Origin of the sequence: Cryobacterium sp. CG_9.6 (genome assembly GCF_029893365.1) — a bacterium.
Taxonomy (GTDB): domain Bacteria; phylum Actinomycetota; class Actinomycetes; order Actinomycetales; family Microbacteriaceae; genus Cryobacterium.
The window spans coordinates 172,658-288,000 of sequence record NZ_JARXUZ010000001.1 but is presented as its reverse complement, the minus strand read 5'-3'; the positions used below and the strand labels follow the sequence as shown (position 1 = coordinate 288,000).

General features: G+C 63.4%; 107 protein-coding genes, 3 tRNA genes and 1 pseudogene (2 of these 111 running past the window's edge). 64 read left to right on the top strand and 47 right to left on the bottom strand.

Going from position 1 to position 115,343, the window contains the following annotated elements:
* A protein-coding gene (locus H4V99_RS01330) for an SRPBCC domain-containing protein (RefSeq protein WP_280674845.1) crosses the window boundary here: on the bottom strand, positions 1–416 show its 5' portion. It extends 271 nt beyond the left edge of the window; only the first 416 of its 687 coding nucleotides appear in the window; it begins with the start codon at positions 414–416; its stop codon lies beyond the left edge, outside the window.
* 263 nt (positions 417–679) lie between these two features.
* On the opposite strand from H4V99_RS01330, the gene H4V99_RS01325 reads away from it, so the two are divergent.
* Positions 680–1,735 (top strand): zinc-dependent alcohol dehydrogenase family protein, encoded by a 1,056-nt coding sequence (locus tag H4V99_RS01325; protein ID WP_280674844.1) that lies wholly within the window; start codon positions 680–682, stop codon positions 1,733–1,735.
* A gap of 175 nt (positions 1,736–1,910) precedes the next feature.
* Here the strand turns inward: H4V99_RS01325 and H4V99_RS01320 are convergent, their stop codons facing one another.
* Positions 1,911–3,296: a glycine--tRNA ligase gene (locus tag H4V99_RS01320; protein WP_280674843.1), complete on the bottom strand. Its 1,386-nt coding sequence runs from the start codon at positions 3,294–3,296 to the stop codon at positions 1,911–1,913.
* 222 nt (positions 3,297–3,518) lie between these two features.
* Here H4V99_RS01320 and H4V99_RS01315 point away from each other — a divergent pair, with 222 nt between their 5' ends.
* Entirely contained in the window at positions 3,519–4,031 is a 513-nt protein-coding gene (locus H4V99_RS01315) for a DNA starvation/stationary phase protection protein (protein ID WP_280674842.1), read from the top strand.
* Between the two features lie 135 nt (positions 4,032–4,166).
* On the opposite strand, the gene H4V99_RS01310 is transcribed toward H4V99_RS01315, so the two are convergent.
* Entirely contained in the window at positions 4,167–5,561 is a 1,395-nt protein-coding gene (locus H4V99_RS01310) for an IS1380 family transposase (protein ID WP_280674841.1), read from the bottom strand.
* A 279-nt stretch (positions 5,562–5,840) separates the two neighbouring features.
* Here H4V99_RS01310 and H4V99_RS01305 point away from each other — a divergent pair, with 279 nt between their 5' ends.
* From H4V99_RS01305 to H4V99_RS01295, 3 genes are all read left to right on the top strand, one after another.
* On the top strand, positions 5,841–8,126 hold the full coding sequence (locus H4V99_RS01305) for a carbon starvation CstA family protein (protein WP_280674840.1): 2,286 nt from the start codon (positions 5,841–5,843) through the stop codon (positions 8,124–8,126).
* The gene (locus tag H4V99_RS01300) at positions 8,126–8,335 is read left to right on the top strand and encodes a YbdD/YjiX family protein (RefSeq protein ID WP_280674839.1); all 210 of its coding nucleotides are present in this window, start codon (positions 8,126–8,128) and stop codon (positions 8,333–8,335) included. The genes H4V99_RS01305 and H4V99_RS01300 overlap by 1 nt, the downstream gene beginning before the upstream one ends.
* A 78-nt stretch (positions 8,336–8,413) precedes the next feature.
* On the top strand, positions 8,414–9,409 hold the full coding sequence (locus H4V99_RS01295) for an NAD-dependent epimerase/dehydratase family protein (RefSeq protein ID WP_280674837.1): 996 nt from the start codon (positions 8,414–8,416) through the stop codon (positions 9,407–9,409).
* A gap of 10 nt (positions 9,410–9,419) precedes the next feature.
* Here the strand turns inward: H4V99_RS01295 and xylB are convergent, their stop codons facing one another.
* The gene (gene xylB / locus H4V99_RS01290) at positions 9,420–10,820 is read right to left on the bottom strand and encodes a xylulokinase (protein ID WP_280674835.1); all 1,401 of its coding nucleotides are present in this window, start codon (positions 10,818–10,820) and stop codon (positions 9,420–9,422) included.
* 193 nt (positions 10,821–11,013) lie between these two features.
* Here xylB and H4V99_RS01285 point away from each other — a divergent pair, with 193 nt between their 5' ends.
* The 5 genes from H4V99_RS01285 (at position 11,014) to H4V99_RS01265 (ending at position 14,318) form a co-directional block, all read left to right on the top strand.
* Positions 11,014–11,265, top strand: coding sequence for a hypothetical protein (locus H4V99_RS01285; protein WP_280674833.1), 252 nt, complete (start codon positions 11,014–11,016; stop codon positions 11,263–11,265).
* A 111-nt stretch (positions 11,266–11,376) separates the two neighbouring features.
* Complete coding sequence (locus tag H4V99_RS01280; RefSeq protein WP_280674831.1) at positions 11,377–12,312, top strand: sigma-70 family RNA polymerase sigma factor; 936 nt, start codon at positions 11,377–11,379, stop codon at positions 12,310–12,312.
* A gap of 109 nt (positions 12,313–12,421) precedes the next feature.
* Positions 12,422–13,537: a C1 family peptidase gene (locus tag H4V99_RS01275; protein ID WP_280674829.1), complete on the top strand. Its 1,116-nt coding sequence runs from the start codon at positions 12,422–12,424 to the stop codon at positions 13,535–13,537.
* A gap of 26 nt (positions 13,538–13,563) precedes the next feature.
* Entirely contained in the window at positions 13,564–13,995 is a 432-nt protein-coding gene (locus tag H4V99_RS01270) for a hypothetical protein (RefSeq protein ID WP_280674827.1), read from the top strand.
* A complete protein-coding gene (locus H4V99_RS01265; RefSeq protein ID WP_280674825.1) occupies positions 13,992–14,318 on the top strand; it encodes a protease inhibitor I42 family protein in 327 nt (108 codons plus the stop codon). Before H4V99_RS01270 ends, H4V99_RS01265 begins: the two co-directional genes overlap by 4 nt.
* Positions 14,319–14,359: 41 nt before the next feature.
* Here the strand turns inward: H4V99_RS01265 and H4V99_RS01260 are convergent, their stop codons facing one another.
* From H4V99_RS01260 to H4V99_RS01245, 4 genes are all read right to left on the bottom strand, one after another.
* Positions 14,360–15,262, bottom strand: coding sequence for a class A beta-lactamase-related serine hydrolase (locus tag H4V99_RS01260; RefSeq protein WP_280674823.1), 903 nt, complete (start codon positions 15,260–15,262; stop codon positions 14,360–14,362).
* Between the two features lie 69 nt (positions 15,263–15,331).
* Positions 15,332–17,296, bottom strand: coding sequence for a M13-type metalloendopeptidase (locus H4V99_RS01255; RefSeq protein ID WP_280674821.1), 1,965 nt, complete (start codon positions 17,294–17,296; stop codon positions 15,332–15,334).
* 56 nt (positions 17,297–17,352) lie between these two features.
* Positions 17,353–18,993, bottom strand: a complete 1,641-nt coding sequence (locus tag H4V99_RS01250) for a hypothetical protein (RefSeq protein WP_280674819.1) — start codon at positions 18,991–18,993, stop codon at positions 17,353–17,355.
* Positions 18,990–19,919, bottom strand: coding sequence for an ABC transporter ATP-binding protein (locus H4V99_RS01245; protein WP_280674817.1), 930 nt, complete (start codon positions 19,917–19,919; stop codon positions 18,990–18,992). Before H4V99_RS01245 ends, H4V99_RS01250 begins: the two co-directional genes overlap by 4 nt.
* Between H4V99_RS01245 and H4V99_RS01240 the strand changes: the two genes are divergently transcribed.
* On the top strand, positions 19,906–21,315 hold the full coding sequence (locus H4V99_RS01240) for an MATE family efflux transporter (protein WP_280674815.1): 1,410 nt from the start codon (positions 19,906–19,908) through the stop codon (positions 21,313–21,315). The genes H4V99_RS01245 and H4V99_RS01240 overlap by 14 nt on opposite strands.
* Before the next feature lie 149 nt (positions 21,316–21,464).
* Here H4V99_RS01240 and H4V99_RS01235 read toward each other — a convergent pair whose 3' ends face one another.
* The 3 genes from H4V99_RS01235 to H4V99_RS01225 form a co-directional block, all read right to left on the bottom strand.
* On the bottom strand, positions 21,465–22,520 hold the full coding sequence (locus H4V99_RS01235; RefSeq protein ID WP_280674813.1) for an ABC transporter ATP-binding protein: 1,056 nt from the start codon (positions 22,518–22,520) through the stop codon (positions 21,465–21,467).
* The gene (locus H4V99_RS01230; RefSeq protein WP_280674811.1) at positions 22,520–24,127 is read right to left on the bottom strand and encodes an ABC transporter permease subunit; all 1,608 of its coding nucleotides are present in this window, start codon (positions 24,125–24,127) and stop codon (positions 22,520–22,522) included. The genes H4V99_RS01235 and H4V99_RS01230 overlap by 1 nt, the downstream gene beginning before the upstream one ends.
* Positions 24,128–24,198: 71 nt before the next feature.
* Positions 24,199–25,248 carry an iron ABC transporter substrate-binding protein gene (locus H4V99_RS01225; protein ID WP_280674809.1) on the bottom strand — a complete coding sequence of 350 codons (1,050 nt, stop codon included), beginning with the start codon at positions 25,246–25,248 and terminating at the stop codon, positions 24,199–24,201.
* A 156-nt stretch (positions 25,249–25,404) separates the two neighbouring features.
* Here H4V99_RS01225 and H4V99_RS01220 point away from each other — a divergent pair, with 156 nt between their 5' ends.
* The 9 genes from H4V99_RS01220 (at position 25,405) to H4V99_RS01180 (ending at position 33,308) form a co-directional block, all read left to right on the top strand.
* On the top strand, positions 25,405–26,637 hold the full coding sequence (locus H4V99_RS01220) for an MFS transporter (protein WP_280674808.1): 1,233 nt from the start codon (positions 25,405–25,407) through the stop codon (positions 26,635–26,637).
* A 169-nt stretch (positions 26,638–26,806) separates the two neighbouring features.
* Positions 26,807–28,114 carry a GAF domain-containing protein gene (locus H4V99_RS01215; RefSeq protein ID WP_280674807.1) on the top strand — a complete coding sequence of 436 codons (1,308 nt, stop codon included), beginning with the start codon at positions 26,807–26,809 and terminating at the stop codon, positions 28,112–28,114.
* A gap of 117 nt (positions 28,115–28,231) precedes the next feature.
* On the top strand, positions 28,232–29,092 hold the full coding sequence (locus H4V99_RS01210) for a class II fructose-bisphosphate aldolase (protein WP_280674805.1): 861 nt from the start codon (positions 28,232–28,234) through the stop codon (positions 29,090–29,092).
* Positions 29,093–29,095: 3 nt separating this feature from the next.
* The gene (locus H4V99_RS01205; RefSeq protein WP_280674803.1) at positions 29,096–29,887 is read left to right on the top strand and encodes an HAD-IA family hydrolase; all 792 of its coding nucleotides are present in this window, start codon (positions 29,096–29,098) and stop codon (positions 29,885–29,887) included.
* Positions 29,884–30,564 carry a dihydroxyacetone kinase subunit DhaL gene (gene dhaL / locus H4V99_RS01200; protein ID WP_280674801.1) on the top strand — a complete coding sequence of 227 codons (681 nt, stop codon included), beginning with the start codon at positions 29,884–29,886 and terminating at the stop codon, positions 30,562–30,564. Before H4V99_RS01205 ends, dhaL begins: the two co-directional genes overlap by 4 nt.
* Complete coding sequence (dhaK, locus tag H4V99_RS01195; protein ID WP_280674799.1) at positions 30,561–31,556, top strand: dihydroxyacetone kinase subunit DhaK; 996 nt, start codon at positions 30,561–30,563, stop codon at positions 31,554–31,556. Before dhaL ends, dhaK begins: the two co-directional genes overlap by 4 nt.
* A gap of 57 nt (positions 31,557–31,613) precedes the next feature.
* Positions 31,614–32,015 carry a heme-binding protein gene (locus H4V99_RS01190; RefSeq protein ID WP_280674797.1) on the top strand — a complete coding sequence of 134 codons (402 nt, stop codon included), beginning with the start codon at positions 31,614–31,616 and terminating at the stop codon, positions 32,013–32,015.
* Between the two features lie 105 nt (positions 32,016–32,120).
* Positions 32,121–32,816: an endonuclease NucS gene (nucS, locus tag H4V99_RS01185; RefSeq protein ID WP_280674795.1), complete on the top strand. Its 696-nt coding sequence runs from the start codon at positions 32,121–32,123 to the stop codon at positions 32,814–32,816.
* A 51-nt stretch (positions 32,817–32,867) separates the two neighbouring features.
* The gene (locus H4V99_RS01180) at positions 32,868–33,308 is read left to right on the top strand and encodes a hypothetical protein (RefSeq protein ID WP_280674793.1); all 441 of its coding nucleotides are present in this window, start codon (positions 32,868–32,870) and stop codon (positions 33,306–33,308) included.
* Here the strand turns inward: H4V99_RS01180 and H4V99_RS01175 are convergent.
* Positions 33,305–34,303, bottom strand: coding sequence for a DMT family transporter (locus H4V99_RS01175; RefSeq protein ID WP_280674791.1), 999 nt, complete (start codon positions 34,301–34,303; stop codon positions 33,305–33,307). The two genes, H4V99_RS01180 and H4V99_RS01175, sit on opposite strands and share 4 nt — an antisense overlap.
* A gap of 219 nt (positions 34,304–34,522) precedes the next feature.
* On the opposite strand from H4V99_RS01175, the gene H4V99_RS01170 reads away from it, so the two are divergent.
* Positions 34,523–35,191, top strand: coding sequence for an HAD hydrolase-like protein (locus H4V99_RS01170; protein ID WP_280674789.1), 669 nt, complete (start codon positions 34,523–34,525; stop codon positions 35,189–35,191).
* Positions 35,192–35,240: 49 nt separating this feature from the next.
* Here H4V99_RS01170 and H4V99_RS01165 read toward each other — a convergent pair whose 3' ends face one another.
* A complete protein-coding gene (locus tag H4V99_RS01165; protein WP_280674787.1) occupies positions 35,241–36,275 on the bottom strand; it encodes an LLM class flavin-dependent oxidoreductase in 1,035 nt (344 codons plus the stop codon).
* 198 nt (positions 36,276–36,473) lie between these two features.
* On the opposite strand from H4V99_RS01165, the gene H4V99_RS01160 reads away from it, so the two are divergent.
* Positions 36,474–36,953 (top strand): MarR family transcriptional regulator, encoded by a 480-nt coding sequence (locus tag H4V99_RS01160; protein ID WP_280674785.1) that lies wholly within the window; start codon positions 36,474–36,476, stop codon positions 36,951–36,953.
* Positions 36,954–36,974: 21 nt separating this feature from the next.
* Here H4V99_RS01160 and H4V99_RS01155 read toward each other — a convergent pair whose 3' ends face one another.
* The 3 genes from H4V99_RS01155 to hxlB all read right to left on the bottom strand — a co-directional run bounded on the left by H4V99_RS01155 (position 36,975) and on the right by hxlB (position 39,346).
* The gene (locus tag H4V99_RS01155; RefSeq protein ID WP_280674783.1) at positions 36,975–37,916 is read right to left on the bottom strand and encodes an NADP-dependent oxidoreductase; all 942 of its coding nucleotides are present in this window, start codon (positions 37,914–37,916) and stop codon (positions 36,975–36,977) included.
* Positions 37,917–38,070: 154 nt separating this feature from the next.
* Positions 38,071–38,694, bottom strand: coding sequence for a 3-hexulose-6-phosphate synthase (gene hxlA / locus H4V99_RS01150; RefSeq protein ID WP_280674781.1), 624 nt, complete (start codon positions 38,692–38,694; stop codon positions 38,071–38,073).
* A gap of 58 nt (positions 38,695–38,752) precedes the next feature.
* Positions 38,753–39,346 (bottom strand): 6-phospho-3-hexuloisomerase, encoded by a 594-nt coding sequence (gene hxlB / locus H4V99_RS01145; RefSeq protein WP_280674779.1) that lies wholly within the window; start codon positions 39,344–39,346, stop codon positions 38,753–38,755.
* A gap of 102 nt (positions 39,347–39,448) precedes the next feature.
* Between hxlB and H4V99_RS01140 the strand changes: the two genes are divergently transcribed.
* Positions 39,449–40,282, top strand: coding sequence for a LuxR C-terminal-related transcriptional regulator (locus H4V99_RS01140; RefSeq protein ID WP_280674777.1), 834 nt, complete (start codon positions 39,449–39,451; stop codon positions 40,280–40,282).
* A gap of 401 nt (positions 40,283–40,683) precedes the next feature.
* Positions 40,684–42,117, top strand: a complete 1,434-nt coding sequence (locus tag H4V99_RS01135) for an NtaA/DmoA family FMN-dependent monooxygenase (protein WP_280674775.1) — start codon at positions 40,684–40,686, stop codon at positions 42,115–42,117.
* A gap of 33 nt (positions 42,118–42,150) precedes the next feature.
* On the opposite strand, the gene H4V99_RS01130 is transcribed toward H4V99_RS01135, so the two are convergent.
* From H4V99_RS01130 to H4V99_RS01120, 3 genes are all read right to left on the bottom strand, one after another.
* Positions 42,151–43,077, bottom strand: a complete 927-nt coding sequence (locus tag H4V99_RS01130) for a MetQ/NlpA family ABC transporter substrate-binding protein (RefSeq protein ID WP_280674773.1) — start codon at positions 43,075–43,077, stop codon at positions 42,151–42,153.
* A gap of 153 nt (positions 43,078–43,230) precedes the next feature.
* On the bottom strand, positions 43,231–44,001 hold the full coding sequence (locus tag H4V99_RS01125; protein ID WP_280674771.1) for a methionine ABC transporter permease: 771 nt from the start codon (positions 43,999–44,001) through the stop codon (positions 43,231–43,233).
* A complete protein-coding gene (locus tag H4V99_RS01120; RefSeq protein ID WP_280674769.1) occupies positions 43,998–45,035 on the bottom strand; it encodes an ATP-binding cassette domain-containing protein in 1,038 nt (345 codons plus the stop codon). Before H4V99_RS01120 ends, H4V99_RS01125 begins: the two co-directional genes overlap by 4 nt.
* A gap of 216 nt (positions 45,036–45,251) precedes the next feature.
* Between H4V99_RS01120 and H4V99_RS01115 the strand changes: the two genes are divergently transcribed.
* From H4V99_RS01115 to H4V99_RS01095, 5 genes are all read left to right on the top strand, one after another.
* On the top strand, positions 45,252–46,484 hold the full coding sequence (locus H4V99_RS01115; protein ID WP_280674767.1) for an acyl-CoA dehydrogenase family protein: 1,233 nt from the start codon (positions 45,252–45,254) through the stop codon (positions 46,482–46,484).
* Positions 46,485–46,552: 68 nt separating this feature from the next.
* Positions 46,553–47,251 (top strand): TetR/AcrR family transcriptional regulator, encoded by a 699-nt coding sequence (locus tag H4V99_RS01110; RefSeq protein WP_280674765.1) that lies wholly within the window; start codon positions 46,553–46,555, stop codon positions 47,249–47,251.
* A gap of 104 nt (positions 47,252–47,355) precedes the next feature.
* Positions 47,356–49,476, top strand: coding sequence for a 3-hydroxyacyl-CoA dehydrogenase NAD-binding domain-containing protein (locus H4V99_RS01105; RefSeq protein ID WP_280674763.1), 2,121 nt, complete (start codon positions 47,356–47,358; stop codon positions 49,474–49,476).
* A gap of 44 nt (positions 49,477–49,520) precedes the next feature.
* Positions 49,521–50,762, top strand: a complete 1,242-nt coding sequence (locus H4V99_RS01100) for an acyl-CoA dehydrogenase family protein (protein ID WP_280674761.1) — start codon at positions 49,521–49,523, stop codon at positions 50,760–50,762.
* A gap of 61 nt (positions 50,763–50,823) precedes the next feature.
* On the top strand, positions 50,824–52,491 hold the full coding sequence (locus H4V99_RS01095; protein WP_348522347.1) for an AMP-binding protein: 1,668 nt from the start codon (positions 50,824–50,826) through the stop codon (positions 52,489–52,491).
* On the opposite strand, the gene H4V99_RS01090 is transcribed toward H4V99_RS01095, so the two are convergent.
* The gene (locus H4V99_RS01090) at positions 52,488–53,366 is read right to left on the bottom strand and encodes a class II glutamine amidotransferase (RefSeq protein WP_280674759.1); all 879 of its coding nucleotides are present in this window, start codon (positions 53,364–53,366) and stop codon (positions 52,488–52,490) included. The two genes, H4V99_RS01095 and H4V99_RS01090, sit on opposite strands and share 4 nt — an antisense overlap.
* A 124-nt stretch (positions 53,367–53,490) precedes the next feature.
* Between H4V99_RS01090 and H4V99_RS01085 the strand changes: the two genes are divergently transcribed.
* Positions 53,491–56,046 carry an excinuclease ABC subunit UvrA gene (locus tag H4V99_RS01085; protein ID WP_280674757.1) on the top strand — a complete coding sequence of 852 codons (2,556 nt, stop codon included), beginning with the start codon at positions 53,491–53,493 and terminating at the stop codon, positions 56,044–56,046.
* 106 nt (positions 56,047–56,152) lie between these two features.
* A complete protein-coding gene (locus H4V99_RS01080; RefSeq protein ID WP_280674755.1) occupies positions 56,153–57,625 on the top strand; it encodes an MDR family MFS transporter in 1,473 nt (490 codons plus the stop codon).
* 16 nt (positions 57,626–57,641) lie between these two features.
* Here the strand turns inward: H4V99_RS01080 and H4V99_RS01075 are convergent, their stop codons facing one another.
* On the bottom strand, positions 57,642–58,280 hold the full coding sequence (locus tag H4V99_RS01075; protein WP_280674754.1) for a hypothetical protein: 639 nt from the start codon (positions 58,278–58,280) through the stop codon (positions 57,642–57,644).
* A 134-nt stretch (positions 58,281–58,414) separates the two neighbouring features.
* On the opposite strand from H4V99_RS01075, the gene H4V99_RS01070 reads away from it, so the two are divergent.
* From H4V99_RS01070 to H4V99_RS01055, 4 genes are all read left to right on the top strand, one after another.
* Positions 58,415–58,750, top strand: a complete 336-nt coding sequence (locus tag H4V99_RS01070) for a YtxH domain-containing protein (RefSeq protein WP_280674753.1) — start codon at positions 58,415–58,417, stop codon at positions 58,748–58,750.
* Positions 58,751–58,795: 45 nt separating this feature from the next.
* On the top strand, positions 58,796–59,428 hold the full coding sequence (locus H4V99_RS01065) for a flavin reductase family protein (RefSeq protein ID WP_280674751.1): 633 nt from the start codon (positions 58,796–58,798) through the stop codon (positions 59,426–59,428).
* Between the two features lie 84 nt (positions 59,429–59,512).
* A complete protein-coding gene (locus H4V99_RS01060; RefSeq protein WP_280674750.1) occupies positions 59,513–60,889 on the top strand; it encodes an FAD-binding oxidoreductase in 1,377 nt (458 codons plus the stop codon).
* Positions 60,890–60,933: 44 nt separating this feature from the next.
* Positions 60,934–62,217, top strand: coding sequence for a class I SAM-dependent methyltransferase (locus tag H4V99_RS01055; RefSeq protein WP_280674749.1), 1,284 nt, complete (start codon positions 60,934–60,936; stop codon positions 62,215–62,217).
* A gap of 78 nt (positions 62,218–62,295) precedes the next feature.
* Here H4V99_RS01055 and H4V99_RS01050 read toward each other — a convergent pair.
* Positions 62,296–62,379: transfer RNA gene (locus H4V99_RS01050), tRNA-Leu, on the bottom strand.
* A 204-nt stretch (positions 62,380–62,583) separates the two neighbouring features.
* On the opposite strand from H4V99_RS01050, the gene H4V99_RS01045 reads away from it, so the two are divergent.
* The 7 genes from H4V99_RS01045 to pknB all read left to right on the top strand — a co-directional run bounded on the left by H4V99_RS01045 (position 62,584) and on the right by pknB (position 71,430).
* The gene (locus tag H4V99_RS01045) at positions 62,584–63,309 is read left to right on the top strand and encodes a DUF3662 and FHA domain-containing protein (protein ID WP_280674748.1); all 726 of its coding nucleotides are present in this window, start codon (positions 62,584–62,586) and stop codon (positions 63,307–63,309) included.
* Complete coding sequence (locus H4V99_RS01040) at positions 63,306–63,884, top strand: FHA domain-containing protein (RefSeq protein ID WP_280674746.1); 579 nt, start codon at positions 63,306–63,308, stop codon at positions 63,882–63,884. Before H4V99_RS01045 ends, H4V99_RS01040 begins: the two co-directional genes overlap by 4 nt.
* Positions 63,885–63,889: 5 nt before the next feature.
* On the top strand, positions 63,890–65,116 hold the full coding sequence (locus H4V99_RS01035; RefSeq protein ID WP_280674744.1) for a PP2C family serine/threonine-protein phosphatase: 1,227 nt from the start codon (positions 63,890–63,892) through the stop codon (positions 65,114–65,116).
* Positions 65,103–66,500 (top strand): FtsW/RodA/SpoVE family cell cycle protein, encoded by a 1,398-nt coding sequence (locus H4V99_RS01030; RefSeq protein WP_280674742.1) that lies wholly within the window; start codon positions 65,103–65,105, stop codon positions 66,498–66,500. The genes H4V99_RS01035 and H4V99_RS01030 overlap by 14 nt, the downstream gene beginning before the upstream one ends.
* Positions 66,500–67,951: a penicillin-binding protein 2 gene (locus H4V99_RS01025; protein WP_280674740.1), complete on the top strand. Its 1,452-nt coding sequence runs from the start codon at positions 66,500–66,502 to the stop codon at positions 67,949–67,951. Before H4V99_RS01030 ends, H4V99_RS01025 begins: the two co-directional genes overlap by 1 nt.
* The gene (locus H4V99_RS01020; RefSeq protein ID WP_280674738.1) at positions 67,948–69,654 is read left to right on the top strand and encodes a protein kinase; all 1,707 of its coding nucleotides are present in this window, start codon (positions 67,948–67,950) and stop codon (positions 69,652–69,654) included. The genes H4V99_RS01025 and H4V99_RS01020 overlap by 4 nt, the downstream gene beginning before the upstream one ends.
* Before the next feature lie 72 nt (positions 69,655–69,726).
* Positions 69,727–71,430, top strand: a complete 1,704-nt coding sequence (gene pknB, locus H4V99_RS01015) for a Stk1 family PASTA domain-containing Ser/Thr kinase (protein ID WP_280674736.1) — start codon at positions 69,727–69,729, stop codon at positions 71,428–71,430.
* Between the two features lie 12 nt (positions 71,431–71,442).
* Here pknB and H4V99_RS01010 read toward each other — a convergent pair whose 3' ends face one another.
* From H4V99_RS01010 to H4V99_RS01000, 3 genes are read right to left on the bottom strand one after another with little or no spacing between them, the layout of a single operon-like run.
* Positions 71,443–72,081 (bottom strand): gamma-glutamyl-gamma-aminobutyrate hydrolase family protein, encoded by a 639-nt coding sequence (locus tag H4V99_RS01010; protein WP_280674734.1) that lies wholly within the window; start codon positions 72,079–72,081, stop codon positions 71,443–71,445.
* On the bottom strand, positions 72,078–72,239 hold the full coding sequence (locus H4V99_RS01005) for a hypothetical protein (protein ID WP_280674732.1): 162 nt from the start codon (positions 72,237–72,239) through the stop codon (positions 72,078–72,080). Before H4V99_RS01005 ends, H4V99_RS01010 begins: the two co-directional genes overlap by 4 nt.
* A gap of 9 nt (positions 72,240–72,248) precedes the next feature.
* Positions 72,249–73,082, bottom strand: coding sequence for a class E sortase (locus H4V99_RS01000; protein ID WP_280674730.1), 834 nt, complete (start codon positions 73,080–73,082; stop codon positions 72,249–72,251).
* 125 nt (positions 73,083–73,207) lie between these two features.
* On the opposite strand from H4V99_RS01000, the gene H4V99_RS00995 reads away from it, so the two are divergent.
* Positions 73,208–73,453, top strand: a complete 246-nt coding sequence (locus H4V99_RS00995) for a cell division protein CrgA (protein WP_280674728.1) — start codon at positions 73,208–73,210, stop codon at positions 73,451–73,453.
* 89 nt (positions 73,454–73,542) lie between these two features.
* On the opposite strand, the gene H4V99_RS00990 is transcribed toward H4V99_RS00995, so the two are convergent.
* Both H4V99_RS00990 and H4V99_RS00985 read right to left on the bottom strand, forming a co-directional pair.
* The gene (locus H4V99_RS00990; protein WP_348522346.1) at positions 73,543–74,226 is read right to left on the bottom strand and encodes a rhomboid family intramembrane serine protease; all 684 of its coding nucleotides are present in this window, start codon (positions 74,224–74,226) and stop codon (positions 73,543–73,545) included.
* 164 nt (positions 74,227–74,390) lie between these two features.
* Positions 74,391–74,930 (bottom strand): peptidylprolyl isomerase, encoded by a 540-nt coding sequence (locus H4V99_RS00985; RefSeq protein WP_280674724.1) that lies wholly within the window; start codon positions 74,928–74,930, stop codon positions 74,391–74,393.
* Positions 74,931–75,041: 111 nt separating this feature from the next.
* Between H4V99_RS00985 and H4V99_RS00980 the strand changes: the two genes are divergently transcribed.
* Positions 75,042–75,569 carry a hypothetical protein gene (locus H4V99_RS00980; protein ID WP_280674722.1) on the top strand — a complete coding sequence of 176 codons (528 nt, stop codon included), beginning with the start codon at positions 75,042–75,044 and terminating at the stop codon, positions 75,567–75,569.
* 205 nt (positions 75,570–75,774) lie between these two features.
* On the opposite strand, the gene H4V99_RS00975 is transcribed toward H4V99_RS00980, so the two are convergent.
* The 10 genes from H4V99_RS00975 to dnaA form a co-directional block, all read right to left on the bottom strand.
* Positions 75,775–75,847, bottom strand: a tRNA-Ala gene (locus H4V99_RS00975).
* Positions 75,848–75,903: 56 nt separating this feature from the next.
* Positions 75,904–75,977 (bottom strand) — tRNA-Ile (locus tag H4V99_RS00970).
* Between the two features lie 111 nt (positions 75,978–76,088).
* Positions 76,089–76,493, bottom strand: a complete 405-nt coding sequence (locus H4V99_RS00965) for a DUF3566 domain-containing protein (protein ID WP_280674720.1) — start codon at positions 76,491–76,493, stop codon at positions 76,089–76,091.
* Positions 76,486–79,011, bottom strand: coding sequence for a DNA gyrase subunit A (gyrA, locus tag H4V99_RS00960; RefSeq protein WP_280679871.1), 2,526 nt, complete (start codon positions 79,009–79,011; stop codon positions 76,486–76,488). Before gyrA ends, H4V99_RS00965 begins: the two co-directional genes overlap by 8 nt.
* Before the next feature lie 82 nt (positions 79,012–79,093).
* Entirely contained in the window at positions 79,094–81,070 is a 1,977-nt protein-coding gene (gene gyrB, locus H4V99_RS00955; protein WP_280674718.1) for a DNA topoisomerase (ATP-hydrolyzing) subunit B, read from the bottom strand.
* A gap of 120 nt (positions 81,071–81,190) precedes the next feature.
* On the bottom strand, positions 81,191–81,703 hold the full coding sequence (locus H4V99_RS00950; protein WP_280674716.1) for a DciA family protein: 513 nt from the start codon (positions 81,701–81,703) through the stop codon (positions 81,191–81,193).
* Positions 81,696–83,222: a DNA replication/repair protein RecF gene (locus tag H4V99_RS00945; protein ID WP_280674714.1), complete on the bottom strand. Its 1,527-nt coding sequence runs from the start codon at positions 83,220–83,222 to the stop codon at positions 81,696–81,698. Before H4V99_RS00945 ends, H4V99_RS00950 begins: the two co-directional genes overlap by 8 nt.
* A gap of 5 nt (positions 83,223–83,227) precedes the next feature.
* A complete protein-coding gene (gene gnd / locus H4V99_RS00940) occupies positions 83,228–84,115 on the bottom strand; it encodes a phosphogluconate dehydrogenase (NAD(+)-dependent, decarboxylating) (protein WP_280674713.1) in 888 nt (295 codons plus the stop codon).
* Positions 84,116–84,138: 23 nt separating this feature from the next.
* Positions 84,139–85,287: a DNA polymerase III subunit beta gene (dnaN, locus tag H4V99_RS00935; protein WP_280674712.1), complete on the bottom strand. Its 1,149-nt coding sequence runs from the start codon at positions 85,285–85,287 to the stop codon at positions 84,139–84,141.
* A gap of 387 nt (positions 85,288–85,674) precedes the next feature.
* Entirely contained in the window at positions 85,675–87,093 is a 1,419-nt protein-coding gene (gene dnaA, locus H4V99_RS00930; protein ID WP_280674710.1) for a chromosomal replication initiator protein DnaA, read from the bottom strand.
* A gap of 326 nt (positions 87,094–87,419) precedes the next feature.
* Between dnaA and rpmH the strand changes: the two genes are divergently transcribed.
* The 8 genes from rpmH to H4V99_RS00890 all read left to right on the top strand — a co-directional run bounded on the left by rpmH (position 87,420) and on the right by H4V99_RS00890 (position 92,453).
* Entirely contained in the window at positions 87,420–87,557 is a 138-nt protein-coding gene (rpmH, locus tag H4V99_RS00925; RefSeq protein WP_010204566.1) for a 50S ribosomal protein L34, read from the top strand.
* A gap of 8 nt (positions 87,558–87,565) precedes the next feature.
* Complete coding sequence (rnpA, locus tag H4V99_RS00920; RefSeq protein ID WP_280674708.1) at positions 87,566–87,943, top strand: ribonuclease P protein component; 378 nt, start codon at positions 87,566–87,568, stop codon at positions 87,941–87,943.
* Complete coding sequence (gene yidD / locus H4V99_RS00915) at positions 87,940–88,251, top strand: membrane protein insertion efficiency factor YidD (RefSeq protein WP_280674706.1); 312 nt, start codon at positions 87,940–87,942, stop codon at positions 88,249–88,251. The genes rnpA and yidD overlap by 4 nt, the downstream gene beginning before the upstream one ends.
* Positions 88,252–88,259: 8 nt before the next feature.
* Positions 88,260–89,243, top strand: coding sequence for a membrane protein insertase YidC (gene yidC, locus H4V99_RS00910; protein ID WP_280674704.1), 984 nt, complete (start codon positions 88,260–88,262; stop codon positions 89,241–89,243).
* A 187-nt stretch (positions 89,244–89,430) separates the two neighbouring features.
* Entirely contained in the window at positions 89,431–89,880 is a 450-nt protein-coding gene (locus H4V99_RS00905; protein ID WP_280679869.1) for a R3H domain-containing nucleic acid-binding protein, read from the top strand.
* A gap of 9 nt (positions 89,881–89,889) precedes the next feature.
* The gene (gene rsmG / locus H4V99_RS00900; RefSeq protein WP_280674703.1) at positions 89,890–90,519 is read left to right on the top strand and encodes a 16S rRNA (guanine(527)-N(7))-methyltransferase RsmG; all 630 of its coding nucleotides are present in this window, start codon (positions 89,890–89,892) and stop codon (positions 90,517–90,519) included.
* A gap of 84 nt (positions 90,520–90,603) precedes the next feature.
* On the top strand, positions 90,604–91,497 hold the full coding sequence (locus tag H4V99_RS00895) for a ParA family protein (protein ID WP_280679867.1): 894 nt from the start codon (positions 90,604–90,606) through the stop codon (positions 91,495–91,497).
* 2 nt (positions 91,498–91,499) lie between these two features.
* Complete coding sequence (locus H4V99_RS00890) at positions 91,500–92,453, top strand: ParB/RepB/Spo0J family partition protein (RefSeq protein ID WP_280674701.1); 954 nt, start codon at positions 91,500–91,502, stop codon at positions 92,451–92,453.
* A 625-nt stretch (positions 92,454–93,078) separates the two neighbouring features.
* On the opposite strand, the gene H4V99_RS00885 is transcribed toward H4V99_RS00890, so the two are convergent.
* On the bottom strand, positions 93,079–94,473 hold the full coding sequence (locus H4V99_RS00885) for an IS1380 family transposase (RefSeq protein WP_280674700.1): 1,395 nt from the start codon (positions 94,471–94,473) through the stop codon (positions 93,079–93,081).
* A gap of 495 nt (positions 94,474–94,968) precedes the next feature.
* On the opposite strand from H4V99_RS00885, the gene H4V99_RS00880 reads away from it, so the two are divergent.
* Positions 94,969–95,265 (top strand): GIY-YIG nuclease family protein, encoded by a 297-nt coding sequence (locus H4V99_RS00880; RefSeq protein ID WP_280674698.1) that lies wholly within the window; start codon positions 94,969–94,971, stop codon positions 95,263–95,265.
* An 817-nt stretch (positions 95,266–96,082) separates the two neighbouring features.
* Here the strand turns inward: H4V99_RS00880 and H4V99_RS00875 are convergent.
* From H4V99_RS00875 to H4V99_RS00850, 6 genes are all read right to left on the bottom strand, one after another.
* A complete protein-coding gene (locus H4V99_RS00875; RefSeq protein WP_280674696.1) occupies positions 96,083–97,075 on the bottom strand; it encodes a D-alanine--D-alanine ligase in 993 nt (330 codons plus the stop codon).
* Positions 97,076–97,145: 70 nt separating this feature from the next.
* Complete coding sequence (locus H4V99_RS00870) at positions 97,146–98,465, bottom strand: PLP-dependent aminotransferase family protein (protein WP_280674693.1); 1,320 nt, start codon at positions 98,463–98,465, stop codon at positions 97,146–97,148.
* A gap of 118 nt (positions 98,466–98,583) precedes the next feature.
* On the bottom strand, positions 98,584–98,910 hold the full coding sequence (trxA, locus tag H4V99_RS00865) for a thioredoxin (protein WP_280679865.1): 327 nt from the start codon (positions 98,908–98,910) through the stop codon (positions 98,584–98,586).
* An 8-nt stretch (positions 98,911–98,918) separates the two neighbouring features.
* A complete protein-coding gene (trxB, locus tag H4V99_RS00860) occupies positions 98,919–99,893 on the bottom strand; it encodes a thioredoxin-disulfide reductase (protein WP_280674691.1) in 975 nt (324 codons plus the stop codon).
* Between the two features lie 185 nt (positions 99,894–100,078).
* Positions 100,079–101,701: a lipid II flippase MurJ gene (locus H4V99_RS00855; protein ID WP_280674689.1), complete on the bottom strand. Its 1,623-nt coding sequence runs from the start codon at positions 101,699–101,701 to the stop codon at positions 100,079–100,081.
* Positions 101,694–103,919 (bottom strand): DUF6049 family protein, encoded by a 2,226-nt coding sequence (locus H4V99_RS00850; protein ID WP_280674687.1) that lies wholly within the window; start codon positions 103,917–103,919, stop codon positions 101,694–101,696. The genes H4V99_RS00855 and H4V99_RS00850 overlap by 8 nt, the downstream gene beginning before the upstream one ends.
* A 92-nt stretch (positions 103,920–104,011) precedes the next feature.
* On the opposite strand from H4V99_RS00850, the gene H4V99_RS00845 reads away from it, so the two are divergent.
* The 7 genes and pseudogenes from H4V99_RS00845 (at position 104,012) to H4V99_RS00815 (ending at position 110,976) form a co-directional block, all read left to right on the top strand.
* Positions 104,012–105,454 carry a CCA tRNA nucleotidyltransferase gene (locus H4V99_RS00845; protein ID WP_280674685.1) on the top strand — a complete coding sequence of 481 codons (1,443 nt, stop codon included), beginning with the start codon at positions 104,012–104,014 and terminating at the stop codon, positions 105,452–105,454.
* 267 nt (positions 105,455–105,721) lie between these two features.
* A pseudogene (rpsF, locus tag H4V99_RS16540) lies at positions 105,722–106,069 on the top strand (30S ribosomal protein S6); the annotation flags it as partial.
* 309 nt (positions 106,070–106,378) lie between these two features.
* A complete protein-coding gene (locus H4V99_RS00835; RefSeq protein ID WP_280674682.1) occupies positions 106,379–106,891 on the top strand; it encodes a single-stranded DNA-binding protein in 513 nt (170 codons plus the stop codon).
* 49 nt (positions 106,892–106,940) lie between these two features.
* On the top strand, positions 106,941–107,204 hold the full coding sequence (rpsR, locus tag H4V99_RS00830) for a 30S ribosomal protein S18 (protein WP_035835236.1): 264 nt from the start codon (positions 106,941–106,943) through the stop codon (positions 107,202–107,204).
* Positions 107,205–107,215: 11 nt separating this feature from the next.
* Entirely contained in the window at positions 107,216–107,665 is a 450-nt protein-coding gene (gene rplI, locus H4V99_RS00825) for a 50S ribosomal protein L9 (RefSeq protein ID WP_280674680.1), read from the top strand.
* A gap of 411 nt (positions 107,666–108,076) precedes the next feature.
* Positions 108,077–109,450, top strand: coding sequence for a replicative DNA helicase (gene dnaB, locus H4V99_RS00820; RefSeq protein WP_280674678.1), 1,374 nt, complete (start codon positions 108,077–108,079; stop codon positions 109,448–109,450).
* Between the two features lie 158 nt (positions 109,451–109,608).
* Complete coding sequence (locus H4V99_RS00815) at positions 109,609–110,976, top strand: nucleobase:cation symporter-2 family protein (protein ID WP_280674676.1); 1,368 nt, start codon at positions 109,609–109,611, stop codon at positions 110,974–110,976.
* A 174-nt stretch (positions 110,977–111,150) separates the two neighbouring features.
* On the opposite strand, the gene H4V99_RS00810 is transcribed toward H4V99_RS00815, so the two are convergent.
* Entirely contained in the window at positions 111,151–111,552 is a 402-nt protein-coding gene (locus tag H4V99_RS00810; RefSeq protein WP_280674674.1) for a GtrA family protein, read from the bottom strand.
* Between the two features lie 185 nt (positions 111,553–111,737).
* Between H4V99_RS00810 and H4V99_RS00805 the strand changes: the two genes are divergently transcribed.
* Both H4V99_RS00805 and H4V99_RS00800 read left to right on the top strand, forming a co-directional pair.
* The gene (locus tag H4V99_RS00805; protein ID WP_280674673.1) at positions 111,738–112,352 is read left to right on the top strand and encodes a DUF308 domain-containing protein; all 615 of its coding nucleotides are present in this window, start codon (positions 111,738–111,740) and stop codon (positions 112,350–112,352) included.
* Positions 112,349–112,600: a hypothetical protein gene (locus H4V99_RS00800; RefSeq protein WP_280674671.1), complete on the top strand. Its 252-nt coding sequence runs from the start codon at positions 112,349–112,351 to the stop codon at positions 112,598–112,600. Before H4V99_RS00805 ends, H4V99_RS00800 begins: the two co-directional genes overlap by 4 nt.
* Before the next feature lie 79 nt (positions 112,601–112,679).
* Here the strand turns inward: H4V99_RS00800 and purB are convergent, their stop codons facing one another.
* On the bottom strand, positions 112,680–114,062 hold the full coding sequence (purB, locus tag H4V99_RS00795; RefSeq protein WP_280674669.1) for an adenylosuccinate lyase: 1,383 nt from the start codon (positions 114,060–114,062) through the stop codon (positions 112,680–112,682).
* A complete protein-coding gene (locus tag H4V99_RS00790; protein ID WP_280674667.1) occupies positions 114,059–114,586 on the bottom strand; it encodes a low molecular weight protein-tyrosine-phosphatase in 528 nt (175 codons plus the stop codon). The genes purB and H4V99_RS00790 overlap by 4 nt, the downstream gene beginning before the upstream one ends.
* Before the next feature lie 126 nt (positions 114,587–114,712).
* On the opposite strand from H4V99_RS00790, the gene H4V99_RS00785 reads away from it, so the two are divergent.
* Entirely contained in the window at positions 114,713–114,997 is a 285-nt protein-coding gene (locus H4V99_RS00785) for a hypothetical protein (protein ID WP_280674665.1), read from the top strand.
* On the top strand, positions 114,997–115,343 hold the 5' portion of the coding sequence (locus tag H4V99_RS00780; RefSeq protein ID WP_280674659.1) for a hypothetical protein. 1,165 nt of this gene lie beyond the right edge of the window; the window shows 347 of its 1,512 coding nt (coding positions 1–347); the start codon lies at positions 114,997–114,999; its stop codon lies off the right edge, out of view. Before H4V99_RS00785 ends, H4V99_RS00780 begins: the two co-directional genes overlap by 1 nt.

The following is a 115,343-nucleotide window of genomic DNA, read 5'->3' as shown; positions in this document are numbered from 1 at the left end:
TCGAACGCATCCTGGTCCGCGGACGCGTCGGGTCCCTGAATATCGGCGAATACGGCCGGGCGGCCCGCGAAGTATTGGAGATACTGCGCGAGGGTGTGCATGTAGAAGTTCGTGTGCAGCTGGATGGCCGTGTTCTGCTCGTCCTGCCCGTCGAGGAACACGCCGCTGTGCACCCAGCGCATGAAGGAGTGGCCATGGGGACGCTCCTCAATGACCTGCTCAAGCACGTTGAACCAGCCGTCGGGTCCGTCCATGCGGTTGATGCGGTGGTGGGGGCGCTCGGAGATCATGTCCGTACCCTCCATCCCTTCGGACGGGAACAGCCACGCCCCCGCCTGTGTGGTGACGGCCTCCCAGACCTGCTCGGGTGTGCCGGGAAATTCACCCTCGAAAACGACCTCGAATTGCCTGCTCATGAATCTTGTCCTTCGGTCAGGTGGGTGATGCGATGTGGCAACTGTAACCGTCTCGGCTGCATTCGGGCTGGTCAGTAGCGTGGTTGGCCGGGGCCGTCTGCCGGGCTCTATTTCTCGTCGCGGCACTCGTCCAGGCGCGCGGCACTCGTGTGAACGAGTGCCGCGCTGCCAAACAAGTGCCGCGACAGCCTCTCGGCACCCGTGCGGCGGTCACCACGGTGAGCAAACACCGCGCTGACAGGGGGATCAGGCAGACTAGGGACATGAAAGCGGTCTATTTCGAGGAATTCGGCGAGCTGCCGGTCGTGCGTGAGGTTCCCGAACCCCTCCTGAGCGCCGCGGGCGTCATTGTGCGGGTCGAAGCCACCGGCCTCTGCCGCAGTGATTGGCACGGCTGGATGGGCCATGACGCAGACATTGCGCTGCCGCATGTTCCGGGGCACGAACTTGTGGGCACGATCGACGCGATCGGTCCGCTCGTGCGCCGCTTTCGCGTGGGCCAACGCGTGACCGTTCCGTTCGTCTGCGCGTGTGGCGAATGCCCGGAGTGCGACAGCGGCAACGGTCAGGTGTGTCGAAACCAGACCCAGCCCGGCTTCACCCACTGGGGTTCCTACGCCGAGCGGGTGGCCCTGCATCAGGCGGACTTCAACCTGATCGCGATTCCCGACGACCTCGACGCCGGCGCGGCCGCCCTGCTCGGCTGCCGCTTTGCCACCTCATACCGCGGCCTCGTGCACCAGGCTCGTCTGCAGCCCGACGAAACTCTTGTCGTGGTGGGCTGCGGCGGCGTTGGCCTGTCTGCGGTGATGATCGGCCGCGCCCTGGGTGCCGATGTGATTGCCGTCGACATCAGCGACGCCGCCCTCGAGGCGGCAACGCGGGCGGGTGCGACCCACACGGTGAACGCCTCCGGGCTCGATGATGCCGAGGTCGTGGCCCGGATTCGGGCACTCACTCCAGATGATTCGGGAGCGCAGGTGGCCGTGGAGGCGCTTGGGCACGGCAACACGGTGAGCATCGCCATCCGCTCCCTCGCCATTCGCGGACGCCATGTGCAGATTGGTCTACTCGAGGAGGACCCGCGTCTTCCGCTCGGACTCGTGGTGGCCCGGGAACTCGCCATTCTGGGCAGTCACGGCATGCCGGCCCGGGACTACCCGGCACTGCTCGAGCTGGTGCTGAGCGGCCGGCTGCGTCCGCAGGACCTGATCGAGAGCAGAATCCCTCTGTCGGAGGCACCCGCCGCGCTGGCGGCCATGTCCCTGCCCAACCGCACTCCGGGCGTGACCCTGATCGAGGTCGCGCCCGCCGCGTGACCGGCGCCGCGGCATCCGTTCTCGTGTAACCGGCGCGCTTCGCACCTTCCGGCCGCCCGGGAAGGTGCGTTGATCGCCACTCGGGCCGCCGGACAGGCCAACCCCACGTTGAGTGGAGACAGAAACACCCTCCCGATAGACGGGAGGGTGTTTTTGGCTCTACCGAAGCTTGGGTCTAGGCACCGCGCAGGCGAACCGCGAGGTACGCGTCGAGTTCGGCGAGCGGCACGCGCTCCTGCAGCATGGTGTCGCGGTCACGCACGGTCACGGCCTGGTCATCGAGCGAGTCGAAGTCCACCGTGATGCAGTACGGGGTTCCGATCTCGTCCTGACGACGGTACCGGCGGCCAATGGCACCCGCGTCGTCGAAGTCCACGTTCCACGACTCGCGCAGACGTGCCGCGAGCTCGCGCGCCATCGGCGAGAGGCGCTCGTTGCGGGACAGCGGCAGAATCGCGGCCTTCACCGGCGCCAGGCGCGGGTCGAGCTTGAGAACGGTGCGCTTGTCCACGCCACCCTTAGCGTTGGGCACTTCCTCCTCGTGGTACGCGTCCACCAGGAAGGCCATGAGCGAGCGGGTGAGGCCGGCGGCCGGCTCGATCACATAGGGCGTCCAGCGCTCGTTCTTCGTCTGATCGAAGTAGGACAGATCCTTACCGGATGCCTTCGCGTGTGTCGACAGGTCGAAGTCGCCACGGTTGGCCACACCTTCGAGCTCGCCGAACTCGCCGCCGGCGAAGCCGAAGCGGTACTCGATGTCGACGGTGCGCTTGGAGTAGTGGGACAGCTTCTCGGCGGGGTGTTCGAAGAGGCGCAGGTTCTCAATGCGAATGCCGAGGCCGGTGTACCAGGCCATGCGGGTATCGATCCAGTACTGGTGCCAGGTCTCGTCCGTGCCGGGCTCGACGAAGAATTCCATCTCCATCTGCTCGAACTCACGGGTACGGAAAATGAAGTTTCCGGGTGTGATCTCGTTACGGAAGCTCTTACCGATCTGGCCGATGCCGAACGGAGGCTTCGACCGTGAGGCCTGCAGCACGTTCGCAAAGTTCACGAAGATGCCCTGTGCGGTCTCGGGGCGCAGGTAGTGCATGCCCGCCTCGTCGTCGACCGGGCCGAGGTAGGTCTTCAGCAGACCAGAGAAGGCGCGCGGCTCGGTCCAGGTGTGACGGTTGCCGCAGTTGGGGCAGGCGATGTCGTCCAGGCCGTTCTCGGGAGCGCGGCCCTTCTTCTCCTCATACTCTTCTTCGAGGTGGTCGGCGCGAAAACGCTTGTGGCAGCTCGTGCACTCGATCAGCGGGTCGCTGAAGACCTCCACGTGACCGGATGCCTCCCAGACCGCCCGGGGCAGAATCACGCTGGAGTCGAGGCCGACAACGTCATCGCGGCTCGTGACCATCGAACGCCACCACTGCTTCTTAATGTTCTCTTTGAGCTCGACACCCAGGGGTCCGTAGTCCCAGGCTGAGCGAGATCCGCCGTAAATTTCACCAGCCTGAAAGACGAACCCGCGGTGGCGGGCAAGGGCGATGACGGCGTCGAGACGAGTGGGGGCGGCCACGGTGGCTCCAATGGTCGAAGGTGGAATGGGGTTGCTGCCCGAAGGGCAATCCTTCTATTTTAGGCGCTCCCTCCGCCGCAGACGATTCCCGCCGCCAAACGCCCCTTTCGGGCCGCACAAACAGGCTAACTCCCAGACTCGGCGGCCCAGGGTGCGAAGCCGCGCACGTCGGCTTACAGTGGAAAGAACGAACAATATACCTGAGAAGACACGAGGGAAGCCATGACCACCACATCCCACACCAAGACCGCCGTACGCACACGGGGCAACAGCGGATTCGTCGCCTCACCGGAGCTCGCGACGAGCCTGCAGCGCGTGCTCGTGGACCTGATTGAACTGCACCTTCAGGGCAAGCAAGCACACTGGAACGTTGTCGGCAAGAACTTTCGCGATCTGCACCTTCAGCTCGATGAAATTGTTGATGACGCCCGCGAGTTCAGCGATGTGATTGCCGAGCGGATGCGCGCCCTTCAGGCCACACCCGACGGCCGTAGCGCAACGGTGTCCGAGACCACCACCCTCGCAGGGTATCCCGAGGGCGAGGTGGACACCGCCGAGACGGTCGACCTCATCACCGAGCGCCTCAACGCAACCGTGGGCACCATGCGCGAGGTTCACGATCAGGTCGACGACGAAGACCCCACGAGCGCCGACATTCTGCACACGGTCATCACTGCTCTTGAGCAGTACGCCTGGATGATCAGTGCTGAGAACCGCGTGGCAGCACGCGCCTAAGCCTCGATCCACCGGTCTGCCTTGACTGATCGGCGTCACTGAATTCAGATCGTGGTTTTTGGTGGCGGGCAGGGCGAGGCTGCCGGCCTTGCTGCCGGTGGTGTTCCAAGTCTTCGTTCGCCGGGTGGCTGGTGGTTAGGTGGTGGCGGTTTGCGGCGGGCCGCAGGCCGCCGCGAACGCGGTCGTCCATCCGGGTTTCCATGGCCAGTTGGCGGGGAGGTGCAGGGTGATCCTGCGTGCCGAGGTGGAGATGCGGGCGGGGATGCTGATGAGTTTGCGACGAATGGTGCCGCTGCGTGCCTTGCCGAGATCGCTGCCGGCCAGCGAACCAACGGCGCGCGAAAGGTTGAAGGCGATCGTGGCCAGCACGAGCCAGGCCGCGTTGGCCGTGAACACACCTGATGGCAGGTGCGCCAGCGCGCTGTCCTTAAGGTCGGCGTTAATCTGCTCGATGATGGCGTGCTGCCGGTGGGTCTGGTCCGCGGTGACGGTGTCCAGGTCGCTGGTGGTGAAGAACGCGTGGAACCGGTGCGTGTCGAACAGCGTCGGTTGCCCTTCGGTGGCCTTCTGATTCAGCTCCGGGATCCGGCGCACGACCAGGCGCCCCACGATGCGTTCGGCCTTTTTGCGTGAGCTGAAAGCGGTGAACACGACTTCCGCGACCTCGGCGGACGAGATCCACGCGCCGGTGGCCTCGTCCCGGATCGCATCGGTGTAGTTGATGGTCGTCCATTGGTCATCGGTGATCGTGCCGATGGCGCGCTTAACGGCCGGGTCCATGCGGGCTGTGATGGACACTTTTGCGCCAGCCCGGTGCGCGGCGGCGACGACCGCGTGCCCATAGAACGCGCTGTCCGCGCGCAGCAGCACCAGGCCGCCGGCCGTCTGGCTGCGGAGGCGTTTCACGGTGGCGAGGACATCCCCGACGAACTTTCCCGCGCCGCGCGGGGAACCGGCCGCGCCTTTCCGCAGTCGGGACCCGATGATGATCGGCGCCGCCTTGCGTGTGGAGACGATGCCGATCAGGGCGTTTAAACCGCGCACTCCGGAGTAGCCGTAACCGGAGCCTTGCTTCTGGTAACCGTGGACTTCCTTGATCGTGTCGTCGATGTCCACCAGCGCATAGTCGTCGATTCCCGTCACGATCGGGGTGTGTGCGGCGACGTTGACCAGCCACCGCCAGGCGACGGCGTCCAGCTGCCGGACGTGACCAAACGTGAACGACCGCAGGAACGACCCCAACGTCGACGGGGCATACGTCCCGACGAAGAGTTTCTTCATACCGCCGTGCCGCAGCAACGCCATGTCATCGATCGAATCGGCACCAGCGAGCATCCCCGCGACCAACGCGGTGACTTTCAACCCCGAGTTCGCGCCGAAGTACCCCGGCAAGGTCAGCCATGCATCGGCGAGGTCGCTGAGGCCGGTTTTCACCGCCAACGCCATCGCGGGGACAAGCCCCGCGGACGACACGAGATTCGTGTCATCGAAGGTGGCTGACAAGCGGCTGGAACTGTGGAAAAGTTGCATCTACGAGATGCCTCTCGAATCGGTTGAAATGAACCCTAAGTAAGTTCTATTTTTCCTGATCCGAGTGGCATTCTCTGTTTAACGCGCCGCTACGACCCTAACTCGACCGGTGGATCGAGGCTAAGCGCAGCACGATAGCAAGCACCACACGGCGGGGGTGCCGAGCGGATGACGCGGTGCGCGTCACCAGTCTGCCGCCGGCACCCCATCTCCTTGAGGCTTACTGCTAGGTTGGCATTAAGAGGCCTAGTCAGCTAGTCAGCTTCTCAAAGGAGAGAAATGGGCGCCGTGTCCAGCACACCGAAGGAATCAGCCGAAAAGGCAGACCAGCTGGAACGGGTTCCCGGCCAGCTTGCCGTCGCCCTCGACCCGGAAATTCACGAGGCCGAAGAACGCAACTGGACCCCGCTGAAGATCGCGATCTGGTCTGCCATTGCCCTGCTCGGTGGTGCGAGCTGGACCATGCTCGCCATCGTGCGTGGCGAAACGGTGAACGCAATCTGGTTCGTGTTCGCAGCCATCTGCACCTATCTCATTGGCTACCGCTTCTACTCCAAGTTCATTGAGAAGCACCTGCTCAAGCCCGATGATCGGCGCGCCACCCCCGCTGAGTACAAGGCCGACGGCAAGGACTACGCCGTCACCGACCGTCGCGTGCTCTTCGGTCACCACTTCGCCGCCATTGCTGGCGCCGGTCCCCTCGTGGGCCCCGTCCTCGCCGCCCAGATGGGCTACCTTCCGGGCACAATCTGGATCATCGTCGGCGTCGTTGCCGCCGGTGCCGTGCAGGACTACCTCATTCTGTATTTCTCCATGCGCCGCGGCGGACGCTCACTGGGCCAGATGGCCCGCGACGAACTTGGCCTCATCGGCGGCACCGCCGCCCTGATTGCCACCCTCGTGATCATGATCATCATCGTGGCGATCCTCGCCCTCGTGGTGACAAACGCGCTGGCCGAGAGCCCCTGGGGCGTCTTCTCGGTGGGGATGACCATTCCGATCGCGCTCTTCATGGGCTGCTACCTGCGCTTCTTCCGGCCCGGCAAGATCAGCGAAATCTCCATCATCGGTTTCGTGCTCCTGATCGCCGCCATCGTCGGCGGTGGCATGATTGCCGACACCGAGTGGGGCACGGCCGTCTTCACGCTCGACAAGGTCACCATCGCCTGGGGCATCATCATCTACGGTTTCATTGCCGCCATTCTGCCCGTGTGGCTGCTTCTCGCCCCGCGCGACTACCTCTCCACGTTCATGAAGATCGGCACCATCGGCATGCTCGCGGCGGCGATCATCATCATTCGCCCCGAGATCACCGCACCGGCCGTCAGCGAGTTCGCCACGACCGGCGCCGGCCCCGTCGTGAGCGGCACGCTCTTTCCCTTCCTCTTCGTGACCATCGCGTGTGGTGCCCTCTCGGGATTCCACGCACTGATCGCCTCGGGCACCACACCCAAGCTCATTCAAAAAGAGCGTCAGAGTCGCTTCATCGGCTACGGCGGAATGCTCATGGAGTCCTTCGTGGCCATCATGGCGCTGGTTGCAGCGCTGTCGATTGACCGCGGAATCTACTTCGCCATGAACTCCTCGGCAGCCGCAACCGGTGGCACGATTCAGGGTGCTGTCGCCTTCGTGAACGGCCTGGGAATGGCCGGCGTCAACGTGACGGCAGAGATGCTCGCCCAAACCGCCAAGGATGTCGGGGAAGCCAGCATCGTCTCCCGCACCGGCGGCGCACCGACGCTCGCCGTGGGACTCGCCCACATCATGCAGCAGCTCGTTGGCGGCCCGGCCATGATGTCCTTCTGGTACCACTTCGCCATCATGTTTGAGGCGCTCTTCATCCTCACGGCCGTCGACGCCGGCACCCGCGTGGCTCGCTTCATGCTTCAGGACACCCTGGGCAACTTCTTCCCGAAGTTCAAGAACACGAGCTGGCGCCCCGGTGCCTGGCTGGCAACAGCGATCATGGTGGCCGCGTGGGGAGCTGTGCTCCTCATGGGAGTCACCGATCCGCTCGGTGGCATCAACACCCTGTTCCCGCTCTTCGGAATCGCAAACCAGCTTCTGGCCGCGATTGCGCTGGCCGTGTGCATGGCCATCGTCGCCAAGCGCGGGCTGTTCAAGTACATCTGCGTCGTCGCCATTCCCCTGGGGTTCACGGCCATCATCACGATCTATGCCTCGTTCCTGAAGATCTTCTCCACCGTTCCCGGCATCGGCTACTTCGCCCAGAACAGGGCGTTCTCTGAGGCACTGGCCGCCGGCGAAACGAGCTTCGGCACCGCGACGTCCGTTCTCGCGATGGAAGCCGTGGTGCGCAACACCATGATTCAGGGTCTCCTCTCGATTCTGTTCGTGGTTCTTGCCATCATTGTGATTCTCACCGCAATTCAGGCCACCCGTCGCGCCTACCTCACCGGGTCGAATTCGAGCAACGAAGACCCGCCCGTGCAGTCGCACATCTACGGTCCGGCGGGCTTCATCGCCACACCGGCCGAGAAGGCGCTCGACAAGCAGTGGAACGCACTGCCGGCGGACAAGAAGCCCGCCCGAACGGGTCACTGATGAGCGTGCTCGACCGGGTGCGCAAGGGTGCCAGCAGCACCGCCTGGTACCTGCGTGCCCTGCTCGGCGAGGACGCGTACGACAAGTACGCGGCCCACCACGCGTCACGTCACGCGAGTGCAGACGAAGCACCGCCCATGACCGAGCGCGAGTTCTGGCGTGACCAGACCGACCGCCAGGACAAGAACCCCCAGGGCCGCTGCTGCTGAGCGCCCCCAAGCTGTGAAACGGATGCCGTAGGGCACGTCCCCCGCCTGACAAACGGGGGCGTGCCCTACGGTTGTTTCATGGGCACATCGGCACTGATCATCGGAGGAACCGGTCAGCTCGGCGTCGCAGCCGCGGCCAGATTGACGCGAGCCGGGTGGGACGTGACCGTCACCCACCGCGGCGAGGCACCGGCCGATCTGCGGGGCGCCAGCCGCAGCATCCGTTTGGATCATGCCGACTCCGAAGCCCTCCTTGCTGCCGCGCGCGGCCGGGATCTGGTGCTCGACACGGCCGCCTTCGATTCCGACAACGCCACGCAGCTCGCGGGCCTCGCCGGCGATGTGGGCTCCCTCGTGGTGATCTCCACCGGCATGCTGTACGAGCGAGCGCCCGACGCCGAACCTCTCGCCGAGGATGCACCGGTGATCGCTGCCTCGGGCATGAGCTATCCGGCCGCCAAGGTGCGGCTCGAGAAGGCGCTGCTCGCGGTAGAGGATCTGCCGGTGAGCATTCTGCGGCCGGGCGCCATTCATGGTGCGCACACGACCGAGCTGCGCGAGTGGTTTTTCATCAAGCGGGTCTTTGATGGGCGCCACAACGTGCTCCTGGCCGACCATGGGGGTCGGCCGCTCAGCACCTCCGCCACGGCCAACGTGGCCGAACTCGTGCGGCTGTGCGCCGAACAGCCGGGGCGCCGCGTGCTGAACGCGGTGGATGAGCAGCCACACTCCCCCGCCGAGATGGCCCGACTGATCTTTGCCCTGATGCAGCACGACGCCGAGGTGCACACCTTTGCCGGGCCGCCCCGTGACGGGGTGGGAGCAAGCCCGTGGGATCGCGGGCAGTCCGAGGTGCTCAGCATGGCGGCCGCGCGGGACCAACTCGGGTATCGACCGGCGATCAGCTATGTGGACAGCCTCGCCGCCGACATCCGCTGGGCAACGGATGCCGTGACTCACGCCCAGGAACGCGGCGACACCTGGCGCCACGTGTTCCCGTACACCGCGGGCCGGCACGGCGAGCGCGACTGGTTTCGCTACGCGGCCGAAGACACCTTCCTCAGCCGCCCGTAACCATCCGCGGTCACACGCCGTACAGGGCGCGTCGACTTTCGGCGTAGCGTGCCCGCACCTCGGTGGCCCACGACCGGTCAGCGGCGGGTTCGAATTCCCGGGCAATCTTTCGTACCCAGCTCGGAAACTCGGTGCCGCCGTCGAGCGCCCACGCGGCCTGGCGCGCGGCCCCCAGGGCCACGTATTCGCCGGGCGCAGGCAGCACGACCGGCACGCCAAAGACATCCGCTGCAATCTTCTGCACGGCGGGCGACTGCGAACCGCCGCCGATCAGCAGCACCTGCCGCACGACCACACCCTGGGCCCGCAGGTGATCCAGCGCGTCGGCGAGGCTGCAGACGAGTCCCAGAACGGATGCCTGCGCCAGGTTCTCGGGCGTCATGTTCGCCCGGCGCATGCCGGTGAGTGAGCCGGTGGCCTCGGGCAGGTTAGGAGTGCGTTCCCCGTCGAGGTAGGGCAGCATCAGCAGTCCGTCGGCATTCGCGGGCGCAGCCAGGGCGAGGGTACCGAAGCGCTCAATGTCCACTCCCAGCATTCGGGCCGTGGCCACCAGCGTGCGGGCGCCATTGATCGTGGCGATCAGGGGCAGCTGGCCCCCGGCGGCGTCGGCGAACCCGGCGACCGAGCCGGAGGCATCCGCTATGTGAGCCGCGGTGCTGGCAAAAACGGTGCCGCTCGTGCCGATGGACACCACCACGTCGCCCTCAGCAATGCCCAGCCCCAGGGCCGCCGCCGCATTGTCACCGGCGCCAGCTGACACCACGACACCACCGGCCGTGACGCCGGCGCGCTCGGACGCCCCGAGAACCCGGGGAACACGCGCTTCGTGGCCGAGGGCTGCTTCGAGAAGGTCCGGGCGATAGCTGTTGGTGTGCACGGAGAAATAGCCGGTGCCCGAGGCGTCGCTGCGGTCGGTGGTGGCCTGCTCCGGGCGCCCGAGAATGTTCCAGGTGAGCCAGTCGTGCGGCAGCAGCACCTGCTCCACCGTCGCTGCGAGCTCCGGAGCGTTTTCGCGCAGCCAGGCCAGCTTGGTGATGGTGAACGAGGCAACGGGGACGACCCCCACCTCGGTGGCCCACATCTCGGCACCAAACTGCGCGGTGAGCGCGGCGGCCTGTGGTGCACTGCGCACATCATTCCAGAGCAGGGCGTCGTGAACCGGCTGGCCTGCGGCGTCGAGGGCCACCATGCCGTGCTGCTGCGCGCTCACGCCCAGCGCCGCAACGCCCGCGAGCTCCGATCCGCCGGCTTCGACAAAGGCGTCCCACCACTTAGCCGGGTCGATGCTCGTGCCATCGGGATGCGGCGCGCTGCGCAGCGTGAGCTGCTCACCGGTGTCGGCATCCACGGTGACAATCTTGCAACTCTGCGTCGACGAATCGACCCCGGCCACTGTTCTGCGTGCGCTCATGTGTGGTTACCCCTTCGAAACCGGCTGTCGGCCCAGCCTAACGGTGCTCCTAGATTCGAGCCGCAACCGGGCATTCACCGAGTCAGTCAGCGACGGTGTGGCGATCATCGACTGCCGTGACCCCTGAAGTGGGGGCTGTCGGCCCAAGGGGTGGGCACTTTCGGAGTCCAACTTTCGACGGTACCGTTCTCACATGACTTCAATGAATGAAGGACATATTGTGCGGGACGTCGTCGCAAAGCTTGTTCTGCGCTTACCTGGCATTGCCCGAGAACGCATCGAGTACGTGGTGGCGAGCGAGTACGAGGTTTTTGAGGGCCGGCCGATCCGGCAGTACATCTCCATCCTGGTCGAACACACGTCGAAGACCCGGCTCCTCGCCGAGGTGCAGCAGTTCCAGGCCGAGCTGCGCCCGTCAGAGCCGGACCTGGCCCTGGCCGAGTGAGTGAGTGAAACCGTGGCGGAAGGCGTGCCGAAACCCGGAATCTGCCGGGGGCGCCACGAACCGGGTCCTTAGGCCCTAGCTCGGTGAACGGCCAGTGACGACACTCAAACCATGACCGCCTTCACGGCCCGCTCCGGGTCGGGCAACGACTACGCCGCAACGGATGCGTTTGGGGCGTACCTGCAGCGACTCAGCACCGGCGTGCTCCTCAGCGCGGAGGAGGAGGTGAACCTGGCCCGTCGAATCGAGGTGGGGCTCTTCGCCGACGCACGATTGTCTCGGTATCCGCAGGATCGACTCGCGGAGCGGGATTTGGCCTGGCTAGTGCAGGACGGGCACCGGGCCCGCGACCGTTTCATTGAGTGCAATCTGCGCCTGGTCGTGAGCCTTGCCAAGCCCTATGCCGGACACGGCACACCGATCATGGACATCATTCAGGACGGCAATATCGGCCTCGTGAGAGCGGTGGAGAAATACGACTTCACCTCGGGCTACAAGTTTTCGACCTATGCAACCTGGTGGATTCGACAGGCCATTCATCGGGGCATCGACAACAAGGCGCGCATCATTCGCATCCCCGCGCACACGGCAGAAAAACTCAGCCGCATCAAACGCGCCCAGCAAGAACTCCGAGTCTCCCTTGACCGCATTCCTGCTCCGGCAGAACTTGCGATCGCCACGAATCTCCACACCGACGAAATTACCAAGCTGCTTCGCTACGATCTGGAACCCCTGTCCCTCCAGACACCGGTGGGTGACGGTTCGGGCGTCATCTCTGAACTGATTGTGGACGACGATCTGCCGCAACCCGACGAGTGCGCCGTGCAGTCCATGCAGACGCACGACATCATTCGAGCTCTCGCCGCACTGCCGGCGCGCGAGCGCTCTATCGTGGAGGCGCGCTTCGGCCTGGACGGTGAGGAACCCCGCACACTCGATCAGCTCGCCACGACTCACGGAGTCACGCGCGAGCGGGTGCGACAGCTCGAGAAGCGCGCTCTGGCGATGCTCCGCACCCCCCAGCTCGAAAACTATCTCACCAGCTGATCCCGTTCCAGGCAGGCCGATAACGCACCGGTAACGGCCCCCGTGATGGGATGCTCCGAGGCTGAGTGCGAACCCAGCTACAGGCAGCCTGTCGCGGAAGGGATCGAAAATGGCTGAGTCAGAAAAGTTTGATGTGGATGCCGTCAGAGCGGCACTCACCAAGGAAGACAGCCCCTGGGAAGCGAGCGAAAATGCCCTCACCCGCCTGTCGAAGAGCCAGCGCGCGGTCTTGCTCGGCGTGCCGCTCCCCGATGAGGAGGAGCAGAACAAGCTCAATTCGCGCGGCAAGAAGATTCGAGCAGAGGTTGCGAAGGCCGACGCCCGAGACGCCGCGGGTCTTCCCGCACAGTTCAACCTGAACGATCGTGGCGGGGTGAGCTACGTCTCGGGGGTGCGCAACCAGCTCAACTGTGGATCGTGCGTGGCCTTCGGCTCCGTTGCGGTGCTGGAAGGAACAGCCCGCTTCACCCGCGGCACCCCCACCCTCGACGTGGATCTGTCGGAAGCGCACCTGTTCTACGGCTGGGGCTCCACCGTAGGCGTTGACTGCAACACCGGGTGGATGCCGATCCCCGCGCTGACCTTCGCGGTCAATCGCGGAGTGACCTACGAGTCGGAGTGGGCATACTCCCCCGGTAACTCCAACGGCGGATCCTTACCCTCCACCTGGGAGCAGCACCGCGGCAAGGCGACGGCCACAGCCGACGTGACCAACAACATCCAGTCGCTGAAAAATCACCTCACCACCTACGGTCCGGTCACCGGCTGTTTCGTGGTTTACACCGACTTCTTCAGCTACCACTCGGGCGTGTACCAGCACGTCTCGGGGGTACAGGAGGGCGGACACTGCGTCGCTATTGTCGGCTATGACGACACCCTCGGCGCGTGGATCGTGAAGAACAGCTGGGGAACCAGCTGGGGCATGAACGGCTTCGGCTACATCAAGTACGGCGAGGTCTGGATCGACACGTGGTCGAACGTGGGCGTCACCGGCGTGCACCTGCGCACCTGGACGGCGGGCAAGAAGGTTCTGGGAGCCTACGCCACCGGGCACGATCGCAATGGCTGGATCTACGTGCAGGACAACGGCTGGCTGCGCGTTGGCGGTCTCACTGGAACGTCCCACCTCGCCATGTTCGCGGACCTCCTCACGGCCAAGGAGAAGAGCGCGTATATCAACGCCTTCTCCGACGACGGCGTCGTCACCCAGACCTACACCTATTGATCGCCACACCACGAAGGAGCATGATCATGACGATCACCAACGACCGATCGAATTCCCACCGTTCCACCCCCATAGCGGCGCCACGACCCACCGACACGATGCCCCGGCAGCTCTCGGCCGAGGACCTCGCCGACCTGTTCGCACTGAACGTGGCCGAGATTGAGGTGGAGGCTGCGCCCGCGACCGAGCCCGATATGAGCCCTCCGGGTTCACTCTTTGCCCGGGACGCGGCCCGTGTCGCGATCAGCGGCCAGCTGATCACCGCGCTCTGGGCGGAGCAGAGCAACCGCAACGCGTGGGTGTTTCTGCAGACCGCCGGTTGGAAGCGACTGGACCCCCTCACCGACACCGGATCCACGGCTCTCACGCTGCTCTCGGCACACGCCCGAGCCGTGGGGTCCGCGCCGTATGTGGATGAGAACCCGGCGGGCACGCTCAACACGATGTACGTGTGGTGAGTGTGGCCCATCGCATTCTGGATAACCCGGTCTCGGGCGCTGTCGTCGACCTTCCGGTTGGCGACACGCTCGAGATTCGCCTGAACCAGATCGGGGGTGCTGGATACCTCTGGAAGGTGGCTGCGGAACCGACCAATGTACGGCTCGACGACGACCGACTCGATCACTTTCGCGGAGGCTTGCCCGGCGCTGCAGCCGGGCGAATCCTCACATTTCAGGCCGTCGCAGACGGGTCAGGGCGATTGAGACTCACCCTCGTTCGCCCCTGGGAAGACGAGCCCATCGAATCCGTGGAGATTGAGGTTAATGTGATGCCGGAGTGAGTGCCGCCGCATCTGGATGACCGCGGGTCAATGTACGCGGGTCAGTGCACGTACTCGAGCAGGTCCACGCCAATGGAGCGGAGGCCCTCGTGTACGGCCAAACGCACGGGTAGGGCCGTGTCCATGAACGACATCGCCACGGCGTACGTGACACCGGCGCGGGGTCCACGCAGAATTCCCACTTCGCTCCGCACACCAACTGTCGTTCCGGTTTTGTTCACCAGCAGCAGTCCGTGGTCTCCCTCACGGTGAGCGAAGGGGTCGAGACCAAACGCGCCGGCAACCAGTGTGAGATCCGTGTTGAGCGAGAGCCAGCTCAGCACCCGCGCACTGGTTTCGGCGTCAATGATCTCACCCCGCGCGAGCGCGGTGAAGAGCCAAGTGAGTTCCTTGGCGCTCCCAACCGACAGCTGGGGAGCATCGTCGGGGCCACGCGTGTCGCGGACGCGATCGAGCAAAGCCGATCGCGTTAGGCCCAACTTCTCCGTGCGAGCATGCACCGCGTCGAGGCCCACCGCACGAATGAGCACGTTCGTGGCGAGGCTGTCGTTCGTCGACCCCACGAGCGCCGCGAGGTCGGCGATCGGCAGCGACGGGGCCTGCAGATGTTGCCAGATGCCGGCACCCGAGACGGAGTCCGAGGCGGTGCGGTCCAGAATCGTGTACGCGTCAAAATCGGACTCACGCAGCTTGGCGGCCACCTCGATGAGCAGCAGCACGGTGCCAATGTGCGACGTGGGCATGACCACGTGGTCATCCACCGAAAACAGCACCCGGCCAGTGGTGAGATCGGTAGCCCGCGCCGACACCTGCACACCACTCACGGCCAGGCCGGCAAGCGCTTCGAATCCGCGGGAAAAGTTTTCGGGCACCTCAGAGCCGCGGTGCTTGCCGTGATTCTCGGCCAGGTGCCTCGAGCGCTTCTCCGAATCCCGAACTGCCATAACCACTCTCGACGAGCCTCTCTTCGCAAGGGCATTCCCCGCAAATACCCTAACGCACGAGTGGGTGACCTACCAGATCGTGACCCGTTCCTCGGGGGCAAGCCACAGCGCATCCGCTTCGGTCACGCCGAAGGCGGCGTAGAACGGTTCCAGGTTGCGCACGATCTGGTTGCACCGGAACTCGTTCGGGGAGTGCGGGTCGATGGAGAGCAGACGGATCGCCTCGGCATCGCGCAGCTTCATCTGCCACGCCTGAGCCCAGGAGAAGAAGAACCGCTCGGCGCCGGTGAGGCCGTCCACGACGGGCGGCTCCGCGCCCTCCAGGGACAGAAGATAAGCCTTCCAGGCGATGGACAGGCCACCCAGGTCGCCAATGTTCTCACCGATCGTGAGGGCGCCGTTCACGTGGTGCTCGGGCACCTGCAGCGGAAAGAGGCCGTCATACTGCGCGATGAGTGAGCTCGTGCGCTGTTCGAAGGCGGCACGGTCTTCCTCGGTCCACCAGTCGGTGAGGCGCCCATCGCCGTCGTACTTGGAACCCTGATCATCAAAGCCGTGACCGATCTCGTGACCGATAACCGCACCGATGGCGCCGTAGTTTGCTGCGGCATCCCGCTCGGCTACAAAGAATGGGAACTGCAAAATGGCGGCGGGGAACACGATCTCGTTGAACCCAGGGTTGTAGTACGCGTTGATGGTCTGCGGCGTCATGAACCACTCGTCGCGGTCGAGCGGCTTGCCGATCTTGCCCAGTTCCCGCTGGAACTCGAATTCGTTGGTGGCACGAATATTGCGGATCAGGTCGTCGGGCGTCATCTCGAGGTTCGAGTAGTCGCGCCACTTCACCGGGTAGCCGATCTTGGGGGTGAACTTCGTGAGCTTCTCGAGGGCACGACCGCGCGTCTCCTCGGTCATCCACTCCAGCGTGGAGATGCTCTGGCGGTACGCCTCCACGAGGTGCTCCACCAGCACATCCATGCTTTCCTTGGCGCTGGGCTGGAAGTGGCGATCCACGTAGATGCGGCCCACTGCCTCGCCGAGCGCGCCCTCCACGAGGGAGACGCCGCGCTTCCAGCGCTCGCGCAGTTGCGGCGTGCCACTCAGCGTACGGCCGTAGAAGTCAAAGCTGGTCTCCACGAAATCACCGGAGAGATATGAGGCGCTCGAGCGGATGATCTGCCAACGCAGCCAGTCCTGCCAGGCTTCGAGGCGTTCCTCGGTCATGGTGGCGGCAAGCCCCACGATGAAGCTCGGTTCGCGCACAATAACCTCATCCAGCGTGCCGGCCGGGGCGTCGATGCCTTCCAGCCAGAGGTCGATGTCGGCGCCCGCGGCGAGCGCCGAGACCTGGCCCCAGGTGCGCAGGTTGTAGGTCTTCTCGCTGTCGCGAGTTTCCACCTTGCTCCAGTGGTGAACGGCAAGCTCGGTCTCCAGCTCAAACACGCGCTGCGCACGATCGGCGGCCTGGTCGAGGCCCGCGAGGGTAAACATCCGCTCCACGAAGGGCACGTAGGCCTCGCGAATGGAGGCAAACTTCTCTTCGCGATAGTAGGACTCGTCGGGGAGCCCGAGGCCACCCTGCTCGATGAACACGCGGTACCGCTCGGGATCTCCCGGGTCATTGTCGACAAAGAGGTGGAACGCACCGCTCACGCCCGCGCGCTCGAGCCGACCGAGGTCGGCGAGCAGCTCGGAGATGGAGGTGATGGCGTCGACGGTGGCGAGGTCGGCCACCAGAGGTGTGGCACCCAGCGCCTCAATGCGCTCCTCGTCGAGAAAACTCGTGAAGAGATCTCCAAATTTGCGCTCTAACGTGCCCGTCTCAGCGCTCTGCGCCTCGACAATGATGTCACGCACCGCCTTCTCCGATTCTTCGGCCAGAAGCGTGAAAGAACCCCAGCGCGCCTTGTCGGCGGGAATTTCGCTGCGTGAGATCCACTTTCCGTTCACGTGTCGAAAGAGATCGTCTTGCGGCCGGGTCTCCGGGTCAAGTTCAGTACGGTCGATTCCGGATGCGCTCACCTGATCAGTCATACCTCCACCCTATTGCGGTGTGCTGGGCGCCGGGTGCCCTTCGAGCATCTGGCAGGTTAGGTCGATAGCTCGCGGCGACGCATTCCCAGACTCGCGAGCAGGGCGACGGCCACGGCCAGCGCAAGCATCACCCCCGCCCCGCTCCAGTCGGTGCCCGGTACGGCAACGAGCGGCGTGTGGGTGAATGGCGAGAGCGCACGAATCGCCTCCGACAACCCGAGGAGGCCACCGAATTGGCCAATAAACACGGAGCTCACGAGAACGGCCCAACTGAGCCCCATGCACCACAGCGGTACATAGGTGAAGAGGGCTGCCGCGATCGTGAGAATGAGGAGGGCCGCGGGAAGCTGGGCAACGCCCGCGGCGAGCACACTCCCGAGTCGTTCGGCTGGACCGGGAGACCGGAGGAGCCCCACGCTTCCGCCGATCACCGCCACGAGGAGCACAGCACTACTGGCGATGACGCCCACGAGCACGTAGTCAAGCAGCCAGCGGATGCGTGTGAGCCCCGTGGCCAGCAGCAGCTCGGCCGTACGATTCACCTCGTCCTGCCGCATCCGAATCATGGTTTGGGTGGCGGCGGCGGCCGCCACCACGCCCACGATGCTGAACATGGCGGCGACAAACACATCAACGATGGTGCCGTCGCTCACCGTGCCGGCGGGTGTTGGACCGTCGGTAATGCTGCTGAGGGCAGCGAGCATATCTGCATTGGACCGCACGAGGTCACGAACGGTCTCTCCGAGCGTGCCCGCCAGCAGCCCGAAGACCAGGCCGACCACGCACCAGCCGGCAACCGCCGGCCAGTGCAGTCGCCAGATCAGACTCGCCGAGCCGCGCAAAGAGTCCGCGGCATGTGCTCGGCCTGCCCGCCCGGAGAGGAGACTGGCGCCGAGGTCCCGTCTCGACTGCAGCGCCCCCACGGTGGCAAGCAGCACCGCGGCCAGGGCCAGATCAAGCAGTAGAGGTGTGGCGTCGTTTGCCGTGAAGGCGCTCGTCTGCTGACCCCAGCCAATCGGTGAGAGCCAGCTCGGCCAGGCACTGGTCATGCTGAGGCCGTCGGGATTGATGCTGCCCGCAGCATCCCCTGCGGCGCGCAGCGCGTAGGCCACGCCCACCAGGGCTGCGGCGAGTCCGTTGGCGCCGCGGCTGGTGCGCATCACCTGCGATGACAGCAGACCCACGGCCAGAAAGACCAACCCGGTCGCCCCGAGGGCCAGGCCGCTTACGAGCGCTCCCCGCACCTGGAGACCGGCCGCCACGAAGCCGCCCGCCACCACTGTGCCCGTCAGAACATTCGTGCCCACCCCGTGCAGCACGGTTGCGATCAGAGGTTTCAGACGACCAGCCGATGTTGCGCCCACCAGGTCGGCTCGCCCCGACTCTTCCTCCGCCCGGCTGTGCCGCACGGCGAGAAAGGTGTTCATGAGGGCAACCATCACGGCCAGGAACGTGAACAGTTGAAAGAAAAGGAGAGCATCAACATTTGCTCCCTGGGGTATGCCACGCAGCATCAGCACACTCGGCGCGCCGATCGCCAGACGCACGAGGGCCTCCCGGTCGGCAGTGCTTCCGAAGCTCACCGTCACTGCCGGCACACTCAACGACACGAGCACGGCCAGCGCGGTGATCCACACGGTGAGGTGCCCGCCGTCACGCCGTGCGCGCAGCCAGCAAAGGGTGCCGATGGTGTTCACGGGTGCTCTCGCACGGCCGGGTCGTCGCGGTAGTGGCGGAGAAAAAGCTCCTCCAGAGAGGGTGGCGCCACGGTGAGTCCCTCCACACGCAGAGTGGCCAAAATCGGGAGCACGTCGGGCAAACGGTCGCTGTCGGTTGTGAAGGTGATGCGCCCCGCGTCGAGGGTCACATCATGGGCGCGCGGCATGTGGTTCTGAAAGGCGGTAACCGTGAGCGGGCCGAGGCTGGACGCGGAGAAACTCACCTGAGTGCGGGTGAGGTGGCGCAACTGCGCGAGGGATCCCGTCTCGATCGTGACACCCCGACGAATGATGGTGACGCGATCGCACAGCCGCTCGACCTCCGAGAGGATGTGACTGGACAGCAACACGGTCACCCCATTCTCGCTTGCGGCCTGCACTTCCTGACGAAACACAGCCTCCATCAGTGGATCCAGCCCGGCGGTGGGTTCGTCGAGAATCAGCAGGTCGGCCGGGGCTGCGAGAGCGGCAATGAGCGCCACCTTCTGCCGATTGCCCGTGGAATACGTGCGTCCCTTCTTGGTGGGATCAAGTTGAAAAACGTCGATCAGGTGTTGCCGGCGGGCGGCATTCGCACCGGGCCGCACGCCGCGCAGGCGACAGAGCACGTCAATGGTTTCGCCACCGGACAGGCTCGGCCACACGCTCACATCCCCCGGTACGTACCCCATGCGTTGGTGGATGCCCGCGGCATCCGTCCATGGATTGCGACCGAGCACTGTCGCTGTACCCGCGGTGGCCCGCACGAGACCCAGCAGAATGCGGATCGTCGTGGACTTACCCGCACCATTGGGGCCGAGGAACCCATGGATCTCGCCCTCGGTCACCTCAAGGTCCAGGTCGGTGAGGGCCTCCACATGCCCGAACCTCTTCTGAAGACCCTGCGCCGCAATGACAGCGTTCATAGCGCTGAGAGTACGCTCGCTCAGCCGTTTTGGTGCGGGTCAGCAGCGAACTAGAGTCAAGATCATCAGACTTTTCAGGCCTCAGGCCATTGACCGCGACATTCTGCGCCTCGCCGTACCCGCCCTCGGGGCGCTTATCGCCGAGCCACTCTTCCTGCTGGCCGATTCCGCCATGGTGGGTCACCTGGGCACCACACCCCTGGCCGGCCTCGGACTCGCCAGCGCCGTGCTGCAGACGATCATTGGCCTCATGGTTTTTCTCGCCTACAGCACCACCCCCGCCGTAGCGCGCTGGCTGGGTGCCGGCGACACCCGCCGGGCGGTGAGCGTGGGCATCGACGGACTCTGGCTCGCCCTGGGCCTGGGTATCGTGCTCGCCGTGGTGGGACGCGCCGCAACGCCGGCGCTGGTCGGCGCGTTTGGGGCCGAAGCGTCCGTGACAGCGGATGCCGCCACCTACCTCGGCATCTCCATGTTCGGCTTACCGGCCATGCTGCTGGTCTTTGCCGCGACCGGGTTGCTGCGCGGACTGCAAGACACCCGCACGCCGCTCTTCGTAGCGGGAATCGGCTTCGGGGTGAACATTGTGCTCAACTACGTCTTCATCTACCTGCTCGGCTGGGGGATCGCCGGCTCCGCGGTGGGCACGGTCGTCGCCCAGTGGGGCATGGTGCTGGTGTATCTCACGGTGGTCGTGCGCCACGCCCGCCGCGAAAACGCACCGCTGCGCCCCCACCGCGCGGGGCTGCTGCTCGGTGCGCGCAGCGGTGGCTGGCTGTTCGTGCGCACGCTGAGCCTGCGGGCGGCGATGCTGCTGGCAGTCTTCGTGGCGGCGCAGCTCGGCTCGCCCGAACTCGCCGCCTTTCAGATCGCCATGACCCTCTTCGCCACGCTTGCCTTCACCCTCGACGCCCTGGCCATTGCCGCGCAGGCGCTGGTAGGCCGTGGCCTGGGGGCCGGGGACGTGGCGTCGGTGCGAGCCGTACTGCGCCGCTGCCTCGAGTGGGGCGTACTGGGTGGAGCGGGACTCGCCGTTGTCGTGATCGCGTCCAGTGGCGTGCTTGGGCATCTGTTTACGAACTCCCCGGCGGTCACCGACCTGCTGCCGGCCACCCTGGTGATCCTCGGGCTCTCGGTGCCGCTCGGCGGAGTGGTCTTCGTGCTCGACGGGGTGCTGATCGGTGCCGGAGACGCGCGGTACCTCGCCCTGACCGGTCTGGTAAACCTCGCCGCGTTCGTTCCCCTGGCCCTCGCCGTACTGGTCTGGGCGCCGAACGGATCCACCGGCCTGGCCCTGCTGATGGCCGCGTTCGCCCTCGGTTACCTGGGTGCTCGCGCGGTCACGCTCGGGCTGCGCGCCCGGTCGGCGCGCTGGATGGTGGTCGGCGCGCGCTGACATCTGCTCTCTGCGCCTGCCGCCCCCACTCGCCGGCGGCCTTCGCACCTTCGTGGAGCCCGGGAAGGTGTCATTGGCGCCAGGGACCGGCCGCCCGGCGGCGTTCGCACCCTCCCGGAGCCCGGGAAGGTGCGTTTGGCGCCGGGGAGTCAGCCGAGCGGGTAGGCGAGGGCCTGTTGGCGCACACCGATGGAAACGCGAGCGCCGCGCTGCGGCAGTTCGGGCGCGGCGATTCGAGCTCGCACGGTGGTGCCCTCGGCGAGCGTGCAGGTAACGAGCGCATCGTGGCCCGCGTAGGCAATCGACGTGGCGAGGGCGGAAGTTCCCTCCTGGCCAAAGCACAACCACTCCGGGCGGAGCATGATGCGCACCGCATCGCCGTCGATGGGGACAGTGCCCATCCAGGTGCAGTCGATGCGCCCGAGAGCACAATCAACCTGGTTACCGTCTGCGCCAGCGACCCAGCGGCCGTCGAGCTCCACCGTGTCGCCCACGAACGCAGCAACCCACGGGTCGACGGGTCGCTCGTACACGTCACCGGGCGTGCCGAACTGCAGGATGCGACCGCCACGCATGACCGCCACATAGTCCGCGAGCGAGAGAGCCTCTTCCTGATCATGCGTCACGAGCAGGCTCGTGCTCTGCTGCTGGTGGAGCAGGGCGGCCACCTCGGCGCGCAGTTCCGCTCGGAGCAGCGGATCGAGGGCGGCGAACGGCTCGTCGAGCAGCATCAGATCGGGGCGGGCGGCCAGCGCACGCGCGAGCGACACGCGCTGCGCCTGCCCGCCGGACAGCTGCGAGGGAGCGCGGTCCACCTGTTCGGTCAAACCCACGAGTTCGGCGAGCGCGCGAATACGCTCGGCCCGTGCCGAACGGGTGCCACGCGAGCCCTTCGGCAGGCCGAAGCCGATGTTTTCACCCACGGTGAGGTGCGGAAACAGTGAGGCGTCCTGCGGTACCCAGCCCATGCCGCGCTTCTCCGGGGCTACCTGCACGGTCGGCGACGACACGAGCCGACCCGCCACACTAATGGATCCACCCAGCGCCGGGAGAAGTCCGGCCACCGCACGCAGCAGGGTGGTCTTGCCGCAGCCGCTCGGCCCGAGCACGGCCACGAGACTGCCGCGAGGAATCGACAGGTCAACACCGTCGAGCACAGTCGTTTCGCCGTAGGCAACACGCAGTCCTTCAATGGTGACGCCCACTACGATTCCTCCTTGGCCACTCCACGGATGCCTGACAAAATCACCGTGGGAACGGCGGCCAGTAACACCAGAGCTGCGGCATAGGGCGCCGCAGCGCCAAACTCGAAGACCGCGGTGCGGCTCCAGAGTTCGGTCGCAAGCGTGGCAACCCCGGTGGGACGCAGCAACAGTGTTGCTGGCAATTCTTTCATGACCGAGATGGCAACAAGCAGAGCGCCCACGCCGATACCCGGCAGTGCCAGCCTCGCCGTGACCCGCCACCACGTGACGAGCGGGGAATATCCGAGCATGCGGGACACGTCGGTGAGGCTGCCGGGCACGGCCGCGATGCCGCTGCGCATACTGCCAATGGCCCGGGGCATGAAAAGCACCACGTAGGCAAACACCAGCACGATCGAGGTCTGATACAGCGCCGGAACGGCCGCGAGGGCAAAGAAAACCAGCGCGAGGCCCACGACGATTCCCGGCAGACCGTGACCCAGAAAACCCACGGCCTCGATCGCGCTCACCAGGCGTCCGCGGTAACGGGCAGCGAGGGCCGCAATGGGCAGCGCGAGCAACGCCGCCACCAGCGCGGCCCCCAGAGCCAACGCGAGGGTAGCCCCGACGGCTTCCATCAATCGCGGCACATCAACGGCCCGTAGTGTCGCGGCATCGAGCAACCGACTGAGCAGGCCCAGGATCGGCACGGCGATACCCGCAAGCGGTGCCAGCAGAACGAGCGTCACGAGGGGGGTCCGCCAGCGCCCGGGAGCGAGAACCGGAAGGGTGCTGCGTCCGCCGCCGCGCTCCACCTGGCCACGACTCTTGCGCTCCCCCGCCACCACCACAAGCGCCAGAACCACCAGAACGAGCGCCAACAGAGCTGCCTGGTTGCGGTCAAAGCTTGCACCGTAGGCCGCGTTGATTCCCCAGGTGAGCGTCTGAAAACGCAGCATGGCGACAAGACCAAAGTCGGAGAGCGAGTACAGGCACACCAGCAGCGCGCCCGAGATGGCTGCCGGCCGAATCTGCGGCCAAGTCGCCGCCCAGAACGCGCTGACCGGCCCGCGTCCAAGAGTGCGGGCTACGGCTTGCAGATCACCGGATGCGCCGCGGAGCGCCGCCGCGACCGGCAACGTGACGTAGGGGGTACACACTGCCGTCATCACAAACCACGCTGCACCGAAACCGTTCAGCCCGGGGAACCACACCAGCCAGCCGTAGGCCGCGAGATAACTTGGCACCGCGAGCGGGAGCGCGGCCAGAAGGAGCAGCGTGCGGCCGCCGGCAAGCCGCACGCGAGTGAGCACCCACGCGCTGGCCGTACCGAGAATCAGGCACGACACGGTGACGGTCACGGCGAGGAGAACGGAGTTGAGGGTGAGCTGCAGCACCCGGGCGCGCAGCAGGGTGTCGACGAGTTCACCGAGGCCGGCCTCGCTCGTGCGCACCACGAGGTAGACCAGCGGGATGGTGGCGGCCGCGGCACAGATTGTCGCCAGAGCGAGCAGCCAGCCGGGCGCTCCGAAGCGATACCGGGAACCGGCGCGGCGCACGTGGGGTGCGATTGTCTGCGCACCTGTCAGCACCGTCTTCTGCACCGTCTCCGGCACGAGCACGCTCACGATGCGCCTCTTGGGGCGCTTGCGGGTAGGGCGAGGCCCCCGAAGCGACCCCGCCCATCCGCTATCAGCACTTAGATCAGGCCATACTTTCCAAGCAGCGCCTGGGTCTCGGAGAGCGACTCAAGGTCGGCGAGATCCAGATCGGGGTTCACGAGCGAGTCGAGCGCGGGCAGTCCGGCCGGGGCATCGATGCCAGCAACGAGGGGGTACTCATAGGTCTCTTCGACGAAGTACTCCTGGGCCATGGGCGACACGAGGAAGTTCACGAATTCGAGCGCGTCGGCGTCGTTCGCCGCGCCCTTGAGGACGCCGGCACCCGTTACGTTCACAATCGATCCGGCGTCGCCGGCCTCGGGGTAGGAGAGCTGGGCGCGCATGTTCTCGGCGCCGGCCTCGGCGGCCTGAGCGAACCAGTAGTAGTGGTTGAGGAGCCCCACATCGACGACGCCCTCGTTTACGGCCGAGAGAATGGCCCGGTTGTTATCGAAGATCTGCGGGCTGTTGGCCACGAGGTCGGCGACCCAGGCGTCGGCGGCAGCCTCGCCGTTGAGCACGCGGTAGGCCGTGACGAAAGCCTGGAAGCTGGCGTTGGTGGGCGCAATGGCCACGCGGCCCGACCACTCCGGTTCGGTGAAGGCATCAACAGATGTCGGCACCTCGTCGGCCGACAGCTTCTCGCCGTCGTAGGCAATGACCCGGGCCCGACCGGTGACGCCCACCCAGGTGTCGTCGGTGGAAGTGAAGCCGGCCGGAACGGCATCCGTTGTCTCGGCGGGAAGCGTGGCGAACAGGTCGGCATTACTCAGGGCGCCGAGAGCTCCCGCATCCTGAGAGAGAAAGACCTGCGCCGGGGTGCGGTCACCCTCTTCGAGCAGCAGCGCACCGAGCTCGGCCGTGTTGCCGTAACGCACCTCGACCGAGATGCCGGTCTCCTCTTCGAACATGTCGATCAGCGGCTGCACGAGCACCTCGTCGCGGCCGGAGTAAAGCGTGAAGGAGCCGTCGGCTTCCGAGCTCGCTGCGGTGTCGGTGGGCGTGGTTGCAGATGTCGTCGAGCAGCCGACGAGGGCAAGTGCAGTCACACCGGCGGCAAGGGCGGTGAGTGGAATCGAAAGGCGCATGAGGTCTCCTGGAAGGTAAAACGAGCAACTAAGGTAAGGCTAATCTAACCGTTGAATCAGCGCCAATCGAGGCGGAAAAAATCGCCCGTGGCGGCCGCACCCGATAGCCTTTAAGAGCGTCCGACCGGATCGACGCCCTCACTGTTTGGAAACTACGTGTCGAGCTCCGCTTCCCTCACCCAGTCCCGCGACCGGCTTGCCCTGCTGCAGTGGCGCAACGCCGTGTTTGCCACTTTTTTTGTCAGTGGCCTCGGCCTCGCCTCCTGGATGAGCCGCATTCCCGCCGTGCGAGACAGTCTCGGACTGGATAAGACCCAGGTGGGCCTGCTCATCTTCGGCCTCTCCGCCGGGTCGGTCATCGGCCTGGTTCTTGCCGCCTGGCTGTTGGCCCGCCTCGGCGCCCGGCGCGCCATGACGCTCAGCATGTCTCTGGCAGCGGTGGGCCTCGTGCTGATGGGGACCGGGGTCAGCCTCTTTCCGTCCGCACCCTTTGTTTTTTGCGCCCTGGCCATATTCGGCTTCGGCGTGGGTTCGCTCGACGTGATGATGAACGTGGAGGGTGCCGCGGCCGAGCGTGAGGTGGGCAAGACGCTCATGCCGCTGATGCACGCGTGCTTCAGCCTGGGCACCGTGGTGGGGGCGCTCGGCGGTGCCGCGGCATCCGTTCTGCAGATTTCGGTGTTCTGGCACCTCCTGCTGATCGCCGTTCTGGTGCTCGGTACCGTTGTGGCGGCGGTGCGCTTTCTGCCACTGCGTCACGAACTCGGCGACGACGCCCCGGCCGAGCCGGCCGGCTCCTGGCGCGAACGGCTGGCGCAGAACCTCACGGTGTGGCGTGACCGCACGCTGCTGCTGATCGGCGTGATCGTGCTCGGCATGACCTTTGCCGAGGGCTCGGCCAACGACTGGCTCGCCCTCGCCGCCGTTGACGGTCACGGATTCTCCAACGCCTCGGGCGCCATTGTCTTTGGTGTGTTCGTGGCCGCCATGACCGTGGGCCGGGTGCTCGGGGGGCCCGTCCTGGATCGCTTCGGCCGCGTGGCCGTGCTGCGTGCCAGCGCGGTGGTGGGAATCGTCGGGCTCGTGGTCTTCATCCTGGCACCGGTCACCTGGCTCGTGTATCTGGGCGTCATCCTCTGGGGTCTGGGCGCCTCCCTCGGCTTCCCGGTGGGCATGTCCGCGGCGGCCGACGACGCCAGAAACGCGGCCGCCCGGGTAAGTGCCGTGGCCATGATCGGCTATTTCGCCTTCCTCGTGGGTCCGCCGGTTCTGGGCTTGCTGGCCGAATCCTGGGGCATTCTGAATGCGCTGTATGTGATTTTGGCGCTGATGGTGCTCGCCGGGCTGGCGGCCCCCGCGGCGCGGCCGAGGGCATCCGTTTCGCGCTAGGTGCATCAAGCGGATGCGCCGCCCGCGCCACACCCCCGTGCGGGGGCACAGAGGTGGTTAACCGCTGGCTCCCGGCCACAGCGCATGCAAGACCGCTAGCCTTGGGCGGATCGTGACCGTGGTCACCGAAAGTCACGTCCATTTCATCAGACTCAGAGACGAGAATCCGATGCAGCCCTTTTCGAGCACAAATCCTGATCAGACGAGCGTCTGGCCGACCAGCTTTCCTCCCGACAGCGCCGGCAGCGGCACCGGCAGCGCTCTGGCGGTCTTCGTGGCCGATGGCCGACCCGGCGACATGGGGCTCGGCTCGCTTCTCGAACGGATCCTCGTCAGTGCCGCGCAGCTGCTCGGGTGTGGCATGGGATCGATCTGCACCATCGATGAGACCGCGCAGGTGTACCGCAAGGAGGTGGACCTCGGCGCTGAGTGCCGCGTGGGCCAGGTTTTTTCGCTCGACGAGGGGGTGACCGGAGCGGTCGTGCGCGCCGGCGGAGCGGTGGTCTTCACCGAGTATTCGCAGGTGCCGGGCGGTCATCTCGGCCAGGACGACGCCCGCTACCAGCGTTCCGTCATCGGGGTACCGATCCGGTTCGAGTCGCGCCTGATCGGCGCGTGCGTGGTTTTCGCCAATTCTGCCGAACGCCTCTTCACCGGCCGCGATGCCCAGTTACTGGAGGTCTTTGCCACTCAGGCGGCCCGCGCCATCGCAGACTTTCGGCAGCACACCGTTGCCATCGAGCTCAGCATCAGTGTGACCGAGCTTCATCAGACCGAGCGTGCGGCTCTGGCCCACGATTTTGGTCTCTCCGGCGGCGAGCATCAGCACGGCTCGCGGGGAACCGTGCGTGACCAGCAGCACGAGTCAGCCCATCATCGCGTGCTCGTGCTCCACCCGCAGCCGCTGACCCGAGCCGGCCTGGTGCATCTGCTCGCGCACGAGGGCACCGGCATCGATGTCGTGGCCGAGGTCGATGATGCCAGCGGAGCACTCGCTGCGGCCACCTACCTGCACCCCGATGTTGTCGTCACCGACATTGAACTTCTCGACCTGCCGGGCACGAACCTGATCGAGGCACTGGCGCAGAGCAGCCCGGGCACCGCCGTGGTGCTCCTCGTGGGTGACCCCGACGACGAACGGATCCGCCGGGCAGCCCGCGCCGGCGCACGGGGCTTCTTGGAACGCTCCGCCGACGGACACGCGCTGGTGCGGGCCGTGAGCTCGGCCGCCGCCGGGGACGCCGTGCTCTCGGGCGTTCTCGTGGACCGCTGGGGTGCGGCGCCGCCCGATCCCGACCACTTGACGCTGCGCGAGCGTGAGGTGCGCGGGCTCGTCGAGCGCGGACTGCGCGACAAGCAGATCGGCATTGAACTCGGCATCTCGGCCAAGACGGTGGAGAACCACGTGGGAACAATCCTGAAGAAAACCGGAGCCGCCAATCGAACAATGCTGGCGGGGTTGGCGCACGCCAGATAGGTCGCACCGACGCAGCTCGGCGCCGAGCAGGGGACTTCCCCCAGTCCCCCGGGGAAACCCCCGATAGCGCGCCCGACGGTGGCTGGATACCGTTGACGCAAGCCAAAGGGGGCCGTCGTGCCAGTCGTTTCACTGAAAGAAATCGTCGATCGAGCATTTGATGCTCGTTACGGGGTGCCCGCCGTCAATGTGTTCAATGACCTCACCATGCAGGGCGTGCTGAACGCAGCGGTGAAGGTGAACTCCCCGATTATCGTGCAGACCTCGGTGAAGACGGTGCGGTCGATCGGCGCGAAAGTGCTCTTCGCCATGTGGGAGTCCATGACGGCCGACATCGCCGTTCCCGTTGCTCTCCACCTTGACCATTGCCCCGACCGCGAGGTGATTAGCGAGTGTCTCGCCATCGGCTGGAACTCGGTGCTCTTCGATGCCTCGGAGCTACCCGTGGCGGAGAATCAGCGCCAAACCATCGAAGTGGTGCGGGAGGCCCGCGGCTACGGCGCGCACGTGGAGGGTGAGATCGAATCCATCACCGGCGTCGAGGACGGTGTCGGTTCCGATCAAACGGCGGCGCGGCAGACCCTCGATGTCTCCCTGGCGTTCATTGAGGCAACCGGTGTCGACGTGTTCGCGCCATCCATCGGCAACGCCCACGGCGTGTACACCTCCGCACCGACCCTCGACTTTGACCGAGTGAGCGACCTCGTGGCGGCGCATCCGCTCCCCATCGCCCTGCACGGTGGCAGTGGAATGACGGATGCCCAATTCCACGACCTGATTCAGCGCGGCTGTTCCAAGGTGAACATCTCCACGGCGCTGAAGATGACGTACCTGAAGTCCACCCTGACCCACCTTCGCCGAGCCGAAGAGGCAGACAAGTGGGACCCGCCCACCCTCTTTCGTGCCGTGACCGGCGATGTCATGGAGCTGACCGAGGGTCTGGCTCGAACGTTTGGTTCCGCCGACAAGGCCTGGTGAGCAATGCCCGCGCTGATCTTTGATTGTGACGGCGTGCTCGCCGACACCGAACGTCACGGACACCTTCCGGCCTTCAATGCCACGTTCACGGAATTCGGCCTGCCCGTGCAGTGGAGCGAGGAGGAGTACGCCGAGAAGCTGCACATTGGCGGCGGGAAGGAACGCCTCTCCAGCCTGCTCACCCCCGAATTCGTGCAGGCCGCCGGGCTGCCCACCGACCTCGCCGCCCAGCAGGAGGCGGTCGCCTCCTGGCACCGGCGCAAGACACAGATCTACACCGACCTCATCATGAGTGGAGCGCTCCCGGCGCGGGCGGGAATCGCGCGGCTCGTCACCGAAGCCGCTGCCGCGGGGTGGATGCTCGCGGTCGCCTCGACCTCGGCCGAACCGTCTGTGCGTGCGGTGCTCCAACACTGCGTGGGGGATGTCCTGGCCGCACAGTTTCAGGTTTTTGCGGGGGATATCGTGGCTGCCAAAAAGCCCGCGCCGGACATCTACCTCTACGCCCTCGAGCACCTGGGCCTCACCCGGGACGAGGCCGTGGTCATCGAAGACAGCAACAATGGCCTGCGCGCTGCCCGCGCCGCGGGGCTGCGCACCATCGTGACGGTGAGCAGTTACACGGCAGCGGAGGACTTCACCACCGCCGCCCTCGTGGTCTCCTCGCTCGGCGACCCGGACGGCGAATCTGCGACCGTGCTGCGTTCCCCGGCCGGCGTGGTGCCGCACGGCGCCGTCATGCTGCACGACATCGACTCGTTACTGCATTCCCCGAACCAGGAGGAAGAATCATGACCAGATCTCAGGACACCACGGAATTTGTTGTGCGCTCCATCGCGGAGGAAGCGCTCGACAACGAGAAGTACTTCGGGGAACTTGACTCCGTCGTGGGGGACGGGGACTTTGGATATTCCCTGGCCCGGGGGTTCGAGGTGGTGCTGTCCGGTTGGGATGACGTGGACCGCACCGACCCCGGCGTGTTCCTCAGCAAGATCGCCATGGTGATTACGAGCACCATCGGTGGCACCTCCGGCCCACTGTGGGGCACGGCGTTCCTCCGCGCCGGCACGCAGCTGAAGGGCCTGGACGAGATCACCACGGTGAACACCGTTGCCGCTCTGCGCGCCGCCATCGAGGGCATCAAGCATCGCGGCAAGTCCGACGTGGGCGACAAGACTCTTCTCGATGCGCTGGTCCCCGCAGCGGATGCGCTTGAGAGCGCACTCGAGGGCGGCGACGATACGAAGATGGCGCTCGACAAGATGGCGCTGGCCGCCCGGGACGCCGCCGAGGCCACCAGCACCCTTCAGGCGCGACGAGGCCGCGCGAGTTACACCGGCGAGCGCAGCATCGGCTCACCCGACGCCGGCGCCATCGCCATCGCGGTGCTGGCCGAGCGCCTCGCCCGCACCTGGCCCGCCCCAGACCCCCTTTCCGCCACCCATTCCGACAACGACGTGGAGACAGCATGAAAAAGTTCATCAACGATCCCAAACAGTTCGTACCCGAAATGCTCGAGGGCATCGCACTCGCGAACCCCGACACGCTGCGCTACGTTCCGGCGTACCACCTCATCCACCGCGCCGACGCGCCCAACCACAACAAGGTCACCATCATTCAGGGTTCGGGCTCCGGCCACGAACCCGCCCACGTGATGACGGTGGGCAAGGGCATGCTGGACGGCGCCTGTCCCGGAGACGTGTTCGCCGCGCCGCCGATCGACTACATCATTGAGTCCACCAAACTCCTCGCCTCCGACAAGGGTGTGCTGCTGCTGGTGAACAACTACACCGGTGACCGGATGGCCTTCGAAATGGCCGAGGAGGCCGCCAGCGCAGACGGCGTCAAGGTGCGCACCCTGTTCATTGACGATGACGTCTCCGTTCAGGACTCCACCTACACCGTGGGCCGTCGCGGAGTGGCGGGCAACTTCTTCGTGATGAAGGCCGTCGGCGCTGCAGCCGAGACCGGTGCCGACCTCGACGAGTTGGTGCGTATTGGCGAGAAGGTGAACTCGGTCACCCGCACCATGGGTGTGGCGCTCACGGCGTGCACGCCGCCCTCCCGCGGCGAACCGCTCTTCGAGCTCGGCGACGACGAGATCGAGATCGGCGTGGGCATTCACGGGGAACCCGGTCGACGCCGAGCCAAGTGGATGCCGGCCGACGACCTCGTCGACGAGCTGCTGGGCGCCATCGTTCCCGATCTGCCCTTCGTTAGCGGAGACCGGGTGGCCGTGATGGTCAACGGTCTCGGCGGCACCCCGATCAGCGAGCTGTACATTCTCTACGGGATCATCCACAAGCGCCTCACCGCCCTCGGCATGACCGTGGGCCGCAACTATGTGGGCGAATACTGCACCTCCCTCGACATGGCCGGAGCCTCCATCACGCTCGTGCGGCTCGATGACGAGATCGAGACCCTGCTCGCCGCTCCCGCCGAGATTGCGATGCGCGTTTTCTGATCCACTCCCCGGTTCCACCCGTTCCACTCACCGTTCCATCCAGACAGGAGAACTTTGATGAGCACACTCACCCTGGCCGACGCACGACGCGTTATCGCGGCCGCCGAGATCCGCGCCGACGAAATCGGACAACCCATGAATATTGCCGTCGTGGACGGCGGGGGTAACCTCGTTGCGCACGTGCGCATGGACGGCGGAATGCTCGGCAGCATCGATATTTCGATCAACAAGGCCTTCACCGCACGGGCCTTTGAGATGTCCACCAAGGATCTGTCCGATCACTCCCAGCCCGGCGACCAGTTCTACGGCATTCACAACAGCAATCAGGGCCGAATCATGATCTTTGCCGGCGGAATCCCGATTAGTCGTGACGGCAGCGTCATCGGTGCGATCGGTGTGAGCAGTGGCAGCGGCGAGCAGGACCAGACCGTGGCTGAGGCCGGCGTCGGGGCACTGTAAACCGTTCCCGACGCATCCGCTTGCCGTGAGCGGATGCGTCGGGCCGGCCCCCGACACGACCACCGCTGTGCGCGGGGGCGTCGCTCAGCCGGTTAAACTTCACCTGTGCGCCTTGTTATTGCGAATTGCTCCGTTGACTACGCCGGAAGGCTCAATGCGCATCTGCCGCTGGCCACCCGGCTGCTCATGATCAAAGCGGATGGAAGTCTGCTCATTCACTCTGACGGCGGCTCCTACAAGCCGCTGAACTGGATGAGCCCTCCGTGCGCAATGTCGGTGCAGGAGCCTGACGCCGACCAGGCCGCTGCGGGAATCACCGCACTGTGGACGGTGACGCACCTGAAGACCGCCGACGAACTGGTGGTGAGCATCTTCGATGTGCAGCATGACTCCGCCCATGAACTGGGCATCGACCCGGGACTCATTAAAGAGGGCGTCGAGGCCCACCTGCAACAGCTGTTGGCCGAACATATTCACCTGCTCGGCGAGGGCCACACCCTGGTGCGTCGCGAATATATGACGGCGATCGGTCCGGTCGATATCCTCGCTCAGGATGCCAGCGGGCACTCGGTGGCCGTGGAATTGAAGCGGCGTGGAGACATTGACGGCGTGGAACAGCTCACTCGGTACCTCGAGCTGATGAACCGCGATCCCCACCTTGCCCCGGTGCTCGGGGTGTTCGCCGCACAGGAGATTAAGCCGCAGGCTCGGCGCTTGGCCGAGGACCGGGGCATCCGCTGCCTGCTGCTCGACTACGATGCCATGCGCGGCATCGACGACACAAAAACTCGCCTCTTCTAGGGCGTTTTCGTGGCCACCGTGAGTGTCGGTGGTGGCTGTCACAGTGTGGGCATGAATACTCACGAACCCCACATTAATGACATTCTCGACTCCTTCTTCAACGCCTACCGGGCGCGCAAAAAGGGCGTTGCCCTTCGCCGTATCAACCAGGTGGAAGCGCACCTGTACGTGTGCCTCGAACTGGACGGCCCCGCAATTCTCATGACGGCGGATCAGGAGCTACTGCTGGCCGAGCGGGAGTTCGCGCCCGACAACGCCATGGCCCGCACCATGCATGCCGGCGACCTCATCTTTGTGATCGGCCTCTTTCTGGAGCCCCCCTGGCTGGCAGCAGAGCTGGCCGAGCGGCGGGTGCAGGTGGCCGTCTGCTCCGAACTGCTGCGCTTCGTCTTCTCCAGCGGCCTCGTGAACCGGCACGACTTCGCCTGTCACATGTACAGCATCGAGGCCTCGATTCGTCAGGCGAGGAGCACGCTCCAGCCGCGCGGCTAGCGGATGTCTGTGGTGACCAACTCGAGGTGCGGCAGGTCATCGAGGGTGAGCGGCGTCGTCACACTAGGTGGCAGTCCCGGATGCACGTCGATGATGGGAATAGCACCGGTGAGCAGGCCGGGGCCAGCCAACTTGCGCCGAGAGGTCGCGCGCGAGAGCATGACCACTCCGGTGAGGGCGATGCCGCCGCCCAGCACGGCGGTGACGCTGGGAACCTCGCCGAGCACCAGCCAGCCCAGAAGAACCGAGAAAATGGGCACGATCAGCAGAAGCGAGCCACCCTCCGCCACACTGGTGTGCTTGAGGGTCACGTTCCACAATGAGTAGCCGATCACCGTGCTCAGAACCACCAGCACCGTGATCGCTACCCAGAAGTTCATGGTGAACTGCGTCGGGTCAGCGTCAAAGGTGGCCAGCGGCAGTGTGAGCAGGCCGCCAATACCGCACCCCCAGAAGACGATCTCCACCGGTGGCAACCGGGCCAGCAAAGGCTGCTGCACGATGAGGAAGACGGACAGAAGCAGGGCTGCTCCCACAATCAGGAGCGCGTTCTCGTCGAAACCTCCGGCAGTGCTGTCACCGAAGGTGATGATCACGACGCCACCGACTGCCACGAGCATGCCCAGATAGCCGAGCGTGGTGGTTCGCTCCACGAGCACGAAGTACCCCAGAATGAACGCGAAGACCGGAGAAATATTCAGCAGCAGGCTGGTGGTGCCGGCCGGAACGGTTGACTGGCCGAGGCTCAGCAGCAGGCCGTACCCGCCGTAGCCGCACAGTGCAACGGCCAGTACCCGCGGCACGTGCCGGCGGGTGATCCGCAGGCGCTGCCTGGTCACGAGCAGGTAGAGCCCGAGAATCGCAGCCGCGCCGAGAAAGCGCAGGGACGTGAGGTCCTGCGGTGACAAAACCGTGAGCGCCTCGCGGGTTGCGACATATGCCGGAGCGCTCGCCCCCACCATCAAAACGTCAGGCCGTCGCCACCAGTGCCGCATACAAGGACCTTTCCCACAACCACCCGGCACGCGGGATCGGCCAACTCTCAACAAATGACACTCTGCTGAATTGTGCCAGACCTGCGGGTGCGTGGCGCGCACGCGTGGCCGGTCAGAGATGAATTTTTGGGGGCGTGGCCGCCGTGCCGCAAACCCGAGCAACCCGGTAGACCATGGGTGTATGGGGGCTTTTATCTCACGCGCACGTACGATAGGCAAGTGAACCCCACCTTAACGCGCACCTGGAGCGCGATTCTTTTCGACCTCGACGGAACGATTACCGATTCCGCCCCGGCCATTACCAGCTCGTTGGCCCGTACCTTTGCTCTGCTCGGCCGTCCCGTTCCCTCCGACCACGACCTGCTCGAATACGTCGGCCCTCCGCTGATCTCTGCCTTTCAGGACTACGCCGGAATGAGCCCGGAAGAGGCCGCTGCGGCCGTTCTCGTGTATCGCTCCGAGTACCACGGTGCCGCCGCCCTCGACACTGCGGTGTACCCGGGCATCGCCGGACTGCTGGAGCGCATCAGCGAGGCCGGGATTCCCCTGGCTCTCGCCACGAGCAAGCCCGAGCAGCAAGCCATCGACATTCTGACGCACTTCGACCTGAACCGGTTCTTCACGGTGACGGTCGGAGCGTCCACGGACGGCTCCCGCATCACCAAGGCCGACATCGTGGCCGAGGCACTCCGTCGCCTGGGCGAAACCGGTGCGGATGTCACGACCGCCGTGCTCGTGGGTGACCGCAGCCACGACGTGGTGGGCGCCGCCGCGAACAACGTGCCGGCCATTCTGGTGGAGTGGGGTTACGGTTCGCCGGCGGAAGCCGCTGACGCCTTCGCCATTGTTCACTCCACCGACAGGCTGGGCAAGCTGCTTCTGGGTTAGTCCCCGCCGGTGACCCTGACTCGGTGGTCACCAGCGGCTGCGATGCGGCTTATTTTGCGGCGAGCAGGCGGGCCACGCGGGGTTTCACTTCGGTGGCCAGCAGGGTAATGGATTCGAGGAAGTACTCCTGCTGGAGTCCACCAAAGTCCATTTGCAGGAAATGCCGCATGTGACCCAAATAGCCGTGCAGGTGCACGATGCGCTCGGCAATATCGTCGGGAGAGCCCACGTAGTAGGCCCCCGGCGCTTCCGCCTGCAGCTCAAATTGCCGACGCTGCGGGGCGGGCCAGCCGCGAAGCTTGCCCATCTCGAGGTTGAGGTTGTACCAGCCCGGGTAGAACCGTTCGAGCGCTTCCTGCCGCGTGGGCGCGATAAGCCCGAATGCGGCGACCGACACCTTGATGTTCTCCCCGGTGTGTCCGGCCTGAGCGGCCGAACGCCGATACAGCTCGGCGAGCGGTGCAAACCGGGCGGGCTCGCCGCCGATGATGGCGTAGGCCACCGGTAGGCCGAGCCGTCCGGCCCGGGCCGAGGAGGGCGCGCTTCCACCGGTGGCGACCCAAATGGGTAGCCGGCCATTGACGGGCCGCGGCACAACCACGAGGTCATTCAACGCGGGACGCACACTCCCCGACCAGGTGACCCGTTCGTTCTCATTAATGGTCAGAAGCAGATCGAGCTTCTCCTCATAGAGACGGTCGTAGTCCTGCAGGTCGTAGCCGAACAGCGGATACGACTCCACCGACGATCCCCGGCCGGCGGTGATTTCCACGCGTCCGCCCGAGACGGCATCCGCTGTGGCGAACTGCTGAAAAACGCGTACAGGGTCATCCGTGCTGAGAACACTGACGGCGCTGCCGAGCCGAATCTGCGTGGTGGCACCGGCCGCGGCCGAAATCAACGCGGCCGGGGAAGACGCGGGCATGTCGACGGTGTGGTGCTCACCCACGCCGAAAAAGTCCAGGCCCACCTTGTCGGCGTGAACTATCCCATCGAACAGGTTGCGGATGGCCTCCGCCGTGGATCGAAACGAGCCGTCGGGATTACGCGGGGTGTCGCCAAAACTGTAGACGCCTATTTCCATGGGGATTCCAATGCCGTGTCGAGGGTGTGGGGTAAGTCTTAGGAGCGGGTGTAGCCGGCCTTCAGCGCGGTGCGGGCGATTGCCGACCCCACGCGACCCGCGCCGAGGATACCCAGAGTTGTCACCGTGTTGTTCTCCTTAGTTGACCTGTCAACCACTCTATGCCATTCGGTTGACTTATCAACTAATATGGACGGTATGACCGACTCGCAGCCGACAGATTCGCCGCTTACCGCAGCGCAAACCGCCTCGTGGGCGAGCTACCAGCGACTGCGCGCCCAGCTGGGCGGTCATCTCAATCGGGAGCTGACCCGGCACACCGGACTCTCCGAAGCCGACTACGAGATTCTGCTGGCCCTGTCGGAGTCACCCCAGGCGTCCGTGCGGGCCATGGCGCTGCGCTGCGGCCTCGAATGGGAGAAGAGCCGACTCTCGCATCAGCTGCGCCGCATGGAGACGCGCGGCCTCGTCAGCCGAGAGGGCTGCCCCGAAGACAACCGCGGCTCCTTCATTCGGCTCACCGACAAGGGCCGACAGAGTGCAGCGGATGCCCGCAGTCACCACGAGCAGGCCATTCGCCAGAGCGTCGTCAACGTCTTGACTCCGCAGCAACTCGAGGATCTCGGGCGGATCGCCGACGCGATCCTCGGCGGCCTCGAGGCCACACACCGGGCCTGACGCTCGCGTCCAACCCTCGCGTCAGCGCTCCGGAATCAGCGCAAGCTTGCCCCCGGGGTGCTGGCTGCTCAGAAACTCCAGCGCGTCGCGAGCCGCGGAGAGCGGAAACGTTCTGGCCATCGGCACAACGAGGTCGCCGGCATCCGCTAGCTCGAGGATGCGCGCCCGCGCCTCGTTTCGAAATGCGGTGCTGGCCGGAATGGCCCCGGCGATAATACGAAAACCATCACGCTCCGCGCGCCCAAAGGCTGCGATGCTCACGATGCGCGCGCGGTCGGACACGAGCGCGAGCGACACGTCAATGGCTTCGTCCGTGCCCACGCAGTCCAGCGCGGCGACGACGCCATCCGGGGCCGCACGCTGTACCCGCGCACGGAGATCCTCGCCGTACAGCACGGGCTGACCGCCGAACTTCGCAACCACATGAAAGTTAGCTTCACTCGAGGTGCCAATCACGTGAACCCCCATGATCTTGGCCTGCTGCAGCACGCTCACCCCCACTGCCCCCGATGCGCCGTGCACCAGAATCGTCTCGCCACGGGTGACGCCGGTGACGTGCAGCATTTCGGCCGCGGTCGTACCGGCAAGAAGCAGATTCGCGGCCTCGGGAAAACTGAGAATCGCGGGCTTGGCAAAAACATCCGTCGCGGGCACCGTGATCGCGGAGGCGTAACCTCCCGCAACCCGAAATGCGATCACCGAGTCACCGATGGCACCACCGCCGGAGGCAATCTGGGTGTCGGAACCGAGGGCCGAGATGACACCGGACACCTCGTAGCCAACCGCAACGGGCAGTGCGTTCCGGTCCTGGCCGCCGGCAACATGTTTGAAGTCGGCCGGATTCATGCCGGCAGCCTGCACCTCGATGGTGACCTCGCCCGGTCCCGGTGTCGGCACGTCGGTCTCCACCTGCTCGAACACGTCGAGTCCGCCAAAGTCTGTAGCAATCCATCTCTGCGCCATACGCACAGTCAACACCATCACGATGCTCCGCGGCCATGACGGGTTTTACCGAGCCGACAGGTGCTCGCACCGCGCGGCCCTCGGTGCCCGGAGCGCCGGCACACAAAAAAGCCGCCCTCAACGAGTGAGGACGGCATTTTTCGTGTGGTGCGATTTAGATGATCGCGGCGCGCAGTGCTGCGGCTGCTGCTGCGGGGTCTTCTGCACCATAGATAGCGCCACCGGCGACGGCAACGGTTGCACCGGCGCGCTGCACCGAGGCGATGGTGGAGAGGTTCACGCCACCAGCGAGCGAGAACGGAACCTTGGAGGTCTCGCCCTGGTTCAGCAGCGTGTCGAGGCTGAAGCCCTCTTCGGCCTGCTCGTCAAGACCGGCGTGCATCTCAACGAACTGTGCTCCGAGTGCGGTGACCTCACGGGCGCGGGTGACCTTGTCGGCGACGCCGATCAGGTCAACAACGATGCCCTTGCCGTGCTTCGTCGCGGCGGCGACGGCACCGATGATGGTGCTGTCTCCGGCGGTGCCCAGAACGGTCACGAGGTCGGCGCCGGCGGCGAAGGCGATGTCGGCTTCGAGCTCGCCGGCATCCATCGTCTTGAGGTCAGCGAAGACAATCTTGTCGGGGTGCGCGGCCTTGATCGCGGTGACGGCGCGCAGGCCCTCAGCCTTGATCAGCGGGGTGCCGAGCTCAATGATGTCGACGTGAGGTGCAACCTGAGCGGCGAGCTCGAGTGCGGCCTCGGTGGTCAGTACGTCCATTGCTACCTGAAGCTTCATGGTGTCTTCTTTCTGTTATTCGTAAATGTGGAGTGTGAAAATTTAGGGGGTGTTGTACTTATTCGAGGTTGGCATGGCGGGGCCACAGCTGCTCGGCCGTAGCGCCGGAGTCTTTCCACAGCGTGTGGAAGAGAGAGTCACCAACCAAAAGAACGCTCTGCTCAAACAAACCACCGGAGTACTGCACCGAGAGGGGGCCACCGTGGTCTTGCTTGGCAGCAGCCGGAATAACGACCGTCACCTGCGCCAGCTTCGCCAGCGTGGATGCGGCATCCGTTGTCAGTGCCACGATTGTCACGCCCAGCGCGGACGCGGTTTCAGCGGCGCGCACAATGGCACCCGTTGTTCCGCTGCCGCTGGCCACGAGCAGCACGTCGCCACCCGTGATGGCCGGTGCGGTGACTTCGCCAACCACATGCACGTCGAGACCGAGGTGCATGAGGCGCATGGCCGTCATCTTCAGTGCGAGACCGGAGCGGCCGGCACCCAGCACGAAGATGCGATCCGCCGTGCGCAGGCTCTCGGCCGCAGCTTCGAGTGAAACAGCGGATGTCGACTGCAGCTGCTCGACGACGCCCACGTTCTCGGCGAGAATAGCGCCAAGGGCGTCTGTTGTCGCGACGTGAGTCGGGGTAGTTGTCGTTGCGTTCATGTTTACTATCCTCTACTCCTTCGGGCGGGCCTGCCGCCCACCTAATGGCTAGGTTACCTACCCGTTCGGGTGGTTAGAGCGCCTATCGGGTAGGCTGGGTTCATGACTTCCCCCCTACCCGCCCACGACTCGGGTCAGGCCTCACGCCTGGCCGCCGCCGAGAGAAGCAGAATCATCGCCGATCTCACCGACAATCATGCAACGACCCTGGAGTCACTCCTCGCCGTGCTGAGGTCGAGTTCAACGAGTGACAAAGCGGCCCGGCAGACGGCCACCGATCTCGCGGCGTCGGCCATGGTGGCGCTGCGCGCGGTGAGCGACCGTGACCGCTCACTCACCGAAGAACCCGTGGCGCGCGCGTTCGAGCGCCTGCGCGATGACCTCCGACCCCTCGTGCGCTTCGGCGACCTGGACGTGCAGTTCATTGAGCCCCCGATTAACGGGCGCGCACTGCCGGGCGAGGTGGCCCACGAAGCCCGCGCCATCGTGCGTGGAGCGGTGCTCGCGCTGGTGGAACAGAGCGGTGTCGCCAAGGTTCGGGTTCAGTGGGACTGCGACGGTAGTAACCTGCTCATTCGCATCCGTGACGATGGTCCCGGTGACCTGAACCCCGAGGTGCCGAGTGTGCGGCAGCTCTCCGCCCGGGTGGTTTCCCTCAGCGGGCAACTGGACGTGCAGGCGACGCCCGGGTGGGGATCCGAGATGTCGGTGTCATTGCCGCTGGACCCGCCCGCGGCATCCGTTGTGACCGAAATAGCCTGGGGGCTGAGCCCGCGTGAGCGTGAAGTGCTCGTTCTCGTGGCTTCGGGCGCACGCAATAAGGCGATTGCCGAGTCGCTCGTGATCAGCGAGAACACGGTGAAGTTTCACGTGGCTAATCTGCTGCGCAAGGTGGGCGCCTCCACACGCGCCGAGCTCGCCTCCCTCGCACGGTAGCTTTCCTACGCGATCCGCCAACTTGCGCCCCTTTCCATCGCGACCGACCAACATCTGCCCCTTGAGGACGCCTCATGGGGCGCAAGTTGGCCGATCACGGCGCCAGAAGTGACTTCAGCGAGCTGATCGAGGTGCGATAGGCCACATAACGTCACACGGACGAGGCATCTGCCCCAAATTAGTAGGGTGAAAAGACGCGTGGGGAGCCCCGCTGTGCGCGACGCCACCACTCTGGAGCGTGACCCATGATCGACATCCGCAACATATTGGTGCCATTCGACGCAGCCAACTGACCACTCGCTGCCGTCGATTCCGGCGTCCTGCCACACATCGGGCAAGTGAGCGGCGGCAGGCTGTCGCGCCACCTCGACACACGCACGTAACTCAATCTAGGGGGAACATTGACCGCGTCAACCCGCTTCACCACCACCGCTCGCCCGCGCCTACTTCTGAGCGCCTTCGTCATGAACACCACGAGTCACATCCTCGGTGGCCAATGGCGTCATCCGGATGCCCAACAGCACCGATTCAATGAACTCCCGTTGTGGATCGACCTCGCGAAACAGCTTGAGGCCGCCAAATTCGACGCAATTTTCTTGGCCGATGTGGTGGGCCTCTACGGCGACCACAACGGGGGCTGGGAATCGCACATCGCCCGCGGGCTTCAGGTCCCGTCCAACGACCCGCTCATTCTGCTGGCCGCACTCGCGAGCGTCACCACAGACATCGGCCTGGCTGCCACCAGCTCCGTCGTGCAGTCGCACCCGTTCCAGTTCGCCCGGCAGATGTCCACCCTCGACCACATCAGTAATGGTCGCGCGGCGTGGAACATCGTCACCAGTGCCCTCGAAAACTCACACCGCAACTTTGGATCCGACGGCCTCACGGCCCACGCCGACCGCTACTACTGGGCCGACGAGTATTCCGACGCCGTCTACAAGCTGTGGGAGGGGTCCTGGGACGAGGGTGCACTGGTGCAGAACAAGGAGACCGGGCTGCATGCCGACCCCGAGAAGGTGCACAAGATCTACCATCGCGGTGAGCGCTATGCGATCGAAGGACCCCACCTGGTCTCCCCCTCGCCGCAGCGCACCCCGCTGCTCTTTCAGGCCGGCAGCTCCGGCCGCGGCCAGCAGTTCTCAGCCGCGAACGCCGAGGCCACGTTCCTCTTTGCGCCGAATACCGCCTACGCCGCCCGGGTCTCCACCGCCATTCGTGCCCAGGCCGTGCAGGCTGGCCGCCTCCCCGACGACATCAAGCTCTTCACCGGACTGTCCTTCGTGGTGGGCAGCACCGAGGCGGAAGCCGCGGCCAAGAAGGCCGAGCTCGACGAGTACCTGGATCTTGACATGATCCTGGCCCACGTTGGCGGCGGACTGGGCCTCGACCTGGGCGGCCTGCCGCTCGACACTCCTCTCGGTGACGTGAAGACCGAGGGCGGCCAGGGTTTGCTGCAAGCCATCATCGACTCCACCCCCGGCGGCAACCCCACGCTCGCCGACGTGGCCCACTATCGCGCTCAGGCGCAGCAGGTTACGGGCACCCCCGAGCAGATCGTTGATCAGCTCGAGGCCTGGCAGGACGCCGGAATCGACGGCATCAACATCATCAACCAGACCATTCCGGGTTCCTACACCGACTTCATCCAGGGCGTGCTGCCCGAACTGCGCAAGCGCGGGCTTGCCCAAACCGAATATGCACCCGGCACGCTGCGGGAGAAACTCTTTGCTGACGGCCCCCACCTGAGTGACCGGCACCCCGCGTCGGCCTATCGCGGCGCGTTCACCGCGTCGTCCGCGGCGGCGGAGAACCGCCAGGCGGCGGCATCCGCCTGACCGTGAGCGCTCCGCCGCGACGCGGTGGAGGCGTTACTGCGCGTCGATGGGGAGCAGAATCCCCTTCACCGTGGGGTCGGTCGCGAGAAACTCCTGCACGGCGGGGTCCTTGAAGGCGGCGACGAGCTTCTTGATGTTGTCGGTGTCGGCGTAGTCGCTGCCGATCGTGAGCTGGCCGGCGAATTCGTCCGGGGCGGCCGGGGCGAAGATCTGCTGCTCGAGCGGAATGTCGGCGGCAAGGTAGTACTCGGTGTACCCGGCGGCCGCGTCGAGGTCGGGCAGCGCCCGGGACTGTGCCGCAAAGTCGAGAAGCGTGAATTTCAGGTTCTTCGGGTTCGTGGCAATGTCGTCCTGGGTGGCCGAACCCGTCGGCGTCCCGGGCTTCAGTGTGATCAGCCCGGCGCTCTCAAGCAGCCACAGACCCTGGGCCTCATTGGCCGGGTCGGAGTAGAGCGAAATCGTGGCGCCATCCGGAATCTCCGCCACGCTGCCCCACTTCGATGACCACAGCCCGAAGCCCCAACGGAAAACGGATGTCGCCGCCTCCTCCTTGAAATCGGGGTTTGCCTCGAGAACCTGGCCCAGCCAGAGCTTGTGCTGATACACGGTGCCGGCAATCTCGCCCTCGCTCACCGCGCGATTAATGGTGTTGCTGTCGGAGAGTCCCTTGAAGGCAACCGTGATGCCGTACCGGGGTGCAACCTCCTCGGCGACAAAATTCACGAGCGCCTGCTCGGCGGCGCTTCCCTCGGCCGTGGCCACGACCAGGGTTGCCCCGGCCGTTTCGTTGGGCGAGAGGGTGGGGTTGAGAAGGGGGATGGCAATGGCCGCGGCAACAGCCACCACCACCACGCCGGCCCCGGCGATCCAGGGCCAGCGCCGGCGCTTCTTCAGGTTGAAGCCGTGCGGGTCGGTCTCTGGCGTGGTGACGGGCGTGCTGCGGGGCGTGTTCTGGGACATGGGAAAGACCTTTCGGGGGTGCTGTGGATGCGTGCCGCGGGCGCGGCTATCGTTCGCTCGCGCGGAATGACGGGACTGCGGGGGGATTCCCGACGCCTCGGCGCGGGTAGTTCAGGGGCTAGCTGATGCGGGGGGTGCCGGCGGCACCCGAATTCACGCGTCGACGAGCGTGTTCGGACGCGACGGCCGGGGCATTCGTGTGCGTGTCGGAGCGCTGTGGGGCGTGGCCAGGCGCACGAGCCGGTCTCCGGTGATCTGCACGAGGGCCACGGTCACCACGAGAATGACGATGGTGGCGAGCATCACGGTGTGATCGAATCGCTGGTAACCGTAGGTGACGGCCACGTAGCCGATTCCGCCGGCTCCGATTGTGCCGGCGATGGCCGAGTACTCGATCATCGCGATGGTGTTGATGGTGAGGCCACCAATGATCGAGGGCAGTGCCTCACTGAGCTGAGCGGTGCGAATGATCTGCAGCGGCGATGCACCGGATGCCTTGGCCACCCGCACCAGGGTGGGCGGCACTCCCCGCAGCGAGTTCTCCACGATACGAGTGAAGAAGGCGATACCCGCGATGGTCATGGGAACCACGGCAGCAGCAATACCAATGTTGGTTCCGGTGATGAAACGGGTGAACGGCACGATCGCGGCCATCAGAATGAGAAATGGCAGGGAGCGTCCGATGCTCACGATCCAGCTGAGCACGGAGTGCAGAGCCGGGTTCTCAAACAGTCCGCCGGGCGCAAGATTATGCACGAGTGCGCCGAGCGGCACACCCACGAGAACCACTATTGCCATGACGATGCCCACCATGATCAGCGTGTCGAGCAGCGCCGGGAAGACCAGGGCGGGAATGTCGCGCAGGGGAACTTCGCTGGTGGCAAAAGCTCCACCGAAGCGAACGGAGTCAAGGACAGCGCTCATGCGGCACGCTCCAGAGTGAGGGAAACAGCTGGACTCCCGGTCTTCACCGGGTGTGAGCCGTGCGGCTGGGCGGAGAGCCCGAGGCTGGCCGCAACCGAAACCAGCCGGCCCGGTTCCGCAACCGGCACGCTGATGGTGGCGTGACCCACCGTGGCGCCGCCGATGGTTTCGATGGAGGCCCCGAGCAGTGATACGGTTTCGCCCAGCTCGGCAGAGAGCCGGGCCAGCCAGTCGGCCGGAACCGTCGAGGACGTGTAGTTCACGAACCAGGTCTGGGCACCATCCGTCCCTGTCGCGTGCCGTCGCTGCGGGCGAAGTGCCTGGCCGAGCGACGAGTCGGGATCGCGCAGCAGGTCCACGATACGGCCGGACTCCACAATGTGGCCGTGGTCCAGTCGAGCCACCGAATCGGCCACCTGAAGCACGGTGTCCATTTCGTGGGTGATGAACAGAATCGACAGGCTCAGGTCATCACGCAGCTCCTTGAGGAGGTTCACAATCGAGGCCGTCGAGTCGGGGTCAAGGCCCGACGTGGCCTCATCCGAGAGCAGAATCGACGGTCGAAGAGCCAGCGCCCGGGCGATTCCCACGCGTTGGCGCTGTCCGCCGGAGAGCTGGTGCGGATAGTGGTCGGCACGGTTGCTGAGTCCCACACGGTCGAGGAGTTCGGCCACTCGAGCCGTTGTCTCCGCCGCGGTGACGCCGAGGTACTCCAGCGGAAGGGCCACATTTTGGGCCGCTGTGCGTCGACTGAACAGGCCGTCCGACTGAAAAATGGTGCCGATGCGACGCCGCGCCACGCGCAGCCGACGCTCGGGCAGGCTGCTGAGATCCTCCCCGTTCACCACGATCGAGCCGCTCGTGGGCCGCTCCAGCAGGTTGATGCACTGCGCGAGTGTGCTCTTGCCGGCCCCGCTCGGGCCGACAACGGCGAAGATTTCTCCGGTTGCCACCTGAAAATCGAGGCGGTCAAGAACGGTCACGGCATGGTCGCCGTGTCCATAGACCTTGGTGAGTGCGTTCAGACTAATCATCGGGTTTCTTCTCCGCAGAGGGCGTGCTCGGTGAGGTGCTGGCACCGGATGCTGGTGCGCTGACACACCATCTCAGGGCGGAGCACGGTTGTGCAATGGGCCACGTCACGAAGCGACTCCCGGTGTGACACAAGGCAACAGAGCGTCACAGCGAGACTCATTCGGGCGGGATCCGGAGCGTGCTTCTAGTGTCGAAAACCACGAAAGGTCGTTCACATGCCCACTGTCTCCACACCCTCCACCGACGTCGACTACGAAGTACTTGCCGCTCGTTTCCGGCCCCTGTTTGCCTCGATTGCAGCGGATGCCTCGGCCCGCGAGCAGGACCATCGGCTCCCCTATATCGAAATCAAACAGCTGGCCGCAGCTGGTTTCGGTGCCCTTCGCGTTCCGGTGGCGGACGGAGGCTCCGGTGCCACGCTTCCCCAGCTTTTCCGGCTGCTCACCGAGCTCGCCGCCGCGGACTCCAACATTCCGCAGGCGCTGCGCGGTCACTTTGCCTTCGTGGAAGATCGTCTGGTGTCCACCGGCGACCAGCGCGCGGTGTGGCTGGCGCGTTTTGTGGCTGGCGACCTCGTGGGCAACTCCTGGACCGAGATCGGGGCCGTCACGGTGGGTGAAGTGAATACGAAGGTGCGGCCCCTCGACGGGCAGCCCGATCGCTTCCAGGTGAACGGGACAAAGTTCTATTCCACCGGAAGCATATTCGCCGATTGGATCGACACCTATGCCCAGCGCAGTGATACGGGCGCGCACGTGATCGCGGTGGTGAATGCCCATCAGCCCGGGGTGACACACGGCGACGACTGGGACGGATTCGGTCAGCGCACGACGGGATCAGGCACCTCGACGTTTGTCGACGCGGTGGTGGATGCCGAGAACGTTATCGACTTCAGCACCCGGTTCAGATACCAGACCGCGTTCTATCAGGCCGTGCTGCTGGCCGTCCTCGCTGGGTCCATCCAGGCCGCCGTGCGTGAGGTGTCCACCGAGGTGCGCAACCGCACCCGCATTTTTTCGCACGGAAACACCAACTCGTTTGCCACCGACCCGCAGATTCTGCAGGTGGTGGGGGAGGCATCGGCTCAGGGATTCGCCGCCGCCGCGACGCTCGAAAGCGCCGCTCGGGCGCTGCAGGCAGCCTACGACGCGGCGTTTCTTGGCGATGAGGTGGAGGAGGAACACCTCAACGACGTGGCCGAATTGCAGACCGCGCAGGCGCAGGTTGTGCTGAGCGAACTGGCTACCCGCGCCACCAGCACTGTGTTCAACGCCCTCGCGGCCTCCGGGGTGAGCACGAGCAAGAACATCGATCGGCACTGGCGCAACGCGCGCACGGCTGCGAACCACAACCCCTGGGTGTTCAAGGCCCGAATCGTGGGCGACTTCGAGGTGACAGGGGCCCAGCCGCCGCGCATCTGGTCGATTGGGGCTGCTCCGGTCACCTAGTGCCAGCGGGTAGTGCCAGCGGGCACCGAATGTGGCCGGGTGTCATTTTGTGCTAATTTCACCTCACTATGTCTGACGCCTCCGCTGCCGTGCCTGTTCCGCTCACCCGCGTCGACGTGGCCGACATTGCGGTGCGGCTCTTTCATGAATTCGGTTATGAGGCAACGTCCGCGACCCAAATTGCCGAAGCCGCCGGCGTGTCCCGCAGCACCTTCTTTCGGCAGTTCGGCTCGAAGGACGACGTGATCTTTGCGGACCACGACGAGCTGCTCGAGCAGATTTCCAGCTATTTCGCCAGCCAGCACGAGGATCCGTGGACGGCCGTGTGTGAGGCGGCATCGCTGGTATTCGAGCGTTTTCGCGAGCGGCTCGAGATTGTGCGCCTGCGTGACCTCGTGGTGCGTGAGTCGCAGGTGCTGCGGGACCGGGAAACCGTCATGGTGTCCCGGTACGAAAAGACCTTTGCCACCTATCTGCGGCAGATGCTTCCCCGGCTCGACCCACTCGTGGCCATTCGCTTCGCGTCTGCGGTGACGGCCACCCACAACTTCGAGCTGCGCCGCCTCATCCGCTCCGACGCCCGGGTGGGACCCGAGGAACTTGCAGCGGAACTTGTGGAGGTGCGTCGCCTTCTCTCCCCCACGTTCGATTCCAGCACCACCTCCGGAGTGTCACCGGACCTGGTCGTGGCGGTCTTCCCCGCGTCAACCTCGCCCTACGACCTGGCCCGGGCGATCGAAGAACGGCTTCGCGCGATCACAGGCTGACAGTTCGCCCCTGACACCCTGACTGGGACTGAGTTTCACTTGACATGAAACTCAGTCTCAGTTAGACAGTAAGGGTATCTGTCGGTTCGGCGCGAGGGAGCACCGTGGTTAGTGCAGCACACACCAGAATCAAGGTCGGCCTGCACGTGAGCGCCGGCCACACCATTGCCGTCGTCAACTTCGTTCCGGCACCGGGTGCGCTGGTCACCTGGACCCCCGACGCCCTGCGTGCTCTCACCACCGCCGTGAGAAAGATCGGCAGCACGCACGTGGATGCCGTCGCCTTCGTCGGTACCGGTTCGGCCTTCGGCGCCGGAGCCGACCTCGGTGGATTTCAGTCCGCCCAGTCCGCAGCCGATGGTGAACAGCTCGCCCGGGACGGGTACCTCGCGTTCGCCACCATCAGCCGCCTGTCCGTTCCCACCTTTGCCTTCATCAATGGCGCGGCTGTGGGCGGAGCGCTCGAGCTCGCGCTGCGCTGCGACTACCGCACCGTGGCGGCATCCGCTCGGAACATTGGCCTCCCCGAGGTTCGCCTCGGTCTGCTGCCCGGCTGGGGTGGTCTCACCTCGCTCTGCGAACTCGTGGGGGTCACCGGCGCTGCCGATGTGGCGATCACCCGTTCGCTCGCCGGGCGGTACGCCTCGGCGCAGGAGGCCGAACGCCTCGGACTTGCCGACATGGTGCTCCCGTCCGATGACTTTCTTGCTGCCTCCCTCTCCTGGGCGGCGGCTGTGCTCAATGGCTCCCGGCTGCCCATCGCTACCGGCCCCGCCCCCGTGCCGTGGAACCCAGCCGCCGTGCGGGCTGCGGTGGCCAAGCGCATTCCGGGGGTTCTTCCCGCCGTCGAGTCCGCCCTGACGTTGCTCTCCGCCTGGAACGACCGGTATTCCGCTCCGGTGGCCGGCAACCGCACCGCCGCACGGCTGGCCCGTGCCGGGGATGCACTCGAGGCCGACACTATCGCCGCCTTCGGCACCCTGCTGCACAGCGATGAGTGTCGAGCCAGCATCTACGCGTTCTTCGCGGTCCAGGCCGCGCGCAAACGATCCCGCCCCACTCCGGCCCGCTCCACCGACCTGCCGGGCGTCACCCCCGTCACGCACGTGGGCGTCGTGGGCGGCGGCCTCATGGCCACGCAACTCGCGTACCTGTTCGCTGACCGCCTGGACGTGCCCACGCACCTCATTGACCTCAGTGCCGAGCGCGTTGACCTCGCGCTCGAGCGGGTGTCCAGCCAGCTCGACCGATCGGTGAAGCGCGGAATGACCACCACCGAGCGCGACCGCATTGCGAGCCTGGTCACCGCCGGCACCGACGCTACCGTGCATGCGCCGTGCGAGATGGTGATCGAGGCGGTCTTCGAAGACCTCACGGTCAAACGTGCGGTGTGGGCATCCGTTGAAGATGTCGTCGCTGACACCACGGTGCTGCTCACCAACACCTCCTCGTTGTCGATCGCGAATCAGGGCGAGGGCTTGCGCCACCCGGAGCGCCTCATTGGGTTCCACTTCTTCAACCCGGTGGCCGTGCTTCCCCTCGTGGAGATCGTGCGGTCCGTGCACACCAGCCAGGCTGCTGTCGATGCCGCGTTTGCTCTCGCCGGTTCACTCGGCAAAACCGCGGTACTCGTGAAGGACTCCCCCGGATTCGTGGTGAATCGTCTGCTCACCCGCCTATTCAGTGACACCCTCGAACTCATCGATGCGGGAACGGATGCCCGCGCCGTCGACAGCGCCCTCGTGAGTGACGGCCTGCCCATGACCGCACTGACCCTGCTCGAATATATTGGCCCGGCGGTGCAGCTGCACATTCTGGAGACCATGAATGCCGGCGCCAACGAACGGTTCCGCGTGAGTCCCAGCCTCTGCCGCATCGTGACCAACAACCTCACCGGTTATCTCGGTGACGATGGATACCCGAGTCCCGAGGTCACGGCGATTCTCGACCAGGTCTATGCCGTGTCCAAGCGGATGCTCCCCACCACCCCCACAGACATTCGCGCCTTCCTGCTCACAGGTCTCGCCGATGAAGCGTGGCGCATGCTTGCGGAGGGCACGGTCGAGAGCGCGGATGACATCGACGCCTGCATGATCCTCGGTGCCAACTATCCGCAGCACACTGGTGGTCTCACCCCCCTACTTGATCGTTCGGGCGCCTCCGTTGCCGCCAATGGCGTGAGATTTCATGCACTCGGAGTAGCAAACGCCCCTGTTTCCGTCTGAAAAGACCAGATCTTCCACTCCCCACACCCGAAAGCGAGTCACCCATGAATTCCCTCCCCGTCATTGCCGAAGAACGCAATGTGAACACGCCGGCATCCACCCGCACGCCGGACTATGACGTCAGCACCCCACTCGACACCGACTACTACGCGGTCTTCGCCGACGTTCCCGAGGCCGACCGGGCCTTCTGGGCCCGCGCCCGCGGCTTCGCCGAAGACACACTCGATGAACTCACCGAGGCCTGGGATAAGGGCGAGTACCCGCTGCATCTCGCGCGCCGACTCGGAGAGCTGGATCTACTCACCGATGGGGTCGAGGGCCCGGGCCTCACACCGATGTCTCCGCTCGCAGCCGGGCTCGTGAACATGGAGATCTCCCGCGGCGATGGTTCGATGGGAACCGTCGTGGCCGTGCAGGGCGGACTCGCGCTGCGCAGCATTGCGCTCTTCGGCAGCGACGAGCAGAAGGCCACCTGGCTGGTTCCCCTCGCCCGCGCCGAAAAGCTCGGTGCCTTCGCGCTCACGGAGCCCGAACACGGCTCCGACTCCGTGGGCCTCGTAACCTCCGCTCGCCATGACGGTGACGAATGGGTGATCAACGGCGAGAAGATGTGGATCGGTAACGGTTCCGTGGGAGACGTCACGGTGGTGTGGGCGCGCGACGAGCAGGGCGATGTGCGCGGATTCCTCGTTGACCAGGCCACGCCCGGTTACCTCGCCCAGACGATGACCGGTAAAGGATCGCTTCGAGCCATTCACCAGGCGCGGATCGTATTCGACAACGTGCGTATTCCCCTCGACGCGGTCCTGCCGGGCACCCATACCTTCAAGGACACCGCCGCCGTGCTCTATGCCACACGCCTCGGCGTGGCATGGTCGGCACTCGGGCACGCCACGGCCATCTTCGAAGCGGCGCTCAACTACTCCACCCTGCGCACACAGTTCGGCAAGCCGCTGGCCGGTTTCCAGCTCGTGCAGGAACGCCTCACGGTAATGCTCTCCCGCCTCACCTCCATGCAGTTGCACTGCATGCACCTCGCCACCCTCGACGCGGCCGGAACACTGCGGCCCATTCAGGCGTCCCTCGCCAAGTACCACAACACCCGCGCTGCCCGGGAAATCGCGTCCCTCGGTCGCGACATGCTGGGCGGTAACGGTATCCTGCTCGAAAACCACGTGGTGCGACACATGGCCGATATCGAAGCCATTCACACCTACGAGGGCACGGAAAGTGTTCAAGCCCTGCTCATCGGCCGTGACCTCACGGGCGTCAGCGCCTTCAAGTAAACCGGCAGGCATCCATCACCCACTGCACCAGCCCCCCACCACCCTGACAAAGGAGTCTGTCGTGATTGACCCCCAGCTCGGCTCAGCCAACGATTCACCGCTCACCCCGATGCGTTTTCTACAGCGCTCCGCAGAAGTATTCCCCAACAAGAATGCAATTGTCTACGGCGACCGCAGCTATACGTACGCGGAGTATTCTGCGATTGCCCAGCGTCTGGCCCGGGCCATTCGGGCGCGGATCAATCCGGGAGATCGCGTTATATTCCTGGCACCGAATATTCCAGAGATGCTGATCGCACACTTTGCCGTCCCGCTCGCGGGTGGCGTGCTCGTGGCGCTGAACTCCCGGTTGGCCAAGCCGGAAATTGACTACGTCATCGCCCACTCCGACGCCACGCTGCTGTTCCTCGACGCCGAGCTCGTGGCCACAGTGGGGAACGCGTATGACGCGAGCCCCGCCCTCAAGCACGTCATTGAAATCGCTGACCCGGAGTTCGGCCTCTCCGAAAGCGGGCTCGCCTTCGGACAGCAGAGCTTCGAGTCCTTTCTGGCCGAAGCCGACCGCATCGTGCCCGGTAGCGCCGACGACCGACCGCTCCGCTGGGAGGTGGAGGACGAGCGCGAGGTTATCGCCATCAACTACACCTCGGGCACAACGGGCAAACCCAAGGGCGTCATGTACACCCACCGCGGCGCCTACCTCAACTCCTTTGGCGAGATCTTCCACAACCAGTTCACAAGCGATTCCGTCTACCTGTGGACCCTGCCCATGTTCCACTGCAACGGCTGGTGCACTCCGTGGGCCGTCACGGGCGCCGGCGCCACCCACGTGTGTCTGCGTGCCGTCCGAGCGGATGCCGTCTGGTCAGCCATCGACACCCTCGGCGTCACCAACCTCTGCGGCGCTCCCACCGTCTGCGGCATCATCGCCAACGCGCCGCAGGCTCACCTGGTGGAACGCCCGCTGAGCATCACCACGGCTGGGGCTCCGCCCTCGCCCACGGTAATCGAGCAGCTCGATACGCTCGGTATCAACGTGGTGCACGTGTATGGCCTCACCGAGGTTTACGGCCCGTACACGATTTGCGAATACCAGCACGAATGGGATGACCTGCCCAAGAACGAGCGGGCGCAGAAGATCTCCCGTCAGGGTGTCGGTATGCTGCAGGCCGAATCCGCGCGCATCGTGGACGCGGACATGAACGATGTTCCCGCCGATGCCCACACGATGGGTGAGATCGTACTGCGGGGCAACAACGTGATGGCCGGGTACTACAAGGACCCCGCGGCCACGGCCGAAGCGTTCCGTGGGGGCTGGTTTCATACCGGCGACCTGGGCGTGATGCATCCCGACGGCTATATCGAACTGCGGGACCGCGCGAAAGACATCATCATCTCGGGTGGCGAGAACATCTCGACCATCGAGGTCGAAAACGCCATCCTGGCGCACCCGACCGTGCTCGATGTTGCCGTGGTCGGCATCCCGCATGCCAAATGGGGCGAACGCCCCAAGGCCTATGTGGTGCTCCGCCCCGAGCAGACCGTCACCGAGGTGGACCTCCTGACGCACACCCGGTATCTGATCGCGAGCTTCAAGGTTCCGGACTACATCGACTTTGTAGAAACGCTCCCGCGCACAGCCACCGGGAAAATCATGAAGGTGGCGTTACGAGCGCTCCAGGAGCAGGAGCAGGCTGCCGCGGTGGTGACGGAGCCGGCCGGGGCTTAGGCCTGGCGGTGACGGGCCAAAACGCTGGGTTCCACGTCGAGTAGCCGCGTCGTGGACTCCAGGGTCGTCAGGTTCACCCGGGTCACACTCTCGGCCGGCAACGGTTCCCAGCCCACAATGTCGAGGCCACTCGATGCGAAGACAATGGTGCCGTCGTCGTAGCGTCGCTGACGCATGAGGTAGTACGCGGTGCGATGGTCTTGGGGAAGGGTGAGCTCCGTCAGGCCACTCGCGTCGAACATGTCATGCGGGGTGTCGGCATCCTCACTCGCGTGCACGGCAATGAGCTCGGTGGGCGAGAGAATCATCGCGTTCATGCTGAGGTCGGGAAAAATCGGTCGAAGCTCAAGAACGGTCTGACACACAGCCTCGAACAGGTCATTTCCCTCGGCAACCTTGGTGCGAATAACAGCGAGGTAGCGCTCACTGTCCGTGTCACCATCCAGCGCGGCAAGCAGGTGGGGAGCAATGTAGTCATCCATGGCCGAGGCCGGTGCCAGTGAACCGTTGTGGGCGAAAGCGAAACCATCCCGAACAAACGGATGCGTGTTGGCTGGCTGGCAGGCCATCCCGTCCGTGGCCATGCGCAGGTGAACAAGCTGAGCGCGGGACAGTCGTTCCGACAGAGCTTCGGTCAAACGCTGATCACCCTCACCGGTGAGGGCGGATCGTTCCTTTTTCACGCGGCGAGTCGTATCGCCCACGATCCACGCACTTCCCCAGCCATCTTTATGCAGCTCGGTCATGTCCTGGAAGACGGCGCTCTGGTTTCCCCCCAGCACGTCGCGGGTGGTGCGTGGAGTGGGTGAGGCATAGGCGAGCAGCCGGCACATAACGGCCTTTCCGGACGGGTCCACCACGTGAGGTGAACCCACACGGTGTGTGTTCCAGATTACGGTACCGTCGACCGCGTCCGCGCAGTCCTCCCGGCATGCGGGCGGAGAGTCGCCCGCATGCAGGGCCCCACAATGGGGCATCCGCTCGCGTAGCATTGAGTGGATGCAGCCTGAATCCGCGTCCGTCTCCGTGCCCGAGACCGAGACACACCACACGACTGGTTTTGTTCGCGTGCGCGGTGCTCGGGAGAACAACCTGCAGAACGTGGACGTGGATGTTCCGCGCGATGCGATCGTGGCTTTCACCGGAGTATCCGGTTCAGGAAAATCATCCCTGGCCTTCGGCACCATCTTTGCCGAGGCGCAGCGACGGTTCTTCGAGTCGGTGGCACCGTACGCTCGGCGTCTGATTCAGCAGGGACACACCCCCCGCGTCGATGAGATCACCGGCCTCCCCCCGGCGGTTGCTCTGCAACAGCGTCGCGGCACACCCAGCTCACGTTCGAGTGTGGGTACCGTGACCACGCTGTCGAATTCCCTCCGCATGTTGTATTCTCGTGCGGGAATGTATCCAGACGGAGCCACGCGGCTCGAGTCGGACTCCTTCTCGCCCAACACCGCACTGGGTGCCTGCCCGTCCTGCCAGGGTCTCGGCACGGCGCACACGGTCACCGAGGAGTCCATGGTCCTCGACCCGGGACTTACGATTCGCGAGGGTGCCATCAGTGCGTGGCCCGGCGCGTGGCAGGGCAAGAACCTGCGCGACATTCTGCGCGCCCTCGACTACGACGTGGACACCGTGTGGAGCGCCATGAGCCGCGCCGACCGGGACTGGATTCTCTTTACGGACGAACAACCGGTGGTCGACATCATGCCGGAGCGAGAACGCCCGAGGCCCTACAAGGGCAAGTTCTGGAGTGCCCAGAGCTATGTCATGCACACCCTGGCCGATTCCAAGAGCGCCGGGGTGCGAAACCGCGTGCTGCAGTACGTGGAATCGGGACCGTGCCCACTCTGTGGAGGCAGCGGTTTGACCCGAGCAGCACTCGCTGTCACCGTGGACTCCCGCACCATCGCCGAACTCAACGCTCTTCCGCTGACCACGCTGGCTGCGGTGCTCCGCGGGACCACCGATGCTGGCAACACGGGCGTTGCTAACGAGGGCCGCGCCGACGCCCGCAGCCTGGTTGCGGCCACCATCACCGCCGACCTGCTGCGACGCATCGATGTTCTGCTGGAGCTGGGTCTCGGCTACCTCAGCCTGGGGCGCGCCACACCCACCCTGTCCCCGGGTGAAATGCAACGCCTCCGCATCGCCACGCAGCTGCGTGCCGGGCTCTTTGGTGTGATTTACGTTTTGGATGAGCCCTCCGCCGGGCTGCATCCGGCCGACGCCGAGCCGCTGCTGGCTGTGCTGGAGGAGCTCAAGAGCACCGGGAACTCGGTTTTCGTGGTGGAACACAACATGGACGTGGTGCGACGCGCGGACTGGATTGTGGACGTGGGACCGCACGCCGGCGCCAACGGCGGCCAGGTACTCTACAGCGGCCCGACGGAGGGCCTAGCCGAGGTGAGTAGCTCCGTCACCAGAGAGTTCCTCTTCGCGGATCAGCGCGCGCAGGATGCGGAGCGCGCGCCGCGGCATCCGCTGGGCTGGCTCACGCTGGAGGGCATCACCCGCCACAACCTGCAGAACCTTGACGCACGATTCCCGCTCGGGGTACTCACGGCGGTCACCGGCGTGTCCGGCAGCGGCAAATCCACCCTCGTGAGCCAGGTGCTGGCCGAGGCGGTTGGCCTGCATCTGCACCCCGATCAGGACGCACAAACATCCACTGCACCAACGGGGTCCGCCACGGGAGAGGATGACGCGCCCGACGAGGACGACGACGCGAGCGGCGCGACAACCGTGCAGGCCATCAGCGGAGCCGACGTCATCGACCGCATCGTGCGAGTGGACCAGAAGCCCATCGGTCGCACCCCGCGCTCCAACCTGGCCACGTACACGGGGCTCTTTGACGCCGTGCGGTCAACCTTTGCGGCCACACCCGAAGCTCGCGCTCGCTCCTACAATGCCGGGCGATTCTCCTTCAACGTGGCCGGCGGGCGCTGCCCCACCTGCCTCGGTGAGGGATTTGTCGCCGTTGGGCTACTGTTCCTGCCGGGCAGCTATGCCCCGTGCCCCGACTGCGGCGGTTCGCGCTACAACCCGGAGACCCTCGAGGTGACCTATCGCGACAAGAACGTAGCCGATGTCCTCGGGCTCACCGTTGACGCTGCGGCCGCTTTCCTGGCCGACGTTCCCGTGGCGCTCCGCAGTCTGGAGACCCTGCAGGAGGTAGGGCTTGGTTACCTGCGCCTCGGGCAACCAGCCACCGAGCTCTCCGGTGGTGAAGCTCAACGCATCAAACTCGCAACGGAGCTGCAGCGCGCGCGGCGGGGCCACACTCTCTATGTGCTCGATGAGCCCACGACAGGGCTGCACCCGGCCGATGTCGTGCTGCTGCTCACGCAACTGAACCGCCTCGTCGACATCGGCAACACCGTGATTGTGGTGGAGCACGACATGGACGTGGTGGCGGCGGCCGACTGGGTGATTGACATCGGGCCCTCCGGCGGAGACAAGGGCGGGCGCATCGTGGCGGAGGGCACCCCGCACGCCGTGGCGGCGCATCCCACCAGCCGCACCGCTCCCTACCTCGCCCTGAGGCTTGCCTAGTTATTCCAGATCAGGAATAAACGCCACCCTCGGGAGCGCTGGGGTAGGAGTGTGCGTGCACTGGAGCAGCGCGCCATCTTCGCTGCACCATGGAACAGGACCCTCAATGACCGAACGCACTCTGCCTCAGCCGGCCGCCGGCACGGTCGACGCTGCCACCCTCGTTGATAACTCGAAGCGCAACAGCCTCGTCATCGGCCTGCTGCTGGCGTCCGCCTTCGTCGTCATCCTGAACGAGACGATCATGGGTGTGGCCCTGCCGAACCTGATGACCGATCTCAGCATCACGGCATCCGCTGCCCAGTGGTTGACGACGGCGTTCATGCTCACCATGGCCGTGGTTATCCCCATCACGGGATTCCTGCTGCAGCGTTTCAACACCCGGCCGGTGTTTATTGCGGCCATGTCACTGTTCAGCCTCGGCACCTTGATTGCAGCGAGTGCACCGGGTTTTGAGATTCTCCTGGTGGGTCGCATCGTGCAGGCCAGCGGAACAGCCATCATGATGCCGCTGCTCATGACCACGGTCATGACCGTCGTGGCGCCCGCTTCGCGCGGCAAGACGATGGGCAACATTTCCATCGTCATCTCTGTCGCCCCGGCCATTGGCCCCACCATTTCGGGAATCATTCTGAGCGTTCTCGACTGGCGCTGGATGTTCATCCTGGTTTTGCCCATTGCCCTCAGCGCTTTGCTCCTCGGCGCCGCGCGCATTCAGAATGTGACAACGCCGCGCAAGATTCCCATCGACACCTTCTCGGTGATCCTGTCGGCGTTTGGCTTCGGTGGACTCATCTACGGCCTCAGTAACCTCGGCTCCGTCGGAGAGTCTGGCGTGGCCATGGGTGTCCTCCTGTTGGTCATTGGAGCGGTTGCCCTGCTCACCTTCATCCTCCGCCAGGTTCATCTGCAGCGCGCCAACCGTGCTCTGCTCGATCTGCGCACCTTCCGGTCACGAACGTTCTCGATCGCCATCATCATGCTCGGTCTGAGCATGATCGCTCTTTTTGGAACCATCATTCTGCTGCCGATCTACATGCAGACCGTGTTGGGCCTCGATGCGTTGGCAACGGGTCTGTTGCTGCTGCCCGGCGGCATCACCATGGGTGTTTTGGCGCCGTTCGTGGGTCGCATTTACGATCGATTCGGTCCCACGGTTCTGCTGGTGCCCGGCACGACTCTGGTGAGCGGGGCGCTCTGGTCCATGACCCTGATGGGCGAGACCACGGCTCCCGCACTGCTGATGACCGCTCACATCACGCTCAGTGCCGGGCTCTCCCTCATCTTCACGCCACTGTTCACCGCCGGTCTCGCGTCGTTGACACCCGAGCTTTACTCGCACGGCAGCGCCGTGGTGGGTACGGTTCAGCAGCTTGCTGGCGCGATCGGAACGGCCGTGTTCATCGCCGTCATGACCTCACAGTCCACCACCCTGCTCGCTCAGGGTGTGACGGAGGTCTCCGCCACGGCCGCCGGCGTTCACGCGGCATTCATGTACGGCGCCGTCATCTCTCTGTTCGGGATTCCACTGGCATTCTTCGTGCGCCGCGTTCCGCTGGCCGTCCCCGCAGGTCTCTAGCGGATGCCGGTGCTGACTACCGCGTACTGATCAGCGCGGGGTGATCAGCGGGCAGTCCGTGGCGCGTACCCGCCTGCAGCAGCAGCATGTTCTTCTTCTCCCAGTCACTCACGGCGGTGCGCACGGGATCGATGGCCAGCGACTCCGCACAGCTCAGGCTGCGCCGCCCACACACGCAGTACAGGGGCTTCTGTGGGTCGTCGTGATGCATGACGCCCAGGCGCCAGACCACGGCCATCGCCCAGTCGATTTGGCGTGATGCCAGCTCGGTGCGGCGTTCCGCGCGCTTGACCAGGTCGTTTTGCAGCACCGCCCGCACACCGGCGCTGGGGGTGGAATCAAACTGTTCGGCCACGAGTGCGGCCAGTTCCCGCACCCGTTCCGTGAGGTCAACGATGCTCTCGTCCCGGGCTGCGAGCGTGTGCTGCGTGGCCGCAACATAGGAACGGTGCATGGACTGCTCATTACGGAACAGTTCTACCCAGAGCCGCACGTGATCGGCGTCGCGGCGCTCCGCTTTCTCGGCGCCCACATGGCGGATGCAGAACGAACACACCACCTGGTCACTCGCCGACGTGAAATTGAACGGCTGTCGCGACTGGCAGCAGAAGCATTGCGCCAGGAGGTCCACGTGCAGGTCATACGAGTGCGTCATTCGGCTCCAGATTTGGTGAGTCAGCGGGTGCCCACTCTTAGATTATGTTCTGCTTGTCAATCCCTTGAGCAGATGAGGCGATGACCGTACGGTGACAGAGTCATTTTTGGTCGCTCGTTCCGAAAGGTATCGCCATGAAAAACACCTTTATCCTTCTCGCCGGCATCGCCGCCGGCCTGCTGCTCGCGTCCCGAGCCAGCCGCCGTACCTTCAAGAAGTTGTCCGAGAAGGCGGACCGCGCCTGGAAAGATCCCAACGTGCAGAGGGCAATCTCTCAGACCGAGCAGGCGGCAAAGGACGCAAAAGCGGCCGCCGAGAGCACCGTTTCCACCCTCGTTGATCAGGCATCCTCGGTCGTGGACACCGCGCGTGAACAGGTCACCAAGGTGAGCAAAAAGGCTCAGGCACAGGTAGCGGATGCCGTTGACGCGGCCACAGAGGCTGTCGAACGTCAGTCGGACACCAACTAGGTCCCTCAGAGGTTGTGTGCGGGGGCAGCGGCTAGCCTGAGAGACGTGCGTACTCACTTCGATCCGTCCACCGTTCCTCCGCGAGAGTTCTATCGCCTGCTGACGTCTGTGGTTGTTCCCCGCCCCATCGCGTGGGTATCGAGCACTTCGTCCACCGGCGTGCACAACCTTGCACCGCACTCGTTTTTCACCGTGGCGTCCGTGGACCCGCCCATTATTATGTTCACGTCCGTGGGTGAGAAAGACACCCTGCGCAACATTGAAGCCACCCAGGACTTTGTCGTCAACTTCAGCCCGGTGACGCTCATGGCAGAGATCAATGCCACGGGGACTGCGTTCGACCCCGAGGTGAGCGAATTCGACCGTGCCGGACTCACGCGCGAGCCGAGTCTCACGGTGGCGACCCCGCGGGTGAAGGAGTCCCCCAGCGCCCTCGAGTGCCGTCTGCACGAAATCATCCGCATGGGTGACAGCACGCTGGTCTTCGGTCTCGTCACCCACGCGGTCGTCAACACCGACGTACTCGACGGTAATCACCCGCGCATTGATCTGCTCGATCCCATCTCACGTTTGGGCCGCGACGAGTGGGGAACACTGGGCACGGTCAAGCAGATCAGTCGCATCCGCACGGTCGACTGGCCCGGCGACTTCCGGGCACGCCCGCGCGCGGAGAGCTGACGATAGCCCCGAGTTACCGAAAAGTATTTTCTGTTTACACGTCCAGCCGGTGCGCTCACGGAGGTTCCGGACTAGCTTGGTGGCGTGTCCCCCCAAGCGACCGACGCACGCACCGCTCACACCGCAGGCGTGGAGCGTCTCGTGGCGAGCTATTGGGCGGTGCCACCAACGGCATCCGTTCGGCTTGCAAAGACCACCTCGAACCTGTTCCGGTCCCGCGTCCGGCCAACCGCCGGGGGCCTTGATACGTCGGGATTGACGGGCGTCATCGCCGTCGACCCGCAAGCACGAACGGCCGACGTTGGGGGCATGTGCAGCTATGACACGCTCGTCGCCGCCACGCTCCCCCACGGGCTGGCGCCGCTCGTGGTACCACAGCTGAAGACAATCACCCTCGGCGGCGCCGTCACCGGCCTCGGCATCGAGTCGACGTCCTTTCGAAACGGGCTGCCACACGAGTCGGTGCTGGAGATGGATATCCTCACGGGCGCGGGCGAGGTGGTCACCACCTCGCCCAGCCAGCACGAAGACCTCTATCGCGCCTTCCCCAACTCCTACGGCACCCTCGGCTACGCGGTGCGGCTCCGCATTGAACTGGAGCCGGTCGAAGCATTCGTCGCGCTCCGGCATCTACGGTTCCACTCCCTCACCGACCTGGTCTCTGCGATGGACGGCATCGTGGCCACCGGTGGCATGAACGGTGAGCGCGTGGACTACCTCGACGGCGTGGTGTTCAGCGCCGACGAGAGCTACCTCTGCGTGGGCACGCAGACCGCGGCAGCCGGCCCGGTGAGCGACTACACCGGCCAGCAGATCTACTACCGATCCATTCAGCACGATGACGGCGTCACGGAGGACCGACTCACTATTCACGACTACCTGTGGCGATGGGACACGGACTGGTTCTGGTGCTCGGAGGCCTTCGGCGTGCAGCGTCCGGTTATCCGTCGCCTCTGGCCGCGGCGCTATCGGCGCAGCAGCTTCTACTCCACACTGATGCGCTACGAACAGCAATTCCACATCGGCGATCGCATCGAGCGGATGCGAGGCCGTCCGTCGCGGGAACGCGTTGTGCAAGACGTTGATGTGCCGATCGAACGGTGTGCAGAGTTTCTGCACTGGTTTCTGGCGCACGTGCCCATTGAGCCCATCTGGCTGTGCCCGCTGCGGCTGCGGGGCCACGGCTGGCCGCTCTACCCGATTTTGCCGAATCACACCTACGTGAACGTCGGCTTCTGGTCGACGGTTCCCGTGGGGTTGATAACCGGGGAGACGAACCGCCTGATCGAACATGAAGTCAGTGAGCTCGGTGGCCGCAAGTCGCTGTATTCGGACTCCTATTATTCTCCCGAGGAATTCGGGGAACTCTATGGCGGAGAAACGTATCGCAGCGTGAAGAAGCGGTACGACCCCGATTCACGTCTCCTTGCTCTCTACGCGAAGGCGGTGCAACGACGATGACCACATACCGGGAACGTGTGCCCAGGAGCACAGAATCAGAGCGGATGCCCGACGCGCGCGGAAAGCTCCCCCTCGCCGAGATCCTGCAGATCCTGGCCGGTGGGCAGCTCCCGCTCAGATTCACTGCCTACGACGGGAGTTTCGCCGGTCCGGTTGATGCATCGCTCGGACTCGAGCTGAAGACGCCGCGCGGCACGACGTATCTGGCCACCGGCCGCGGTGATCTGGGCCTGGCGCGTGCCTACATCTCCGGTGACCTCGAGATGCACGGGGTGCACCCGGGTGATCCCTATGAACTTCTCAAGGCGCTGGCCAGCGAGCTGGTCTTCAAACTGCCTCCGCCGCGAGTGACGGCCACCATCATCCGCTCCATCGGTGCCCGGAATCTGCGTCCGATCGCGCCGCCACCGCAGGAGGCGCAGCCACGCTGGCGCCGCGCCGTCGGCGGCCTGCGACACGGCAAGACCCGGGACGCCAGCGCAATCCACCACCACTACGACGTATCAAACACCTTTTACGAGTGGGTGCTGGGGCCGTCGATGACCTACACCTGCGCGTGCTACCCGCACCCTGGCGCAACACTGAACGAGGCGCAGGAGAACAAGTACCGCCTGGTGTTCGAGAAGCTGCGCCTGAAGCCGGGCGACCGACTGCTCGATGTGGGGTGTGGCTGGGGCGGCATGGTGCGCTACGCGGCCCGCCGCGGCGTCACCGCCACCGGCGTGACGCTGTCAGCCGCGCAGACCGCCTGGGCACAGCGGGCAATCGTCGAGGAGGGCCTGACCGACCTGGCCGAGGTGCGCTACGGCGACTACCGCGACATCGCGGAGACTGGCTTTGACGCCGTGTCGTCGATCGGGCTGCTTGAGCACATCGGGGTGCGCAACTATCCGTCCTATTTCGGCTTCCTGCAATCCCGGTTGCGTCCCGGAGGGCTGCTGCTCAACCACTGCATCACCCGGCCGGACAACCAATCCGAAGCCTCCACTCGCGGGTTCATCGACCGCTATGTCTTCCCCGACGGGGAACTGACCGGCTCGGGCCGGATCATCTGCGCAGCACAGGACATGGGCCTGGAGGTAGTGCACGAAGAGAATCTGCGTCAGCACTATGCACTCACGCTGCGCGACTGGGGGGCCAACCTCGTGGAGCACTGGGACGAAGCGGTGGCCGAAGTGGGTCTGCAGACTGCCAAGGTGTGGGGCGTGTACATGGCCGGGTCGCGGCTCGCTTTCGAGACCGGCGGGATCCAGCTGCACCAGATATTGGCGGTAAAACCCGATGCCGGCGCCAACGGCCTGCCGCTGCGGCCCTGGTGGACACCCTAGCTACGGACCTCGCTGTATCGGCTGCTCGCAGAACGACGAAAGGCCCCCGATTTCTCGGGGGCCTTTCCATTCGCCTTGTGCGCGAGGGGGGACTTGAACCCCCACACCCTTACGGGCACTGGCACCTGAAGCCAGCGCGTCTACCAATTCCGCCACTCGCGCGAACTCACCGATGCTAACACTGATCGGGGGTCCGGCGCCATTCGAGACACCGGGCCGGCTCACATCCGCTCGATTACGCCCCAATTAGCCGCCCTCCGGTGGCCCGGGTAGGATAACGTTTCGTGCCCGTCTGTGCCCTTCGGGCGGGTTAACACCCGAGGCAAGTAACATGCTCATAGCCAATCGGACCGGATCGGGAGACCTGTGGGCATTCTGGATAGTTTTGAGAAAGGTCTCGAACGCGCCGTAAATGGCGCCTTTGCAAAGACCTTTCGATCGGGACTGCAGCCCGTGGAGATCACCTCGGCACTGCGTCGCGAGCTCGACACGAAGGCGGCGGTCGTCGCGCGTGATCGCATTCTCGCTCCCAACCGCTTTACCGTGCGCATGTCCCACACCGACCACGCCCGCATGAATGCGCTGGGCGATACCCTGATCGACGAGCTCACTCAGCTGGTGAAAAAGCATGCCACCGAGCAGCGCTACCAGTTCACGGGCGGAGTATCGATCACTCTCTCTGAAGATCGCAGCCTCAGCGAGGGCATGGTGCAGATCGACTCCAGCACGTTCAAGGGCGACGTTGCCTGGGCGCCGGTGCTCGACATCAACGGCAAGCGTTACCCCCTGATCAAATCCCGCACAGTCATTGGTCGCGGCAGCGATGCCGACATCACGATCGATGACTCCGGCACCTCGCGGCGCCACGTGGAAATCATCTGGGATGGTGCCCGGGCTCAGGTGAAAGACCTCGGGTCCACCAATGGCTCGCAGCTCAATGGGTCCCCCGTGACACAGTCCATTCTCGAACCGGATTCGGTCGTCACCATCGGCCGTACCCGCATCGTCTTCCGCGTGCTTGCACAGGGCACACCCAGCGGCGACGCAAACCAACGCCATGACATGGGCGGATTCTGGGGGCCCTCAAAATGAGCGTTAGCGAACTGACCCTGCTCGTTCTGCGCATCGGCTTTCTGCTGCTGCTCTGGATGTTCATCTTTGGCATTGTGTACGCCCTTCGCAGTGACCTCTTCGGCCAGCGGGTCCGCAAGCTAAGCACGGATGCCGCCGCCGCGCCCACCGCATCCCCCGCCTTCCAGACACCCGTGGCCGCCATGTCGATGCCGTCCGCTGCCGCCGCAGCCGCGCCCACCGAGCAGTTCTCACGACCGAAGGCTCCCGCAGCACCCGTTGCGACGGGGCTGGCCACCGCTCACAACACCGGACGCCTCGTGATCACCTCCGGCCCGAAGGCGGGAACCGAATTTCCGCTGGGAACCGACACGATCACCATTGGTCGATCGGCCGACTCGAGCCTGGTCATCCGTGACGACTACACGTCGACCCACCACGCCCGCCTCATGCTCTGGAATGATGAGTGGATGATTCAGGACCTGGACTCGACGAACGGCACATTCCTGGCCGGCACGCGTGTTGCTGTCCCCACCCCTGTTCCACTCGGAACCACCGTCAAAATTGGTGCCACCAGCTTCGAGCTTCGGCGGTAGCTTCAATGGCAACAGTGATCCATAGCGCAGCCGCGTCCCACGTGGGCCGGGTACGCTCCAACAACCAGGATTCCGGGTATGCCGGACACCACCTGTTTGTGGTTGCCGACGGCATGGGCGGCCACGCCGGCGGAGACGTAGCGTCCTCCATCGCCGTGAAGCGAATCATTGAAGCGGACACCGAATACTCCTCGGCGGCCGACGCTGAATTCGCCCTGCAGGCCGCCCTCATCGGTGCCAATGCCCAGCTGGCCGAGACCGTGTTCGAACACGCCGAACTCACGGGCATGGGTACCACCGTGAGCGCCCTGGTCGTGCTCAACGACGAGGTGGCCATTGCCCACATCGGCGACTCGCGTATCTACCTGCTTCGTGACGACGAGCTGTCGCAGATCACCATCGATCACACCTTCGTGCAACGCCTCGTCGACAGCGGCCGCATTACCGAGGCGGAGGCAATGGTGCACCCGCGTCGCTCGGTGCTCATGCGCGTGCTGGGTGACGTGGACTCCTCCCCCGAAATCGATACGTCCATTTTGGCCACACTGCCCGGCGACCGCTGGCTGATCTGCTCGGATGGCCTCACCGGTGTCGTCTCGCACACCGCCATGGCCGCCGCGCTCTCCAGCGGCCTCAGCGCAGCGGATGTCGCCGACCGGCTCGTCAAGGAGAGCCTCGACGGCGGGGCACCAGACAACGTGACCGTCGTCATCGTTGATGTGGGCCAGCCCGCCGAGCGCGATGACGCACCCACCGTGGTCGGATCTGCCGCTAATCCCCTCGCCCTGGGCGACGAGCCCGCACGCCAGCGACCGCTGCGCATTCCGGCACTTCGCTTGCACCCGGTGCGCGAGACCCACTTTGAACCGGACTCGCAGGACTACCTCTCCGAGCTCATCGAGGAGGATGCCCGCCGGGCACGACGCCGCAAGCTCACCTGGCTCGTAGGCGTGATCCTGCTCGTGGTCGCGATCGCCGGCGCTGCCGTCGCGGGGTATCAGTGGACTCAGACCCGCTACTTTGTGGGTACCGAGGGGTCCACGGTGGCCATCTATCAGGGTGTGCAGCAGGACCTCGGACCGATTGCTCTGTCGAGTGTCTACCAGGACACCGATCTCGAGCTGTCCAGCCTGCGCGTCTATGATCGCCAGCAGGTTGAGAAAACCATCAGCGCGGCATCCGTCGCCGAGGCAGAACGCATAGTCGAACGGTTGAAGAATGCCAGCGAGTAGCAGCACGCAGGCTCCGACGCGCACCACGTCGAAGCCCGAGAAGGTGCGTCGTCTGCACCTGCCGCAGAAATTGCGCAACCTGGAGCTCTTTCTACTGATCATCGCGTGTTCACTGAACGCCGCTGCCGTTGTGCTCGTGCAGCTCGGCGCCTTGGGCGGCATTGACACCACTCTGATCCTGCTCGGCGCCAGCCTGAGCCTGCTCGTTCTGGCGCTCCACGTCGTGATGCGCTTCGTGGCACGCGATGCCGACCCCTTCATCCTCCCCATCGCCACCCTGCTCAACGGCCTCGGTATCGCCATGATCTATCGCATCGACATTGCCGACGGCGCCGAGGGCTGGAGCAGCGCGGCTGTGCGGCAGACGGCCTGGAGCGGTCTCGCCATCGCCTGCGCCATCACGGTCATCCTGGTCATTCGCAACCACCGCATCCTATTCCGTTACACGTATATAGCCGGCCTGGTGGCCGTCGTTCTGCTTCTGCTCCCCCTCGTACCTGGTCTCGGCCGCGAGGTGAGTGGCGCCCGGGTCTGGATCGGCATCGGCCAATTCGCCACCTTCCAGCCCGGTGAAATCGCCAAGATCGCCCTCGCCGTATTCTTCGCTGGTTACCTGGTACGAAACCGCGACAGCCTCTCCATGGTGGGCAAGCGCTTCCTCGGCATGCATTTTCCTCGACTCCGCGATCTGGGACCTATCCTCGTCGTGTGGGCGCTCTCCATGTCCGTCATCATCTTCCAGCGTGACCTGGGTACGGCGCTTTTGTACTTCGGTCTCTTCCTCGTGATGCTGTACCTCGCCACCGGCCGCCTCAGCTGGGTGCTGCTCGGCATGACCCTCTTCCTCGGTGGGGCCGTCCTCGCCAGCCAGACCCTCACCTACGTGAACGGGCGCTTCACCAACTGGCTCGACGCCATGAACCCGGATGTCTACAACGCGAACGGCGGCAGCTTCCAGTTGGTGCAGGGCCTGTTCGGGCTGGCCAAGGGTGGTCTGCTCGGCACTGGTCTCGGCCAGGGGCGCCCAGACATCACCCCGGTTCCGCAGAGCGACTACATCATCGCCAGTCTCGGTGAGGAGCTCGGCCTCGCCGGAGTCTTCGCCATACTCGCCCTGTACCTGCTCTTCGTGGCTCGCGGCTTCCGCATCGGCTTCGCCGGCCAGGACGACTTCGGCAAACTCCTCGCGGTGGGCCTGTCATTTGTGGTGGCTTTACAGTGCTTCATCGTGATTGGCGGCGTCACCCGCGTCATTCCCCTCACCGGGCTCACCACCCCATTCCTCGCTGCCGGTGGCTCGTCTCTGGTCGCCAACTGGATCATCGCAGCTCTCCTGCTGCGCCTCTCTGACACCGTGCGCAATCAACCCAGGCTGGTGGTCTAATGAATCGCGAACTCAAGCGAGTGAGCGTTGTGGTGATGCTCATGTTTGTGGCCCTGCTCTCCTCCACCTCCATCGTGCAGGCGTTTCAGGCCGACAACCTGTCAGCGGATGCCCGCAACACCCGCACCCTGCTCGACAGCTACTCCGTGGAACGCGGAGCAATTCTGGTCAATGGTGAGCCCATCGCCCAGTCGCTTCCGTCCGATGACGATTTCAAGTTTCTGCGCACCTACAGCAACGGTGCGCTCTACGCCCCGATCACCGGCTTCATCCCGATCAATGGCGCCCCAACCGGTCTGGAACACGCTCTGAACGGCGAACTGACCGGAACCTCGAATGCGCAGTTCTTCGATAAGCTCAGCGCGCTCGTGACCGGAGTTGACCCCAAGGGTGCGGCCGTGGAGACCACCATCGACCCGGTAGCCCAGCAGGCTGCCTGGGATGCTCTCGGTGACAAGACGGGGTCCGTCGTCGTGATGGAGCCCACGACCGGGCGAATTCTCGCCATGGTGTCCAAGCCGAGCTTCGATTCGAACCTGCTCTCCGTGCACAACAATGCGGATGTCTCCAACAGCTACCAGGCACTCCTTGACGATGCCGGGGACCCACTGATCAACCGGGCCATCAACAGCCTCAACCCTCCCGGTTCGGTATTCAAGCTCGTGGTCGTAACCGCAGCGCTCGAGTCGGGTAATTTCACCCCAGAGAGCACTTTTCCGAACCCAGCCACGTTTCAGCTGCCCGGGTCTACCTCGTTGGTGACCAACTCGGGCGGCGGCACCTGCGGTGCTGGTGAGACGGTGACGATTGCCACAGCACTGCGACTCTCCTGCAACATCCCCATGGCGGAGCTCGGACTGCAACTGGGTGACGACGCCATCCGCGAGACGGCGGAGAAGTTCGGCTTCAATTCCACCTTCACCACTCCCCTGAAGGCCACGCAGAGTGTCTACCCAGAATCGCTCAACGATGCACAAACGGCTCTCTCCGCGTTTGGCCAGACAGACGTTCGTGCAACGCCCCTGCAGATGGCCGTCGTGTCGTCCGCCATTGCGAACGGAGGCGTTGCCATGAAGCCGAATCTGGTGGAGGAGATACTCGCCCCCGACCTCAGTCCCCTGCAAAGCTTCAGCCCGGAGGAGTTCGGACGGGTGATGAGCACCGAAACGGCGGCCACACTGAATGCCATGATGGTCAACGGCGTCCAGGATGGTGCCGCGAGCAATGCAAGAATAGACGGGGTTCAAGTGGCGGGAAAGACGGGCACTGCGGAGAACGGGTCTACGGATCCGTACACGCTGTGGTTTACCGGATTTGCCCCCGCAGATGACCCACAATATGCCATCACCGTTTTGATTGAAGACGGTGGCGGGATGGATCAAACAGGGTTCGGCAACCTTCTTGCCGCGCCGGTCGCACAACAGGTTCTAGAGGCGGTGCTTAACAAATGAGACCCACAGCAGGGCTCACCTTCGGTGGTCGTTACGAGCTCCAGTCCCGCATTGCCATCGGCGGTATGGGCGAGGTTTGGAAGTCGACCGACCTGGTTATTGGTCGAACCGTGGCCATCAAGATCTTGAAGGATGAGTACCTCGGCGACCCCGGGTTCCTTGAGCGCTTTCGCGCCGAGGCTCGCCATGCCGCTCTGGTCAATCATGAGGGAATCGCCAACGTCTTCGACTATGGCGAAGAGGATGGCAGCGCCTTCCTGGTAATGGAGCTCGTGCCCGGTGAGGCCCTGTCCACAATCCTGGAGCGCGAGCACGTGCTGCCCGCCGACAAGGTGCTCGACTTTGTGGCGCAGACATCCCTCGCTCTCCATGCTGCCCACGCCGCTGGTCTCGTTCACCGTGACATTAAGCCCGGAAACCTGCTGATCACGCCCGAGGGCCGCGTGAAGATCACCGACTTCGGCATTGCACGCATCGCCGACCAGGTACCGCTCACCGCTACCGGTCAGGTGATGGGAACGGTGCAGTACCTGTCTCCCGAGCAGGCCAGTGGACACCCTGCTTCACCGACCACCGACATCTACTCGATCGGAATTGTCGCCTACGAGTCCCTCGCCGGCCGTCGCCCGTTCACGGGTGAGTCGCAGGTGGCCATCGCCATGGCGCAGATCAACGAGACCGCGCCCGATCTGCCGGCCACCGTGTCGGAGCCGATTCGCAACCTCGTCTTCGCCTGCCTGTCCAAAAACCCGGCCGAGCGTCCGGCCTCCGCGGCGCACCTCGCCCGCGCCGCCTCTGCCCTCCGCCGCGGAGACGTGGCTGCGGCAGCCGTGGCTGTTCCCGGCGTACTCGGTGGTTCCACCATTACGGCCGCCACCATGCTGATGCCCGGTGGTAACGACCAGGCCACGACCATGCTTCCCTCCGCGCTGCCAGGCACTCGTGCCGACGCGGTTGCGGCGGAGACGAAAGACAAGAAGAAGAGCCCGTGGTCCTGGTCGCTCATTGCCCTGATCGTGGTTCTTGGTCTCGTGCTCGTTGGCGCAATCTTTGCCCTGGTCAATCAGAACAACGACGTCCCGGTTCCCGTGGAGACCTCAGCCACCCCCACACCCGTGGTCACACCGTCCTCATCGCCCTCGCCGTCACCCACACCCACACCCACACCCACGAGCACCCGAGTCTCCGTGAACAGCGCCGACTTCAAGGGGCTCACGAGTGACGAGGCCCGCGCCAAGCTCGACACGATGGGCCTTGTCGCCGACGTGCAGAACGGGAACGCCTCAGCGGCATCCGATCAGGTGGTCGGCACGGTCTACGAAGTCAATCCCACCGGATCGGTGCTTCCCGGCCAAACCATCACCGTGACGGTCTATTCGGCCGCCGAAGCACCCGCCACGCCATCCAGCGCGCCGACCGCCGCACCGAACCCGGTGGCCCCGGCAACCGAGGTCACGATCACCTGGCCTGCACAGCGCTGCCCGAGTGGCCAGACGCTATCCGGCTATCGGGTGATCGTTGACGGCGGTGCCACAGTAACCGGGGCCAACCCCACAGCGGCCGACGTCACCAGCGCTAAGGTCCAGTCGGGCCCGGCCACTGGCGCGGCGACCTTCACGGCGTCGTACACGTACTTCTGCGGTCAGGTTGAGTCCAGTGCTTCACCGGGCACTACGGTTGTGGTAACCGGCGCAACCGGTTGAGAAGCGCGCCGGAGCGTTACAGCCGCAACAAAGTCTTGATATTCGTGTGCACAGAACTCGGGAGTTTACGCAGTGAGTGATGACGGTCGATTGCTAGCTGGTCGCTATCGCGTGGGTGCCCTTATTGGTCGCGGCGGCATGTCCGACGTGCACATTGGCACCGACTCCCGCCTGGGACGCACGGTTGCTATCAAGCTCCTCAAGTCCTCCCTGGCGGCCGACCCGGCATTCCGCACGCGCTTTCGCCAGGAGGCGCAGGCGGCCGCACGCATGGCGCACCCCACGATCGTTCGCGTTTTCGACGCCGGCGAGGAGACCGTAACCGACGAGAGCGGTGAAGTTTCACAGGTTCCCTTCATTGTGATGGAACACGTAGATGGGCGCCTCCTCAAAGACATCATCCGTGAGGGTCCGATCGACTCCGTCGAGTCTGTTCGCATCATCGATGGCGTTCTGACGGCGCTCGAGTACTCCCACCGGGCCGGCGTCGTGCACCGCGACATCAAACCCGGCAACATCATGATCACCAAGGCCGGCCAGGTGAAGGTCATGGACTTCGGAATCGCCCGGGCCATCTCCGACTCGTCAACGACCGTGGCCCAGACCACGGCCATCCTGGGCACAGCATCGTACTTCTCACCCGAGCAGGCCAAGGGCGAGTCAGTGGATGCCCGCACAGACCTTTACTCCACCGGCGTGGTGCTCTTTGAAATGCTCACCGGGCGCACACCGTTCCGCGGAGACACCCCGGTGGCGGTGGCGTACCAGCACGTGAGTGAGAAGCCGGTAAAACCCTCCTCGGTCAATCCCAAGGTCTCCCCCGCCCTCGATTATGTCGTAGCGCGTGCCCTCGCCAAAGACCGCTTCGCGCGCTACCAGAGCGCTGTCGAATTTCGTGCCGACGTGTCGACCGCCGGGCAGGGTCACATTCCCACCGGCCGTTCTGCCGACGATGCGGGCGCCGGCCTCTTTGGTTTGGCCCCCACTCTCGAGTCGGGTTCGGTACTGGCCATCAAGCAGCTCACCGAAGACCCCACCATGGTGCGCACCCAGCGGCGCCCGCCGGTCATGTGGGTCTGGGCCGGCATCGTCGCCGTTGTCATCATTGTCATTTCGGTTATGTTCTGGGTGTACACGCTTACACCGTCCACGGAGATCCCCGACAACTCCCGCCGAATTCCGCTCCTCACCAGCCAAACGTATGACGAAGCCCAAAACATCCTGCTAGATCTCGACCTCGCGGCAACCCAGGCCGAAGAGAGCAGTCCCACGGTTCCTGCTGGCGAGGTCATTCGCACAGTTCCCCCCGTGGGCACCGTTGTCCAGCCTGCCGAGGTCATCAAGGTGTTCGTCTCCACGGGGGCCGTGCCTGTTGCCGTGCCCAACGTGCTCAATCAGCCCATAGCGGATGCCCAAGCGGCCGTGGAGGCCGTAGGTCTGGTCTCCGGGTCGGTCACCACGGAGAACTCCCCCACCGTGGCTCCTGACATCGTGATCAGCACCGACCCCGCACCCGACGCGGCCGAGACCGAAGGGGTCACCGTGAACTTCGTGGTGTCCAGTGGTCTGGTCACGCTCGCCGACATGACGGGGCAGTCGCTCAACGCAGCGTCAGACCTTGTCTCCGGCAGCACGCTGCTCCTCGTCGTCACTGATTCGCAGCCTGATCCCAGTTGCGAGGCGAATTCCGGCTCCCCGCTGGTGACGAGTCAGTCACTGGCCCCCGGTGACGTTCCGCAGAACTCGGAGATCACCTTCACGTACTGCACCGGCTAGCTGTACCAGCCATCAACTCAGACGCAAGAGCGGATGCAGCCCCTTGGCCGTCTCCTTCGCCTCCGGCAGACCGGCGAGAGCGAGCCAGTTACCCACCATGCGGTAGCCGCCCTCGGTGAGCACCGATTCGGGGTGGAACTGCACGCCGAGAATCGGCGCGGACTCGTGTCGCAAGCCCATGATCACGCCCCCCTGAGTGCGACTGGTCACCACGAGGTCGCTCGGAACCGTCGTGTCCACGACCGCGAGCGAGTGATACCGTGTTGCGGTGAACGGCTGCGGAACACCGTCGTAAAAGTCACTGTCATCGTGGGTGATCAGGCTGGTCTTGCCGTGCATGAGCTCTTCGGCGTTGGTGACCGTAGCCCCGAACGCCTCAGCAATGGCCTGATGACCGAGGCACACACCAAACAGCGGCACGCCAGACTCGAGGGCGGCACGCACCATGGCTACCGACACTCCGGCATCCGCTGGCTTACCGGGTCCGGGAGAGAGCAACACCCCGTCGTACTCCGACAGTCGCTCGGCGACCTCACTCACGTCGAAGGCGTCATTGCGCATGACCACGGTCTCTGCGCCGAGCTCCATCAGGTACCCGTTGAGGGTGTACACAAAACTGTCGTAGTTGTCGATGACAAGAATGCGGGTCATGAACTGCCCACCGTCGCTTCCTGGTTGCTTACAAATTGGTCGATATAGGGAAAAACCCACGTGGCGAGGGCATAAAGCGATGCCGCGAGGAGAAGAAGAACCAGGAGCAGGCGAACCCACACCGGTCCCGGAAGAATACGCCAGAGTGCTGCATACATGGGAGCCTCCTAGCCCTGCGCCTGGGCGGCAATGATGGGCGCGAGTTCAGTAGGTGCACCAGCGGATGTCGGTTGCCACGATTCGAAGACGCCGTACGCAATGATGCGCTCGGCTGTGGAGTACAACGGGTTGCAACTCGTGAGGGTGATGATGCGGTCCACAGGCGCCATACCGGGCACGTTGGGCACGGGGGCTAGTACCTCGACCCGGGACGGGGGCACGTACTCCATATCCCGGTAGCGGTAGGTGAAGTACCCGTCAGCGGTCTGCACAAAGATGGCGTCATTCAGCTGCAGTTCATTGATCAGGTGCATACCGCCGCCATAGGCACTGCGGTGCGCTGCTACAGCGAAGTTTCCCACCTCACCCGGCATCTGAGTCTCGGGATAGTGTCCGATGCCGAGGGTGGTGCTGTTGAGCACGTTATGGCCCGTTCCCTGAGCGACCGTGCGGGTGTAGTCAGCACCGTACCTCGGAATATAGAGCACAGCGAAGGGTTGTCCATCGGCCGGAGCGGTACCCACAATCGGTTCACCGTAGTCGGGCGCACCGGTCGACGTGGGCGGGTCGGGCGTCGCATCCTGTTCGCTCTGCTGCCGTGCCTCGTCAATCCAGTTTTGACTGATGTCACTCGCCGCACTGGACTGCTCGTTGGCCATGATCATGTCGTTCCACCACAATTGCCATCCAATAAACAGCATGACCAGAACTCCGGCGGTGACCAACAGTTCACCCACGACCCCCAGGACCGTGACGCTGCGACGAGCGGTTTTGCGCTCCGCGCGTATCGCCCTGCGCCCCGGAACGGACGGTGCGGCGTCGGGTTCCAGGGACTTGGTCACGGTAATGAGTCTATTGAAGTTGTTTGGGAGAGTCCGTTCCTCATCACAGTCTCGGAGAACCCGAAGATTTGCCGGCTTCCGCGTCACCACCACGCGCCACAGGCGATGACGGTAAGATCACACGCATGGCCCGATCGAATCCCCGCACTAAGCCCGCCCGCACCGAGGTTGCCCGCTCGGGCGAGGAAGCTCCGAACGCCGTCTGGTTCAAGCCGGTCATGTTCGGCTTCATGCTCATCGGCCTCGCCTGGATCATCGTCTTCTACGTGAGCCAGAGTCAGCTGCCCATTGCCGCACTGGGATCCTGGAACATTATGGTTGGCTTCGGAATCGCCTTCGTTGGCTTCCTGATGACCACACGCTGGCGCTAATCACCCGTTCCACCCCCGCCACGCGTTGCATCCCGAACGGGTAATGACAACCGTGTAATTATCCCCAGTGTGGATAACCTGTGGATAACTTAAAGCACCACCAGTGCCGTCACTGCGGCCAAGCCGAGTACCAGAGCAGCCACCAGCGGAATCTGTAGCGCCTGGTGCTTGAGCCGGCGTGTTTGCACGAAAATGAGTCCCATCAGGGCTCCGCCGATCAGCCCGCCGAGGTGTGCTTGCCAGGCAATATTCAACCCGGGGATGAACCCGATGACGAAGTTGATGCCCAGCAACACCAGAAGCTGTGTGGAGTTACCACCCAGGCGTCGCTGAATCACCAGGTACGCGCCCAGGAGGCCAAAGATGGCTCCTGAGGCTCCCACAACGACGGTGGTGGGGGAGGAGAGCAGGAGAACGCCCAGTGAGCCCGCAAAACCGCTCACAAGGTACAGCGCCAGGAAGCGGATGCGACCCAGTAGGTCCTCAAGAATCGGGCCGAAGATCCACAGCATGTACATGTTGAGCAGAATGTGAAAAATGAATCCCTGCGAGTGCAAGAACACGCTGGTGATCATGCGCCACGGCTCAAAGACGGTGAGAGCCGGCATATACGCGAAGTTCTGGTAAATGTTGAGGCCAGGAATCCACTGCAGGACAAAGACGAAGACCGTGACGGCGATCAGAGCATACGTCACGGTGGGCCTACCCGCGCCCGTGAGGCGCGTGAGCAGCGCAGGCTTCGTGCGGGGAGCGTTCTTACGCTGCTCCTTCATGCATTCGGGACAGACGACTCCAACGGCCGCCTGCGTTTGACATTCCGGACAAATCGTCCGGCCACAACGCTGACACAAAATGAAGCTCTGCCGCCCCGGGTGGCGGTAACACGTATTCGCCGCCGAGGCAGGCAGATCGCTCATCTGTGTAGGGACTGCTCTGCTTAGACGGACTCGACGGTGACACTCTCGATGACAACGTCCTCAAGCGGACGGTCGCGGCCATCCGTTGCGACGGTCGCGAGCTTCGCAACGATGGCACGGGAGTCCTCGTCCTCAACGGCACCGAAGATGGTGTGCTTGCCCTGCAGCCAGGTCGTGGGAACGACCGTGATGAAGAACTGTGAACCGTTGGTTCCGTGGCCACCCTGAATGCCAGCGTTCGCCATTGCCAGAACATACGGCTGGGTGAAGTCGAGGTCGGGGCTGATCTCGTCATCGAACTGGAATCCGGGGCCACCGGTTCCCTGGCCGAGCGGGTCGCCGGCCTGGATCATGAAGTCCTTGATGATGCGGTGGAAGATCGTTCCGTCATAGAGAGGAGTGGTGGACGAGACGCCCGTGGCCGGGTGCTTCCACTCAATCTCGCCGGTAGCGAGACCAACAAAGTTTTTCACCGTCTTGGGCGCGTGATTGCCGAAGAGGTTGACCTTGATGGGTCCGAGGGTGGTGTTTAGGGTGGCTACAGCCGTGTGCTTAGACATGCTGACAATTCTTGCACAGGCAAATTGCCGGATTCGGATACGCAGAGCGCTCCCAGTCGATTCAGTGGCAAGATGGACGTATTCGCCGTACGACAACAATGAAGGGTCCAGATGAGCCTGTCACGCAAGCGCCGCAAGGAACTCATTCGGCTTCGCAAGAGCGCAGACGAACTATGGAGCCACCAGGCAGAAGTCTTGGAACGCGCCAACGCCATCGCACGAGAGGCGGGCCAGCAAGCCGGCCTGCTCACTCGGGAAGAAGTCGTTCCCCGCGTTCGTGAAAGTTACGATCACTACGTGCGTCCACGCGTTGACGCAACACAACAACTTGCCACGGAAGTGAAGCGTGCCGTCGTGCACGACGTTCTTCCTGGGATTGGCACCGCTATTGGAACGGTTATGTCCGTCGGTGACGTTGCTCGCGACGCCCGCGTTCGTGCCGCCCTCGGCCGTATTCACCTGCAGAAGCCCATTGTGGTCAAGCAGAAGACCACCGGAGCAGCAACCTACGTTGCCATTGGTCTGGCCATCGCGGCAGCCGTTGGAGTTGCCTACGCCGTGTGGCAGACGTTCCGCGCCGACGACGAGCTGTGGGTTTCCGACGAGGAAACCGAGTCGAACAGTACCCGCGAGGCCTGATCACACAAAAGGCCTGAGCCCATAAAGGGCCTGAGCGCCTCACCAGCTCACGTAAGGCCCACATCCGTCACTCGGATGTGGGCCGTCACTCGTTAAGGCTGTAGAACGCCAGCAGGCCCTGCAGGGCCTGCTTGCGGAACGTGGTTGCCAGCCCCCAACGAAAAAATGCCTGTCCACCGAAGTGAACAGGCATTTATCTTTCCTGTGGAGCCACGGGGAATCGAACCCCGGACCTCCTGCTTGCAAAGCAGGCGCTCTACCAATTGAGCTATGGCCCCGAAAAGACGAGAATCTTCAGGAAAAACCTATTTCTGAAGAAAGAAAACAACGTGCGTGGGGATACCGGGATTTGAACCTGGGACCTCTTCATTATCAGTGAAGCGCTCTAACCAACTGAGCTATATCCCCCTGTTGGGCAGATTTGAGACTATCGGAATCTGCCCGATTCCTGAAATCGAGCGGAACATCCGCGCGTGTCAGAAAGTCAACGACTAGTTATGCACCTGTGGTGAGTGACACCTAGTTGTTGGTGAAGCCCACGAGCAAGCCGCCGGTGATTTTCACGCTGAGGTTATAGAGTACCGCATAAATTGCACCGAGCGCCGTGATCACGACCGTGTTGAGAATGGCGACGACCACAGCAAAGCCCATCACGTTGCCCACGGACAGAATGCTCAACAGGTCAGCCGAGGCGCCCGAGATGTCGGTGTACAGCGTGTTCACCTTGTCGAGGATCTGAGTCTGCGCCAGCACGGTATAGATGAGGAATGAGGCCACGATGGTGACCACCGCGAGGCACAGGGCCACCAGGAAGGACAGTTTGACGGCCGACCAGAAGTCGATGTAGACCAGTTTGAGTCGAACCTGCTTCGTCGACGGTCGCCGATTCGATTTCTTGGCTAGTTTTTCCGCAACGCTACTCATCTGGTGATTCTACTTTCCCCGAATCATCGTTCGGTGCTGCAGTGTCAGGTGTGACTTCGGATTCTTCCACAACAAGATTACGCTCACTGTTCTTGGCGATGGAAATGATTCTGTCTTCCGTCGCAAACTTTGCGAAGACAACGCCCATTGTGTCTCGACCCTTGGCCGGAACCTCCGCGACGTCAGAGCGTACCACCTTGCCACTGGCAAGAACCACGAGCACCTCGTCCTCGGCATTCACAATCAGTGAACCAACCAGATCGCCACGGTCCACGTTGAGCTTGGCCACCTTGATGCCCAGACCACCGCGATTCTGCAGTCGATACTGGTCGGCCGCGGTGCGCTTGGCGTAGCCACCCTCGGTCACGACAAAGACAAAGCCATCATCGTCGATCACGGATGCATCGAGCAGGGTGTCCTCGCCGCGGAAGTGCATTCCGATGACACCGGATGTGCTGCGGCCCATGGGACGCAGGGCTTCATCGCTCGCTCGAAAACGGATCGACATGCCCTTGTGGGACACGAGCAGCAGGTCGGAATCATCGTTGACGAGCAGTGCGGAGACGAGCTCGTCACCCTCGCGCAGCTTGATCGCAATAATGCCACCGGTACGGTTGGTGTCGTACTCGCTCAGGGCGGTCTTCTTGATTAGCCCATCGCGGGTGGCGAGGGTGAGGTACTGGGCAACTCCGTAGTCGCGAATGTCAAGAATCTGCGCGATTTCCTCACCCGGCTGCAGGGCGAGCAGATTCGCAACGTGCTGACCCTTGGCATCGCGTCCCGACTCCTGCGCCTCGTACGCCTTGGCACGGTAGACGCGCCCGGTGTTGGTGAAGAACAACAGCCAATGGTGGGTCGTGGTCACGAAGAAGTGTTCGACAACGTCATCGGCACGCAGCTGCGCACCCTTGACGCCCTTGCCACCACGGTGCTGGTTGCGGTAGTTATCGCTGCGGGTGCGCTTGATGTAGCCACCGCGGGTAACCGTCACCACCATCTCCTCTTCAGGGATGAGGTCTTCGACCGACATATCGCCATCGAACCCGAACATGATTTCGGTACGACGGTCATCACCGAACTTGTCGGTAATCGCGGCCAGCTCTTCCTTGATGATGGTGCGCTGACGCTCCGGGCTTGCCAGAATCGCCTTGAATTCAGCGATTTGAAGTTCGAGCTCGGCGGCCTGATCAATGATCTTCTGACGTTCCAGTGCGGCGAGACGGCGCAGCTGCATGGTGAGGATCGCATCGGCCTGCAGCTTGTCCACGTCGAGCAGGGCCATCAGGCCTTCACGCGCGTCATCAACAGTGTTGGACCGACGGATGAGGGCAATCACTTCGTCGAGGGCGTCCAGGGCTTTCAGATAACCGCGCAGAATGTGCGCCTCAGCCTCTGCCTTGTTGAGGCGGAACTGGGTGCGCCGAACAATGACCTCGATCTGGTGTGCAACCCAGGCGGAGATGAAGCCATCGATAGCGAGCGTGCGCGGCACGCCGTCAACGATAGCGAGCATGTTCGCGCCGAAGTTCTCCTGCAGCTGCGTGTGCTTATAGAGGTTGTTGAGCACAACCTTGGCCACGGCATCGCGCTTCAACACGATCACGAGGCGCTGGCCGGTGCGACCACTGGTCTCGTCACGAATATCGGCAATGCCGGTGATCTTGGCGTCCTTCACCAGATCAGCGATCTTGATGGCAAGGTTGTCGGGGTTCACCTGGTACGGCAGTTCGGTGATCACGAGGCAGGTGCGACCCTGCAGTTCTTCGATACTCACAACGGCACGCATCGTGATGGAACCACGGCCCGTGCGATAGGCATCCTGAATGCCCTTTACGCCCAGGATCTGTGCGCCGGTGGGGAAGTCCGGGCCCTTGATGCGCTGAATGAGCGCTTCGAGGAGTTCCTCGCGGCTGGCTTCGGGGTTGTCGAGGTACCACTGGGCGCCCGAGGCGACCTCGCGCAGGTTGTGCGGGGGGATGTTGGTGGCCATACCCACCGCGATACCGACCGAGCCATTGACCAGCAGGTTCGGGAAGCGCGCGGGCAGCACCGTTGGCTCCAGTGTGCGGCCGTCGTAGTTGTCCTGAAAATCGACGGTGTCCTCGTCGATGTCGCGAACCATTTCGAGGGCGAGCGGCGCCATCTTTGTTTCGGTGTATCGGGGCGCAGCAGCGCCGTCGTTGCCGGGGGAGCCAAAGTTCCCCTGGCCGAGGGCGAGGGGGTAACGCAAGCTCCAGGGCTGCACGAGACGCACAAGGGCGTCGTAGATGGACGAGTCACCGTGCGGGTGGAACTGGCCCATCACGTCGCCGACGACACGAGCACACTTGGAGAAGGCCTTGTCGGGGCGGTAGCCACCATCGAACATGGCGTAGATCACACGGCGGTGCACGGGCTTCATGCCGTCACGAACGTCCGGCAGTGCGCGGCCCACGATGACGCTCATGGCGTAGTCGAGGTAGGACCGCTGCATCTCCAGCTGGAGATCCACCTGATCGATTTTGCCGTGGCGAGTCAGGTGCGCGGCCGCAGCCGCGGCATCCGCTGCCTCAACCGTGTTACCGGGCTCAGAACTCGCACCCGTGGGGAGGTTGGTGTCATCAGATGTCAAGGAAACGCACGTCCTTCGCGTTCTTCTGGATGAAGTTACGTCGGGATTCGACGTCTTCGCCCATCAGGGTGGAGAAAATTTCGTCGGCAGCGGCAGCGTCATCAAGCGTGACCTGCAGCAGGGTGCGGGACTCGGGTGCCATCGTGGTTTCCCACAGCTCCTTGTAGTCCATCTCGCCGAGACCCTTGTAGCGCTGGATTCCGTTGTCCTTGGGGATGCGCTTCCCGGAGGCAGCACCATCGGCCAGGAGTGCGTCGCGCTCACGGTCGGAGTACACATACTCGTGCGGTGCGTTTGCCCACTTGAGTCGGTACAGCGGCGGTTGCGCGAGGTACACGTACCCGAGGTCGATCAGAGGGCGCATGTAGCGGAAGAGCAGCGTCAGCAGCAGGGTCGTGATGTGCTGGCCGTCAACATCAGCATCGGCCATCAGCACGATTTTGTGGTAGCGCACCTTGTCGGGGTTGAAGTCCTCGCCGATGCCGGCACCGAAGGCCGTGATCATGGCCTGAACCTCGTTATTGCCGAGGGCGCGATCGAGACGCGCCTTCTCCACGTTGAGGATCTTGCCACGCAGAGGCAGGATGGCCTGCGTCTCGGGGTTACGTCCCTGAACAGCCGAGCCGCCGGCTGAGTCACCCTCAACGATGAAGATCTCGGAGAGAGAGGGGTCTTTGCTCTGGCAATCTTTGAGCTTGCCGGGCATGCCGCCACCCTCAAGGAGGCCCTTGCGGCGCGCGGTCTCACGCGCCTTACGAGCCGCCATGCGGGCGTTGCTCGCCTGGAGCGCCTTACGAATGATCTCCCGTGCGGGATTGGGATTCATGTTGAACCAGTGCGCCAGCTGTTCTCCGGCCACACGCTGCACGAACGTCTTCGCTTCAGTGTTACCCAGCTTGGTCTTTGTCTGGCCCTCGAACTGCGGCTCAGCGAGCTTGATCGACACCACGGCAGTCAGGCCTTCGCGCACGTCGTCACCGGTGAGGTTGTCATCCTTTTCTTTCAGGATGCCCTTCTCACGCGCGTACTTGTTCACGAGGGTGGTGAGAGCGGAACGGAAGCCCTCTTCGTGCGTGCCACCCTCGTGGGTGTTGATGGTGTTCGCGTAGGTGTGCACACTTTCGGTGTACGCCGTGGTCCACTGCATGGCCACTTCCAACGCCATCTTCTTGTCGTTGTCCTCCCACTCAAAGGAGATGATGTCGTCGTTGACGAGTTCGGCCTTTTTGGAGCGGTTGAGGTACTGCACGTAGTCAACGAGACCCTGCTCGTACATGAATGAATTCGTGACGGCGACACCGTTGTCGTCTTCGTGACCCGCGCGCTCGTCGGTGAGCTTGAGGTGCAGACCCTTGTTCAAAAACGCCATCTGCTGGAATCGTGCTCGCAGCGTCTCGTAGTCAAATTCCGTGGTCTCAAACGTTTCGGCGCTCGGCCAGAATGTGATGGTTGTTCCGGTTTCGCCTGATTCCTCACCCTTAGCCAGGGGAGCGTTCGGAACGCCGTCGGCAAACGACTGCCGCCACACGTGGCCCTGTCGACGCACCTCAACCTCGAGGCGCGACGAGAGCGCATTCACGACGGAGCTACCCACGCCGTGCAGTCCACCAGAAACCGAGTAGCCGCCGCCACCAAACTTTCCACCGGCGTGCAGAACGGTGAGTACGACCTCAACGGTCGAGCGTCCCTCTGTGCGGTGAATGTCAACCGGAATACCGCGGCCGTTGTCTTCAACACGGACTGCGCCGTCGGCAAGGATGCGAATGTCGATCAGGTCGCAGTGTCCAGCGAGAGCTTCGTCGACAGAGTTGTCAACAATTTCGTAGACGAGATGATGAAGACCACGGGGCCCAGTGGAACCGATGTACATTCCCGGGCGCTTGCGAACGGCTTCAAGCCCTTCGAGAACCTGGATGTCGTCGGCACCATATTCGTGCTCCGGCACGGGCGTAGATTCAACTGTCATGTGAAATTTGGCTCCTGACCATCGCACGGGCGACCATTCAGTTTACCAAACGGGGCGTGATGTCCGGTCCAATATCGCCGTTTGACGGCTTTTTTTCGATCGGAGACCTAATTTGTTGGGTTACCCGTAGGTATCGCGCGGACCACGCCCTGGAATTGATCTGGGACCCTTTTTCCAGGATGGCGCGTTGGGTCCTTGGAAACGGATCGACTCGATACCCGCATCGGGATACTTGTTGGCGATATGGTTCATGATTTCATTGCGCATCAGCCGAAGTTGCGTCGCCCAGGCCGTCGACTCACAGTGCACGGTGAGCACTCCCTCGTCGATACCGGCCGGATTGGAGTGTCTGGCCGTCTCTTCACCCGCAAGTTCTGACCATGATGCGAGGAGCTCGGACTGGGCAAGCGGCGAATTCCACCCGAGTTGCATGGTGAGGGAATTGATCGTGTCGCCGATTCCCCGCGGATCCCGTCCCACACCATAGGGAACGCTCGACCCCTGCTCGTCTCGCAGTCGGCGCTTACCTCGGCTCCGCCGAGCATTTGGATCGCCAAAAATATTTTTAAATCTGAGGAAGACCTGCGCCGCTTCACTGAGATGGCGTTCGGGCGGGTCGATCGGCTCAGGCATCGACGACGGCACCGCCTCGAATATGAATCGTGTGGGCCGTGAATGCCTCGGGAACATCGTCCAGCACCGCAGCCGTAATCAGAACCTGCTCGTACTCACTGATGGCCTCGGCCAGACGACGCCGACGCGACTGATCGAGCTCGGCGAACACGTCGTCGAGAATCAAAACGGGGTCGCCGGTGGCTGAATCACGACGCAATAGCTCAGCGGATGCAAGTTTCAGCGACAGTGCGAATGACCACGATTCTCCGTGGCTGGCGTAGCCCTTGGCCGGCAGATCATTGAGGATGAAAATCAGATCGTCCCGGTGCGGACCCACGAGTGTGATTCCGCGTTCCAGTTCTTTGCCGCGAACTCCGGCCAACGCTTCCCGAAAAGCTTCCCGCGTCCCGTCTCGCCCGCTCCACCCCGCCTCACCGTCGCCGGTCGCCGCGGCCCCACTACTCGAGCCGCCCTCGCCGCTCGAGACCCCGCGAGCCGCATCATCACTTACAACGCCAGCCCCAGCCGTTGTTTCACGCGCCCCTACCCCCTGCGACGCCCCCATTTCGCTGGTCGAGCTTGTCGAGACCCCTCGCCCACCCGAGACACCGCGTGCAGAAACCCCCGCGTCACCGTCTGCGGTCGCCGCGGCCCCACTACTCGAGCCGCCCTCGCCGCTCGAGACCCCGCGAACCGCATCATCACTCACAGCGCCGGCCCCAACCGTAGTCTCACGCGCCTCTATCCCCTGCGACGCCCCCATTTCGCTGGTCGAGCTTGTCGAGACCCCTCGCCCACCTGGGACACCGCGTGCAGAAACCCCCGCGTCACCGTCTGCGCCAAACACGCTCAGCAACTCCACAAGCTGGGGGCCGTGATCATCCCCAACTACCGCACGATAGGCAGCGCGCAGAGGTTCACCGAGTAACCAAACCAGCTCGCTGCGCGCGTCAATGATCTCCGAGCCCAGCCCAATCAGCCGCTCATCCCAGATGTCAAGAGTGCTCAATTGATTCTGCTTGGCCATAGAACCACGGGCCGACTTCAACAGGCTGTTTCGTTGCTTCAATACACGTTCATAGTCGGCAATCACGCCCGACATTCTGGGGGAGCGCAGCACGAGCAGCTGGTCCAGAAACCGGCGCCGCCCCGACGGGTCGCCGCGAACCAGCGCGAGATCCTCAGGGGCAAAAACAACACTGGAAAAATACCGCGGAAGATCCCGGGTGCGAATCGCTGACCGGTTTACCTGTGCCCGATTGAGTCCAACGCGGTTGAGTTGCACCTCTGTCAGGATCTCGCGCCCGTTGTATTCGAGGCGGGCGCGAATGATTGCTGACGGTTGCCCGGCCCTGATCATGGCCTTGTCATCGGAGACCCGGTGGGAGCCCAGCGTGCTGAGATAGCCGAGGGCTTCCACCAGGTTGGTCTTACCCTGCCCGTTGCGACCCACGATGAGGTTGGCTCCCGCGCGAAGGGGAACCTCTGCTTCCGTGTAATTACGAAAGTCAGTCAGCGACAGGTGGGTAACGCGCACTCAGATCAGTCGGCCTTCTTGACGGCGTGCCCGCCGAACTGGTTGCGCAGCGCAGCGACGGCCTTCATTGCGGGGGAGTCCTCCTGACGCGACGCGAACCGCGCGAAGATTGCCGCACTCATGGCGGGAACGGGAACAGCGTTCGACAGCGCTTCCTCGATGGTCCAGCGACCCTCTCCGGAATCATCGACAAATCCTTCGATGCTCTCCAGCGCAGGGTCGTCTTCCAGCGCATTCACGAGCAGTTCAAGTAGCCAGGACCGCACGACCGTGCCGCGCTGCCACGACTTGAACGTTCCGGTGACATCCTTAATGAGGTCGCTGCGCTTCGCGAGCATCTCATACCCCTCGGCGTACCCCTGCATGAGGGCGTATTCGATTCCGTTGTGCACCATTTTCGCGTAGTGACCGGCACCGATTTCGCCGGCGTGCACGAAGCTTTCGTCGCGCGGACCTTCGGGGCGCAACGCATCAAAAACAGGCATTGCCCGTTCGACCTGATCTGCGTGGCCACCGACCATCAGGCCATAACCGTTTTCCACACCCCACACGCCACCGGAGACACCAACGTCAATGTAATTGATGCCTTTCTCCGCCAGCAGAGCGGCGTGGGTGAAGTCATCGGTGAAGCGTGAGTTGCCACCATCCACAACAAGATCGCCGGCGTCGAGCTTCTCCGAGAGTTCCGCGATGACGGAATCGGTGATGGCACCGGACGGAACCATGACCCAGACCAGGCGAGGAGCGGGAAGCGCCGCGATCAGGTCCGACGTGGATGCGACATCCGTTACGTCGGGGTTACGGTCATATCCCGTGACCTCAATGCCCTTGTTACGTAGGCGGTCGCGCATGTTCGCGCCCATTTTGCCCAGACCAATAATTCCAATGTGCATGGTGTTCTCCGTGATTGTGACGACTAGCGCAACAGCAAATTAGGCTGCAGCAGGTACTTGTAGCTGTCGGCACCGGACTGTTCACGCGAGGTTTGACTCGTAATAAGAACAGGGCCAGGCTTGTTCGGGTTTTCGGTCTTCGTGAACGAAATTCGTACAAATTCGGAGTGCACCGCTCCCAGGCCATCGAGCAGGAACTGGGGCTTGAGTGACACGACGGTGTCACTACCGGAGAGGATTGCGTCGATGGATTCCGAGGCTTGTGCCTGTTCGGAGCCGACTGCTTCAAGGGTAAGCCCGTCAGCTGTGAAGGTAAACCGAAGTGCTGCTTCGCGCTCCAGAACGAGCTGCACGCGTCGTGTCGCCTCAATCAACTCTGCGGTGTTCATTACGGCGTAGTTATCCACGGCCGTGGGGAACAAGCGGCGCACGGGAGGAAAATTCCCCTTGATCAGCAGGGATGTCACGGTCTTCTTGTTCGCCGTGAAGGCGATCAGTTCCCGGTCGTCACTGTTGGTGATGGAGACCGAAATTGTGCCGCTGTGGCCGAAGGTCTTACCAACCTCCTGAAGTGTTCGGGCAGGTACGAGTGCAGTGATGGTTCCCTGGCCGGCGTTGCTACCCGGATCCCAATCGATGCTGCGCACCGCGACCCGGTATCGGTCTGTAGCCACGAGGCTCAGGCTGTTTTCGGTCACTTCAAGCTGAACGCCGGTGATCACCGGCGTGACGTCGTCACGCGATGCCGCCACGGCTACCTGAGCGACTGCTGCCGCGAATTCCTCAGCCGGAACAAGCCCAGATTCGGCGCTGATCTGGGGAATGCTCGGGTATTCCTCAACAGGCATAGACAACAGGGTGAAGCTTGCGGACCCGCAGCTCACCTTGATGCGCGAGTTTTCTGTGCTGAAACGAACGGGAGCGTTCGGCAAACGACTTGCGATCTCGGCAAGGAGTCGCCCGGACACAAGCACCTTGCCTGTCTCTTCAACGTCTGCAGCGATTTCGGTCTGCGCAGAAACCTCGTAGTCAAACGACGACAGGACCAGTCCATTTTCGGTGGCCTCGATGAGCACGCCGCTCAAGATCGGGAGCGTCGTTCGTTGCGGCAGAAGCTTCACAGCGAATGACACAGCTTCACTGAAGACATCACGGTTGGCCTGAAATCTCACGAAGGGGCTCCTGTTCGATGAAAGGCCGGGAGTGGCACGGGTATTTTGCGGGGTGGGCCTCAACCCTAGCCCGGTTCTGAGAGCGTGCGTGGATGCGCCCGCCAGCTCTTCAAGGTTGTCGAATGGAGAGAAATTTAAGTTAAACGTTAATGTTCTTAACCGCTGTGGAAACTGTGGATAACTCTGTGGATCTCTGTTAAACGCTGGGAACTACACGAATGTAACTTGTTGGCAGCTTGTGGAGAAGTTAACTAAAGCTGGGCGCCAGCGATGTTAAGTTATTTGGAGTTTCCACAGGCCCATGCCGTGTTTCAACAGGGTTTCACACGTTTAAGAGTTAAATTCCACAGGGTTATACACAGGTGTGAAAGTGGAAAAAATCACTTTCTACTTGTATCGGTGGTCCTGTTTGATGCGGTTAGTCAGTTCAGTGACCTGGTTGTAGATCGAGCGACGTTCTTTCATCAGCTCGCTGATTTTCTTGTTCGCGTACATCACGGTGGTGTGGTCGCGGTTACCAAAGAGCTGTCCGATCTTGGGCAGTGACAGGTTTGTCAGCTCTCGACACAGGTACATAGCAATCTGGCGGGCAGTGGCAATGGCCTGGCTGCGAGATGATCCGTAGAGGTCATCCACGGAAAGCTTGAAGTAGTTCGCAGTATTCGTGATGATGTCCACCGGAGCAATGACGTTGTCATCGTCCAGGGTGATCAGGTCCTTCAGCACGGTCTGAACAAGTTCCATATTCACCGGGGTGCGGTTCAGGCTGGCAAACGCGGTGACCCGAATAAGGGTTCCCTCGAGCTCACGAATATTGGACGAGACCTTAGAGGCCATGAATTCCAGGATGTCGTGGGGTACCTGAAGCTTTTCGCTCTGCGCCTTCTTGCGCAAAATGGCGATGCGAGTCTCGAGGTCGGGAGCCTGGACATCCGTTATCAGGCCCCACTCAAAGCGCGACCGCATGCGATCTTCAAATCCGGTGAGGTGTTTTGGCGGGAGGTCACTAGTGATGACCACCTGCTTGTTGTGGTCATGCAGGGTGTTGAAGGTGTGGAAGAAGGCTTCCTGGGTCTCGGCTTTCCCCTGAAGGAACTGAATGTCGTCAATCATCAAGATGTCGATGTTTCGATACCGGGCCTGAAATGCCGAGCCGCGGTTATTGGCGATCGAGTTGATGAAATCGTTGGTGAACTCTTCGCTACTTACGTAGCGAACACGGATCCCGGGGTAAAGGCTCATTGCATAGTGGCCGATGGCGTGCAGGAGATGAGTTTTTCCGAGGCCGGACGAGCCGTAAACGAAGAGCGGGTTGTAGGCCTTGGCCGGGGCTTCGGCCACAGCAACAGCCGCCGCGTGTGCAAACCGGTTGGACTGCCCGATCACGAAATTGTCGAAACTATATTTCGGGTTCAGCCGAGTTTCGTGCGCGGGGGCCGGCGCCGCGCCCTCAAAGACGGATTGCGACGACGCGGTGGTCGTTGTATCGGGCGGAGTTGATGCCTGGTGCAGCGGGCGGAGCGATTCCTGCTCGAGTTCCGGATTCACCACGACGTAGAACGTGGAGACGGCGCTGGACTCGTCGAGCTGGCCCATCGCAGTGAGGAGGGGGACACGCATCCGCTGATTGAGCATGCTCGCGGTGAATTCGTTGGGAACTTCAAGATAGAAAGTCCCGGCTGCGATGCCCTTTGGTTCTACTAGGCTCAAAAAGCCGTAGAGCATGGGGGTGATGGTGGCATCAGACTCCAATGTGGTGAGTACCGACTGCCACGTCTGGGCAATGGGCTGTTCGCCGTCCGCCATGGTTCCTTCAATCTCTATTTTCGACTTTTCACAAAGTTATCCACCACCTGTGTGTAAAAACAGTGCAAATCTCAGGAATAGTGCACAGGCTGTGGATAACTTCTCCTCACGGTAGCCAATCCCGGTCACTGAGGCCAATTCAGCTCTGTAATTCCGTGATTAGGCTGTGCATATTATTGTGGAAACTCACGACTTTGTGGTGCTCAGTTTGACCAAAGTTGGTCGAGGCCGTAGTTTTAATCAGTTGACCCCATCCCGTGGGCTACAGACTTCTTTCGCAGCCGCTGTTCTGGCCAGCGGAGATCCAATCACGTGGAGATTGAATAATGAGCAAGAGAACGTTCCAGCCGAACAACCGCCGTCGCGCCAAGGTGCACGGATTCCGTTTGCGTATGCGCACCCGTGCGGGTCGCGCTATCCTCGGTGCCCGCCGTCGTAAGGGTCGCACCGAACTCTCCGCCTAGGGTCTCTGATGCTCGCTCACGTGAATCGCATTACGAGGGGGAGCGACTATCAAGGTGTCGTTCGGCGTGGTGTGCGCCGCGTTGGCGCACACACGGTCATATACGTGCGGAAAAACCCTGATGTGCCTGCTGGTGCAGAGGGTGTTCCCGCACGTTTTGGTTTTATCGTGGCGAAAAATGTTGGCAATGCTGTGAAACGAAACAGTGTTCGTCGTCGGCTCAAAGCAGCCAGCTACGACCTGTTGTCTGAGGTTGAGTCCGGCATGGACATTGTGGTGCGGGCGTTGCCGGCAGCTCATGACGCCAGCTGGCTCACTTTGAAGCGCGAACTCGGCACGGTTGTTCGTCAACCCCTTGCCGGTCATCGAGGAACGTCGAAGCGATGAACGTCGTCGTTGCGACCGTGTGGCTCATTCCCCGAAACGTGGGTGTAATTCTCCTTCGCGCCTACCGTGCGTTGATCTCACCGCTTTACGGCAATGTTTGCCGGTATTACCCCTCCTGTTCGGGCTATGCATTGGCCGCTATACAGGAACACGGACTTATTATTGGATCAGTGCTGGCCGCCCGTCGGTTGGCACGATGCCATCCATGGGCCGAAGGTGGAATAGATGATGTTCCTCTCAAACGTAAACGTCGCTATTCCGTGACGTCATTTGGTTTTGTCGTCTTACCAAGCCACGGAAAGGGCTGATCCGAAGTATGGGTTTCATAGATACGATCCTCTGGCCACTCAAATGGGCCGTCGAGCTTCTGCTCGTTACGTTCCATAGTCTGTTCTCTGCCCTGGGTATCCCGAGCATGGGTTACGATGACGGCCTCACTTGGGTGCTGTCTATCGTCGGACTCGTCCTCGTCGTTCGCGCTGCGCTCATCCCCATCTTCGTCAAGCAGATCAAGAGCCAGCGCAAGATGCTCGAGGTTGCGCCGCAGCTCAAGAAGATTCAGGACAAGTACAAGGGCAAGAAAGACCAGTTCTCTCGCGAAGCCATGTCGCGCGAGACGATGGCCATGTACAAGAAGACCGGTACGAACCCGCTGAGCTCCTGTCTGCCGCTCTTGCTGCAGATGCCAATCTTCTTCGCGCTCTTCTCCGTGCTGAACGCCGCACAGAGGTCCAACGCCGGCGTCGGTCCTCTTGATCAGAGCCTGGCCGAGAGCTTTGGTAACGCCACGCTGTTTGGTAACGCACCTTTACACGACACCTTCGCATCCCAGTGGACCAAGATGCTGGCCGGGACGGACTTCAACGGCACGGTCATGATTATTGCCGCCATCATGGTGGTGCTGATGACCGCGTCTCAGTTCATCACGCAGCTGCAGATCGTCTCGAAGAACATGTCTCCGGAGACCAAGGCAAGCCCCATGTTCAAGCAGCAGCGCATCATGCTGTACCTGCTTCCCCTCGTCTTCGCATTCTCCGGTGTCGCGTTCCCACTGGGTGTCATGTTTTACTGGTTGACATCGAACTTCTGGACGATGATTCAGCAGTTCATCGTGATCCGGAACATGCCGACGCCCGGTAGTGAGGCTGCCAAGGCACGCGAAGAGCGTCTTGCCCGTAAGGGAAAACTGTTGGCGACGGATGGCGACATCATTGTCGTAGACGAGCCCAAGAAGCCGATTCAGCGTCAGCAGCCGGTCAGTAAGAACCGTGCCAAGAAGCAAACCGGACCCAAGCAGTAGAGAGAGATGAGACCTCGTGACTGAGAAGCTTGATGTGATCAAGGGTGACGCACTCGCGAATGCGTCGAGTGCTGGCGTGGCCAATGCAGCGGCCCACGCGGCAGCTGGTCTCGAGGCTCCCGTCGTTCCTGCGGAGAGTACGGTCAGCCAGACTGCACCGACTGACGATGTTCGAACGCAGAGCCAGCTGGAGCAGGAAGGCGACATTGCCGCCGACTACATCGAGGAGTTTCTCGACATCTGCGACCTTGACGGTGATATTGACATTGACGCGCACAATGGACGTGCGTATTTGTCCGTCAATGCGTCTGACGGGGACAACTTGAGGGTCCTCAGTAAGCCCGAGACCGTCAATGCGTTGCAAGAGCTCACACGTCTGGCTGTTCAGAATAAGACCGGATCGTTTTCCCGTCTTATCTTGGACATCGGCGGGTCACGCAATGTCCGTGAAAACGAGCTTGCCGCCCTCGTATCGCGCGCCGCGGAGAGAATTGAGGGGGGCGCTGCCGAGGCGTCTCTGCCGCCGATGTCGTCGTATGAGCGCAAGCTGGTACACGATCTTGTTGCAGCTCGCGGTTACAAGTCAGTTTCCCAGGGTGAGGGCCGTGACCGTCACACGGTCATCACCGCGATCTAGTTTGTGCTTGTGACAGTGATACTTGAGGCTGAACCCGATGCCGCTGCGACTCTTTTTGGGGACCAGTTAGAGGTTGCCCGGTCATTCACGAAAAATCTCGCTGATCAGGGTGAAGAACTGGGCCTCATTGGGCCATTAGAGCTACCCAGGCTCTGGAGCCGCCACATCCTCAACTGTGCTGCAATGGCAACTTTGCTGCGGCCCGGACGAGTGGGCGATGTCGGGTCAGGAGCTGGTCTCCCCGGTCTCGTGCTAGCCATCGCGAGGCCGGACGTTACATTCTTCTTGATTGAGCCAATGGAACGTCGTGTGGCGTGGCTCAATGATCAAGTTAAGGCTTTAGGCTTAGCCAACGTCACAGTTGTACGTTCTCGAGCGGAGGACGTGAAATTGGCACAGCCCCTCGATCAGGTCACCGCTCGAGCCGTGAGTGCTTTTCGTAACCTCATCCCCCTGACCGCGCCGCTCTTGCGCGCGGGCGGGGAGCTTCTCCTGATGAAGGGTGAGCGTGCATCCGCTGAAGTGGATGGCGCAGCGAAGGCTATACAGAAATACCGGGTGCACGACGTGGAAATTCTCACCTTGGGTGAGGGCCTGTTGGCCGATGCCACCCGGGTAATTAGGGCTACAGTGAGGTAGTCCTGATGACCACTCTCACGAATCATAAACGTAAGGTTTCACGTGAAACATCCTGGTGAAGACCAGCAAGTCAGCAGTACGGGACTGGAAGCGGATGGGCTGCCGCCGCTCGCACGAGAAATCGCCGAGCTAACCCGGAGGCGACAGGTTATTGCATCCGACAGCCTGCCGAAGCCCGAGAAGACGCGCATTCTCACGATTTCCAACCAAAAGGGTGGTGTTGGCAAGACCACGACAGCGGTGAATCTGGCTGCTGCATTATCTCGCCAAGGTGCCCGCGTGCTTGTTATTGACCTGGATCCTCAGGGCAACGCATCGACAGCGCTGGGTGTCGAGCACCACGCGGACATGCCGAGTGTCTATGACGTGATCGTCAGCGATACTCCCATGGAGGACGTCGTTCAGAAGAGCCCAGAATTTGGTTCTCTGTACTGCGTGCCCGCAACGATTCACCTGGCTGGCGCAGAGATCGAGCTCGTGTCACTCGTGGCGCGTGAACAACGGCTGCACCGCGCGTTGGATCTCTACCTGAAGAGTCTTGACGACCCTTTCGACTACGTCTTTATTGATTGCCCACCGTCCTTGGGCCTGCTCACCATCAATGCTTTCGTTGCGGCTCGTGAGGTTCTGATTCCGATTCAGTGCGAGTACTACGCTCTCGAGGGCTTGAGCCAGCTGCTCAAGAATATTCAGCTGATTGAGAAGCACCTCAATCCTGAACTGACCGTATCGACAATTCTGCTCACGATGTATGACGGTCGCACCAACTTGGCGAATCAAGTGGCTCAGGATGTTCGGGAACATTTCCCGAAGCAGGTTCTTGACACGCTGATTCCTCGTTCCGTGCGGGTGTCTGAGGCGCCGAGCTATGGTCAGAGTGTGATCAGTTACGACCTGAACTCCGCCGGATCTCTTTCATACCTCGAGGCAGCCGCAGAAATTGCTCGTCGCGGAGCACCGAAAACAGGGGAACACTAGCAATGGCAGCAAAACGCACGGGTTTGGGTCGCGGAATTGGTGCGCTGATTCCGATCCAGGATAATCCCTCGGTTGACCGTCCCGTTGACGTGTTTTTCCCGCGGTCAACCCCCGAGGTTGAGGATGTTGTACTGGTTCCCGTTCCTGGGGCACACCTTGCGCACCTGAATCTTGCTGATATTGTCCCCAACGCTCAGCAGCCGCGCACGATCTTTGATGAGGGCGACCTTGCAGAACTGATTCACAGTATTCGTGAAGTCGGCGTTCTGCAGCCTATTGTTGTTCGCCCCCTTCCTGAATCACCGGGGAAGTATGAGCTTGTCATGGGGGAGCGGCGTCTCCGGGCCAGCAAAGAAGCCGGCCTGGCCACGATTCCGGCCGTTGTGCGTGACACCGCTGATGTAGACATGCTTCGTGACGCCCTCTTGGAGAACCTGCATCGCGCCCAGCTCAATCCACTGGAAGAGGCATCCGCGTATCAGCAGTTGCTGTCTGATTTTGGTATTACGCAGGATGAGCTGGCGACGCGCATTGGCCGCTCACGCCCACAGATAACTAATACGATTCGGTTGCTCAAGCTGCCGGAGTCAGTTCAGTTACGGGTTGCAGCTGGTGTGCTGAGTGCGGGTCACGCGCGCGCCATTTTGTCTGTGGTTGATACGGCAGGCATGTTGAGTCTCGCGGACAAGATCGTGAACGAAGACCTGTCTGTACGCGCTGCTGAAGCTGCTGCCGCGGCTGGGCCGAAGGTCGAAAAGGCGAAACCGTTGCCCGGAAGACGCCAAGGACACCTCGATGAGATCGCCGAGCACCTCGGGGACCGCCTCGATACGCGCGTTAGGATCAATCTGGGAGCACGCAAAGGCCAGATTACGGTGGATTTCGCGACCATTGGCGACCTCAACCGCATTCTCGGATCCCTTGGGGAGCCCGGCTACGGTCCCAACGTAGGCTAATCTTCAACGTTTCACGTGAAACATGCGTGCGGCGTGCTCTCGACCAGCGCACCCCACGCTGATCGTGCTTGTCAAAATCTCCGCGCAGAAGCTTGCTCTAGGTCTCGACAAGCTCGACCGCCGGACCCCACGCTGATCGAGCTTGTCGAGATCCCCGCGAGCTCACCACGGAGTGGGTCTCGACAAGCTCGACCGCCGCACTCCACGCTGATCGAGCTTGTCGAGATCCCCGCGAGCTCACCAGAACCGGGGTCTCGACAAGCTCGACCAGCGCCGTTGTTAGTGCCGAGGCTGGCGTGCGCCTCTGCACTCTTTCCGATGATCGAGCTTGTCGAGATCCCGGCCAGTGCGCCAGAGTCCGGGTCGCGACAGGCTCGACCAGCGGGGTTGTCCGTGTCCAAGATATGTCGCGCCCTAGTGCCTTCACGGTGAGCGAGCTTGTCGAGATCCCCGCCAGTGCCACAGCTTGGGTCCCGACAAGCCCGTCTAAGCCTCGATCCACCGGTCTGCCTTGACTGATCGGCGTCACTGAATTCAGATCGTGGTTTTTGGTGGCGGGCAGGGCGAGGCTGCCGGCCTTGCTGCCGGTGGTGTTCCAAGTCTTCGTTCGCCGGGTGGCTGGTGGTTAGGTGGTGGCGGTTTGCGGCGGGCCGCAGGCCGCCGCGAACGCGGTCGTCCATCCGGGTTTCCATGGCCAGTTGGCGGGGAGGTGCAGGGTGATCCTGCGTGCCGAGGTGGAGATGCGGGCGGGGATGCTGATGAGTTTGCGACGAATGGTGCCGCTGCGTGCCTTGCCGAGATCGCTGCCGGCCAGCGAACCAACGGCGCGCGAAAGGTTGAAGGCGATCGTGGCCAGCACGAGCCAGGCCGCGTTGGCCGTGAACACACCTGATGGCAGGTGCGCCAGCGCGCTGTCCTTAAGGTCGGCGTTAATCTGCTCGATGATGGCGTGCTGCCGGTGGGTCTGGTCCGCGGTGACGGTGTCCAGGTCGCTGGTGGTGAAGAACGCGTGGAACCGGTGCGTGTCGAACAGCGTCGGTTGCCCTTCGGTGGCCTTCTGATTCAGCTCCGGGATCCGGCGCACGACCAGGCGCCCCACGATGCGTTCGGCCTTTTTGCGTGAGCTGAAAGCGGTGAACACGACTTCCGCGACCTCGGCGGACGAGATCCACGCGCCGGTGGCCTCGTCCCGGATCGCATCGGTGTAGTTGATGGTCGTCCATTGGTCATCGGTGATCGTGCCGATGGCGCGCTTAACGGCCGGGTCCATGCGGGCTGTGATGGACACTTTTGCGCCAGCCCGGTGCGCGGCGGCGACGACCGCGTGCCCATAGAACGCGCTGTCCGCGCGCAGCAGCACCAGGCCGCCGGCCGTCTGGCTGCGGAGGCGTTTCACGGTGGCGAGGACATCCCCGACGAACTTTCCCGCGCCGCGCGGGGAACCGGCCGCGCCTTTCCGCAGTCGGGACCCGATGATGATCGGCGCCGCCTTGCGTGTGGAGACGATGCCGATCAGGGCGTTTAAACCGCGCACTCCGGAGTAGCCGTAACCGGAGCCTTGCTTCTGGTAACCGTGGACTTCCTTGATCGTGTCGTCGATGTCCACCAGCGCATAGTCGTCGATTCCCGTCACGATCGGGGTGTGTGCGGCGACGTTGACCAGCCACCGCCAGGCGACGGCGTCCAGCTGCCGGACGTGACCAAACGTGAACGACCGCAGGAACGACCCCAACGTCGACGGGGCATACGTCCCGACGAAGAGTTTCTTCATACCGCCGTGCCGCAGCAACGCCATGTCATCGATCGAATCGGCACCAGCGAGCATCCCCGCGACCAACGCGGTGACTTTCAACCCCGAGTTCGCGCCGAAGTACCCCGGCAGTGTCAGCCACGCGTCGGCGAGGTCGCTGAGGCCGGTTTTCACCGCCAAGGCCATCGCGGGGACAAGCCCCGCGGCCGACACGAGATTTGTGTCATCGAAGGTGGCTGACAAGCGGCTGGAACTGTGGAAAAGTTGCATCTACGAGATGCCTCTCGAATCGGTTGAAATGAACCCTAAGTAAGTTCTATTTTTCCTGATCCGAGTGGCATTCTCTGTTTAACGCGCCGCTACGACCCTAACTCGACCGGTGGATCGAGGCTAAGGGGTGCGGTCTACACTCCTCGTGACCCTACCGAATGGTTTAACGTTCCCTGAAGACACCAGTCGTACTAGTCCTATCTATGCGCTTTCTTCTTCTGCAGCCGGTCTCATCTCCTCCAGAAGAGCAGGCGCAACCTGTGGATAACTTAGCCCGTCTATGGTGACCACTCGAGGCGCCCTTTTCATGCCGTCAGAATGCTCGTGATCAACCGCCCAGCACTGATTCCGCTCATTCACTGGGTTCTAGGGCTCCGTTTGGTGGTGGTTCGATGCTTTTCTCGTTGTTTCACGTGAAACATTGCCCGAACCTGTTTAAAACAGGCCTGGGTACAACTCTGTGGATAACTGCTTAATCGGCTGTTCGGTGGCACCATGGCAGGCATGCCATACATGTACATTCTGAGATGTTCAGATGGGTCGTACTACGTGGGAAGCACCTGGCACGTGATGCGTCGAGTGTGGGAGCACAACCATGGAGGCGGTGCGAAGTACACCGAAAATCGACGTCCGGTAACGCTTGCTTACTTCGAAGAATACGAGCTGGTAGCGGATGCCTATGCGCGTGAGAAGCAGGTTCAGAACTGGGGTCGCAAGAAGCGTGAGGCCCTCATTGATGGTCGACTTAGTGATTTGCCCGGGTTGAGTCATGGAGCAGGAGGTCCTACCTAGGAAGCGTGATGTGAATTGAGGCCAGTGGGGATCTCGGCAGGCTCGATCAGCGGGGGAGGGGAGTGGGGTTGGAGCTGGGTTGGTCCATGGGGGGTTCCCACGTCGCCGGTCGAGCGTGTCGAGACACCTGTGTGCGGATTTCGACAGGCTCGATCAGCGGGGGGAGGGGAGTGGGGTTGGAGCTGGGTTGGTCCATGGGGGGTTCCCACGTTGTTGGTCGAGCCTGTCGAGATGGGTTTGTAGCGGGTGCAGCACTTCGCGGTTAGTGTCCGTGGGTGGTGCGTGCGTCGCTGGTCGAGCGTGCCGAGACACCTGTGTGGGGATCTCGACAGGCTCGATCAGCGGGGGGAGGGGAGGGGAGTGGGTTGGAGCTGGGTTGGTCCATGGGGGGTTCCCACGTCGTTGGTCGAGCCTGTCGAGACCCCTGTGTAGCGGGTGCAGCACTTCGCGGTTAGTGTCCGTGGGTGGTGCGTGCGTTGCTGAGCGCGCCGGGACCTGTGTGGGGATCTCGACAAGCTCGATCAGCGGGGGGGAGGGGGAGTGGGGTTGGAGCTGGGTTGGTCCATGGGGGGTTCCCACGTCGTTGGTCGAGCCTGTCGAGACCCCTGTGCGTTGGGGGAGGGGTTTGGGGGTATGTGCCACGACACCGCTTTAACGTAGTAGACACCCCGTGTAGGCTCCCGACAAGCTCGATCAGCGGGCTGGGGGCGTGAGCAGTGGTCGCGGGTCAGTTGCCTGGGGGGCCTGCCGGCCGCTCACCGTTTCACGTGAAACATTCGCGGGGCCGCAAATGGTGCAGGGAGCGACCCGCGGCTAGTTAGGCGGCGTCGGCGATGGCTGCGCGAGCGAGCGCGGTGTAGACGTCGCCGAGCGTCTGACCGGAGGCCTCAATCGCCTGAGGTACCAGCGACGTTTCCGTGAGGCCTGGGCACACGTTGGCCTCGAGGAACCATGGTGTGCCGGCGGCATCCACAATCAGGTCAATTCGTGACAGGTGCCGTAATCCCAGCAATGTGTGGATGGCGACGGCGGTGGCACTGACGCGGGCGGCAACATCCGCTGGAATGCGTGCAGGCGTGTAAAAGTCCGTCTCACCGGCGTTATAACGCGCCTCAAAGCTGTACACACCGCTCACCGGTACGATTTCTACGGCTGGAAGCGCTACAGGGCCGTCGGGGCCGTCAATAACAGCCACAGCCAGCTCTGTGCCCTGCACCTGGGACTCAACGAGGGCTACATCGGCATAGGTGTAGGCGTCGACCATTGCGCGCGGCAGAGCCCCGGCAGAGGCCACAATAGTAACGCCCTGCGCCGACCCTCCCTGGGCCGGCTTGACGACCACGGGAGGGTTGAGGGCCCCGAGCAGGTGCTCGAGCACGCTTGAGGCACCCAGGTCACGAAAGGTTTCCTTCGATAGTGCGATCGACAGGGGAGTGTCGTACCCCGCTCGGCGCACCAGCTCCTTCGCAACGGGCTTCGACCAGGCCAGCGCTGCGGCTTCACCTCTCGACCCGACATACGGGATGCCGGTGGTGCCGAGCAGGGATCGGAGAGCGCCGTCTTCTCCCGTGGCACCATGGAGCGCCGGCCAAATTACGTCAGGACGTCGTTCCGCTAATTCCGCGAGCAGGCCGGCTCCGGGATCCAGAATTACGACCCGGTGACCCACGTCGGTAAGCGCATCGGCTACGCGTCGTCCTGAGCGCATCGAAACATCGCGCTCGTGAGAGATTCCACCGGCGAGCACGACAATATCCAGTACGGGCAGAGCACTCTCATCAGGTGATGCGATGTCACTTTTTTCAGTCATGATCAGGCCTTTTCCTTGAACTCTATGACGCAGTTACTGTAGCGGACGCGTTGACCGAGCCAGCGAACACCTAAGAGATGTTCGGTGGGCCGGCCGCAAAACGCTGGCCGTCGTGCAATGGGTTGAGTGAGCCGGTTCCAGCGAAGGTGTCCAGAAGGTCCAGCTCACCGCGGATGACGGTGGCGAGGCGACGAATGCCTACCCGAATATTGTCCGCTGTGGGGTAGCAGAACGACAGACGCATATTCTGACGACCTGCTCCGTCGGCAAAGAACGCGGTTCCCGGCGTGTAGGCCACGAGTTCCTTCACCGCCCGGGGGAGCATGGCTTTGGAATCGAGGCGTTCCGGCAACGTGACCCACACGTAGAAGCCGCCGTTGGGGTTGGTCCAGGTCAACTCCGGCAGGTACTCCTGCAGGGCGGCCAACATGGCGTCTTTACGCTCGTGATACACGCCGCGGAAGGTGTTGATCTGCCCCTTCCAATCGGCGGTGGACAGATATTCCGAGATGATGAGTTGGGTGAACGAGCTGGGGGAGAGCACCGCGGCTTCGTTGGCCAGCACGAGTTTCTCGCGGATGGCGTGCGGGGCCAGGGCCCAACCCACACGAAAGCCGGGAGCCAGGGTTTTAGAGAATGTTCCCAGGTACACAACGCCGTCACGCTCAACTGAGCGGATCGCATCCGGTGCTGGTCGATCAAAGTAGAGGAGGCCGTAGGGATTGTCTTCCAAGACGAGAATGTTGTTGGTGCGGCAAATCTCGAGAATTTCCAGGCGTCGTGCCCAGGAGAGGGTAACTCCGGCCGGGTTGTGAAAACTGGGAATTGTGTAGAGAAACTTGATGGTGCGGCCGGCAGCCTTCAGGCGCGCAATGTGTTGCCGGAGGGCTTCCGGAATCATGCCATCGGCATCCATCGGGATATGGTCAACATCGGCCTGGTAGGAACGAAAAATAACCATGGCCGTGACATAGCTCGGGCCCTCGGCGAGAACGACATCACCCGGGTTGAGAAAGAGTTTGCTGACGAGTTCGAGGGCGTGCTGGGACCCGGTGGTTACCACCACATCGTCGGCGTTAGCGCGGATGCCTTCCAGCGCCATGACCTCGGTAATCTGCTCTCTCAGAATGGGAACTCCCTGACCAGAGCCGTATTGCAGTGCAGTGGCGCCCTGCTCGGTCATCACCCGAGACATGGCATCCGTCACCAGGTCATGCGGTAGTGCGGCAACGAAGGGCATGCCGCCCGCGAGGGAGACCACCTCGGGCCGGCTGGCCACGGCGAACAGGGCGCGCACCTCGGAGGCCTTGAGCCCCGCGGCTCGTTCGGCGTAGTGGTGATACCACGGGTCGAGGTTATTTCCGGCCTGGTTGGAGCCCTGCTTCGTCACGTCACGTCCGATCTGGTCAAGTCTTCATCGTATGGGGTGTCACTGAGAGCCTGGGAACACCGTGCAACAAAAAACCCGCCCGGCGTGAGCCGGGCGGGTCCGTTATTCAACTCGGCGACTACGCGAGGTAGGCGGCCAGGTCTGCTTCGAGGGCAGGCTTCGGCTTGGCGCCGATAACGGTCTTGACGACCTCGCCCTTCTGGAAGACCTTCATGGCGGGAATCGAGGTGATCTGGTACTTGGCAGCAAGGGCCGGGTGGTCGTCAACGTTGAGCTTCACGATGTCGAGCTTGTCGGAGTGCTCTGCGGCGATCTGGTCAAGGATGGGGCTGACGGCGCGGCAGGGGCCACACCACTCGGCCCAGAAGTCCACCAGAACGGTCTTTTCGTTGTTAATGACTTCCTGATCGAAGTTGGCCTCTGTTACTGAGCGTGCAGTCATGATGGTTCTCCTTAGTTTGTTGCTGTTGCGAGTTCGGTGTCGCTGGCCGAAGCCAGCAGGTCTTCGGGGAGGGTGCTGAGGTAGTGTTCCGCGTCGAGCGCGGCAGCACACCCTGAACCGGCAGCCGTGACGGCCTGACGGTAGCTGGAGTCAATGACGTCGCCCGCGGCGAAGACACCGGTCTGGCTGGTCTTCGCCGAGCGGCCGGCGACCGCGATGGTGCCTTCTGCGGTGAGGTCCAGCTGGCCGTGAATCAGGTGCGTGCGGGGGTCGTTTCCGATGGCGATGAACATGCCGCCCAGGGGAAGGCTGGTCTCGGCGCCCGTGACCGTGTCGCGGAGCTGCACGCCGTCAACGGCCTCCGCACCAGTGATACCCACGACTTCCGAGTTCCAGATGAACTCAATCTTCTCGTTGGCAAAGGCACGGTCCTGCATGATCTTCGAGGCACGCAGTTCATCCTTACGGTGAATTACGTACACCTTCTCGGCAAACCGGGTGAGGAAGGTTGCTTCCTCCATGGCTGAGTCGCCACCGCCGATGACGGCAATCGTCTTGCCCTTGAAGAAGAAGCCATCGCAGGTGGCACACCACGACACGCCGCGGCCCGAGAGTCGATCCTCGTCGGGAAGGCCGAGCTTGCGGTACGCCGAGCCCGTAGCGAAGATCACGGAGAGTGCTTCATGGGTCTCGCCGGAACCCAGCGTGATGGTCTTCGTCGACCCCGTGAGATCAAGTGACGTGACGTCGTCGTAGACAACCTCGGTGCCGAAGCGCTCGGCCTGTTCCTGCATCTTGGTCATGAGATCCGGACCCTGCACGCCATCCGGGAAGCCCGGGAAGTTTTCGACGTCGGTCGTGTTCATCAACTCGCCGCCGGCCTCGACCGAGCTCGCGATGAGCAGCGGCTTCAGGTTGGCTCGAGCGGCGTAGATGGCAGCCGTGTAACCGGCCGGACCCGAACCGATAATGATGATCTGGCGCACGCGCACACACTCCTTGCGTTCGGTGAAAAATCTGAGACTTTATGGGCCCGAATAGCCCATTGCCCGGTATAACACATCCTAATCGGCAGGTATTCCTACGCTGGCTTCGTGGCACAGCGGGCACACAGCGAGGTCGCCTGCCGCGCCCGAAACCTGGGGTGGCCCAGAGAGCGGATGCCTCATCGTTAGCGGCGGAGACGGGCCGCGACGGGCGTGAGGAAGGCACTGAGCTCTGCACTGCGCATGACGAGCAGCACACCAAAGTAGGACGTGGCCATCACGGTGCCAATGATGAGCATTGACACGATCGCGGTCATACGGTTCAGCACGGCAAATCCGTCTTCCGCAAGACCCCCGAGAAGCACGAGCAGCGTCAGACCGAGAATGAGAGGGAGCACGGCTGCCACGAGATACTTCACCAGGCTGCGCGTGACGCGACGGCCGTCGATCCCACCGAGTCTCCGGCTCAGCAGCAGAGCAGCCAGAGCTGCCTGTAACGCGCCGGAAATGGTGATGACGAGGGCGATACCCACCGCGATCCACTCTGCGGGCAGCAACGCACAGCCCAGCACGCCCACGATGAGAATAACGACCTGGAACAGTGTGAAGAAGAAGGGCGTGCGGGTGTCGCCGAGCGCGTAGAACGTGCGCTGGAGCACGAAGAGAATACAAAACGGCACGAGGCCCAGAATGAACGCGACAATCACGTTTCCGATGCCCTGAACCTGCTCGAATGGCTGCACGAAGACGCGGGCGAAGGGGTACGCGCACACGGCAATCACCATGGTCGCCAGCACGATCAGCAGGGCGGTGCCGCGAATGGCGCTGGAGGCATCCGTTCTCACGAGGTCAAGCTTGCCCACGGAGGCATGCTCGCTCATGCGTGTGAAGTACGCCGTGGCGACCGAGACGGTGATGACCGAGTGCGGCAGCATGAAGATGAGCCACGCGGTGGCAAGTACGGCAACGGATGCCTTCTCGCCGGCCAACGTGACGACCTGCGTTTCGATGATGCCGGCTGTGGTGGTGAGGAGCAGCATGCCGAAGGTCCAGCCGGCCATCTTGCCCGCCGCTCCGAGGCCAACACCGCGAAAGCGAAAGTCAGGTCGGTAGCGCAGTCCGATTCGGTGCCAGAAATAGAACAGCACCACGGCCTGTGCCACCACACCGAGCGTGGCACTGCCGGCGAGCACACCGATCATTGCCCCGGTGAAGTCGGCGGGCGTGCGCGTTCCGATGGGATCGGCACCGTAGAGGGCCGCGAAGATGAGGAGGCCGGCAATGGCCACAACGTTGTTGAGAACGGGTACCCATGTGAACGGGCCGAATGACTTGCGGGCGTTCAATACCTCCCCGAGCAGCGTGTAGAGCCCATAAAAGAACATCTGTGGCACACACCAGTAGGCGAACGCAATGGCGAGTTGCAGCTGATCGGGCGGCAGATTGACACCAATGATGCCGGTAATAACTGGCACGAGCAGGGTGGCGGCAATGGTCGTCACGGCCAGCACGAGAAGGGCCAGAGTGATGAGTTTGTTGATGTAGCCGGTGCCGCCGTCGGTATGCAGGCTGGCCCGTACAATTTGTGGCACGAGAACCGCGGTGAGAATACCGCCGGCAACAATCACGTAGACGGTATTAGGCAGTTGGTTGGCGATTGCGAAGGTGTTGGCGCTCGCCCCGAACTGGCCGATGATACCCGCGAGCACAATGAGCTTCACGAAGCCCAGAATGCGGCTCACAATGGTGCCCGATGCGAGGAACGCGCTGGCGCGGCCAATGCCCCCCGACGTGGCCGTGTCAGTCATTCGTGCCCGCAAGTGGTCGCGCAGCGGGGGGCGTCGGTGCAGCGAGGGTCGGCTCAACACTGCGTGGCGTCGACTCGGCCCTGCGTTCTTTCCGGCGGCGGGCAATGTTGCGCCAAATACCAAAGCCGAAGAACAGGAAGGCGATGGATGCCACCACCCACGCCCCGATCCCCTCCCAATCGGCGTGCACATTCACGGCGATAACGGCCGGTTGCCCGACTGAAACGCCCGCCGGGGAGAACATGGTGACCCGCAGGACCACTTCTCCGTTACCCACGGCAGCCGTGACGGGGACCGTGATGGTCTGTGCCGAGTTCGCGTTAATCGTGGCGTCAATGTCGCTCTCCACGAGCAGGCGCCCATTGGACGGAACCACCTGCACGCGAACGGTCACGGGCTGGGAGAGCTCGTTGCGCAGGGTGATGGGGAAATCCACCTTGTCGGCAGCCACGTTGATCGGGCCACGTGTCGTTACGCTCACCGAGCCGAGAATCGCACGCGAATCAGTGAGACTCGCCGCAACGGCTTCCGCCCAGGTGTCGGGCTGCTGTGACCAGTTTGTGGACAGGAGTGCCAGCAGGCTCAGCCGCTGGTCGGCGGTGACCGTGAGTGGATCCTCCACGGATGCCGCGAAGGCCGTTACATCATTCTCCGCCTGCAGCAGCTGACGAATGGGGTTCAGTCGATCCTCAGACTCGGACTGGCTGCGAAATTGGACGGTCGTAGCGGCGGGGGCGCTCAGTGCGGCCCCGAGTGTGCCGGCAGTGGACCACGGCAGGCCAGTGAGGGCATCAAGAGTTTCCCCGAGCCTGCTCCCGGCTGATGCCGGATCGCGATCCATGGTGGCAAGCAGGGTACGTGCACTCCGTACATCCTCGGCGGACACGATGGCCAGTAGTGAACTGGCTTCGTCGACCGACGCGCGCCACAGCGCATCCGTTGGTGCCTGCGCAGCCGCCGCGATGGCGTCACTCAACGTACTGTCCGCTACCAGGCCGCGGCCATCAGTGTGGGTGAAGACACTGTTGGGCGTGACCGAATCGGACTGGCGCACGTTGTCGCTGGACACAATGGTCGTTGGGAGACCGTTCGCCGTGAAGGCTTTCAAATCAGTGCGGGCAACGCTGCCCTGCCTGGGCCAGACCAGGTCGGTTTGGGTGTAGTTCCAGGCGAGCAGCTCGGCCATCGTGGGCACTGTGCTCTCAGTGGGAGTGGGTGTCACCGGGCTGGTTGGTGCATCAGTCTCCGACGTCACCACAAAGTTTGCGGCGTCAATGATCGAGTCAAAAGAGAGCGGATCGAGCAGAGTCTGCGCGCCCGCCTGAACCTCTGTGGAGGCGTCCGAATCTGCATACCGCAACGGGAATATATCGTTTGTGGCGGTGGAGAGCCGGTCAAGCCAGTTCACGGCACTCGTGGGTGCGGCGCTGCCCAGGACGCGAATGGAAGCGATGATACGGGGGTCGATCGCGATGGCAATGGGCCGGTTGATCACGGCATCGAGTTGGGTCGACAGGGTACCCGCGGACGCCGTGAACTCCTGCAGGCTGTCGGCGGTGAGCACGCCATCCGTGGTCTCGGGGGTGGTGATCGGCACGATCGTGGCCAGGGTCACCGGTGTGACGGTTTCGCCCAGGTCCCAGACGAACGTTCCGCGCCCTTCGGTCTTCTCGTCATCCACGGTGACGGTCGCGGCAATACCGCGGGCACCCCAGGCGTTGCGCTCGGTTAGTCCAATGTCGGCGGCCGGCACGGTCACCGGCATCGTGAGTGTTGCTCCCGGCGTGATCTGGGCCGTCATGGGCGTGCGGAGGAGCCGGTCACCGCCGTTGGAATTCTTCTCCGGACGCAGCCAATTCTCCAAAGCGGGCCTCGTTGTGAGAGCACGTTGCGCGAGGGACACGTCCAGCGTGCCGAGTCCCACCGTGGCGCTGGTGCCGTTATGCACCGTCACGGTGAGAGCAAGATCCTCGCCGGGCCGCAGCGATGAGGAGCCCGCCGGGGTCACCGTGACAGACACCTCATCCGCGCCGATTGTTGCCATTTGCACGGCACCTGCGGAGGCGGTTCCACCGGTCGCAGCAAGAGCGGGCGTACCCAGAGAACCGAGCAGCGCAATCACCAGAGCGGATGCCGACACTCGCCAGAGCGCAGGCGCCATCCGACTCCGCTTGGCTCGGGGCGCGGGCCGGCGCGCAGGTACAGAGTCGGCCATCATGTATCGGATTCTACGGCGTGCACCCCGAGAGCACGCTGCGTCGGCACCGCAAGTCGGTCCCTCCGCCCGTTATCAACCGATAATATGAAACTATGCAGAGTGTCGCGGCAGCCCTTGAGCGGCTGGGGGACCTGGCTGCGTCTCCCACTATTTCCCGTTTGGCGAACGCATTTGCCGATGCCGGCCACGAGCTCGCTCTCGTCGGCGGACCGGTGCGTGATGCCTTTCTCAATCGGCCCACGCATGATCTTGACTTCACAACGGATGCGACACCCGACCAGATTCTGAAGCTCGTCAAGCCCCTTTCCGACGCCCAGTGGGACATTGGCCGTGCATTCGGCACCATCGGTGCGCTGATGGACGGCGAAACCGTGGAGATCACCACGTATCGGGCCGATAGCTACGACGGGGCCACCCGCAAACCGGATGTCGTCTTCGGGACGAGCCTGGAGGACGACCTCTTACGGCGCGACTTCACCGTCAACTCGCTTGCTCTGCGCCTGCCCATGGTGACGTTGGTGGATCCGTCCGGCGGCATCGATGATCTGCTGGCGCGGGTGCTGCGCACTCCCTCCACCCCGGAGGTGTCGTTCGGTGATGATCCGCTGCGTATGCTGCGGGCGGCACGTTTCACCGCCCAGCTCGGTTTCACGCTGGATTTGGATACCGCCAGAGCTATGGAGGAGATGAGCAAGAGCATCCGCATCATCTCGGCCGAACGCGTGGGTGAGGAGATTTCGAAGCTGCTGCTCGCCGACAACCCTCGGGCCGGCATCGAGGTGCTCATGCAGTCGGGCCTCGCCAAGATTGTGCTGCCCGAGATTCCGGGTCTGCAGCTCGAGATCGACGAGCACCACCACCATAAAGACGTGTATCAACACACGCTCACGGTGCTGGAGCAGGCCATTGGGTATGAAAAGTCTCGCGGTCGGCTCGACCCCGCCGGCGACCTTATCGTGCGTCTGGCGGCGCTCATGCATGACACGGGCAAGCCGGCCACGCGCAAGCTCGAGCCCGGTGGAGTGGTGAGCTTTTACCACCACGATGTTGTGGGTTCCAAGCTTGCCAAGAAGCGGCTGCGTGCGCTCCGCTTCGACAACGACACCATCAATGCGGTCGCCCGGCTCGTGGAACTGCACCTGCGATTCTTTGGCTACACCGAGGGCGCCTGGACCGACTCCGCGGTGCGCCGTTACGTGCGTGATGCGGGGGACCAGCTCGAACGTCTGCACATTCTCACCCGTGCCGACGTCACCACCCGCAACCGTCGCAAGGCCGATCGGCTCGGTTTCGCCTACGACGACCTGGAAGCGCGCATCGCCGACCTGGCCGAACGTGAAGAGCTGAATGCGGTGCGGCCCGATCTCGATGGCGAGCAAATTATGGCCATCCTGGGTGTGAAACCGGGGCGCGAAGTGGGGGAGGCGTACCGTTACCTGCTCGAACAGCGCCTCGACGACGGGCCTCTCGGTGACGGAGAGGCAACCCGCCGGCTGCTGGCCTGGTGGGCGGCACGTACGGCCACTGTCAACTAGTCCTCCCCAGCGCCACGCGAGCGGATGTTGTGCACCGGTTCCTGCGGATCCGTCGCCTCGTGTGCGTCCCTGGGTGACACTGGATCCAGACAGGGCCGTGTGCGCGGGAAACCGCGAAAGTGGGCCAAGGTGGCGAAAGAGGGCGGCATCCGGTAGTCTAGGCAGGTTGTCTGTGCGCCGGATTCCCGGCCTCCGCGTTCAACACATGCACAACCCTCCTGTTGCAGAAAGTCTGCAGCCGTTTAGTCCGAAGGAGGTGGGTTAGTCATGCATCAGTACGAACTTATGGTTATCCTCGATCCCGAGATCGATGAGCGCACCGTAGCTCCCAGCCTTGACAAGTTCCTCAACGTTGTTCGCAACGATGGTGGAACCATTGACAAGGTTGATGTCTGGGGTCGTCGTCGTCTCGCTTACGAGATCAACAAGAAGACCGAAGGCATTTACGCCGTTGTCGACTTCACCGCGAACGCCGATGCAACGGTCGAGCTCGACCGTCAGCTGAAGCTGTCCGAGGCCGTCATGCGCACCAAGGTGCTCCGCGCCGAAGAGGGCATTGCTCAGGTTGTCGTTGCCGGCAAGCTTGCCGCCGAGAAGGCCGCCCGCAAGGCAGCCAACCCGAAGGTAATCGCCGCCAAGGCTGAAGCCGCCGTAGCCGCACAGGCTGCCAAGGTTGCCGCCGCTGCGAAGCCGGTTGTCGTCGAGGCTCCCGTCGAGAAGGCTCCCGCCAAGGTTGCGGCTCCTGCTGCAACCGACGCTGCTGCCGCTGCCGTCAAGGCCGAAGCCGCCGCCACGAAGACGGCAGCTAACGTTGCCGCCAACGTTGCAGCACTGGCTGCCAAGATTGCCGCTGCTGCGAAGCCTGCTGCCAAGGTCACCGAGGCTCCGGCCGACGCGACCGACAAGGCAAGCGACAAGTAGTCCATGGCCGGCGAGACCGTAATCACCGTGGTGGGCAACCTCACCAGCGATCCGGAACTGCGTTACACGCAGAACGGGCTGGCGGTTGCCAACTTCACCATCGCATCCACTCCGCGCAATTTCGATCGCGCAGCAAATGAGTGGAAAGATGGCGACGCGCTGTTCCTGCGCGCGAGCGTTTGGCGTGAATTCGCCGAACACGTGGCCGGTTCACTGACCAAGGGCTCGCGTGTCATCGCCTCCGGGCGTCTCAAGCAGCGCACGTATGAGACGAAGGAAGGTGAAAAGCGCACGAGCATGGAGCTCGAGATCGACGAAATTGGTCCTTCGCTGCGCTATTCCACCGCCACGCTCACCCGTGCGCAGTCATCAGGTCCTCGCGGCGGCGCTCCCGTCGCGCAGGGCCGGGACGAGCCCTGGGCTCCGACCACTCCCGCTGTATCCGGCGCACCCGCCGCATCCGGTGGAGACGTCTGGAACAGCCCGGGCAACTTCAGCGACGAGACACCCTTCTAAGCCGAGCCTTGCGCCTGGCTAAAAAACTCTTAAGAAAGTAAAGGAAATCATGGCTGGAAAGTCGAGCGGCGACCGCCGCAAGCCGCTCCGCGGTGCTAAGGGTGGCAAGAACGCTGCCCCCGCGAAGTCGATCCGGGTTGGTGTCATCGATTACAAGGATGTCCCCACCCTTCGTAAGTTCATCTCCGAGCGTGGAAAGATTCGCGCACGTCGTATCACCGGCGTCTCCGTCCAGGAACAGCGCCTCATCGCGCGTGCCGTCAAGAACGCCCGCGAAATGGCTTTGCTGCCTTACGCTGGCTCAGGCCGGTAGGGAGCCCACACATGTCGAAATTGATTCTGACGCATGAGGTCTCTGGCCTCGGTGCACCCGGCGACGTCGTAGACGTCAAGAACGGGTTTGCTCGCAACTACCTCGTACCGAAGGGCTTCGCTATTGCGTGGACCCGCGGTGGCGAGAAGCAGATCGAGCAGATCAAGGCAGCCCGCGCAGCGCGCGAGCACGCCACCCTCGAAGAGGCACAGGCGCTCAAGGTTGCCCTTGAAGCCGCCAAGATCACGCTGGTCGTCAAGGCCGGCGCCGGTGGGCGTCTCTTTGGTTCCGTCAAGACCGTGGATGTGGCTAACGCCGTCGCAGCCGCTGGACTTGGGGCCGTCGACAAGCGCAAGATCGAGCTGTCTGCGATCAAGCTGACCGGCGAGCACAAGGCGACTGTTCGCCTTCGTGACGAGCTCAGTGCAACGATCACCCTCGTGGTGGTTGCTGCAAAGTAGCAACACAATTTAGTAGCGGAGAACCCCTTAGGGGGTTCTCCGCTACTAATGGTTAAGGGCCCATATGTATACCCAGCGGGCTGTTCTATGCACAGGTGAGCATCTCTTTCGCGAACATTCAAGCAAAGGTTGAGGCTACTTTGCACACAGGGCTGTGGAAAGATTTAATCCCTGATGAAGCGCTAATTAATTAAACGTTTTTCAATCTTATCCACAGGCGAGTGCACAGGTTGTGCACACGTAACGCGGCGTTTCGCCCAGATTTTCCACAGAGTTATCCACAGGGCTGTTTGCCGGATCCGCAGAGCGGTTTTAGTGTAGGCGAGCGCCAATCATGACGTTGCGGGTGCGTCGGGGACCGTTGTCGCTGGCTTCTGATACACCTGAATGAGACGAACAGAAAGGTGCCGCGTGTCCATTGCACAGCTGGGCCTGGCCAAGCCGAATACGGCAGAACCACGCCAGACAGAACGTATGCTGCCGCACGACCTCCTGGCCGAGCAGAGTGCCCTCGGCGGAATGATGCTGAGCAAAGATGCCGTCGCAGACGTCGTCGAAACCGTGCGCGGCGGGGACTTTTACGTTCCCAAGCACGAGATCATCTTTGACGCCATCCTGTCGCTCTATGCGCAGGGTGAACCCACCGACGTCATCACGGTCACCGATGAGCTCACGAAGCTGGGTGAACTCACGCGTGCCGGCGGTGCCGATTACCTGCACACGCTCACCAGCCTGGTGCCTACCGCCGCCAACGCGGGCTTCTACTCCACCATCGTGGCTGAGCGGGCACTGCTTCGCCGCCTGGTCGAGGCTGGAACGCGTATTGCCCAGATGGGTTACTCGGGGGAGGGTGAGGTTCTCGACCTCGTCAACACGGCGCAGGCAGAGATCTATGCCGTCACCGGCGGCACCCAGACCGAAGACTACGTTCCCCTCACCGACGCCGTCACCGCTGCCATTGAAGAAATCGAAGCAGCCAAGCTCAAAGACGGGCAGATGAGCGGTGTGCCCACCGGGTTTGCCGACCTCGACGAACTCACCAACGGTTTCCACGGTGGGCAGCTCATCATCGTTGCGGCCCGACCTGCCCTCGGAAAGTCCACGCTCGCCCTCGACTTCGCGCGCTCGGCATCCATCAAGCACGACATGCCCAGCATCTTCTTCTCGCTCGAAATGGGGCGAAGTGAAATTGCGATGCGTTTGCTCGCGGCAGAGGCATCCGTTCCCCTGCAGAGCATGCGTAAGGGAACCGTGGAGGCCCGGGACTGGACCACCATCGCGGCGACGCGTGGTCGCATCAATGACGCGCCCCTGTACATCGATGACAGCCCCAACATGACCCTCGTGGAGATTCGGGCCAAGTGCCGCCGCCTCAAGCAGCGCATCGGGCTCAAGCTTGTGGTGATCGACTACCTGCAGCTCATGACGAGCGGTAAGAAGGTGGAGTCGCGTCAGCAGGAGGTGAGTGAGTTCTCGCGGGCACTCAAGCTCATGGCGAAGGAACTGCAGGTTCCGGTCATCGCCCTCTCCCAGCTCAACCGTGGACCCGAGCAGCGCGCCGACAAGATGCCGGCCATCAGCGACCTGCGTGAGTCCGGTTCGCTTGAGCAGGACGCCGACATGGTGATTCTGTTGCACCGTGAGAGCGCGTACGAAAAAGACAACCCGCGTGCCGGTGAAGCCGACCTGATTGTGGCTAAGCACCGTAACGGCCCCACGCGCACCGTCACCGTGGCTTTCCACGGTCATTACTCGCGCTTTGCGGACATGGTCGCCGGCGGATAGCTCTCTCGGGTCGCAGCCCGCGGCCAACCACCCTCACTCGCTGTCTAGGGGTGAAAAGGGGTGACGCTAGGCTTCACTGAGGCCCGTATTGGGGCCCAGAGTGCTCGCCGATGCTGTCGAACACACAGCATGCGTTACGAGACAACGGGGACACTCCCATGACAACACGCACTGCCACGAACTCGACGCTGCGGCCCGTAGACGAACGATTGTCGATCGGTGCCTCGATCACCTACGGGCTCCAGCATGTTCTCACCATGTACGGCGGCCTCATTGCCGTGCCGCTGATCATTGGCCAGGCCGCCGGTATGAGCGGCGGAGATATCGGCCTGCTGATTGCCTCGTGCCTGTTCGTCAGCGGTCTGGCGACCGTGCTGCAGACACTCGGCGTACCGTTTGTCGGTTCACAACTACCGCTCGTGCAGGGTGTGTCCTTTGCGGGCGTGGCCACCATGATCGCCATCCTCAACGGCGGTGGCGGCATGGAGACCATCTTTGGCGCTGTCATCGTGGCGTCCCTCATTGGGTTCGCGGTCACGCCCATCTTTTCGAAGGTCATCCGGTTCTTTCCTCCCGTGGTCACTGGCACGGTCATCACGATGATCGGCCTCACGCTCATTCCAGTGGCAGCCAACTGGGCCATGGGCGGCAATGCCAGCGCGCCCGACTACGGCAGCCTTCGCAATATCGGCCTCGCGGCACTCACCCTGGCGGTTGTGCTGGTGCTCAGCAAGGTGGGCGGTCCCACCATCTCCCGGCTGGCCATTCTGCTCGCCATCGTTGTCGGCACGGTCGTGGCAACAGCGCTGGGAATCGCCAATTTTTCCCAGGTGGGTGTCGGCCCGATTGTGGCCTTCCCCACGCCGTTCCACTTCGGTCTGCCCATTTTCAGTGTGGCGGCCATCATCTCGATGCTTGTGGTCATTCTCGTCATCATGGTGGAGACCTCCGCCGACATCATTGCTGTCGGTGAAATTGTGGGCACGAAGGTCACGTCCCGTCGCCTCGGTGACGGTCTGCGCGCCGATATGCTCTCCAGTGCGATCGCACCGATTTTCGGCTCTTTCACCCAGAGCGCCTTTGCCCAGAATGTTGGCCTCGTGGCCGTCACCGGAATCAAGAGCCGATTTGTGGTGGCCGCCGGTGGTGGAATCCTGATTGTGCTCGGTCTGATGCCCGTGCTCGGGCGTCTCATCGCTGCGGTCCCCACGGCCGTTCTCGGTGGTGCGGGGATCGTGCTCTTTGGAACCGTCGCGGCCAGCGGCATCCGCACACTCGCCGCGGTGAACTACCGCAACACACTCAACCTCACCATCGTTGCCGTGTCGGTGGGGTTTGGCATGATTCCCATTGCTGCGCCCACGTTCTACGACCAGTTCCCCACCTGGTTCGGCACCATCTTTGAATCGGGCATCAGCTCAGCCGCACTCATGGCGATCGTTCTCAACCTGTTCTTCAACGTCTTCACGCGCCGCCCGGTATCAGCGCCCTCCGCGGACATGACTGACACAGCGGATGCCTCCTAGCTCGGCCCCAGCCCCACCGCCGGCAGCATGACACGGTGCTGAGAAACACCTCGCGCCCGCCACCGAGATGGGTGGTCGCTACGGTAACCGGCGTAGCGCCCACCGATTTGGTGCGCGCCGCCCACCGAGAACCGGCGCGGCCACCGGTTTGGGGCGCGCCGAGGGCCCGCGCGGCTACCGGGGCGTCGTCGTGGGGTGGCGCGGCCGAAACAGGTAGCGGCTGAACAGATAGTTCGACCCGAACGAGATCGGAATCGACGCCAGTTTGCAGATGAGGGGTGGCCAGTCCGTGAGGGTGGTCGCGGCCTGAATCAGCACCGAAAACACCACAATGGTGCCGCCATACCAGGCAAAGAACGCCACATAGGTGGTCACGCGCGCCTGAGCCGAGAACGTGAATCGCACCACCAGAAAGTACACGGCGGTCAGCGCAACCGACGAGCTCACGGCGTTCGCCTGCCACGGCACGAGTCCGGTGAGAATCAGCAGCGAAAAGCCCACCAGGTCAATCACGAGCCCCACAGCAGACCCCCCAAAGAACGTCACAAACTCCCGGATGCGTGCTCTCCCGACCACGGTGCACCTCACCCTCTCGTCGGCGTTCGTTGTCACCCTCCAGTCTGGTCGATTGGCGCGGTGTCTGCGCGGCCATCGAACACGGGCCTCCTCGGTACCCACACACAGGAGAGTCCCAGCCTGAAGCCGATCGCCGTCACGTCTCCGTGACCGCCACGTACACTAGAGAGGTAGATATTCGCGTAATGAAAGAGGCAGGCGTGGCCACAGCGCTGCAAGCATCGGGCACCGGCACACGTTACTGGACCGTCCCGATCAGCCGAGCCGTTCTTGCTCTCATTCCCGCCGCCATCATCACCTTCAACCGCGATCACTCCGCCACGTTCGGACTGCTGGCGTTCGGCTCATTCGCGCTCGCCTCTGGCGTTCTGCTGGCCGTGCTCAGCTGGCTCACCCTCGACGACGTTCGCGCCCGCCGCCTGTTTCTCATTCAGGGCATCGTGGGGATTGTGGCCGGTGCGCTCGCACTCGCCTTCCACATGGGTGGTCTCGGTTTCTTCCTCTATCTTGTGAGCGTCTGGGCAGCCGTCACCGGCTTCCTGGAGTTGTACAGCGGCAGCCGCGCCCGCGGTCGCTCGCTCATGGCGAAAGACTGGATGCTTCTCGGTGGCTTCACCGCCGTGCTCGCACTCCTCTTCCTGCTCCTGCCCCCGAACGCCGTCGTGTCGGTGGGCCTCCTCGGTGCTTACCTGGTCATGATTGGCGTGTACCTGGTGATTGCCGGACTCTCACTCAAATGGGCGACAACGGATGCCGCGCGCACCGTCGCCCCCGTCGCTCACGATTCGGACTCCCAGTGACCCAGAACACCCCGCACCAGCCCAGCCGACGCGATCGCTTGAAGCCCGCCGAACTCCTCGGAATCTCCGGCGTCATGGCCCTGTTCGTGGGTCTTACCGTGCTGCTGACCACCCGCGACTTCGTGCTGGCGCTCATCACCCTGGGCGTCACATTCATCCTGGCACTCGTGGTCATCGCCATGCTCGTGCTCGGCATGAAGCCCAACGCCGACGAGCGAACCGACATCGACGAGCAGAACAGCCACTAGCGCTCTCAGTTTGTCACGCCACACAGCGGATGCCGCGAGCCTCACCAGGTGAGGCTCGCGGCATCCGCTTTGTCGCGTTTTAGCCCAGGTAGTCGACCAGCGGGTCGGCCAGTCCCACGTAGCTGCTGGGCGTCAACTCCAGCAGGCGGGCCTTGGCGGCATCACCAATCTCGAGCGCGGAGACGAACGCCACGAGGTCGTCACGGTTGATGCGCTTGCCGCGGGTGAGCTCCTTGAGGAGTGCGTACGGGTCGGCGATGGTGGAACGTCCGGCCGAGACCTCGGCGCGAATCACGGTCTGAATTGCTTCGCCGAGGATTTCCCAGTTGGTGTCCAGGTCACCCGCGAGCTGGGCGCGGTCGATGTCGATCTCGCCCATTCCGCGCAGCAGATTATCGAGCGCGAGCAGGGAGTGGCCGAAGCCCACGCCAATGTTGCGCTGCGTCGTGGAGTCGGTGAGGTCGCGCTGCAGGCGTGAGGTAACCAGGGTGGCTGCGAGGGAGTCGAGCACGGCGCTGGAGAGTTCCAGGTTGGCCTCGGCGTTCTCGAAGCGGATCGGGTTGATCTTGTGCGGCATCGTGGAGGAGCCGGTGGCTCCCACCTGAGGAATCTGCCGGAAGTAGCCGATGGAGATGTAGGTCCACACGTCCGTGGCCAGGTTGTGCAGCACCCGGTTGGCGTGGGAGATCTTGGAGTAGAGCTCCGCCTGCCAGTCGTGAGACTCGATTTGCGTGGTGAGCGGATTCCAACCGAGGCCGAGGCCCTCCACGAAGTCGCGGGAGATGGTGGGCCAGTCCACGGTGGGCTCGGCCACGACGTGCGCCGCGAAGGTTCCGGTGGCGCCGCTGAACTTGCCGAGGTACTCGTTGGCTTCGACCTGCTTCAGAATGCGCTCGAGCCGGTACACGAACACGGCGAGCTCCTTGCCCATGGTGGTGGGCGTGGCCGGTTGGCCGTGAGTGCGGGCGAGCATGGCGTCCGTGCGGAACTCCAGCGCTCGGCTGCGCAGGGCCTCGATCACGAGGCGATACTTGGGGAGCCACACCTCGTGAACGGCCTGACTCACAGTGAGGGCGTAGGAGAGGTTGTTAATATCTTCACTCGTGGCGGCGAAGTGGGTGAGCTCGGCAATGTGGTCGAGCCCGAGCGTGGTGAGGCGGCGGCGCACCAGGTATTCCACAGCCTTCACGTCGTGTCGCGTCGTGGCCTCGAGCTGTGCCAGCTCATCGATCTCTGCCTGACCAAAGGTGGTCACGAGCGAGCGCAGCGCGGCCTTCTGGTCGGCGGCCAGGGGCACCGAGCCGAAGAGGCTGCGATCGGTGAGAACGATTAGCCATTCCACCTCAACCTGCACGCGGGCGCGGTTGAGTCCGGCCTCCGAGAGGTACTCTCCCAGCTCGGTGACGATGCTGCGGTAACGGCCATCGAGTGGACTCAGAACCTGCGGGGGTAGTGGACTCATCGGTCTCCCTGTCGTATTGCCGGCGCGAGTTGCATGAACAGCGCCTGGTTTGCTCTCTCAATCATGCCTAAAACCGAGTCAAAGAGCGCATCCGTGGAATAGTACGGGTCGGGAACGTCGCTGAGGGCAGCCTGTTCGGGGTCGAAACTGAGCAGTAAGCGCACCTTGTCGCGGTCTTTGTCGGTGGTTGCCCAGTTGCGCAGAATGCGATCCTGCGATCGGTCGAGCACCACCACGAGGTCAAAGTCGGCGAACCAGGCGGGGTCAAACTGGCGCGCACGGTGGTGATTTCCGTCGTAGCCCTTCGCCGCCAACGCCGCAATCGTGCGGGCATCAGCGCGTTCTCCCACGTGCCAGTCGCCGGTTCCAGCGGAGCTCGTGCTCACCAGGCGCCCGAACCCGGAGCGGGTCACCATATCCCGCAGCACCAGCTCAGCCATGGGGGAGCGGCAGATATTGCCGGTGCACACAAAAATGATCCGGAATGGCGTTGACTCGTGCGGGCTGAGTGAGGAAAAACTCATAAAACCATTCTGGGACACGTTCTGGTCCTCCACAGTCGATCAGGTGAATTCTTACCCACGGATGCCCGAATTGCTGGGCAAACGGGGGGTACGCGGTGGCAGTCTCGGCAGCAACAGGGAGGCAGTGTGCTACTGGTGACAGACCCGTTTGCACCACCATCGGTGGACGTGATTGCGGCGTTGCGACACCAACGTGCGCTTCTGTGCGGCCTCCGCGACGACGTGCAGGACTGCGGCGGCAGCCTGTCGCCGCAGGGCGTCAGCGACACTTGGCGTGGCAGGGCGGAGCGTGCCTACGTGGACCGGCTTGACTCTCTCCACCGTGACCTGCAGGCACTGCTCTGGTTGCTCGACGATGTGCTGGCCGAGATCAACAGTGCTATCGATCAGGCCCTGGCCGGGCTGTCGTAATGAGCGACCTCACTCCTGACGCTGGCGGAACGGCGGGCAACCTGGTGCTCTCCGGTGGCGGAATCACCATGGTTGCCACCGATACCCTTTTTGCGCAGTTGCACATCATGCGACGGGTGCAGGGGCAAGCGGGTGACTGGCGGGTGCGCCTTGCCCACATCCGCGACCTAGAGACAAGTCCGGCCCCACTGTGGGCGCATGGCACGGTGGGGGCGTCGGTGCTGAACGCCGCGGCATCCGTTGACGCCATCGAGGCTCGGTGCGGTGACCTTGCCGATGCGCTCGGGAGCGCGGCCGAGAGCTATGGGCAGGCCGAACGCGGTCAGATCAACCTGCAACGCAGCCT

Excerpts from the sequence above, each read along its gene's own strand:
- H4V99_RS01190 (WP_280674797.1), top strand. The coding sequence starts at position 31,614 with ATGAGCACACTCACCCTGGCCGACGCACGACGCGTTATCGCGGCCGCC.
- rpmH (WP_010204566.1), top strand. The coding sequence starts at position 87,420 with ATGAGCAAGAGAACGTTCCAGCCGAACAACCGCCGTCGCGCCAAGGTG.
- H4V99_RS01295 (WP_280674837.1), top strand. The coding sequence starts at position 8,414 with ATGGGCACATCGGCACTGATCATCGGAGGAACCGGTCAGCTCGGCGTC.
- H4V99_RS01155 (WP_280674783.1), bottom strand. The coding sequence starts at position 37,916 with ATGGCGCAGAGATGGATTGCTACAGACTTTGGCGGACTCGACGTGTTC.
- H4V99_RS00980 (WP_280674722.1), top strand. The coding sequence starts at position 75,042 with ATGAGCCTGTCACGCAAGCGCCGCAAGGAACTCATTCGGCTTCGCAAG.
- rnpA (WP_280674708.1), top strand. The coding sequence starts at position 87,566 with ATGCTCGCTCACGTGAATCGCATTACGAGGGGGAGCGACTATCAAGGT.
- H4V99_RS01160 (WP_280674785.1), top strand. The coding sequence starts at position 36,474 with ATGACCGACTCGCAGCCGACAGATTCGCCGCTTACCGCAGCGCAAACC.
- H4V99_RS01125 (WP_280674771.1), bottom strand. The coding sequence starts at position 44,001 with ATGAGCGCTGTCCTTGACTCCGTTCGCTTCGGTGGAGCTTTTGCCACC.
- H4V99_RS00985 (WP_280674724.1), bottom strand. The coding sequence starts at position 74,930 with ATGTCTAAGCACACGGCTGTAGCCACCCTAAACACCACCCTCGGACCC.
- H4V99_RS01010 (WP_280674734.1), bottom strand. The coding sequence starts at position 72,081 with ATGACCCGCATTCTTGTCATCGACAACTACGACAGTTTTGTGTACACC.
- rpsR (WP_035835236.1), top strand. The coding sequence starts at position 106,941 with ATGGCTGGAAAGTCGAGCGGCGACCGCCGCAAGCCGCTCCGCGGTGCT.
- H4V99_RS00890 (WP_280674701.1), top strand. The coding sequence starts at position 91,500 with ATGGCAGCAAAACGCACGGGTTTGGGTCGCGGAATTGGTGCGCTGATT.
- rplI (WP_280674680.1), top strand. The coding sequence starts at position 107,216 with ATGTCGAAATTGATTCTGACGCATGAGGTCTCTGGCCTCGGTGCACCC.
- H4V99_RS01285 (WP_280674833.1), top strand. The coding sequence starts at position 11,014 with ATGACTTCAATGAATGAAGGACATATTGTGCGGGACGTCGTCGCAAAG.
- H4V99_RS01325 (WP_280674844.1), top strand. The coding sequence starts at position 680 with ATGAAAGCGGTCTATTTCGAGGAATTCGGCGAGCTGCCGGTCGTGCGT.
- H4V99_RS01120 (WP_280674769.1), bottom strand. The coding sequence starts at position 45,035 with ATGATTAGTCTGAACGCACTCACCAAGGTCTATGGACACGGCGACCAT.
- H4V99_RS00885 (WP_280674700.1), bottom strand. The coding sequence starts at position 94,473 with ATGCAACTTTTCCACAGTTCCAGCCGCTTGTCAGCCACCTTCGATGAC.
- H4V99_RS01085 (WP_280674757.1), top strand. The coding sequence starts at position 53,491 with ATGCAGCCTGAATCCGCGTCCGTCTCCGTGCCCGAGACCGAGACACAC.
- H4V99_RS00855 (WP_280674689.1), bottom strand. The coding sequence starts at position 101,701 with ATGACTGACACGGCCACGTCGGGGGGCATTGGCCGCGCCAGCGCGTTC.
- H4V99_RS00835 (WP_280674682.1), top strand. The coding sequence starts at position 106,379 with ATGGCCGGCGAGACCGTAATCACCGTGGTGGGCAACCTCACCAGCGAT.
- H4V99_RS01035 (WP_280674744.1), top strand. The coding sequence starts at position 63,890 with ATGGCAACAGTGATCCATAGCGCAGCCGCGTCCCACGTGGGCCGGGTA.
- H4V99_RS01115 (WP_280674767.1), top strand. The coding sequence starts at position 45,252 with ATGCCCACTGTCTCCACACCCTCCACCGACGTCGACTACGAAGTACTT.
- H4V99_RS00950 (WP_280674716.1), bottom strand. The coding sequence starts at position 81,703 with ATGCCTGAGCCGATCGACCCGCCCGAACGCCATCTCAGTGAAGCGGCG.
- H4V99_RS01225 (WP_280674809.1), bottom strand. The coding sequence starts at position 25,248 with ATGCGCCTTTCGATTCCACTCACCGCCCTTGCCGCCGGTGTGACTGCA.
- H4V99_RS00990 (WP_348522346.1), bottom strand. The coding sequence starts at position 74,226 with ATGAAGGAGCAGCGTAAGAACGCTCCCCGCACGAAGCCTGCGCTGCTC.
- H4V99_RS01030 (WP_280674742.1), top strand. The coding sequence starts at position 65,103 with ATGCCAGCGAGTAGCAGCACGCAGGCTCCGACGCGCACCACGTCGAAG.
- H4V99_RS01005 (WP_280674732.1), bottom strand. The coding sequence starts at position 72,239 with ATGTATGCAGCACTCTGGCGTATTCTTCCGGGACCGGTGTGGGTTCGC.
- H4V99_RS00845 (WP_280674685.1), top strand. The coding sequence starts at position 104,012 with ATGCAGAGTGTCGCGGCAGCCCTTGAGCGGCTGGGGGACCTGGCTGCG.
- H4V99_RS01245 (WP_280674817.1), bottom strand. The coding sequence starts at position 19,919 with ATGAACGCTGTCATTGCGGCGCAGGGTCTTCAGAAGAGGTTCGGGCAT.
- H4V99_RS01275 (WP_280674829.1), top strand. The coding sequence starts at position 12,422 with ATGGCTGAGTCAGAAAAGTTTGATGTGGATGCCGTCAGAGCGGCACTC.
- H4V99_RS01100 (WP_280674761.1), top strand. The coding sequence starts at position 49,521 with ATGAATTCCCTCCCCGTCATTGCCGAAGAACGCAATGTGAACACGCCG.
- hxlA (WP_280674781.1), bottom strand. The coding sequence starts at position 38,694 with ATGAAGCTTCAGGTAGCAATGGACGTACTGACCACCGAGGCCGCACTC.
- H4V99_RS01215 (WP_280674807.1), top strand. The coding sequence starts at position 26,807 with ATGCAGCCCTTTTCGAGCACAAATCCTGATCAGACGAGCGTCTGGCCG.
- H4V99_RS01240 (WP_280674815.1), top strand. The coding sequence starts at position 19,906 with ATGACAGCGTTCATAGCGCTGAGAGTACGCTCGCTCAGCCGTTTTGGT.
- H4V99_RS00805 (WP_280674673.1), top strand. The coding sequence starts at position 111,738 with ATGAAAGAGGCAGGCGTGGCCACAGCGCTGCAAGCATCGGGCACCGGC.
- H4V99_RS01075 (WP_280674754.1), bottom strand. The coding sequence starts at position 58,280 with ATGACGCACTCGTATGACCTGCACGTGGACCTCCTGGCGCAATGCTTC.
- H4V99_RS01180 (WP_280674793.1), top strand. The coding sequence starts at position 32,868 with ATGAATACTCACGAACCCCACATTAATGACATTCTCGACTCCTTCTTC.
- purB (WP_280674669.1), bottom strand. The coding sequence starts at position 114,062 with ATGAGTCCACTACCCCCGCAGGTTCTGAGTCCACTCGATGGCCGTTAC.
- yidC (WP_280674704.1), top strand. The coding sequence starts at position 88,260 with ATGGGTTTCATAGATACGATCCTCTGGCCACTCAAATGGGCCGTCGAG.
- H4V99_RS00880 (WP_280674698.1), top strand. The coding sequence starts at position 94,969 with ATGGCAGGCATGCCATACATGTACATTCTGAGATGTTCAGATGGGTCG.
- H4V99_RS01140 (WP_280674777.1), top strand. The coding sequence starts at position 39,449 with ATGACTTCCCCCCTACCCGCCCACGACTCGGGTCAGGCCTCACGCCTG.
- H4V99_RS01255 (WP_280674821.1), bottom strand. The coding sequence starts at position 17,296 with ATGACTGATCAGGTGAGCGCATCCGGAATCGACCGTACTGAACTTGAC.
- H4V99_RS01175 (WP_280674791.1), bottom strand. The coding sequence starts at position 34,303 with ATGCGGCACTGGTGGCGACGGCCTGACGTTTTGATGGTGGGGGCGAGC.
- H4V99_RS00790 (WP_280674667.1), bottom strand. The coding sequence starts at position 114,586 with ATGAGTTTTTCCTCACTCAGCCCGCACGAGTCAACGCCATTCCGGATC.
- xylB (WP_280674835.1), bottom strand. The coding sequence starts at position 10,820 with ATGAGCGCACGCAGAACAGTGGCCGGGGTCGATTCGTCGACGCAGAGT.
- H4V99_RS01305 (WP_280674840.1), top strand. The coding sequence starts at position 5,841 with ATGGGCGCCGTGTCCAGCACACCGAAGGAATCAGCCGAAAAGGCAGAC.
- H4V99_RS01260 (WP_280674823.1), bottom strand. The coding sequence starts at position 15,262 with ATGGCAGTTCGGGATTCGGAGAAGCGCTCGAGGCACCTGGCCGAGAAT.
- H4V99_RS01080 (WP_280674755.1), top strand. The coding sequence starts at position 56,153 with ATGACCGAACGCACTCTGCCTCAGCCGGCCGCCGGCACGGTCGACGCT.
- gyrB (WP_280674718.1), bottom strand. The coding sequence starts at position 81,070 with ATGACAGTTGAATCTACGCCCGTGCCGGAGCACGAATATGGTGCCGAC.
- H4V99_RS01280 (WP_280674831.1), top strand. The coding sequence starts at position 11,377 with ATGACCGCCTTCACGGCCCGCTCCGGGTCGGGCAACGACTACGCCGCA.
- H4V99_RS00815 (WP_280674676.1), top strand. The coding sequence starts at position 109,609 with ATGACAACACGCACTGCCACGAACTCGACGCTGCGGCCCGTAGACGAA.
- H4V99_RS00965 (WP_280674720.1), bottom strand. The coding sequence starts at position 76,493 with ATGAGTAGCGTTGCGGAAAAACTAGCCAAGAAATCGAATCGGCGACCG.
- H4V99_RS01205 (WP_280674803.1), top strand. The coding sequence starts at position 29,096 with ATGCCCGCGCTGATCTTTGATTGTGACGGCGTGCTCGCCGACACCGAA.
- H4V99_RS01040 (WP_280674746.1), top strand. The coding sequence starts at position 63,306 with ATGAGCGTTAGCGAACTGACCCTGCTCGTTCTGCGCATCGGCTTTCTG.
- H4V99_RS01270 (WP_280674827.1), top strand. The coding sequence starts at position 13,564 with ATGACGATCACCAACGACCGATCGAATTCCCACCGTTCCACCCCCATA.
- H4V99_RS01070 (WP_280674753.1), top strand. The coding sequence starts at position 58,415 with ATGAAAAACACCTTTATCCTTCTCGCCGGCATCGCCGCCGGCCTGCTG.
- hxlB (WP_280674779.1), bottom strand. The coding sequence starts at position 39,346 with ATGAACGCAACGACAACTACCCCGACTCACGTCGCGACAACAGACGCC.
- H4V99_RS01130 (WP_280674773.1), bottom strand. The coding sequence starts at position 43,077 with ATGTCCCAGAACACGCCCCGCAGCACGCCCGTCACCACGCCAGAGACC.
- H4V99_RS00875 (WP_280674696.1), bottom strand. The coding sequence starts at position 97,075 with ATGACTGAAAAAAGTGACATCGCATCACCTGATGAGAGTGCTCTGCCC.
- H4V99_RS00995 (WP_280674728.1), top strand. The coding sequence starts at position 73,208 with ATGGCCCGATCGAATCCCCGCACTAAGCCCGCCCGCACCGAGGTTGCC.
- H4V99_RS01300 (WP_280674839.1), top strand. The coding sequence starts at position 8,126 with ATGAGCGTGCTCGACCGGGTGCGCAAGGGTGCCAGCAGCACCGCCTGG.
- H4V99_RS01055 (WP_280674749.1), top strand. The coding sequence starts at position 60,934 with ATGCCCGACGCGCGCGGAAAGCTCCCCCTCGCCGAGATCCTGCAGATC.
- H4V99_RS00850 (WP_280674687.1), bottom strand. The coding sequence starts at position 103,919 with ATGATGGCCGACTCTGTACCTGCGCGCCGGCCCGCGCCCCGAGCCAAG.
- H4V99_RS01025 (WP_280674740.1), top strand. The coding sequence starts at position 66,500 with ATGAATCGCGAACTCAAGCGAGTGAGCGTTGTGGTGATGCTCATGTTT.
- H4V99_RS01020 (WP_280674738.1), top strand. The coding sequence starts at position 67,948 with ATGAGACCCACAGCAGGGCTCACCTTCGGTGGTCGTTACGAGCTCCAG.
- dnaA (WP_280674710.1), bottom strand. The coding sequence starts at position 87,093 with ATGGCGGACGGCGAACAGCCCATTGCCCAGACGTGGCAGTCGGTACTC.
- H4V99_RS01315 (WP_280674842.1), top strand. The coding sequence starts at position 3,519 with ATGACCACCACATCCCACACCAAGACCGCCGTACGCACACGGGGCAAC.
- H4V99_RS01110 (WP_280674765.1), top strand. The coding sequence starts at position 46,553 with ATGTCTGACGCCTCCGCTGCCGTGCCTGTTCCGCTCACCCGCGTCGAC.
- H4V99_RS01165 (WP_280674787.1), bottom strand. The coding sequence starts at position 36,275 with ATGGAAATAGGCGTCTACAGTTTTGGCGACACCCCGCGTAATCCCGAC.
- yidD (WP_280674706.1), top strand. The coding sequence starts at position 87,940 with ATGAACGTCGTCGTTGCGACCGTGTGGCTCATTCCCCGAAACGTGGGT.
- H4V99_RS01310 (WP_280674841.1), bottom strand. The coding sequence starts at position 5,561 with ATGCAACTTTTCCACAGTTCCAGCCGCTTGTCAGCCACCTTCGATGAC.
- dhaK (WP_280674799.1), top strand. The coding sequence starts at position 30,561 with ATGAAAAAGTTCATCAACGATCCCAAACAGTTCGTACCCGAAATGCTC.
- gnd (WP_280674713.1), bottom strand. The coding sequence starts at position 84,115 with ATGCACATTGGAATTATTGGTCTGGGCAAAATGGGCGCGAACATGCGC.
- dhaL (WP_280674801.1), top strand. The coding sequence starts at position 29,884 with ATGACCAGATCTCAGGACACCACGGAATTTGTTGTGCGCTCCATCGCG.